Origin of the sequence: Colwellia sp. BRX8-9, from assembly GCF_014077245.1 — a bacterium.
In the GTDB taxonomy this organism is placed as follows: domain Bacteria; phylum Pseudomonadota; class Gammaproteobacteria; order Enterobacterales; family Alteromonadaceae; genus Colwellia_A.
Genome location: NZ_JACGVN010000021.1, coordinates 1 through 81,534, shown reverse-complemented (window position 1 = coordinate 81,534; position 81,534 = coordinate 1). Strand labels below are relative to the sequence as shown.

69 protein-coding genes, 4 tRNA genes and 1 rRNA gene are annotated in these 81,534 nt (G+C 38.1%); 25 read left to right on the top strand and 49 right to left on the bottom strand.

The window, feature by feature from the left end; all coding sequences use genetic code 11:
* From H4J70_RS16175 to argC, 17 genes are all read right to left on the bottom strand, one after another.
* On the bottom strand, positions 1-203 hold a 203-nt coding region (locus tag H4J70_RS16175), incomplete at its 3' end, for a GTP-binding protein (protein WP_259364653.1).
* A 67-nt stretch (positions 204-270) separates the two neighbouring features.
* Positions 271-346, bottom strand: a tRNA-Thr gene (locus H4J70_RS16170).
* 13 nt (positions 347-359) lie between these two features.
* A tRNA-Gly gene (locus tag H4J70_RS16165) sits at positions 360-433 on the bottom strand.
* A gap of 24 nt (positions 434-457) precedes the next feature.
* Positions 458-542 (bottom strand) — tRNA-Tyr (locus H4J70_RS16160).
* 25 nt (positions 543-567) lie between these two features.
* Positions 568-643: transfer RNA gene (locus H4J70_RS16155), tRNA-Thr, on the bottom strand.
* A gap of 152 nt (positions 644-795) precedes the next feature.
* Positions 796-1,512 carry a type III pantothenate kinase gene (locus H4J70_RS16150; protein ID WP_182243637.1) on the bottom strand — a complete coding sequence of 239 codons (717 nt, stop codon included), beginning with the start codon at positions 1,510-1,512 and terminating at the stop codon, positions 796-798.
* Complete coding sequence (birA, locus tag H4J70_RS16145; protein WP_182251455.1) at positions 1,509-2,519, bottom strand: bifunctional biotin--[acetyl-CoA-carboxylase] ligase/biotin operon repressor BirA; 1,011 nt, start codon at positions 2,517-2,519, stop codon at positions 1,509-1,511. The genes H4J70_RS16150 and birA overlap by 4 nt, the downstream gene beginning before the upstream one ends.
* 2 nt (positions 2,520-2,521) lie before the next feature.
* The gene (gene murB, locus H4J70_RS16140; RefSeq protein WP_182243635.1) at positions 2,522-3,547 is read right to left on the bottom strand and encodes a UDP-N-acetylmuramate dehydrogenase; all 1,026 of its coding nucleotides are present in this window, start codon (positions 3,545-3,547) and stop codon (positions 2,522-2,524) included.
* A gap of 465 nt (positions 3,548-4,012) precedes the next feature.
* A complete protein-coding gene (locus H4J70_RS16135) occupies positions 4,013-6,178 on the bottom strand; it encodes a polysaccharide biosynthesis tyrosine autokinase (RefSeq protein ID WP_182251454.1) in 2,166 nt (721 codons plus the stop codon).
* Positions 6,179-6,287: 109 nt separating this feature from the next.
* The gene (locus H4J70_RS16130) at positions 6,288-6,803 is read right to left on the bottom strand and encodes a polysaccharide biosynthesis/export family protein (RefSeq protein ID WP_182244800.1); all 516 of its coding nucleotides are present in this window, start codon (positions 6,801-6,803) and stop codon (positions 6,288-6,290) included.
* 15 nt (positions 6,804-6,818) lie between these two features.
* Positions 6,819-8,012 carry an outer membrane beta-barrel protein gene (locus H4J70_RS16125; protein WP_182244799.1) on the bottom strand — a complete coding sequence of 398 codons (1,194 nt, stop codon included), beginning with the start codon at positions 8,010-8,012 and terminating at the stop codon, positions 6,819-6,821.
* A 248-nt stretch (positions 8,013-8,260) separates the two neighbouring features.
* The gene (argA, locus tag H4J70_RS16120; protein ID WP_182216800.1) at positions 8,261-9,580 is read right to left on the bottom strand and encodes an amino-acid N-acetyltransferase; all 1,320 of its coding nucleotides are present in this window, start codon (positions 9,578-9,580) and stop codon (positions 8,261-8,263) included.
* A 102-nt stretch (positions 9,581-9,682) separates the two neighbouring features.
* Positions 9,683-11,626: an argininosuccinate lyase gene (argH, locus tag H4J70_RS16115; RefSeq protein ID WP_182170403.1), complete on the bottom strand. Its 1,944-nt coding sequence runs from the start codon at positions 11,624-11,626 to the stop codon at positions 9,683-9,685.
* A gap of 2 nt (positions 11,627-11,628) precedes the next feature.
* A complete protein-coding gene (locus H4J70_RS16110; protein WP_182216798.1) occupies positions 11,629-12,900 on the bottom strand; it encodes an argininosuccinate synthase in 1,272 nt (423 codons plus the stop codon).
* Between the two features lie 77 nt (positions 12,901-12,977).
* Positions 12,978-13,928 (bottom strand): ornithine carbamoyltransferase, encoded by a 951-nt coding sequence (locus H4J70_RS16105; RefSeq protein ID WP_182251453.1) that lies wholly within the window; start codon positions 13,926-13,928, stop codon positions 12,978-12,980.
* A gap of 49 nt (positions 13,929-13,977) precedes the next feature.
* Entirely contained in the window at positions 13,978-14,784 is an 807-nt protein-coding gene (gene argB, locus H4J70_RS16100) for an acetylglutamate kinase (RefSeq protein WP_070375629.1), read from the bottom strand.
* Complete coding sequence (argC, locus tag H4J70_RS16095; protein ID WP_182222755.1) at positions 14,784-15,818, bottom strand: N-acetyl-gamma-glutamyl-phosphate reductase; 1,035 nt, start codon at positions 15,816-15,818, stop codon at positions 14,784-14,786. Before argC ends, argB begins: the two co-directional genes overlap by 1 nt.
* Before the next feature lie 186 nt (positions 15,819-16,004).
* Between argC and argE the strand changes: the two genes are divergently transcribed.
* Positions 16,005-17,153 (top strand): acetylornithine deacetylase, encoded by a 1,149-nt coding sequence (argE, locus tag H4J70_RS16090; RefSeq protein ID WP_182216793.1) that lies wholly within the window; start codon positions 16,005-16,007, stop codon positions 17,151-17,153.
* A 78-nt stretch (positions 17,154-17,231) separates the two neighbouring features.
* On the opposite strand, the gene H4J70_RS16085 is transcribed toward argE, so the two are convergent.
* Positions 17,232-19,133, bottom strand: a complete 1,902-nt coding sequence (locus H4J70_RS16085; protein WP_182216791.1) for a beta-ketoacyl synthase — start codon at positions 19,131-19,133, stop codon at positions 17,232-17,234.
* 126 nt (positions 19,134-19,259) lie between these two features.
* On the opposite strand from H4J70_RS16085, the gene H4J70_RS16080 reads away from it, so the two are divergent.
* On the top strand, positions 19,260-20,264 hold the full coding sequence (locus H4J70_RS16080; protein ID WP_070375625.1) for a GlxA family transcriptional regulator: 1,005 nt from the start codon (positions 19,260-19,262) through the stop codon (positions 20,262-20,264).
* Positions 20,265-20,423: 159 nt separating this feature from the next.
* Positions 20,424-21,542, top strand: a complete 1,119-nt coding sequence (locus H4J70_RS16075; protein WP_070375624.1) for a beta-ketoacyl-ACP synthase III — start codon at positions 20,424-20,426, stop codon at positions 21,540-21,542.
* A gap of 66 nt (positions 21,543-21,608) precedes the next feature.
* On the opposite strand, the gene H4J70_RS16070 is transcribed toward H4J70_RS16075, so the two are convergent.
* Positions 21,609-21,917: a metalloregulator ArsR/SmtB family transcription factor gene (locus H4J70_RS16070; RefSeq protein WP_083277999.1), complete on the bottom strand. Its 309-nt coding sequence runs from the start codon at positions 21,915-21,917 to the stop codon at positions 21,609-21,611.
* 118 nt (positions 21,918-22,035) lie between these two features.
* Here H4J70_RS16070 and H4J70_RS16065 point away from each other — a divergent pair, with 118 nt between their 5' ends.
* From H4J70_RS16065 to H4J70_RS16020, 10 genes are all read left to right on the top strand, one after another.
* On the top strand, positions 22,036-24,615 hold the full coding sequence (locus tag H4J70_RS16065; protein WP_259368068.1) for an RND family transporter: 2,580 nt from the start codon (positions 22,036-22,038) through the stop codon (positions 24,613-24,615).
* A gap of 9 nt (positions 24,616-24,624) precedes the next feature.
* Complete coding sequence (locus H4J70_RS16060; RefSeq protein ID WP_182216788.1) at positions 24,625-25,416, top strand: outer membrane lipoprotein-sorting protein; 792 nt, start codon at positions 24,625-24,627, stop codon at positions 25,414-25,416.
* A gap of 113 nt (positions 25,417-25,529) precedes the next feature.
* The gene (locus H4J70_RS16055; protein ID WP_182251452.1) at positions 25,530-26,834 is read left to right on the top strand and encodes a hypothetical protein; all 1,305 of its coding nucleotides are present in this window, start codon (positions 25,530-25,532) and stop codon (positions 26,832-26,834) included.
* Between the two features lie 142 nt (positions 26,835-26,976).
* Positions 26,977-27,546, top strand: a complete 570-nt coding sequence (locus tag H4J70_RS16050; protein WP_182251451.1) for a hypothetical protein — start codon at positions 26,977-26,979, stop codon at positions 27,544-27,546.
* An 88-nt stretch (positions 27,547-27,634) separates the two neighbouring features.
* A complete protein-coding gene (locus H4J70_RS16045; RefSeq protein ID WP_070375618.1) occupies positions 27,635-28,264 on the top strand; it encodes a dUTP diphosphatase in 630 nt (209 codons plus the stop codon).
* A 288-nt stretch (positions 28,265-28,552) separates the two neighbouring features.
* A complete protein-coding gene (locus H4J70_RS16040) occupies positions 28,553-29,227 on the top strand; it encodes a DUF2726 domain-containing protein (protein ID WP_182216781.1) in 675 nt (224 codons plus the stop codon).
* A gap of 439 nt (positions 29,228-29,666) precedes the next feature.
* Positions 29,667-30,377, top strand: a complete 711-nt coding sequence (gene mtnN, locus H4J70_RS16035; protein ID WP_182216779.1) for a 5'-methylthioadenosine/S-adenosylhomocysteine nucleosidase — start codon at positions 29,667-29,669, stop codon at positions 30,375-30,377.
* A 178-nt stretch (positions 30,378-30,555) separates the two neighbouring features.
* Complete coding sequence (locus H4J70_RS16030; protein WP_182251450.1) at positions 30,556-31,539, top strand: cobalamin biosynthesis protein; 984 nt, start codon at positions 30,556-30,558, stop codon at positions 31,537-31,539.
* Positions 31,540-31,544: 5 nt separating this feature from the next.
* Positions 31,545-32,174, top strand: coding sequence for a trimeric intracellular cation channel family protein (locus tag H4J70_RS16025; RefSeq protein ID WP_070375615.1), 630 nt, complete (start codon positions 31,545-31,547; stop codon positions 32,172-32,174).
* Positions 32,175-32,312: 138 nt separating this feature from the next.
* Positions 32,313-33,299 carry a sensor domain-containing diguanylate cyclase gene (locus H4J70_RS16020; RefSeq protein ID WP_182216776.1) on the top strand — a complete coding sequence of 329 codons (987 nt, stop codon included), beginning with the start codon at positions 32,313-32,315 and terminating at the stop codon, positions 33,297-33,299.
* A gap of 17 nt (positions 33,300-33,316) precedes the next feature.
* Here H4J70_RS16020 and H4J70_RS16015 read toward each other — a convergent pair whose 3' ends face one another.
* The 11 genes from H4J70_RS16015 to tyrS all read right to left on the bottom strand — a co-directional run bounded on the left by H4J70_RS16015 (position 33,317) and on the right by tyrS (position 45,109).
* Entirely contained in the window at positions 33,317-33,640 is a 324-nt protein-coding gene (locus tag H4J70_RS16015) for a ribonuclease E inhibitor RraB (RefSeq protein WP_182216774.1), read from the bottom strand.
* A 67-nt stretch (positions 33,641-33,707) separates the two neighbouring features.
* Positions 33,708-34,193: a hypothetical protein gene (locus H4J70_RS16010; protein WP_182216772.1), complete on the bottom strand. Its 486-nt coding sequence runs from the start codon at positions 34,191-34,193 to the stop codon at positions 33,708-33,710.
* Positions 34,186-34,725, bottom strand: coding sequence for a DUF4136 domain-containing protein (locus H4J70_RS16005; protein ID WP_182216771.1), 540 nt, complete (start codon positions 34,723-34,725; stop codon positions 34,186-34,188). Before H4J70_RS16005 ends, H4J70_RS16010 begins: the two co-directional genes overlap by 8 nt.
* Before the next feature lie 184 nt (positions 34,726-34,909).
* Positions 34,910-35,431 (bottom strand): nitrous oxide reductase accessory protein NosL, encoded by a 522-nt coding sequence (locus tag H4J70_RS16000; RefSeq protein WP_182216769.1) that lies wholly within the window; start codon positions 35,429-35,431, stop codon positions 34,910-34,912.
* Positions 35,431-36,249, bottom strand: a complete 819-nt coding sequence (locus H4J70_RS15995; protein ID WP_182216767.1) for an ABC transporter permease — start codon at positions 36,247-36,249, stop codon at positions 35,431-35,433. The genes H4J70_RS16000 and H4J70_RS15995 overlap by 1 nt, the downstream gene beginning before the upstream one ends.
* A complete protein-coding gene (locus H4J70_RS15990) occupies positions 36,249-37,205 on the bottom strand; it encodes an ABC transporter ATP-binding protein (RefSeq protein ID WP_182251449.1) in 957 nt (318 codons plus the stop codon). The genes H4J70_RS15995 and H4J70_RS15990 overlap by 1 nt, the downstream gene beginning before the upstream one ends.
* A 12-nt stretch (positions 37,206-37,217) precedes the next feature.
* Complete coding sequence (locus H4J70_RS15985) at positions 37,218-38,585, bottom strand: nitrous oxide reductase family maturation protein NosD (RefSeq protein ID WP_404842497.1); 1,368 nt, start codon at positions 38,583-38,585, stop codon at positions 37,218-37,220.
* Positions 38,586-38,740: 155 nt separating this feature from the next.
* Entirely contained in the window at positions 38,741-40,630 is a 1,890-nt protein-coding gene (nosZ, locus tag H4J70_RS15980) for a TAT-dependent nitrous-oxide reductase (RefSeq protein WP_182216762.1), read from the bottom strand.
* A gap of 71 nt (positions 40,631-40,701) precedes the next feature.
* Positions 40,702-42,834 (bottom strand): transcriptional regulator NosR, encoded by a 2,133-nt coding sequence (nosR, locus tag H4J70_RS15975; protein ID WP_182216761.1) that lies wholly within the window; start codon positions 42,832-42,834, stop codon positions 40,702-40,704.
* A 438-nt stretch (positions 42,835-43,272) separates the two neighbouring features.
* Positions 43,273-43,539: a hypothetical protein gene (locus H4J70_RS15970; RefSeq protein ID WP_070375611.1), complete on the bottom strand. Its 267-nt coding sequence runs from the start codon at positions 43,537-43,539 to the stop codon at positions 43,273-43,275.
* 364 nt (positions 43,540-43,903) lie between these two features.
* Positions 43,904-45,109, bottom strand: a complete 1,206-nt coding sequence (gene tyrS, locus H4J70_RS15965; protein ID WP_182244779.1) for a tyrosine--tRNA ligase — start codon at positions 45,107-45,109, stop codon at positions 43,904-43,906.
* A 237-nt stretch (positions 45,110-45,346) separates the two neighbouring features.
* Here tyrS and H4J70_RS15960 point away from each other — a divergent pair, with 237 nt between their 5' ends.
* The 3 genes from H4J70_RS15960 (at position 45,347) to H4J70_RS15950 (ending at position 48,267) form a co-directional block, all read left to right on the top strand.
* On the top strand, positions 45,347-46,753 hold the full coding sequence (locus tag H4J70_RS15960) for an OapA family protein (protein WP_182251448.1): 1,407 nt from the start codon (positions 45,347-45,349) through the stop codon (positions 46,751-46,753).
* A gap of 34 nt (positions 46,754-46,787) precedes the next feature.
* Positions 46,788-47,912: an anhydro-N-acetylmuramic acid kinase gene (locus tag H4J70_RS15955; protein WP_182251447.1), complete on the top strand. Its 1,125-nt coding sequence runs from the start codon at positions 46,788-46,790 to the stop codon at positions 47,910-47,912.
* A gap of 163 nt (positions 47,913-48,075) precedes the next feature.
* The gene (locus H4J70_RS15950) at positions 48,076-48,267 is read left to right on the top strand and encodes a hypothetical protein (RefSeq protein ID WP_070375607.1); all 192 of its coding nucleotides are present in this window, start codon (positions 48,076-48,078) and stop codon (positions 48,265-48,267) included.
* An 85-nt stretch (positions 48,268-48,352) separates the two neighbouring features.
* Here H4J70_RS15950 and H4J70_RS15945 read toward each other — a convergent pair whose 3' ends face one another.
* A complete protein-coding gene (locus H4J70_RS15945; protein ID WP_182216753.1) occupies positions 48,353-48,631 on the bottom strand; it encodes a hypothetical protein in 279 nt (92 codons plus the stop codon).
* 97 nt (positions 48,632-48,728) lie between these two features.
* On the bottom strand, positions 48,729-50,336 hold the full coding sequence (locus tag H4J70_RS15940; protein WP_182251446.1) for a methyl-accepting chemotaxis protein: 1,608 nt from the start codon (positions 50,334-50,336) through the stop codon (positions 48,729-48,731).
* 501 nt (positions 50,337-50,837) lie between these two features.
* Here H4J70_RS15940 and H4J70_RS15935 point away from each other — a divergent pair.
* Positions 50,838-52,838, top strand: a complete 2,001-nt coding sequence (locus tag H4J70_RS15935) for a serine hydrolase (RefSeq protein ID WP_182251445.1) — start codon at positions 50,838-50,840, stop codon at positions 52,836-52,838.
* Between the two features lie 807 nt (positions 52,839-53,645).
* On the opposite strand, the gene H4J70_RS15930 is transcribed toward H4J70_RS15935, so the two are convergent.
* From H4J70_RS15930 to H4J70_RS15920, 3 genes are all read right to left on the bottom strand, one after another.
* The gene (locus H4J70_RS15930; protein WP_182251444.1) at positions 53,646-54,734 is read right to left on the bottom strand and encodes an ACP S-malonyltransferase; all 1,089 of its coding nucleotides are present in this window, start codon (positions 54,732-54,734) and stop codon (positions 53,646-53,648) included.
* The gene (locus H4J70_RS15925) at positions 54,731-56,935 is read right to left on the bottom strand and encodes an alpha-ketoacid dehydrogenase subunit alpha/beta (protein WP_182251443.1); all 2,205 of its coding nucleotides are present in this window, start codon (positions 56,933-56,935) and stop codon (positions 54,731-54,733) included. Before H4J70_RS15925 ends, H4J70_RS15930 begins: the two co-directional genes overlap by 4 nt.
* A gap of 118 nt (positions 56,936-57,053) precedes the next feature.
* Positions 57,054-58,247, bottom strand: coding sequence for an acyl-CoA dehydrogenase (locus tag H4J70_RS15920; protein ID WP_182218685.1), 1,194 nt, complete (start codon positions 58,245-58,247; stop codon positions 57,054-57,056).
* A gap of 127 nt (positions 58,248-58,374) precedes the next feature.
* Here H4J70_RS15920 and H4J70_RS15915 point away from each other — a divergent pair, with 127 nt between their 5' ends.
* Positions 58,375-59,205, top strand: coding sequence for a LysR family transcriptional regulator (locus tag H4J70_RS15915; RefSeq protein WP_182218687.1), 831 nt, complete (start codon positions 58,375-58,377; stop codon positions 59,203-59,205).
* Positions 59,206-59,485: 280 nt separating this feature from the next.
* On the opposite strand, the gene H4J70_RS15910 is transcribed toward H4J70_RS15915, so the two are convergent.
* The 3 genes from H4J70_RS15910 to H4J70_RS15900 all read right to left on the bottom strand — a co-directional run bounded on the left by H4J70_RS15910 (position 59,486) and on the right by H4J70_RS15900 (position 62,151).
* A complete protein-coding gene (locus H4J70_RS15910) occupies positions 59,486-60,376 on the bottom strand; it encodes a hypothetical protein (RefSeq protein WP_182251442.1) in 891 nt (296 codons plus the stop codon).
* Between the two features lie 514 nt (positions 60,377-60,890).
* Positions 60,891-61,574: a single-stranded DNA-binding protein gene (gene ssb / locus H4J70_RS15905; protein ID WP_182251441.1), complete on the bottom strand. Its 684-nt coding sequence runs from the start codon at positions 61,572-61,574 to the stop codon at positions 60,891-60,893.
* A gap of 178 nt (positions 61,575-61,752) precedes the next feature.
* Entirely contained in the window at positions 61,753-62,151 is a 399-nt protein-coding gene (locus tag H4J70_RS15900) for a thioesterase family protein (RefSeq protein ID WP_070375598.1), read from the bottom strand.
* Between the two features lie 137 nt (positions 62,152-62,288).
* Between H4J70_RS15900 and H4J70_RS15895 the strand changes: the two genes are divergently transcribed.
* The gene (locus tag H4J70_RS15895) at positions 62,289-62,990 is read left to right on the top strand and encodes a 2OG-Fe(II) oxygenase (RefSeq protein ID WP_182251456.1); all 702 of its coding nucleotides are present in this window, start codon (positions 62,289-62,291) and stop codon (positions 62,988-62,990) included.
* Between the two features lie 68 nt (positions 62,991-63,058).
* Here the strand turns inward: H4J70_RS15895 and pssA are convergent, their stop codons facing one another.
* From pssA to H4J70_RS15875, 4 genes are all read right to left on the bottom strand, one after another.
* The gene (gene pssA / locus H4J70_RS15890) at positions 63,059-64,387 is read right to left on the bottom strand and encodes a CDP-diacylglycerol--serine O-phosphatidyltransferase (protein WP_182217949.1); all 1,329 of its coding nucleotides are present in this window, start codon (positions 64,385-64,387) and stop codon (positions 63,059-63,061) included.
* A gap of 73 nt (positions 64,388-64,460) precedes the next feature.
* Positions 64,461-65,243, bottom strand: coding sequence for a methyl-accepting chemotaxis protein (locus tag H4J70_RS15885; RefSeq protein ID WP_182251440.1), 783 nt, complete (start codon positions 65,241-65,243; stop codon positions 64,461-64,463).
* Positions 65,240-66,412 (bottom strand): HAMP domain-containing protein, encoded by a 1,173-nt coding sequence (locus tag H4J70_RS15880; RefSeq protein ID WP_182251439.1) that lies wholly within the window; start codon positions 66,410-66,412, stop codon positions 65,240-65,242. Before H4J70_RS15880 ends, H4J70_RS15885 begins: the two co-directional genes overlap by 4 nt.
* A gap of 123 nt (positions 66,413-66,535) precedes the next feature.
* On the bottom strand, positions 66,536-68,602 hold the full coding sequence (locus H4J70_RS15875) for an NADPH-dependent 2,4-dienoyl-CoA reductase (protein WP_182217945.1): 2,067 nt from the start codon (positions 68,600-68,602) through the stop codon (positions 66,536-66,538).
* A gap of 149 nt (positions 68,603-68,751) precedes the next feature.
* On the opposite strand from H4J70_RS15875, the gene H4J70_RS15870 reads away from it, so the two are divergent.
* On the top strand, positions 68,752-69,237 hold the full coding sequence (locus H4J70_RS15870; RefSeq protein WP_182251438.1) for a hypothetical protein: 486 nt from the start codon (positions 68,752-68,754) through the stop codon (positions 69,235-69,237).
* A 75-nt stretch (positions 69,238-69,312) separates the two neighbouring features.
* Here the strand turns inward: H4J70_RS15870 and H4J70_RS15865 are convergent, their stop codons facing one another.
* Positions 69,313-70,677, bottom strand: coding sequence for an MFS transporter (locus H4J70_RS15865; protein ID WP_182217943.1), 1,365 nt, complete (start codon positions 70,675-70,677; stop codon positions 69,313-69,315).
* Positions 70,678-70,879: 202 nt separating this feature from the next.
* On the opposite strand from H4J70_RS15865, the gene uvrA reads away from it, so the two are divergent.
* The 3 genes from uvrA (at position 70,880) to H4J70_RS15850 (ending at position 75,438) form a co-directional block, all read left to right on the top strand.
* The gene (gene uvrA, locus H4J70_RS15860; protein ID WP_182251437.1) at positions 70,880-73,729 is read left to right on the top strand and encodes an excinuclease ABC subunit UvrA; all 2,850 of its coding nucleotides are present in this window, start codon (positions 70,880-70,882) and stop codon (positions 73,727-73,729) included.
* A 160-nt stretch (positions 73,730-73,889) separates the two neighbouring features.
* Positions 73,890-74,546 (top strand): fused MFS/spermidine synthase, encoded by a 657-nt coding sequence (locus H4J70_RS15855; protein ID WP_182217942.1) that lies wholly within the window; start codon positions 73,890-73,892, stop codon positions 74,544-74,546.
* Positions 74,539-75,438 carry a fused MFS/spermidine synthase gene (locus tag H4J70_RS15850; protein WP_182251436.1) on the top strand — a complete coding sequence of 300 codons (900 nt, stop codon included), beginning with the start codon at positions 74,539-74,541 and terminating at the stop codon, positions 75,436-75,438. The genes H4J70_RS15855 and H4J70_RS15850 overlap by 8 nt, the downstream gene beginning before the upstream one ends.
* Positions 75,439-75,488: 50 nt before the next feature.
* On the opposite strand, the gene H4J70_RS15845 is transcribed toward H4J70_RS15850, so the two are convergent.
* Positions 75,489-75,977: a hypothetical protein gene (locus H4J70_RS15845; RefSeq protein WP_070375591.1), complete on the bottom strand. Its 489-nt coding sequence runs from the start codon at positions 75,975-75,977 to the stop codon at positions 75,489-75,491.
* Positions 75,978-76,117: 140 nt separating this feature from the next.
* On the opposite strand from H4J70_RS15845, the gene H4J70_RS15840 reads away from it, so the two are divergent.
* Positions 76,118-76,609 carry a TlpA disulfide reductase family protein gene (locus H4J70_RS15840; protein WP_182217939.1) on the top strand — a complete coding sequence of 164 codons (492 nt, stop codon included), beginning with the start codon at positions 76,118-76,120 and terminating at the stop codon, positions 76,607-76,609.
* A 104-nt stretch (positions 76,610-76,713) separates the two neighbouring features.
* On the opposite strand, the gene H4J70_RS15835 is transcribed toward H4J70_RS15840, so the two are convergent.
* From H4J70_RS15835 to H4J70_RS15825, 3 genes are all read right to left on the bottom strand, one after another.
* On the bottom strand, positions 76,714-77,478 hold the full coding sequence (locus tag H4J70_RS15835) for a PepSY-associated TM helix domain-containing protein (protein ID WP_182251435.1): 765 nt from the start codon (positions 77,476-77,478) through the stop codon (positions 76,714-76,716).
* A gap of 45 nt (positions 77,479-77,523) precedes the next feature.
* Complete coding sequence (locus H4J70_RS15830) at positions 77,524-78,036, bottom strand: FMN-binding protein (protein WP_182222957.1); 513 nt, start codon at positions 78,034-78,036, stop codon at positions 77,524-77,526.
* A 116-nt stretch (positions 78,037-78,152) separates the two neighbouring features.
* Entirely contained in the window at positions 78,153-79,313 is a 1,161-nt protein-coding gene (locus H4J70_RS15825) for a porin (protein WP_182222960.1), read from the bottom strand.
* A gap of 178 nt (positions 79,314-79,491) precedes the next feature.
* On the opposite strand from H4J70_RS15825, the gene H4J70_RS15820 reads away from it, so the two are divergent.
* The gene (locus H4J70_RS15820; RefSeq protein WP_182251434.1) at positions 79,492-79,683 is read left to right on the top strand and encodes a hypothetical protein; all 192 of its coding nucleotides are present in this window, start codon (positions 79,492-79,494) and stop codon (positions 79,681-79,683) included.
* A gap of 8 nt (positions 79,684-79,691) precedes the next feature.
* Here H4J70_RS15820 and H4J70_RS15815 read toward each other — a convergent pair whose 3' ends face one another.
* Together H4J70_RS15815 and rrf are read right to left on the bottom strand one after the other, a co-directional pair.
* Positions 79,692-80,807, bottom strand: coding sequence for an MltA domain-containing protein (locus tag H4J70_RS15815; protein ID WP_182231066.1), 1,116 nt, complete (start codon positions 80,805-80,807; stop codon positions 79,692-79,694).
* A gap of 621 nt (positions 80,808-81,428) precedes the next feature.
* Positions 81,429-81,534, bottom strand: a 5S ribosomal RNA gene (rrf, locus tag H4J70_RS15810); the annotation flags it as partial.

Below are 81,534 nucleotides of genomic sequence, written 5' to 3'. Positions count from 1 at the left end.
ATGTGAGAAGTATTGATTGTAATACCACGCTCACGCTCTTCAGGAGCATTATCGATTTGTGCGAAATCTTTAACTTCACCACCGTGTACTTTAGTTAATACTGCAGAGATAGCAGCTGTTAAAGTAGTTTTACCGTGATCAACGTGTCCGATAGTACCAACGTTTACATGCGGTTTTAAACGTTCAAATTTTGCTTTAGCCATTATGTAATGCCTCTGAGATAAATTAACAAAAATAAAATAAATTTAGTGAGATAGAAATCTTAAGGAATGGTGCTGATAGGCAGATTCGAACTGCCGACCTCACCCTTACCAAGGGTGCGCTCTACCAACTGAGCCATATCAGCAATCACTTAAAGATGGAGCGGACGGCGAGAATCGAACTCGCAGCTTTAGCTTGGAAGGCTAAGGTATTACCACTATACGACGTCCGCTTTTCTATCTTCATTATTGCAAAGTGGTGGAGGGAGGTGGATTCGAACCACCGAAGGCTGAGCCGTCAGATTTACAATCTGATCCCTTTGGCCACTCGGGAACCCCTCCAATACTTTTACAACAATTTTATTAATGGTGCCGACTGCCGGAGTCGAACTGGCGACCTACTGATTACAAGTCAGTTGCTCTACCAACTGAGCTAAGTCGGCACTACATTAAGTGGTGCGAATTCTAGTGGAATGTTTTCTCCCTTGCAAGCGTAAAAACAAAAAAAAACCATGTTTTTAACCATTTGATGTTTTTTTAATCGCCTAACGTTAAATGTTGCCACAAACTGGCGATATAATTTGCCATAAGCGAATTAGAATCGTTGCATGCCGATAAAGACTAGCTCATCAATAATGTAATGTTGCCTGTTTAATAAAGCCGCTATTTTTTTAGCGTTACCGCCAGTAAGTAATACTTTATCTAATGAGACTTGTTTATTAGCTTGCTTGATACCTTGTTCAATAAAACCAAGTGTTGCTGCCCAGCAAGCATTATTGACACCGTCAGAGGTACTTTTACCAAAAGAAATGTTGGCCTGATGCTCTTGAGTTGCCAGCACTTTTGTAGTATTTGATAAAAGACTATTAAATAATATATCAATACCTGGCAAAATCCACCCACCTAAATGTATGCCCTGACTATCAAGTAAGTCTATGGTTGTCGCTGTTCCCGCGTCAATAATAAGGACATTCTCATCTGGGTACAAAATATTAGCCGCCAGTAACGTCAACCATCGATCAATACCTAACGTTGTCGGTTGTTGATAGCTTGAAGTAACGCCAAAGCGTTTGCTTTCACTGTTTACTATATGCAGTTCAATATTATGCTGCTGAGCATAGGCTATAAAGACCTCTATAATATAAGCTTCGCTAACACTCGCAACGACAATAGATACCACTGATTCAGTGATACTTGATAGCCACTTTTCATTAATGGTTTCATTTCTTTCACTTTGAATTATTGATAATTCACCTTGCTGCTCAAAAGTGTATTTGGTGCGAGTATTGCCAATATCAACTAATAACCTCATGTGTCAGCCCTCAAGCTAACTTCACCACCATAAATAGGACTAATTTGGCCATCAACTTCTAACAATAAAGCTCCTTGGTTATTAATGCCTCGACAAATACCTTTCTTTTCACGCGTGCCCGTGATTAACCTTATCGGTTTATTGATATAATAATCTTGTTTGGCCCACTCATTGGCCATAGACAACAACCCTTCATGTTGATGCTGCTGAAGCCTTAATGAGAGTTTAGAAATTAACGTTGCAGCTAAAACATTTCGGTCAATCGTATTAACCGCGTTATTTTCATGCTCGGTGGTACTTTGCATCATAGCTGTTTGCAAATCTGTCCAAGGTTGATCGACTTGTTCTGCACTTTTTTGGGGCATATTAATATTTAAACCAATACCAATAACACAGTGACACGGTTCAAGAGCTTGCCCATCCAAATCAATAAGGATACCAGCCAGCTTAACCCCGCCAAAATAAATGTCATTGGGCCACTTTAACTGCACATCAATTTGATAAAGTTCTTTTACTGCATCGCTAACCGCTAGAGCTGACACGACACTTAATCCCATAGCTGCCGCCATACCTTGCTCTAAATACCAATACATCGACATATATATATGTGAACCAAAAGGTGAGATCCACTTACGACCGCGTCGACCCCGCCCTGCATCTTGATATTCAGCTAAACAGACTTGCAAATTATGATTTTGATTGGGTAAACGACGCAATAAATAACTATTGGTTGAGTCGATAATATTATGCACTTCGACTTTGTTTTTCTGACCCAATGCACTTAACTTGTATTGAATTTCTTTTTCATCTAATAGTGTTAACGGTTCAGATAATTTATAGCCTTTGCCGGTAACACTATAAATATCAAGCCCCATTTCAATTAGCGAGGCGATATGATTAGATATTGCTGCGCGACTCACCCCAAGCTGCTCACCTAACCATTGCCCAGAAACAAATTGTCCATCGGCTAAATATTGTATTAATTGCTCTCGTATTGCTTTGGCCATGATCAGTTTATAGCTCCTAAGGTAACTTCGCCCTGCTCACCGAGCATTCTTACTTCTGGTTGCAGCATAATGGCAAATAAGGCTAATACGGTTTGCTGTACATGTAGGGCTAAATTTTTGATATCTGCCCCGCAGGCCGAATCAATATTGGTTAGCACTAGCGCTTGCTTATTATGCACAGCTGCACCGTTGAGTTGATAACCTTTAAGCCCTGCTCTTTCAATTAACCAACCTGCTGCTAGTTTAACAGTGCCATTATCTTGTTGATAAGCCGCAATTTCTGGATGGTTACTTTTTAATAATAAAAACTGCTCAGCGCTAACCACAGGGTTTTTAAAGAAGCTGCCAGCGTTTGGGATAACCTTGGGATCAGGTAACTTAGCATTTCGTATGGCAATCACGGTATCCATAATAACCCTAGCATGACTATTTTTGGGCAAGGTGTTTAATCCTTGGTAATTCAGCTTAGGCTGCCAGTTTTTTGGAAAACGTAAAGTAATATCTGTGATGATACCTTTATTTTTTAAAGCATTTTTAAAAATACTATCGCGATAGTCAAATTGACATTGTGCCTGAGTTAACTGCTGTGATTTATTTTTAGCAAAATCAAACCAAGTTACACTTTCAATAAAATCAGCAATCTCAACGCCATAAGCACCAATATTTTGTACTGGAGCAGCGCCAACACTGCCAGGAATAAGTGCTAAGTTTTCTAGACCGTTAATGCCTTCATCAATACAAAAGCATACCAAGTCGTGCCAATTTTCACCGCAAGCGGCATTGACCTGATAATATTCTTCTGTTTCATTAACATGAATCCCTAAAAACTCAGGCTTAATAATTACCGGTGTTACACCCTCGACAAAAAGCGTATTACTGCCCGCGCCTAAAATATAAAAAGGTTCGCTAGTCACCGCTGCTAATAATTGCAGATCTTGTTCACTATTTGGATAATAAATAATGGGTGTCGTTGCATAGACTGCAAAACTGTTATTTTTTTGTAGGGAAAATTGTTGGCGTGATTTCATATTATAAGCAGAAGTACTTGCTGGTAAAAACTTACTCTTATTCTACCGCAGTTTTCAATAAGCGGAAGAGGTTAATATTGAGAAAAATATTAACCTTGTTTGCGTACGTGTTTTTTAACTATGTAAAATGGCTTAAGCGTTCGTTGTGATAGATAGAAGAAGACTAACCTTGCTTGCGTACCGGTAGTTTAACAATATTATTAGCGCGTTCGTTATAATACTTGTTTTGGTATTTATCAGTATCAATGCTTTGGCTATGGTTGATTATGATGCCTTCGAATATTGGCTGCATTGACTATTGATAGATAGAAGAACACTATCCTTGTTTACGTACCGGTAATTTAACAATGTTATTGGCTCGTTCGTTGTAATACTTGTTTTGGTATTTATCAGTATCAATGCTTTGGCTGTGGTTGATTATGATGCCTTCGAATATTGGCTGCATTGACTACTGAAAGAAGAACATTAACCTTGTTTGCGTACCGGTAATTTAACAATGTTATTGGCTCGTTCGTTGTAATACTTGTTTTGGTATTTATCAGTATCAATGCTTTGGCTGTGGTTGATTATGATGCCCTCGATGGGTGCATTGACTTGCTTTAGCATACGTAAACCTGTGGTAATTTGCTCTCGTTTCGTTTTTTCACCATGAACAACATACAAAACCGTTTCAACTAATTTAGAAATAATAGCCGCATCACTCACAGCATTTACCGGTGGTGTCTCAATAATAATTCGGTCATAAAAATTACCAAAAACTTTAATGAGCATATTAAGGCGCTTCATTGATAAAAAAACTAGCGGATTAGCCGGAGAAATACCCGAGGTTAAAATATCTAACTTTAAGTTTTTATCGCGGATAATACATTCATTAATTTGATGTGTTTTCGCTAATAAATTTGATAATCCTGGGCGATGTGGACTTAAATTCATATTTTTTGCTACGGTCGGATGTCGCATATCCGCTTCAATGAGCAAAACCTTTTCCATTTCACTAAACGAACGGGCTAAATGTAGTGCTATAGTCGACTTCCCTTCATTTGGCACCGAGGATGTTATCGCAATCACTTTAGCTGGCTTACTTTCGCCATTAAACAATAAAGAGGTTCTTAACGTGCGCACCGCTTCGGTAAAGCGATTATCTGTGTAATAGGGATCACTCTTTTTTTCAGCACTTGGCGCTTGAAACTTTGGTAAAATAGCGAGAACAGGTGCTTCGGTAAAGCTATCAAGTTTTCGACGTGAATTTAACGTATCCATTGATATCTCACGCATAATGATAATTATGGCAATAATCGCAAACGATAACATAAAACTCATAATCACTATGAGGGCTTTTTTCGGGGCGAATCTATCCGTGGGTATAATCGCTTTATCAATAAAACGCACGTAAAAGTTTGCTTTATAATTACCCATAGCGTCAGTCTCTTTTAAACGGACTAAATAGTTATTATAAAGTTCTTTATTGGTATCAACTTCGCGCTGCAATTGTGAAAATTTATTTTGTAAACGGCTCAAGCGTAAGTAATCTACTTTCGCAATTGCCAAACGATTATTCGTTGCTTTAACTTTTTCAGAAGAGTTTAGGTAATCTTTTTCAATAGATATTACAATTTCATCAACGAGCTGTACGATGCCTTTTTGTAATGACTCTAGCTCTGCTTGCACCGCTATACGTTTGGGGTGCTTGGGCCCGTAACGCTTGGAAAGCTCAAATATCTTACGTGCTGCTTTTTCATCGGCACGCCTTAATTGTACAAGATCACTTTGCTGACTGATTTCCTGAAGTTCCAGAAGTTGCGCGGTATTTTTTCGACGCTTTTGCATACTTTGGTAAGTTACTTCTAAATCATCTTTGATTTTTTCAGCTCGTATTGCTGAAGAAGTTAACTCGGTTAACTCAGAGCTAACTAGGCCAGCAATCCCTAAAATATCAACAATACCTTCCGCTTCACGGTATTCTTGTAGTGCTTGCTCTGATGTTTCAAGCTTTTTCTCTAACTCTTCAAGTTGGTCAACAAGCCACTGCGACGTTGACTCCTTTGACGCGCTATGGATTTCATCTTGGTATTGAAGATAAGTGAGACCGATTTGATTAGCGACTTTTTGTGCTAATTGAGGTGAGTGAGCAGCAAAACTTATTTTAACAAGTTCGGTGCTCGCTATCGGAGCGATAGTTAAACGACTTTCAAAGATTGAGATTAAGCTACTGACCGTTGGTCTACTAGTCCGCTTTCCTATGTCAGCGAAGAAGCTTATTTTGTCATTGTATTTACCACTATTAAATTCCTGATGTTCAACCAAATTTAAACTAATAATAACGCGCTCAGCAAATTTTCGAGACTTTAATAATTCGTACTGGGTTTTAACTTGCTCTTTACTGGCGCTAGATTCATTAAAGGCGTCATTAATCGATAAAGTATTAGCGGGTTTATTACTGCCTATTTGTAAAATAGCCGTGGCTTTAAAGGAAGGCTTGAGCAACGAAACATAAAAAGAAACCATCAGTGAAACGAGTAAAGTAAAGAAAACAATCTGCCAACGTCGAGACCAAAGCGGTCTTAAGACCTCTTTTAAATCTATCTCTTGGTTTGGGGCATTAAAATTTACGCTTTGATTATCGTTTAACATTACTGCTCATTATTATTTGCAAAACCACATATAAATACGGCTAATAAAATCTGTCGAAAATCCTTTTTCAGTTTTTATAATTATTTTTATTGTTATTGTTATGTTTATTTTAGAAAAAACTTTGTTCTATTTTTATAATATCATCAGGGTGGATCTCAGTAGCAATATTCCCCTCTAACGTCACTTTAACACCGTTGACTAGTCGTGTGATTTTCCAATCAGAAGTCGACGCTCTATTAGATAATCCTCCAGCGATTGCGATGGCTTTATCTAAGGTCAAATAATCTTGATAAGGATAACCTCCTGGTCGTGTAACTTGTCCGTGGATAAAAAACGGCCGATAAATAGACACAGAAACAGAGACTTGTGGGTCAACAATATAATCTCCTAGTAAGCCTTTTCTTATTGTGGTTTCAAGTTTCTTAGTTGATAAACCTATTACCTGTATATCAGCTAAAAACGGAAAAGATATAAAACCCGATTTATCAATTTTCACATCAGTTGTTAAATCGTCTTCACCGTAAACAACAATATGTATTTTATCGCCAGGGCCCAGTAAATAATCACTTGCCTCACAAAAAAAACTGCAGAACACTAAAATTAGTGACAAAACATAGTAACGCATATTTTTTATCCAATACTAAATATTAACATTAAAGCCTAACGATAAGCTATTGCCCTGGTTGTTTAGCCTATCATCACTTGCTGTTAGTTCTTTAAAAGTAAAACCTGCAAATACAGTCAGCCAATCATTACGTTGATAATTCAACCTAACCTCTGAGTATAAATAATCTTCATTAATCGTTTGCTCAAGGTAAACGACCTTTTCTTGTCTATACCCAACAACCGCAGATGTCTGAAAATAATCAGTCACTTGATGAGTAAGTTGTAAATTAGTACTGTCAACAACGCGATAGCTATCGACAATTCTGTTGGTTGTTTCATAATTTCGTTGGGTGTTTATATTCATTTGCATAAAATTCGTTGGCTGCCAATTAATATCAACTCGCCATTTAAAGCGAGTATCGCTGGCAAACAATGTTTCTTCAAAAGTTAATCTTTGATAACCAATTAATGCTTGCAGTTGAGTTATAGCCGTCGATTGCCACTTCATACCGACTAATACCGCATATATGTCTTTATTTAATGGGCTATTATTTTGAAAGTTTGATTGGGTATAAGCTAAATCTGCAGCAAAATATGTCTTTCCTGACAGTAGATAATCAAAACTAGCCGCAACACTTTGATCAACACGGTCAAGTGCCTTATTTTCGGCTCGTCTTGTTTTATAGCGAAAGTCTTCTTGACCGATTGAAAGTTTTAATTTCGCCACTGAATCAATTTGGCCATATAAGTAGCCTATATTAGCGGCAAGCGATTTTTTATCATCTCCGCTTGTTATTGATTCTGCATTCCCTAAAGATAGGCCAGTACCGCGATATTCATAACTTTCCTGTAACTTAATATCTGCAAACAGTGTTTTGTTATGATCAAGCTTAAAGAAATAGCTTGGCTTAAATAATAAATTATTATGATCGTCTTCACTAAAGTGACTAAATTGGTAATGACTGACCTTTGTCGCTAATTGTATTAAATGTCGTGATAACTGTGTTTGAATAAAGACGGACGGTTCAATTTTTATGTAGCCGGTACTTTCTTCATCACTTCCTTGATTAAGAAAGTTACTTATTTGACCATATTCAGATAACAGCGTTGCTGTAAATTGATCACCACTTTCTAGCGCGAAGTCAGTTTCTGCTTTGAGTGCAAAAGAAGTCAGCAAAGTCATTGCAAAAGCAATGAGAAGAATGACTAAAAGTCTAAATATGACCATTGAAAAGTATAAACCTTACAAACAAATAATGAGCGCGGCACACAATATGCCCTAAAAGTAACGAATATGAAACATTACTGTTACATAAGTGCACGATTATTGTATATAAATGCTTTTATATTTACTTTGTTGCATAAATAAACAAACTCAAATATTTAAAGCCCACCTTAAAAACAAAAAAGCCGCTTTTAAAAGCGGCATATATTTTCATAAATAAACGTTGAATTGATAACAGCGAGACCTATTCACTAAATATGTTTGATGTATACCTTAGATTTTCGTTGGAAGTTATACAGCTGTTTTTTACCTTCAGGTAAATCTTCCATTGAACTTTCGATAAAACCTTGTTCTCTAAACCAATGACCACTGACCGTTGTTAAGACAAATAATGAGGTTAAGTGTTGATCAAAAGCCTTTACTTCTAAGGCATTCATTAAGCGCTCACCTCGATTTCCATTGCGATAATCAGGATGAATCGCCACACAGGCTATTTCTCCTGAACTTGCTTCGGGATAAGGATACAAAGCAGCACAAGCAATAATAACATCTTCCTTTTTAAGTACCGTAAAGCGATCAATTTCAACTTCAAGAAGTTCTCTTGAGCGCTTCACCAGAATACCTTCCTCTTCTAAGGGGGCAATCAGTTCTAAAATGCCACCGACATCATCGATGCTAGCGGTACAGACTTCTTCTTTATGATCTTTAGCAATTAAAGTACCGGCACCATCGCGGGTAAATAACTCTTGTAGTAAAGCACTATCACTTTGGTAGCTCACGCAGTGACAACGCTCTATACCATTTTCTCCACTCTCGATTATCGCTCTTAATAATAATTGGCGAACATGACAATCTTTATCATCCAATAACGTTTTTACTCGCCGTACACTACAGCTACGAATAAGCTCACCCGATTCATCAATTAAACCATCCTCTTGAGTAAAGGTAATTAATTTATCCGCTTTAAGGGCGAGTGCTGTTTTAGTCGCGACATCTTCAAGTGCTAAGTTAAACACTTCACCGGTAGAAGAGTAGCCAATCGGCGATAATACCACTATCGAGCCATAATCAAGCTGGGTATGAATACCGACCGCATCGATTCGTCTTACGCTACCGGTATATTTATAATCGACGCCATCACGGACCCCTATCGGTTTAGCAATGACAAAATTCCCGGTGCTAACACGAATTCGCGAACCATGCATAGGCGAGTTAACTAAGCCCATAGTGAGTAAAGCTTCGATATGTAAGCGCAATGAACCCGTCGCATCTTTTACTGCAACCAAAGTTTCAGCGTCGGTTACTCTAATATTATTTTCAATATGGCGAGTAATGTTACGCTGATCCATACGCTCTTCTATCTGTGGCCTAGCGCCATGAACTAAGACTAACTTAACACCCAAGCTACGCAACAAAGCAATATCATGAATAATATTGGCAAAATTTGGGTGAAGCACGGCTTCGCCACCAAACATAAGCACCACTGTTTTTCCACGGTGCGCATTAATATAGGGCGCAGCATTTCTAAACCATTTAACATAATTTTGTTCGTTATTATTGATGCTATCCATTTTCTAAGTTGTAACTACCTATTTGTTTATCCCAAACGCTAGCGTTTAGGATCTTAGCTAAAGTAAATACCTTGCCTAAATCAGTTAAAATGACGACTGAAATTATGCCTGTTGAGGCTGACTAAGTATGTATTCCATGGCGACTTCATCAGCAGGGTCTTTATGTGGGCTGGGTTCGCTATCTTCAATAATATTATCGGCTAGTGAACTTTTATCAATTAAGTTAAAACCAAGCTGCTGAAAATATTTTGGAATATAAGTTAAAACAATAATTTGCTCTAATTCCATTTGATAGGCAAACTCTAACAAATACTGAATAAGTGCTTTGCCTTGACCTTGCTGTTGGGCGTCATCTTGTAAAACAACTGAGCGTATTTCAGCTAAACCTGTTTGGTAGATATAAAGTGATGCACTGCCAACAACCTTACCGTCAAGCTCGGCAACAACAAAATTCTGAATATCATGAATAATATTGTCACGTGACCGTGGCAGTATTTCCCCTTTATCGGCCCAAAAGTTGGTCAGTTGATAAATACTGTCAACATCAGACATTCTCGCTCGACGAACAGACATAGCGGCAGCACGTTGCGCATTTAAACGCTGTTTTACTTGCTTTAATGCCCTTTGAATTCTTTGTTTGCCTGGCGCACCAACAACTTGCTCATTTAAGATAGCTTCATTGCCAGACTGAGTAGTCGCCAGTGCTTTTTCAACTTGTGAACGAGAAGTACCGCCGAGTGCTTCACGCTTATTAAGTGTCGATTCAATAGAAAGGTGCTGATAAACATCTTGCTCAATTCTATCGCTGAATTCTTGTAGTTGGCTTATCGTTAAATCTTCTAAAGGTACACCTTTGTCAATAGCAGCTAATACGACTTCACCGACAATATGATGTGCTTCACGAAACGGAATATCTTTACCGACTAAATAGTCAGCAAGTTCAGTGGCATTCGCATAGCCTTGTTGCGCCGCGGCTAATGTCCGTGAGCGATTTACTTTCAGACCATCAGCAACGAGTACTGCCATTTCCATACATTCTTGCCACGTATCAAGCGCATCAAATAAACCTTCTTTGTCTTCTTGCATATCTTTATTGTAAGCAAGTGCCAACGCTTTCATTGTGGTTAACATCCCCGTTAAGGCGCCAAAAACACGACCTGACTTACCGCGGATTAATTCACAGGCATCAGGGTTTTTCTTTTGTGGCATTAATGATGAACCAGAACTGACCAAATCACTCATTTCAACAAAGCCAGCTTCTCCTGAATTGTAGAAAATTAAATCTTCGGCGAAACGTGATAAATGCATCATTGAAATACTGGCTGAAGCCAACAATTCAATGACATGATCGCGGTCAGAAACAGCATCAAGACTGTTCATGGTGGCTGTTCTGAAACCTAAGCGACTTGCCAGTGCATTTCTGTCAATAGGATAAGCGGTACCTGCTAAAGCGCCTGAGCCCAGTGGCGAAACATCTAAACGATAAAGCGCATCTTTTAAACGGCCAATATCACGGTTAAACATTTCTACATACGCTAAACACCAATGGCCAAAAGTTATTGGCTGCGCTCTTTGTAAATGGGTATAGCCTGGTAGTACCGTATCTTTTTCACGTTCTGCTAAATTCATCATCGCTTGTTGTAAATTGACAAGAGCAAACAGTAAATCGCCGCCCTTTTCTTTACACCATAGCTTTAAATCAGTCGCCACTTGGTCATTACGGCTGCGCCCTGTATGAAGCTTCTTACCTAAGTCACCCGTTTTTTCAATTAGCTGGATCTCTACCCAACTATGAATATCTTCCGCATCAGACAACAATATTTGTTGCGGATTTTCTTCTACCGACGCTTTTAATTCTTGCAATGCTGCCGTTAAGCGAACCAGTTCATCTTCATTTATAACGCCTACTTCATGAATAGCTTGCGCCCAGGCTATTGAACCAACAATGTCTTGCACTGCCATGCGGTAATCTACCGGCAATGAGTCATTGAACTTCTTAAATTGTAAACTCGCCTTTTCTTTAAAACGTCCACCCCATAAAGCCATGACTATTTTTCCTTATGCTTTAGCACAGTATCTTTTTGAGAAAGTGCGGTGATCCGACTCGATAAGCTAAATAAACGAATAAATCCTTCGGCGTGTTTTTGGTCATAAACATCGTCAGCACCAAAAGTAGCAAATGCTTCAGAATACAAACTATTTGGCGAACGACGTTGTATGACTTGCGCCATGCCTTTATACAATTTAACAACCACATCACCCGTTAGTTTTTCGGCAAATGAGGCAGCAGAAGCCAATTGAGCCTTAGCAAGCGGGGTAAACCAGCGACCATCATAAATAACATGTGAAAATTCAAGGCCAATAGATTCGCGATACTTAAGTGACTCTTTGTCGAGAATAAGTGACTCTAAACCTTTATAAGCCGCCATCAAAATAGTACCGCCTGGCGTTTCATAACAACCACGAGACTTCATACCAACCAAGCGGTTTTCGACAATATCGATTCTACCAACACCGTGGGCAGCTCCTTTAGCATTTAAGTACATTAACGCTTGATAAGCACCGGCACTGTTTTCCTGGCCATTGCCAGAGAAGTCTATACCATCAATAGCAACAAGCTCACCGTCAGCAAAACTTAATTGTACTTTTTCAGGCTCATCAGGCGCATCCATAGGATCAACTGTCATGGTCCATACTTCTTTTGATGGCTCACACCAAGGGTCTTCTAACTCACCACCTTCATGAGAAATATGCCAAGCATTAGCATCACGACTGTAGATTTTAGTTAATGAAGCCGCACAAGGAATGTTACGTTCGGCAAGATAATCTAGTAAGTCTTCACGCGAAACCATGTCCCACTCACGCCATGGGGCGATGACGGTAAGCTCTGGCGCTAGTGCAGCAAAACAAGATTCAAAACGAACTTGGTCGTTGCCTTTACCCGTACAACCATGACACACGGCATCAGCACCCACTTTAAGAGCGATTTCTATGTGCGCTTTAGCAATAATAGGTCGTGCCATTGACGTACCTAATAAATATTGACCTTCGTATACCGCACCGGTTTTTAAAATGGGGTACACATACTCTTTTATGTATTCTTCTTTAAGATCAACCACGTAACATTCAGATGCCCCTGAAGCAATCGCTTTCTCTTTAACACCTTCAAGCTCTTCATCACCTTGGCCAACATCAGCACAAAACGCGATAACCTCACATCCTTGATAATTTTCTTTTAACCATGGAATAATCGCTGAGGTATCTAATCCACCAGAATATGCTAATACTACTTTTTTGATTTGTTTTTTTGCTAAAGCCATTGTCTTATTCCTAACTAATCTTGATAAATTGTCATGCTGAATATAAATCAGCTGCTGACCTAATAATTTCTACACTATTATTTAGCTAATAGCGTAACGAGTACCGCATTTTGCGCCCACATTCTATTTTCTGCTGCTTGGAAAACTACCGACATTTCACTGTCAAAAAGTGCGGTTGTTATTTCTTCCTCTAAGTGCGCTGGTTGGCAATGCATCACAATACTGGCGCCACTGCCTTTCATCATTTGATGGTTCACTTGATAGGGTGCAAACTTCTCTAGAAGTGCAGCTTTTTTACTGGCATCTTCAAAGCCCATTGATACCCATGTATCGGTATAAATAGCATCTTGCGGCCCTAAAGCCTCAACATCTGATGTAAGTACCAACTTACTCCCTGACTTATCTGCAAAAGCTTTCGCTTTACTAAATAATTGTGCTTCTGGTTCATGCCCCGCTGGGCAAACCAAGGTAAAATCGACCCCTAGTATTGCAGCCATAAACATCAACGAATTGGACACATTGTTACCATCACCAATATAAGCAAGTTTAACCTTTGTTAAATCTATACCTTTACCTAAAACAAAATATTCTTGCAAAGTGACAAAGTCAGCTAGTGCTTGGCACGGATGATATATATCACACAGTGCATTAATCACTGGAATAGTTGCGTGCTCAGCTAAACCTTCGATGGCGCTGTTTTCAAAAACACGTGCAACGATAGCGTCAGCATAGCAAGAAAGATTTTTAGCGTAATCACTAACTCGTTCTCGCTCACCTAGTTTGCCATTTTGTTGGCCTAAATATAGCGCATGGCCGCCTAATTTGTTAATACCCATATCAAAACTAACGTGTGTTCTTAATGAAGGTTTTTCAAAGAGCATCACTACAGATTTACCCGCTAAAGCTTTACTATAGTCGCTAGGATGGTTTTTAATCTTTATTGCTAAAGCAATCAGATCAATTATTTGTGTTTTAGTCAGTTGATCATCTGCTAAAAAGTTTTCTAATCTTGTGTGTGTCGGTGACATGATAAGTCCTATCCGAAAAATCGTTAAATTAAGTGTGACTTAACTGTGGTTAATGTGGCTGAATGCGTGTGCCAATGGCATCACCCTTTATTAGATTGATGATTTGCTCAGGCGACTGCCAACTGGCAACCGCGATACTTCGTCGCAATTGGCTTGCTGCATGCAAAGCGGCATTAACTTTTGCGGTCATCCCACCAGCAATAACACCTTGCTCTATTAAGGAATTTGCCTGAGTTTTACTCAGTGAAGCAATATATTCGCCACGCGCATCTTTTACACCATTAACATCGGTTAGCAGTAGCAATTCGGCATTTAGTAACTGACAAATTGCGACAGCTGCATCATCCGCATTAACATTCACTAACTCACCATTGGCTAATGAACCAATAGAAGAGATAACCGGCAAAAAGTTTGCACTTAAAAGTGTATCGAGTAACTTACTATTATTTGCACTAGGCTCACCCACCATACCCAGGCCTTTATCGCTTAACTGACACGAAACCATATCACCATCGACCAGTGACAATCCAACGGCTTGCATGTGTAAACTTGCTGCAGTGGCAACAATCGCTTTATTAACACTACCTGCTAATGCACCCGCAATAAGGGGCATTTGCTCTTGAGGTGTAACACGTAAACCCTGTTTTTTTTCTGAAGTAAAACCAGCTTGGCTGAGTATTTCATCAACAACACAGCCGCCGCCATGCACTAGCACCACGGCTTGATTTTTTAATGTCGCGATAATTTTTAATAAATCAGCTAAAGCATCTTTTTTTTCAAGAATAGCGCCACCGATTTTGATCACTAATGGCTTGTTAGTTTTAGACGTTACTGATGTGTTTATTGTCTTAGTCATTAACTCTTTCCCAAAGTTACATTGTGCAACAAACTATACTCACTCGCTAAACCCAGAGAAATATTCGCACATTGCACCGCTTGTGAAGCAGCACCTTTTAATAAATTATCGATAGCACAACTCACCACAACAACTTGTTTTTCTTCATCGACTTGCCAATGTAAATCAGCAAATGGTGTATTAGCCACATTGTCTATTTTCGGCCAAGCGCCGGTTAAGCGCACCAATGGCTTATCTTGATAAGCGTTTAAAAAAGCTTCGTTAATATGTTTTGTCGTAATACCTGCTTTGATTTGCAAAGTGACAGTTGCCAGCAATCCTCTTTTATAAGGTGCAAGGTGAGGATTAAAAATAACCGCGGCATTAGCTTCTTGGCTTATCTCGGGTTGATGCCTGTGTTGTAAAATATTGTAGGGTGTTAGGCTGACTTCATAAAAGCTTGTCGCTAATGAGGCTTTTCTACCCGCACCGCTGACGCCGCTGATCCCATTAACAACAATGAGAGAGTTTTCAAGATGGTAGTTATTTACGGTAATCGGCTTAAGTGATAATAAACTTGCTGTTGGGTAACAACCAGGTACAGCAACTAATTGTGTATTAGCAATATCATCTTGCTGCCATTCGGCTAAACCATAAGTTGCTTGGGCAAGCGCCGATAAGTTTTTATGTTCAAAACCATAGAATGTTGGATAATCTTCACTATTTTTTAAACGAAAACCACCCGAGAGATCGAAAACCTTAACACCTTTCTCAACAAAAGCTTGTGCCCAGTCAGCACTGAACTCATGCGGAGTAGCAAAGAATACCGCATCAAGCTTTTGTACCGTATCATCGAACCAACGCTGTGAAAAACAGACTAAAGGTAAATCACATACGCCTAAGTAACGCGGATGTAATTGCGAAAAGGTCATATCTGCCGAGCTACTGTTTTCTGACACCAGTAAATATTCAAGGGAAATTTTATCGTGCGCAGACAATAAATTAATCAGCTCTGCACCCACATATCCACTTGCTCCAATAACCGCGACTTTCATACAACCTCATCTATTAATTTTTTATTAACCTAAGGAAAGCAGAAAACAAATTATTTTCAATAGCCTTCTATATTTAGGTTATTTACACTAGAATAGGAAAATAACACCCAATGACTCGTTATGCAACAAATAAGCATAATTACCCATGGTTTTTTTTTATTTATTCATTTTCAACTGTGAGCCACTATGAAAAATTTGCCCAACTTTACTGATTCATTAACACAACTTATTGCCAGTGCTTCTATTAGCTCGACACAAGCGAGCTGGGATCAAGGAAATTTAGCAGTTATTCAACTATTGGCAAGTTGGTTTGAACAACTCGGTTTTAGTATCGACATTCAAGCGGTGCCAGAAACCCGCAATAAATATAATTTATTAGCAAAACTCGGTAGTGGAACAGGAGGATTGTTACTGGCAGGTCATAGTGACACTGTACCTTTTGATGAAAATCGTTGGCAGTCAGACCCGTTCAAAATTGTTGATAAAGATAATAAGTTTTATGGTTTAGGCACGTGTGATATGAAAGGTTTTTTTGCTTTTATTTTACAAGTTTGTAAAGGATTAACCGCGCAACAGTTAAAAAAACCACTTTACATTTTGGCCACCGCAGATGAAGAAACCACCATGGCTGGCGCACGTTTTTTCACCAAAAACCAACAGATAAAACCCGATGTTGCTATTATTGGTGAGCCAACAAATTTGGTCCCTGTCATCATGCATAAAGGTCATATGTCCCATCGCATAACTATTCAAGGTCAATCAGGACACTCAAGCAAGCCAAGTTTAGGCGTGAATGCGATAGAAATTATCCATCAAGTGATTGGCCAATTAATGCAACTCAAAGAAAAATTGGCTCTCAATTATAGTAATCAAGCCTTTGATGTAAAGGAGCCAACCCTTAATTTTGGCGCAATACACGGCGGCGACAATGCCAATCGAATTTGTGGTCACTGCGAGTTAGACATTGATATGCGTGCCCTACCCGGCATGACTGACAGCGAACTTATCTTACTACTCAGTGAAGCGTTAAAACCGTTAGCTGAAAAATACCCTAATAGAATTTCATTTAGTGAATTGGATCCGAGTTCACCCAGCTTTGAACAAAGTAAAAACAGTGATTTTGTCACTATAGCCGAAGAAATAAGTGGTCATTCATGTTGTGCGGTTAACTATGCGACCGAAGCTCCTTTCATCCAACAACTGGGTTGTCAAACTATCGTTTTAGGTCCTGGTTCAATTGATCAAGCACACCAGCCTAATGAATTTCTAGCGCATAGCGAAATTGATAAAACTGAACAACTATTACTGAAGATGATCGAAAGATACTGTTTATAAAGGTACAAAAAAGCAAAGCGATAATGCTTTGCTCTTTCGTTTTTACTTAGTATAACCTTGCAAGGGGTTAAGTTATGACTACACCATATCCGCAAACGGATTTTTACTGGGTAAGGCAATACTATTAGTAAAGCCGGTCATTGAGATATTTTCAGTGTTAATTTCAATATCATCATCACCTAGTACACCCACACCAAATTTATAAATTAATTCAAACTGTCCATTGTTGGCTTTTTCTTGATAGATACTTTGTTTCACTTCAACCGCAGATAACTTTTCTTGGTAACGGGTCATTTCTGCTATGCTATATCGTTTTTTCAGCATAGAGAGCGTTACGTCTGGTGAGAGTATAGTGGCCGTGGCATTGTTACCGCCAAAACCTTTTGAATTGATGAAAGCAACATCCATCGCTTCACACTGCCAGTGATCAAGAGCGATATTCAAGCGCTCATTATGTACATCATCGGCTATCGATTTAATGGTCGTAATACCCGGCATAATATTATGAGCAAAAACACCTAGCGCCATAGTGATTTGGTCACCACTTGCTGGTGCAATAGTATGGCCAACATAAGCTTTAGGCGCGGCTACAGGCCAATTATGAATATCAAAAGTTTCGGCCAAACGGTGATAAATTAACGACTCGGTGATACGGTTTTGTGGGGTACTTGAACCATGAGCTAATATAAAGCTACGCTTTTGTACCGACTCTTCCCCTAAAATACTTTTTGCTAATGCCACTGACTTCGCCATGGTAATGTAATTACCAGGACCTGGAGCGGTAATAGATTTTTTAATACCATCGGCATTAATAAATACATCAGCAACCGACCCCAAAGGTTTAGCGCCTAATTCAACGGCTAATTCGTCATCCATAATCACCAGAAAATGTGCAGCTTCACCAATAGTAAAACCACAATTTTCACCAAACGGGCGACTGGTATTACGATGGTCAGCTTGGCCATCAGTAATACCATCAAGTTTTTTCAAACCTTCTTCATTAGCCAATGCACTCATGTTACCGAAACCTTCAATAATTTCCGGTGTTATTGGGCTTTCACTACTGCCCACAATAGCAACACGCACTCGACCTGATTTAATATCTTGAATAGCATTACGTAAGTTATAAAGAAAACTTGCACAAGCGCCAGTCGAAGTCGAAGTGGTACCCACACTGCCGGTCACATAACCATTAATAAAATCAGCTGACATGGTGTTTAAGCCCAACGCTAAGTTTTTAGTGGTAACACGATCGCCATGCAAACGATTTTGTAACATGCCCCCTAAACCTTCCGATTGCATTTGACCGAAAGCTGAAGAAGAATAAGTACCCACGTGGTCTGGGCTTACTTTTTCTAATATTTCATCCCAGCTAAAGCCCGTTGAATGAATAGCGTCTGCAGCACCAAAAATAGTCGTTTGTAAACCACGTGGCTGATAACGACTATTATATAATGTCGACGGTTCAAAGCCGGTAGGTAATTGCCCCGCTGCTTTAATCGGATTATCGCGATAACTACTATGTTTAATATCTAAATTATCAGTAATTTCAACCTTTACGCGTTTATCTGCTAAGGGTGTTACTGTCCATGAGCGCGGTAAGGGTTTTGGTAATTCTTTTTCTTTAATTTCAAAAGTAATATTTTCAGTGCTCGGTGTTGCCGCCATATTTGTGTGGCAATGCGTCGCGTCAGGGTCAAAGTGATTATTTTCAATTTTACGGATAAGGGTGCCATCAAGAATTTGCTGGCCAAAACGTGCTTCTACTTCGCTTAATGCAACACTATTACCCTCAACGTCAACTAACTGACCTGCTTGGAAAGTTAAGATATTCATCAAAGTAGCAAGACCAACAAAAGTTTCTTGGCGTGCTTCTGCAGTTAATTTGTCGATAACAATACGACGAAAACCTTGATGAAACGAGGTGCGGCCAGCAGCGTTTACGCCGCCCATGCCAACAATAATAGGTAAAGCAGTCATTTATAATTCTCTTAAATACATGAGTCGTAATTCTTGTTACTAGTGTAAAAAGAAATACCAATAATTAATTGTCGTTTTCAGCCACAAACAATACAATAACAGCCAAATATTGCAAAAGTTATTAATATGCCACTCAAGACAAGCCGAAAAACAATCAATGTTGCCTTGGTTTTATATGATCATATGTTAGCAACCAGCGTAAGCTTACCTATTGAAATGCTTAGAGCAGGCGAAGCTTTTGCTCGAAGAGAAGATAGGCAATCACCTAAACTCAGTATTGAAATGGTGAGCGAACTATTAGCCCCAGTGCGCACCAGAGCACTTATTAAGCTTTATCCCGATAAAGATATTGAGCATGCCCAAAGTCCAGATTATATTTTTATTCCTAGTCTTTGGCGCAACCCTAGGCCAATAATCAAAAAACAGCCCAAAATGGTAAGTTGGCTTAATCAAATGTGGCAACAAGGTTCAACGCTTATTGGTGGTGGTACAGGGGTTTGTTTTATTGCTGAGTCAGGACTACTTGATCATCATCCGGCAACAACACACTGGCATTATGTTGACCAATTCAAAAGAAATTATCCTAACGTTGAATTGAAACCAGATTTTTTTATTACCCAGTCAGAACGTATTTACTGTGCGGCAAGTTTAAATGCCTTAGCTGATATTACCGTTCACGTTATTCATCAAACGTACGGTGAGACTGCTGCACAACATGTTGAGCGTAATTTCTCTCATGAAATAAGAAAACCATATGAAGAACAACGTTATTTAGAAGGTGCGGTCGATCGACATCCTGATGAATTGATCACTCAAATTCAATTCTGGATGCGTACTAATCTATCATCAACATTATCGCTTACTGAACTGGCGTTACAATTTGGTATTAGCCATAGAACCTTTAGTCGGCGTTTTAAAAATGCTACCGGCGTTAAAGCCTCTCATTATTGGCAAAAAATGCGTGTAGAAACAGTCAAAGATTTACTATCATCAAGTAATCTGTCTATTCAAGAAATCGCTTTTCAGGTGGGTTATCAAGAGCAAGGCCAGTTAACTCGGCTGTTTAAGAAACAATTAAAACTCACTCCAAGAGACTATCGAGCAATGGTGCGTAAAAAGCTTTTTAATTAACGGTTAACGTCTGTCAAACAAGCTAAATTTTTGACAGTGCACTTTTATCAGTAACGGGTATAATCCATAACAGATAAATTAAAAGCATTGAAGTGCTTGTACTTTAATACAATAAGTCTCATGGTACGACCACTAGAAAATTACAAACGGAGAAAATACATGTCAATCGTGATCAGTGGTACAGGTCTATTTACACCACCACACAGTATTTCAAACGATGAATTAGTCACCGCATTTAATCAATATGTTGAAGACTATAATATTGAAAATGCCGCCGCTATTAACAGTGAGCAGTTAACGGCCTTAAAACCGTCTTCAAGTGAATTCATTGAAAAAGCATCAGGCATTAAAAGTCGCTATGTTATGTATAAAGACGGCGCACTTGACCCTAAAACCATGATGCCACTTATTCCTCAGCGTAGTGATGAGCAATTATCAGCACAAGCAGAAATGGCTGTTGGCGCCGCGAAACAAGCGATGGCTGCAGCAAATAAAACAGCAGACGATATCGATTTAATCATTGTTGCTTGTTCATACACACAACGCGCTTATCCTGCAATTGCCATTGAAGTACAAAAAGAACTAGGTTGTAAAGGTTGGGCTTACGATATGCTCGTCGCTTGTTCATCGGCAACCTTTGGTATTATGAATGCTTCAAATGCTTTGCATGGCGACACAGCAAAAACAGTGTTAGTGATTAACCCTGAACTCAATTTTCCACAAATTAATTTACGCGACCGCGACAGTCACTTTATCTTTGGCGATGTTGCAACGGCTATTGTTATTGAAAAACAAGCAACCGCTACGGCTGACCATTGCTTTAAAATATTAACTAAGAAGCCGATCACGACCTTTTCTAATAACATTCGTAGTAACTTTGGTCATATCAATAAATGTGATCCAGAAACCATGCTTGATAATGACAAAATGTTTGTTCAGCAAGGACGAAAAGTTTTTAAAGAAGTACTGCCAATGGTCTCTCAATTAATTACCGAGCAAATGGCAGAAGCAAATGTTGAAGCTAAAGATTTAAAAAGATTATTTTTACATCAAGCCAATATCAACATGAATAACTTTGTTGCAAAGAAAGTATTAGGCCGTGACCCTATGGGCAATGAAGCGCCAATTATTTTAGACAAGTTTGCAAATACGGCTTCGGCGGGTTCTATTATTGCTTTTCACTTGAATCATGATGATATGGTTACTGGCGATAAAGCTTTAATCTGTTCTTTTGGTGCCGGTTATTCGGCAGGCTGTATCGTTATAGAGCATATTTAATTCTGCTGTGCGGTTAAGTCACTGAGAAAAACCTCTGTGACTTAATCGTTAATTAACCTTTAACCTTTAACAAAACTCACTATGTAAAAAAGTAATTAGCTTTACTATCGATGGATGAGCAATTGTGTAGTATATCGTTTGTGATTCTCGGCGAGTTTTTACCAAGCCGTCTTTTCTCAATCGAGCTAAATGCTGCGATAAACTCGACTGGCTCAAATCAATAAAACCATTAAGCTCTGATACCGACATTTCTTTCTCACCTAAATAGCAAAGTATCAATAATCTATTTTCATTACTCATCGCCTTCAGTAACTCAGCGGCTTGAGTTGCATTACCACGCATTTCAGCTATGTCTATTTGAGTTTCATTATTCATCATTTGGGTCTTTATTGTCAGCAAAAAGTAAATATTAATTGATATTACATTAGATAGTGCTAATATAAAAGTACATTACATTTATCTAATATAATAACTTTTCAGTTAAGGATCCCTTTTGAATTACACCAGACTGCTGCAACTCGCTATTGAGAAACCTAAACTTGTTTACACCTTAGTCTTATTAATGGTGGCAATTAGTCTGGCGATGATGCCAAACCTGAAAATAGATACCGACCCTGAAAATATGCTGAGCAGTGATGCGCCAGCACGTGTTTTTCATAACCAAACAAAAGCTGACTTTCAAATGCGCGATATGATAGTCGTTGGAATTGTTAGTAAAAATAGTATTTTTACTCCTAGTGCATTACAGGTTGTTGAGCAACTTTCAACAGAAATATTACAAATTGAAGGGGTTATTCAACAAGATTTATTATCCTTGAGTGTTGTTGACAATATTACCCAAGAAAAAAATAACCAAGGTGAAAATAACGGCATACGCTTTGAATATCTAATGAAGCAGGCACCGTCTTCACTCGAAGGCAGCTTAGCCATTCAACAAGCCGTAAAACGCTTACCTATGCTTAACAACACCATAGTTTCTGGAGACAACAAAGCGATAGCGATTTACGTGCCTATTCAAGCCAAAGACATGAGTTATAATATTGCCGAAAAAATTCGTACTATCAGTGGCAATTTTCCCGCAGAGTTGGTGGCTAATGTAGACTTTCATATCACAGGTTTACCTGTCGCTGAAGACCAATTTGGCTATGAGATGTTTGTTCAAATGGGTGTTGCAGCTCCACTTGCTGGTTTAGCTATTTTTGTTTTACTTTGGTACTTTTTTCGCAATTTTCCGTTAATAATTGCACCTATGGTGGTCGCGATGGCTACGGTGATTATAGTCATGGGCTCACTCATCGGTATGGGCTTTACTGTTCATATTATGTCATCAATGATCGCTATATTCTTAATGCCAATAGCAGTGGTTGACTCAGTTCATATTCTCTCTGAATTTGCTGAAAAATATAAAACAGGTGATGATGCCGGCGATGTTGTAAAAGGTGTCATGAAGCATTTATATACGCCAATGCTTTATACATCAATCACCTCTGCTATCGGTTTTTATTCGTTAATGCTAACCCCTATTCCGCCGGTAAAAGTCTTTGGTGCTTTTATTGGTACTGGTATTTTATTGGCATTCGCGCTGACAATTATTTACGTCCCTGCTTATATTTCTCGTTTAAAACCTGAAACTTTAGCCAAATTGCATGACGCTATAGTGCGTATGGAGAAAAAAGGCAGATTAGCCGATGTATTAGAACGGTTAGGCAGTTTTGCTACTCAAAAAACCAAGCTTATTCTTATCGGCTTTGTTGCCTTATTTTTAATTAGTATTGAAGGCGTTAGTCGTATTGAAATTAATGATAATCCTGTTAATTGGTTTAAAGCGGATCACGAAATAAGAATTGCTGACAAGGTACTTAATGAACATTTTGCTGGTACTTATGATGCTTGGTTAGTGTTTAACAATAACGAGGGTGACAATAACGGCGAGGTAAAAAAATTCAAAGAAGTTCTGGCAACGTTTACCGCTGATTCAGCTAGCGCTAAAAAAATTCATACCTTTATAAATAACGTTAACTCGGCTAAAAAAGAGTCATTATTCAATCAGCATTTGTTGGTTTTATTAGATGACTTAACGTTTTCTGCCCCTGATAAAGACCAGGTTATTATTGAGCAGTTAGTCAATATTGCTGATAGCGCTTTCAACGACAGCAAAGTATTTCTAGACCCCACGTTATTAAACTGGCAAAGCGACTTTCAACAAGCGTTACTAGCTACAGGTTTAGTTGGTAAAAGTAATGGCTTGGCTGATATCGTTAAAACGGTCAATCGTGAGCTTTTCTCCGGTGAAGATAAAGACTTTACTTTGCCTGAAACAAGCAATGGCGTTGCGCAAACATTATTGCAATATCAGTCATCACATCGTCCACAAGACTTATGGCATTTTGTCACTAAAGATTACCAAAAAAGTCTCTTATGGTTGCAAATGACTAGTGGCGACAATCAACACACTACCAAAGTTGTTAACTGGACAGAGACTTACATTACCAACAATCCAATGCCAAAAAATATTAGTTATCAATGGGCAGGTAAATCTTATTTAAACATTGTTTGGCAAGACGCGATGGTAAATGGGATGATCGACAGTCTATTATCTTCATTTGTCATCGTTTTCTTGATGATGGTTTTACTGTTTCGATCTTTCAAGTACGGTATTTTAGCCATGTTGCCGCTAACACTTACTATTTCGATGATCTATGGATTAATTGGCTGGATAGGTAAAGACTATGATATGCCTATCGCGGTGTTGTCGGCGCTCACATTAGGACTATCTATCGATTTTGCCATTCATTTTCTCCAACGTGCACGAGAATTAGAGAAAGAACTGGGCAGCTTAACACAAGCATTAACCGCAATGTTCCAAGAGCCAAGCCGAGCAATTTCACGCAATGCAATAGTTATTGCGGTTGGTTTTACCCCATTATTACTTTCACCATTAATGCCTTATATTACCGTTGGTTTTTTCCTGGCGAGTATTATGGCGCTATCGGCGTTAGTTACTTTAGTGCTATTGCCGGCATTAATGACCCTTTTTGCTGGTAAGCAAAACCTAAAAACTGAACAACTATAGGATATAAAGATGAAATATTTATCAAAACTATTGATACTGGTCTACTCCCTTTCAAGTTTTGTTGGCCATGCTGGCGATCTAACCGATGCTAATAAAATTATTACTAAGGCAAATTTAGCCTCATATTATTCTGCTGATGATGGTAGTGCCCAAGCACGTATGATTATTGTTGATGCGCAGGGTAATAAGCAGATGCGACAATTTACCATCTTGCGTAAAGACCAAACCGATTTAGGTAACCAAGACATTTTAGTGTTCTTCTCTCGCCCCACCGATGTCCAAGGTACGGTATTTCGTGTAGTTAAAAAAGTCACAAGCGATGACGACCGCTGGTTGTACTTGCCAGCACTAGATTTAGTAAAACGTATTTCAGCCGGTGATAAGCGTACTTCTTTTGTTGGCGCACATTTTTTTTATGAGGATGTTTCAGGCAGAAACCCCGCAGAAGATAACTTTACCCTGTTAAAAACTGATAACAACTTTTATACGATCAAGGCTCAGCCTAAAGATCTAAACAGTGTTGAATTTGATCATTATATTGTCAGTGTTGATAAAAACACTTTTTTACCGATGCAAGTTGACTTTTATGACAGCCAAGGTAAAAAATCACGTTCTCTGCAAGTATTAAAAACTGAAGTTATTGATGGTTTTACCACGGTTATGCATTCAAAAATAACTCAACACTCCGATGGTAGCTATACTGAAATGCAATTTAGAAATGTTAAATATAATGTTGGCTTACCCAATGATATTTTTTCTGAGCGCAGTTTACGTAACCCACCGAAAGAGTGGTTAGATTAATCAGCTAAGGGTGATCGTATGAACTCATCCTGACCCGTTTTAGCTGCTGAAATTAATTCAGTATCGTGATTATTAGTCTTTATATTGCTTAACAAAAAATGGACAAAATTATCGTGCAAAAATCAGTAAAAAATTTCTTTTTTCTAGTGAGCAGCCTCTGTGTCGTTAGCGCAAGTTTTGCCGCTAATGTTCTCGCAAACGAAACAGATAATTGGGGTGATGAGTGGAGCGAAGCAACAGTTTCACCTTGGAAGTTTTCAGGTTTTGTTGAAGCAGGTTATGGCTATTTATTACAGGATAATATTGTTGAGTCAAACGCATCATTAAGTGAAATCACCACACGCGTTAATCTTGATTACAGTCATGAATCTTTTGAGCTGGTTTCAAAAGCAGAGTTAATTTATGACGATGTATTAAAAAATACTTTTTTGCAAACACGCGAATTAAATATCCGTTTTAGCCCCTCAGATAAAACAGATGTTAAGTTAGGTCGGCAAATTCTGACATGGGGTACCGGTGATTATATTTTCCTTAACGACTTGTTTGCAAAAAACTGGCAATCATTCTTCTCAGGACGTGATGACCAATATCTAAAAGCGCCTTCAGATAGTGCGAAAGGTACTTGGTATATTGGTCACTATTCACTTGATCTCACTTGGACTCCTGAGTTCACCCCTGATGTTTACATCACTGGCGAACGTTTTTCTTTTTATTCACCGCAAGCACAAGCCATTGTTGCACCCGCTGATAATTTTAGGGTAAAAGAAACCAATAAAGCACAATTTTCAGCGCGCCTTGCGACTAACAATAATGGCGTGGAATATGCGCTGTATGGTTATAAAGGTTTTTGGCCAACTCCCGTAGGTATTACAGAAGATAACAGTCAGCCACCACAAGCTTATTTTCCAGAAATGAATGCTTGGGGAGCCAGTGTTCGATTGTCATTAGCCGGCGGATTATTTAATGCTGAATATGCAAGTTATAACAGTATTGAGGATAATAACGGCACTAACCCTTTTATTGCTAATGGTCAAAATAGGTTTTTAGTGGCGTTTGAAAGAGAAGTAATTAAAAACCTGACCGCTAGCGTTCAGTTCTATGTTGAGCAAACCAAACATTATCAGCAATTTATTAGCCATTCTGCTACGCCAGCAACAGAAGTCGATGAAAACCGTCAATTATTAACCTTTCGCTTAACCTACAGAACATTGCAGCAAAAATTAATTTATAGCGTTTTTAACTTTTATTCTCCCACAGACAAGGATGGTTATCTTAAACCTTCAATAACTTATCGCTATAGCGATAAGTGGTTATTCTCGGCTGGGGCGAATTTATTTTGGGGTGAAGAAAAGTATACTTTTTTTGGTCAACATCAACAAAACAGCAATGCTTGGCTTAGAGTAAAAGCCCACTTTTAAATGACGCCAGCACTAAAGGCTCAATGTCTACAGAATTAATCTGACAATAACTTACAGTTTTTCAGCATATCCTAACAATTAGATCACTGAAACTTACCCGTAATAAGATGAGAATGGCTGTAAATATTCTGCTGAGCTTATTATGAACAAAATTATTATCGTCATCTGTTTTAACATTTTGTTTTCTTTGAACAGTTACGCAATGAAATCTAATGATTATATTATTTCTATTAAGCATGCAACTAACGACAGTGACTATTACTCAAGTGTTGGCGTAGAGGTAATTCATCGTAAACTTAATAGTTATTTAGGTTTCTCGGTTAATAGCTCAATAGGCTATGCAAGGGTTACCGATACCTTTGATTATCAACATGGTTTTATTGCATGGGAAGGCGGTATAAAAATAGGTTATTTTTCTAACTTTAGTCTTTATGCTGAATTTGGCGTTGATCTACTTGAGCTTGCCTTTAATGATCGAAGTGACGATGGCTATTCACATAGAAACAAGGGCTATAGTACAGATTTCGAAAATGATAACTTTGACCATCATTACAATGACAACGATTCAGATGGCTATATAGGGATTGGTAGTTCGATGATGATTGAGCAAATAAAAGTTACAGCATTTGTTCGTTTTCGTGAAATAAGTGGTTATAACTGGCAAGCAAAAAACTATGCCTTTAGCGGTATTGAGTTAGCGGTAGTTTTTTAATTAAATTACCATCGTTTGTTTGCTTGTTTCTTTCTTTTCTCTACGGCAAAATAGTCCCCATAGATATTTACAAATAATAGAGAAAAAAATGAGCGCAAATTCAGCAGCACAAAATCAAATAAAACAAATGCTAACCATGCAAGACGCGATGAATACTCGTGTTAGTGATACCTGGCAAGAAAATGGTTATGAGTGGTATCGCGCCATTTGGGTTGAGTGTGCTGAAATGTTAGACCATCACGGATGGAAATGGTGGAAACATCAAGAAATAGATATTGCGCAAGTGCAACTGGAGTTGGTTGATATTTTTCATTTTGGATTAAGCTTACGTTTAATGACAGGCGAAACCGTTACAAGTATTACTGACACCTTAGCAACAGAACTCACTGAAAGCTCAGGCGAAAAAGATTTTAAAATTGCCCTTGAAAACCTAGCGTCAGCCGCCGTTACTAACAAAAGTTTTGATGCGATTGCCTTAGCTGATTGTATGCGTTTGATGAATATGGACCTAGATGAATTATTTCGTCAATATGTTGGCAAAAACACCTTGAATTTTTTCCGTCAAGACCACGGTTATAAAGAAGGGACATATATCAAAGTTTGGCATGGCGAAGAAGACAATGAAGTATTAGCTAATTTAGTTAATACCTTAGATGCCAGTGCAAGTGATTTTCAGCAACAACTTTATGCAGCACTTGAGGCAAAATACCCAGCATAATTATTCGCTCAAAACCTAATGAAGACTCTAGATAAATAATAACTAGAGTCTTTTATCCCCCACCCTTCTCCCATGCTCAAACAGTCTTTTAGCTTAAAGTATATAGAATAAATTCTACTTTCCGAACGGTCATTAAAACACCCCTTTTATATTAAGATCTATGGCATAAATGCTGCTTAATTAACGGTTATTAAAAGAATCTAGCAAAATTATGATCTGTGGCACAAATTCTGCTTATTCAACAGTTATTAAGAAGACCGTCAAGAATTTGAACCGCCGGAGCAGTGTATGGAATTAATTCTCTTTGCCATGATCAGCCTAATTGTTATTGTCGCTTTGTTAGCTAGCCGCTTAAACGACAATAGTTTTCCTTTTCCATTTGATAAAAAGCAAAGTCTTTTTACGCCAGCAGAGAAGAATTTTCAGAATTTGCTCGAACAAGCCCTTGGTGGTAAATACCGTATTATTAATCGAGTAAAACTTGCTGATATTGTCACTATTCGTCATGGTGTGTCGAACAGAGCAAGCCAAACAGCATCAGCGAATGCCGAAAGTAAATACTTAGACTTTGCTATTTGTGATCGTGAGAGTATGAAGCTATGTGGCGTTATTGATTTAGTTGATACCCAAGGTAAAGGCTATAAAATCAAAAAAGACTGGTTTGTCAGCGGCGCATTAGAAGCATCTTCAATTCCTCATATTCGTATTAAAGTGAAAACTAATTATACCGTTGACGAGATCCGCGCTTGTATTTACAGTCGACTTTTAGGAAACAGACCACCAGAGCCAAAAATTAAAGGAAAAATTATTCCTGCTCCCATGCTAAAACCTCGACCCAATAGAAATAGAGAAGAAGTTGGCGCTTTGTCTCCTATTGCCGCTCGTGCGCAATTAGGCTCATCAACAGGCAATGCTATGTCGCAACGTATCCCTGCACCGCAAGTAGCCGCATTACCTCATTAAACTCTACAATAAAATTAACTCATTATTAAAATAAAAAGTCAGCGATTTAAATCGCTGACTTTTTTGTTTTCCCTTAGATATAATTAACGTGCTTGGCAGTTTTAATGCCATAAAGGCTGAGAGTGGCAATGTGATCGTAATATATCGTTGACGTATAATCTTGTGCCTATTGAACTCATACATAGAAAGACAGGGTGTCTGAGAAAGGCCATCCTGAACATATACGCTCTTTGCCATCTCGGTAACTGCTCCTGCGTTACTCTACTTCCTACATCCATGTAATCACAGCACCGCGTTATACCGTTGACGTGCAAGGATGCACTAATGCCTAGAAAGACAGGATGTCTGAGAAAGGCCATCCTCAACATAAATATACGACATCTGGGAATCTTCACGTTATAATTGTTTTATTAGATGTTATCAACGAATTGGAAATAAAATGAAAGCAGGAATAATTGGCGCAATGGAGCCAGAAGTTGCTATTTTAAAAGCAAAATTAACTCATGCAGTAACAACCGAACATGCAGGTTATACCTTTTATCAAGGGCAACTCAACGGCAGTGATGTCGTTATTGTACAATCGGGTATTGGTAAAGTGGCTGCTGCCTTAGCAACCGCGATTTTAATTGATAAGTTCCAGCCTGACTATATTGTTAATACTGGCTCTGCTGGTGGTTTTGAACAATCACTAAAAGTAGGCGATATTGTCATTAGTTCAGAAGTTCGCTATCACGATGTCGATGTTACCGCTTTTGGCTATGAGATTGGTCAGTTACCAGGCAATCCAGCTGCCTATATTCCTCACCCGACACTCGTTAAAGCCGCACAGGCAGGTGTTGCTGAATTAGAAAATATCCAGACCTTACTGGGTTTAATCACTACCGGCGATACCTTTATGACTGCTGATGATGATATTGCTAAAGCCCGCGCTAACTTTCCGACTATGGCCGCGGTTGAAATGGAAGGAGCCGCAATTGCTCATACCTGTCATCAATTTAAGGTGCCTTTTGTGGTTATTCGTTCTATGTCTGATATAGCAGGTAAAGAGTCTCCTACCTCCTTTGAAGCTTATTTAGAAACAGCTTCGGTGAATTCATCTCAGTTAGTTGAAAATATGCTCGACGCATTGCAAGGTAAAAAGTTAACTTAAGCCCTAAGTTTAATCGATACCAACTCCACTAATTTTGTGAGCTTGTTCGCGCAAGGAGAATATATCAAGGCAAGGCTGACGATTTTCTAATCACTGGCTATAGGCGTTGAGTGCGCCGCAGGTTTGGAGTATTTTAACCCGCATAAGTGAGCAATAATTTAATGGAATGGCTATAAATATGACTGCTAATAATCTAACAAACTTAATTGATATCAGCCCTTTCGCCTATTCAGTTGTCATGCTTTACGGTGTTATTTTGGTTAAGCTTTTTACTGGCTATTTAGCGAGTCATCAACCCTTAAGGTTTTTTCGAATTTTTTGCGATCAGCTCGCCAAAAAAGTCAATAAAAGTAAGAATACTGACCGTCAGCGTTTTATTTCTGGTTTAATTGCTATTGTAGTTAGCCTTACGCCTATAGTCATTATTCTTTGGTTATTTGAAGCTTTTGTTGAGGCCACCTGGCTTTGGCAGGGATTTTTACTTTATCTTGCCTTAGGCTGTTTACAACTAGGAAAAACAAGTAAAGAGATTGCCAAGTTAATTGTCGCCAACAAAAATTTCGAGGCTAAACAGTTATTAAACCCCTGGCTGTTGCGTAATACCGAACAGCTTTCCTCTTTAGGCTTAGCAAAGAGCTGTATTGAAATGTTATTGCTTCGAGCGGTGCAAAATCTATTCACTATTAGCTTGGTATTTTTACTTTTTGGTCCACTTACTGCTTTAGTTTGTCGATTGCTTATTGAGATGCATTACAGCTGGAATAACAAACAAAATAGTTTTCAACCTTTTGGCGACAGTGTTGCTTTTATTGTCAACATTATACAATGGCTACCTAGCCGTATCTTTTCATTAATCCTGCTGTTTGGTTGTATTGGCAAAAATTTCGTTTTATTTTTTCGGTTAAATCACCGCTACTTTTTTCAATTAAATAATAGCTATGTGCTCAATTTATTTGCTTTGTCATTAGAGGTTAAACTTGGTGGTGTGGCTATGTATCAAAATATAAAATTACGTAAAACAAGTTACAACGATCACGGAAGGCAGCCTCAAGCTACTGATATTATTCATGCCAGCAAACGTATTAGCCAAGTGTTCTATTTTTGTTTTCTATTTTTAACACTACTGACATTATTTATTTACTCGTTCAATATTAATAGGTAACAAACATGTATGAACTTCTTTACTGGTTAGACTTATTTGGTATTGTTGTCTTTGCCTTATCGGGTGCATTAATGGCGGGGCGGTATAAGCTCGACCCTTTTGGTGTTGTCGTATTAGCCGCAGTGACAGCGATTGGCGGCGGTACCATCCGCGATATTACTTTAGATACGCCAGTATTTTGGGTTGCCAATCCCATTTATCTTTATGTTATTTTATTAACTGCAGTGTTAACAATTATCATTATTCGCCGTCCTAAGCGTATTCCAAAGCGCTTTTTACTGATTGCTGATGCATTTGGTTTAGCATTATTTGCTGTTTTAGGTACTGAGAAATCATTAAGTTTAGGCGCTCCTGTATTTGTTGCTGTTGTAATGGGCACCATTACCGGTGTTGCTGGTGGGATGATCCGTGATGTTATATGTAATGTTATTCCAATGATCTTACAAAAAGAAATTTATGCTACTGCTGCGATCTTAGGTGGCTCTTTGTATGCGTTATTTCGATACTTAGCTTGGCCAGAAAATATCGCCATCATTTCTGCAATTCTTGGCGCATTGACGCTGAGATTAGCCGCTATTTATTGGCGAGTTTCACTGCCAGCGTTTCATATTGTTGAAAAAGAAGAAAGTAAATAATGCCAGCTCAGTGCTTTACAGATGTCGATAAGTTGTTTGTTTCTGTTAGATAATTAAGAGATACTAAAGACTAATTTTTAATCACTTTATGATTTCATTAAGCGACTAAGCCATTAATAACACTCATCGAACTATTTTATGACTGATAAAGATAAAATCATTGAAAAACTATCCAACAAAATAGTCATGTTAACTCAAGAAAATGAGCTTATTAAAGATGAACATAAAAAATTAACTGAGTACTTATCTGCGGCTCTAGATAGAACTGGTTTATTTATCTGGGAGCAACACATACCTAGTGGGCAGTTAAAAATATTAGATCAAGCGTTTGGTAGCATGTGCGGTTTTGAAACCAATGAAATTGAATCAACAGTATCCTCTTGGAAAAACAACTTACATCCAGATGATAAAGAAAAAGTTATCGCTGCATTTGAAGAACATTTAGCGGGAATAACACCCTACTTTTATATGACTTACCGCATGAAGCACAAGGACGGAGGTGATGTATGGGTATCTGATCGCGGTAGGGTTATTGAATTTGATGATGATAATAATCCTTTACGTATGACAGGAACACATACTGATATTACCCAAGAAAAACTTTATGAATTAGAGTTAGCTCAATATGCTAATTTAGATCCGCTCACTAACTTACTGAACAGAAAAGCCCTTCAACATAATTTTGAAGTCTACACTAACACCAGTAAATATTGTGGTGGTGCCTTATTTTTTATTGACTTAGACGATTTTAAATCAATAAATGATATTTACGGACATAAAGTGGGCGATAAATTACTGCTGCATGTTACCAGTAACTTTGATGCCTTAGCACCAACAGACGCCTTAATTGCCCGATTCGGAGGTGATGAATTCGCGATTATTTGTAAAACAACCGATAGACTAGCCCTTGAATTATTAGCGCAGTCGATCTTAACAATATTAGCTAAACCCACTGAAATTGAAGGGATAAAAATATCAATTAATTTAAGTATCGGGATATGCGTTTTTGAAAAAAATAATGAAAGCTTTGCCAATATCTATGAGAGAGCTGACAAAGCGATGTATTCGGTGAAACGAAAAGGCAAAAATCATTATGCCTTTTGGGACGAAGACAAAGAAAGTTAAACGTCGAATTCCTCTGTTTAAGCCTCCATTCCCCAGCCATCGTTATAGCCATTATACTTTGCAGCAAGTTGTTCAAGCTGTGCTTCTTGCGCGACAATCCCATCGTAGCAAGGTAGCATTTTTACAGTGCAATCTAAATCCCAAACATTAGGTGTTTCATCAGGATGAATGACTAATTCCATTTCAGGTGCATGTTCTGCTAAATAATCAGCCATTGCTTGGGCTTGTTCTTTTTTTTCGAACAATTGAAAAAACACGACGGGATGAATAATAGACAAATCAATACCAGCATCTTGCATTTCAGCCAAAATTTGGCCTGTTTCATCATTTGGAAAGGTCATAAAAGTTATTATCTGGGTAAAAAGTACTTCATTATAAACCGCTATTTTCTTCAACTCCACAGGAGAGTTAATTATTAATGTTTGAGTAGCTGCATAAATTATTCTGACAACTCAATTGACTCTTTGCGGGGTAGCGAGGACACCTTGCCACTGAACTCGACTCACCTGCTGTTTTCGCTAATAAAGAGGCGCCAATGGTATTAATAGCAAAGGCACATGTTAACTCTCCAAAGGTAATGTTAACTAACACACATTGTTTTTTTGATGAGCAGGTTAAATTTTCTAGCAATATTTTTTGTTTGACCGAGACAAAGGTTTTACTTGTTAATGTATTCGTCTTGGCAGCAACGTTAACAAGAGAGGTTTCAATAACCGTGTTAAGCTTGTGTTTATTTCTTTTTTCTTTGCTTTTTTGAGCAGCCCTTTCCTGATCAAGCTGATGTTTTAAGTGCGTTGTTGCTATTTCATGTTCTTTTAATAAATACCCCAAGCCTAATAAAATAGTAATAAAAATCACTACGGCTATCAGTGTTATCGTTAACCATTTAAGCATTGTTAGCTTTACTTGCATCACGAGAATGAGGATATTTATCTATCATCGCATCAATAGCCCGGTAAATTTTCAATTGAGCCTCTCTACTATTATCGGTTTTAGCATTAATTTTCAAAGGGTAAACACTTCGCCAAACTGAACGTTTTTTTTCAGGGTCGAGTACATCAATAATTAAACTTCCCGGTTTAGTTTGCCACTGTTTTTTGTCCGCTTGCGCTTCACCGCCACGCAAACAAAGAGAACAATAAAGCACCCCTTTATTGTAGGTTAATAATTCCTTAGTGTTTTCATTAACAAGATGATAAGTAATCACAATATCAGCATCATCTAGCGTATTATAAATAAAACCATTCTTATCTAATACTTGCTCTATGGCTAATTCAATACTGTTACGCGTGGTATAACTAATATTTTGAAACTGGCCAAAGTCAGAGTTACGCTTATAAAAAGCGTAGCTGCTTACCTTTGAAAAATTAAAGTTAGTTTGATATTTTGAAATGGCCGGTTGGTATAATGTACAACCTGAGAGCATTAGTGCTGAAAAGCATAGCAAGGTTATTAAAAAAATAAGCTGAAAAGATATTGGCTGGCTATTTTTAATCAAGAATAAAAGGCATAGATAATGAAAAGGATAACTTTAGCCTACCCTGCTGAAAAAAAATTACAACTATTTGCGCAAGTAATAAAATAACAGCAGAGCGTTTTGTGTAAATAGCTTACATCAACACAGATAAATCAACTTGGGTAAAATTAATGACCTTACCACCAAATTCAGCTGCAAAGGTTTGCGCATCTTTTTGTTTACTAAAACTTGCCAGCGTTTTACCCATCGCACCTGTTTTAATTGAGCCAGCAACAAACCATGCGTTGCGGGCATCAATAAAGTATTGGTCATTTGGTGTTTTCCACGGTGATTTACTCATATCGTGTACTAATATGGTGGTAACATTTCGCTTATTCTCAGGGTCTAAGTAAAAGCTAAACATATCGCGAGTCGAGCAAAACTTTTTCACACTATCGCCTTCCGCTTTAGTAAGACCCTTTCTAAATAATTCCCCTTTAGGACCACTAAAGTTTGAAATTAACATACCACACAAATGACATTCATCGGCTGTTTCTATCGCCACGGCTTCATGTAACGATTGGGCGACCTCGTCATTTTTAGAACACGCAGACAGCAGTGCTGCCAACAATAGGGTTATCAATAAAAGGGGTAAGCTAGGCTTTAAAATATTCATTAGAGTGTTTTTTTCCTAAAAATAAAAATGGCAATAATGATAGGTACCATGACCCATGCCAGTAAAATGCTAAATAATTGCCCTTGTGACAGACTCGATTTTATTGCAATCGCTAAAGCGCCATTAACGTCACCACTATCAAGGCCGGCAAGATTTACTAATCTAAATATATCGGCTGGATTTAGCATCATTAATTGGGTAAGTCCCTGCTGGCTAATACCTTGTTCCACACCGACCAATAACGCCAGCAACGCTAAATCAAAAACTAACGCAAAGAAAAACCAAGTGATTAAAGCAAAACCCGCTGCTTTTGATTTTTCACTTACCGATAAACTGATCAAATAAGCGATGGCAGTAAAACTTAAACCTAATAAAACAGCACTCCCAATAAAGGTAGCAAAAACATTAAAAACGGCACTGTCGTTTAGTTGATAATATAAGATTAGCGCCGACGAGCCAAAGCCCAAAAGGGTTGCAAGTGCAATAATACCGCCTTGTCCTAAAAACTTACCTAATAACAGTTGGCTTTTACTTAAGGGATAAGTCAACAATAATAACAAGGTGCCGCTTTCTTGTTCACCCACAAAACTGTCGTAACTGAGCAGTAATGCAATGAGTGGAATAAGAAATACCGCTAAACTGGCCAGACTCGCTATCGTTGTTGATAAAGAGGTTACGCCTACTGTCCCTGACGCTGCAGCACCAAAATAGGTCAAACCAATAGACAAAATAGCAAAAATAACAGTAATTGACACTAGCCAACGGTTACGTAAACCATCATGAAATTCTTTGTTGGCAACGGCTAATATTTGTTTCATTAGCGGGGCTCCTTAACGGTATTTTTATTATCGACATGGTCAGCTAAATGGCGTGATAAATAAAATTGATAAACTTGCTCTAAATTGGCCGAATCAACTCTGACATCTTTAATCGCTTGATAACTCAGTAACTGACGCAAGGTCGCTAATTTATCTTGCTCAGGTACCGTCAGTAAATCACCATGATTTTTATCTACTAAAAATTTAGCCAATTTAGGATCGCCTTGAAGCGAACCATTCAAACCTTCAACTTTGATGGTGACGGGCAAGGCGGCGGCTTGGCGTAACTCTTCTAAAGAGCCCATAGCAAGCACTTTGCCGGAAGATAATATCATCGCTCGGTCAATATGTTGTTCAACACCGGGTAAAACGTGTGAACATAAAATAACACTGGTTCCTTGGCTTTTTAGATCATCAACCGTTTTATAAAAATCAGCGGTTGCAATAGGATCTAAGCCAACAGTGGGTTCATCAAGCAACAACAGAGCTGGATTGCCGATAAAAGCCTGTGCTAACCCTAAACGTTGCCTCATTCCTTTTGAATACGTTTTAACTTGCCGCTTCATGGCATGAGCAACCCCAACTTGCTCGAGTAAAGCCATTGCATGTTTTTTGTCAAAGCCCTTAAGTTTAGCAAAATAACTAAGCACTTCTAAACCGGTTAATTGCTCATAAAAACTAACATTTTCAGGTAAATAACCAATTTTAGCGCGCATGTGCCAAGCTTCTTTAGAATCTGGTGCCATCCCCATCACTTTAACATTGCCATGACTTGGCGCAATAACGCCAAGAATAAGCTTCATCATGGTGGTTTTACCCGCACCATTATGACCAAAAAGTCCTAAGACTTCTCCCTGTGAAAGTTGCATATCAACAGAGTCTAGTGCTGTTAATTTCGGATATTTTTTACCCACGTTAGTTAGTTTAACCAGAGGTGTTTTGTCTGTAGTGTTCATCAATTTATATCCTTAATGCTCTGCACGTTGCACAACAGCAGATTGATTATCTGCCGTGTCAGTTTTTAGTGCCTCGGCATTAATCTTTTGTACCCTTGAGAAGTTTTCATCAGTATTTCGGTGATGTGGTGAGGACATCAACGGAAAACTGTCTTTCACACCGGGTGGTTTTAGTACTGGAAATTGACGTTGCACCCATCGCAGAATAATAATCGCGGGGCTGTCCATTAGCATTTTCATTTCTGGGTATTGCCAAACTAATTTATCGATACCATCGTTTGGTTCAAACATAACATCGCCAATGTTATCGTTATTCATATCCCAGCCGAGGTAATTACTCCAGTAATTACCTTTACCCGCTAAGCTCCACTCTTGCTTTTTGTTGGAAACGTACTTAACTTGTGTCGGGTTATTAATAAAACTGTTACCGTAAATTTTAATGTTTTCTGAACCAGCCGTTAAATGAATGCCTATTTCAGCGCCTTCGACAAGATTGTTTTTTAAAGTGTTATAACCTGAATTATAAACAAAGAGCCCTTTACCATCACGGCCTAATACTTTATTTTCAGGCTTTGTCCAAACACGTTTAACAATATTATTGCTGATAGTTGACTGTGTTATATAATTAAATAAAAAACCATAATCTTCACTGTCTATCGTTGTATTCCCGCTGATAATTAATCGCCTAGAGCTCATTAGCGCATAGCCAGCTCGCGTGTTATAAGCAAAATTATTAATTACCGAATTGTCGTATGAATACATATAATGAATGCCATATCGTAAGTCGTGCAGAGTATTATTTTCTAAAATATTCTCTTGACTAGAAATAATATAAAGCCCATCACGGGTGTTAAATATTTCATTGCCTCGGACTTCAGCATGTTTCACGATAGAAAGCTGAATACCGTTACCTCTATCGGCTGAGCGTAAGCTCAAATTACCTTCAACAGTATTATTAAGGACTTTTATGTGTTCGCTTTTTTGTAACCAAATACCAAAGCCATCACCTTTAAGCTTGTTGTTTTTAATCACTATATGGCTGGATTTTTTTTCAGAATAAATAGCAGAATGTTGCTCAGTAAGGTTACTTCCCCAATTAACTATGGTGAGATTTTTTATGGTGATGTTAGAGTTTTTCAGTAGCAAAGCATGACCATCACCTTGCGCATCAATAATCACTTTGCCTAAGTCATCACGCTGGGCTGAAAGTGTAATCGAATGTTCAATAATGAAGTTGCCTAAATAACGACCGGGAGTAAGAATAACAACATCACCATCAACGGCTTTATCAAGCTGTTGTTGTAAATTATCTTGTGGCGTCAGCTTAATATTTTCAGCGCAAAGCGGCTTAATAAAAAGACAAAACACACTAATAAATATAAACACTGATTTGCATTTTACCAAGAGACAACCACCAAAAATCAATAATATTTGTAAGTAAAAAAAGCATATCACCTTTTAATGATATGCCCTTGATCTGGATTAACTTCGTTAAACGTTAAGTCTATTAAAACTAAAATGTACTTAACTTAGTACTAAGCTTCAACCAACATACGACCGCGCATTTCCATGTGTAATGCATGACAGAACCAATTACAGTAATACCAATAAACACCGGGTTTATTTGCCATAAAAGTAATAGAAGCAGTCGCTTGTGGACCAATTTCCATTTGAGCGCCGTGATCAGTCATACAAAAACCGTGGGTTACATCTTCTACTTGGTCGAGGTTAGTGACGATAACAGTCACTTCATCACCTAACTTCACTTTAAATTCAGTCATACCGTAAGTTGGCGCGATTGAGGTCATGTAAACGCGTACTTTTTTACCATCACGAATAATTTTGTTTTCAGAGTACACATCTACGCCATCACGTTTTGCTATAGCAATTGTTTCTGCAAACATTGGATCCGTACGAGGCCACAATTTTAATGGTTTCATTTTAGTGCGGTGTACCATCATACAATCATGTGGTTCAGCAAATGCAGGTCCATCATGAACAATTTTCATTTCGTCACCTGAAATGTCAATTAATTGATCGTTTTCTGGACGTAAAGGACCAACAGGTAAAAATCTGTCTTTAGAAAACTTACATAAAGAGACTAACCATTTACCATCAGCATCACGTGTTTCTCCCATTGTTGTATGGTTGTGACCGGGTTGATAATGAACATCTAGTTTTTGACGAATATAGTTCACTTTCTTACCATTGTGGGCATCAATAGCATCTTGAACATTCCACTTAGCAATTTGGCTATCAAGAAATAATGTTGTGTACGCATTACCTTTGTTATCAAATGCGGTATGAAGTGGGCCTAAACCTAATTCTGGTTCCGCAATAATCGTATCACGTGGTTTAATTTCATCAGCGAATAATGCATCTAATTTTTTAATTGAGATGATTGAAACGGTCGGTGATAATTTACCGTTAGCGATGAAATACTCACCATTAGGTGACGTGTTCAAACCATGTGGTGATTTAGGAACCGGAATATAACGCGTTAATTGAGAGCCTTTACGACCATCTAAAACAGGTACATTGTTGCCATTATAAGTTTTGAATTTACCTGCCTTAACTGCAGCTTCACAACGCGCTAGACTAAATACAACAACATGATCGCGTTCAGATGTGATCATTTCACCCAAGCTCATCCCCATTTCTGAGTTGTAACATGTAGATGCAAAATATTTTCCATCATAATCAGCGTCGGTATTATCTAAGTTACCATCAACGATGACTTGGAAAGCCATTTCCATCGTTTCCGCATCAATCACGTTATATATTGAACGATAAGTACTTACATCTTCTAAAGAGGCTTTACCATCATTGACAATTGGCACCTCAAACTCGCCATTACATACTATGTATTTTGTATAGGGTACTTTTTGTACACGTAAACCGTGAATTGCTTGTGTATTAGGAACGGTAAGCATTTTATCCGTTTTCATCACATCACATCGAATGCGTGCTACACGTGTATTTGATTTATCGTTAATGAAAACATATTTACCGTTATAACGACCGTCAGTCATACTCATATGAGGGTGATGCGTATCGCCAACCATAATATTGGCACTATCGCCTTTAATACGTTTAGACTCGTTTGTTAAGCCCCAACCAGTCGCACTATCAATGTTAAAGACAGGAATACGCATTAACTCACGCATTGATGGAATACCCATAATACGTACTTCACCAGATTGACCACCTGACCAAAAACCATAATACTCATCTAAATCACCAGGATGAACAAACGGATCACTGCCGGCATCTTTAGCACGAGCTTGTGCCATTGATGAAAACATAGCTGCCGTCATTGGAGCAGCAACAACACCAGCACCTAATATCGCTGTTTTACCAAAAAACTTACGTCTACCTTCGTTCTCTAACTCTACGTTATTAGAGCTTTTATCGTCATTACTCATTACTTTTCTCCATTATGGTTAATTTTTTTAATATTGATTCCAACACTTGCTTGTATACTTTTATTTACTTGTTAACCGACATTTACTGCTTCTATTTCTGTTTCTTTATACTTTGCTTTTTTGCGTGCTAATTTTTTCAATGGTGGGCATTTTTCATCGTTAAAGTAAGTGACTTGGCAGTCGAGACAATAGTGACACTCGCGCATATTGATCACGCCATTAGGGTCTATCGCTTGAATTTCACACTCTTTAGCACAGGTTTTACAAGGCTGACCACATTCAGGGCGACGACGTAACCAGCTAAATAAACGAATACTATTACTGGTTGATAATGCAGCGCCTAATGGGCACAAATAACGACAAAAGAATTTGCGATTAAAGATATTGATAATCAAGAGTACTGATGCATATAAAACAAATGGCCATTCTCTATCAAATTTTAATAAGAACGTTGTTTTAAAAGGTTCAACTTCAGCGAAATGTTCAGCCAGTGATAATGATTCCATCGACAAACCAAAAAGTGCTAATAGAATCAGATACTTAATGGCCCATAATCTTTCATGCACGGCCCAAGGTAATTCAAATTGTGGTATTTTTATGTAGCGAGCAAAGATATTCATCAACTCTTGTAAAGCGCCAAATGGGCACAACCAGCCACAATAAACCGCCCGGCCCCATAAAATCATGGTAACGGCTGCCGCTCCCCATAAAATAAATATAATCGGGTCGAGTAAGAATAAATCCCACGAAAAATCAGACATTAAGGCTTGTAAGAAAGTAAATACATTGACCACAGACAACTGGCCACCCCATGACCAACCAATAAAGACGACAGTAATAATCAAAAACAAATGACGGAAGTTGTGCATAAAAGTTGGGTGGCGTACCAATATATCTTGAAAAAACAAACTCATGACAACGATAGCAAGTAAAATAATCAAGATAATGACTTCAGCTTCTTTCTCTTGCCAAACTTCTTGAATCAAGGTTAACTCTGGCTCAGGATAAATAAGAGCTGGACGGTCAACATACTTATCTAATGTGTGATAATCGCCTTTGAAAGAGGTAAATAAGCTATCGACTGCGCCTAATTGGCGGCGAACAAGTAACTCCACCTGCCAATCAACACCGGGGTTAAACTGGTGCTCGGCACGGACAATAAATAATGACATTTCTTTAAATCTAGGTGCGCCAGCAATATAAAGATCAGTAACACGGTTATGATCTAAATCACGAAAGGCAAAGGCTTCGTTATTTTGTAGTATTTGAATACGATCAAAAATACCGCCACGCACATAACCCGACCCTTTATAAGAATAGCCATTTCCCAGCATAATAATGGCATGTTCACCCTCTTTAAGGCTTGCCATTAACCATTGATATTCACTATCGCCTAATAAGTTACGACCCACCGTTGGGATATCAGCCTGAGCAAAGTAAATTTCAGCAAACAGCTGTTGTTTCTGCTCTGCACTTGCTTCATCAACATGCTCAACTCTAGTCCCCGCAAACGCTTCATCAACTATTTTTCTATTTAAGGCTAATTTTCGAATGGAGCCGTCACCAAGAAGTCCTTGCCAATCAAGCTTTTGATAGACATCTGGGTATATTCTGGACATAGGTTGAATAATGTCTTGGCTAGCTTTAATAATACCTAAAGAACGAGCGACTTTTGTTGCCGCTTTAGTAATTGCTACATTCATCACCATGACAGTAACAGTTGCACCAGAAAGCCCATCGATATGAATAACGCCTTCCTTGTTATTGCCACCGACCTTTAATCTGTCACTTACGTTTAAACCATTATATTGATCAGCAAATTCATACAGTTTACTTTCAGGGATGCCAGCAAGAATAATAGGTTCATGATGCTCTAGAACTTTAGCTCCCAAATAAACACCTGCTGGGCTAATGGCGACTAACATATTGACTGGCTCACCAGAATAAGCTGGCATTTTAGCTAAGTCGTTTGTTTCAAAAGCATAGCCAATAATGTCTTTGTCTTTATATATGGTCCAAATTAACGGTTCACCTTGCTTATCTGATATTGATGTTGCTTCTGGGAATATTTCATGGATAAGTGGAATAGGGTCTTTAGGCGGGCTAACAAACAAAGCTTGTGCAGGCATTACTACAGATAAAAATATCGAAAGCATTAATAGCAAACTGTTAATTTTAGATGTCTTTACTCTATTCTTAGCCATGACTTAACATTCTTTTATTTAATTTTAATTCAGTAAACCTAAAGGTACTACTGCGACAATATGTCGCATATATTACGCTCACGGTTAAACAGTGATCTGATGTAGATCAATAAACAAAAGAAAAATAACCCTCCAAAATATAGGGTTAAAGAAACATTAGTATCAGGAAAGGTAACAACTAGCGTCGTAGAATATCTGCAGTGGCTGTAGAGTGATAACGGTGGTGTTTCAATTTAGGTAATCGATAATCGAGATTAGTTTAGGGGCAGAACTCTACTGGCAGCGGATAATAATGACGATGATGGTTATGGTATCAATGGTGGTTATGGCAGCAATGGTGTCATTACTAGCAATACTAGCAATACTAGCAATGCAGAATAAAAGTTAGTTTAGAAGCAGAACTCTACTGGCAGCAGATAAAGTCGACAACTAGTATCACTATCGTATATTGATATCTGGTGTAGTATTAATGTCGCCATCTTCGCTTATAGTTGCTGGTGTACCATTTTTTAAAACAAGAACAGCAGTACTGCCACTCGATGTAAACCGGGTAAAGCGGAGTTCATAGCCGTATTTAGTTAAACTTAGTGCAGCAAAACGTTGAGCTAACGTTAATTTTTTCCAATTATTATCAGATTCAAACTCACTGTCATCAAAATATTGTCGCCGTTCGATTAAATTATTTCTCTCGGGTTTATTTTCCATAGTGCGGCTCAATACTGTATTTAATATTTGGTTCAACAAAATAACAACTCGACAACTTTAATGAGTGGGATTTATCGGTTAACAACTTTAACTCGACACTTAAATTAAGCACAAATTATTCCAAGATTAAAATACTGTTATTTAACAACGAACTGAAGATGAAGCATTCTGTGCTTACGACTAGATTTAGCGTTAGTGTAAAAAAAATTGACGAATAATTATTAAGCAATTATGCTGGATTTTATTACTGAGATAATAAATAAAAGTCATTATGATTTTAGCGTAAAACACCTGACTCTTTAATGCACTGATAAAAAAGCCAGTAATAAATACTGGCTTATACATAGGTTATAAATATGTGAGGTTATTTTACTGTTACTTTAGCAAATTTACGTTTGCCAACTTGGTAAATAGCCGTAGTCCCCGAAGCAATACGTAACTTGCTGTCGGTAATTTTTTCACCTTCAATTTTAGCCGCCCCTTGCTTAATCATTCGCATGGCATCTGAAGTACTCGCTACTAAGCCCGCTTCTTTTAGTAGGTTAGCAATAGCGATGTCACCACTGTCATCGGCTATCTGAACTAATTTATCCTCAATTTCATCAGGCATTGCGCCTTTTTGAAAACGATTAATAAATTCTTGATGTGCCGCCTCAGCCGATTCATCATCATGAAAACGAGCAATTAACTCTTTGGCTAAATCGATTTTTACATCGCGAGGGTTCATTCCTTCAGCAATTTTTGTTTTATAGCCAGCAATTTCTTCCATTGGCTTAAAACTCAACAGTTCATAATAGCGCCACATCAATACATCAGAAATAGACATTATTTTACCAAACATTTCTGTTGGGCTATCCGTTATACCAATATAGTTATTAAGCGACTTAGACATTTTCTGTACACCGTCTAACCCCTCTAAAAGAGGCATCATTAAGACCGTTTGCGGTCGTTGCCCCTCTGATTTTTGTAATTCGCGCCCCATTAACAAATTAAATTTCTGATCAGTGCCACCTAGCTCAACATCAGCCTCTAAGGCTACAGAATCCCAGCCCTGAACGAGAGGATACATAAACTCATGAATGGCAATAGATTGACCGCTGGTGTAACGTTTTTTAAAATCATCACGTTCCATCATACGGGCAACCGTCTGACGAGATGCCAGTTTTAACATACCAGCAGCGCCTAGCTTATCCATCCAGGTAGAGTTAAAAGCAACCGTTGTTTTAGCTGGGTCTAGAATTTTAAAAACTTGTTCTTTATAAGTTTCAGCATTTGCCAGCACGTCTTCTCTTGTTAACGCTTTACGCGTAACATTTTTACCGGTTGGATCACCTATCATGCCAGTGAAGTCGCCAATTAAGAAAATAACTTCATGGCCAAGTTGTTGAAACTGACGCAACTTATTAATTAATACCGTATGACCTAGATGCAAGTCTGGTGCTGTAGGGTCAAACCCTGCTTTAATTTTTAGTGGCTTTCCCGTTTTTAATTTTTCTAGTAATTCACTCTCTAGCAAAATTTCTTCTGCACCACGCTTAATTTCAGCAAACGCTTGGCTGACATCAGTCATCGACTTAGCTCCAAAAAATATAATCATAATTTATTGCTCGATTCTACTGCAATAATGCCTTGGGTGAAAAGCCTTAAGTTAATATTTAGGGCAATTGTTCTATTTTTTAATTATTGCAACTTGTTTTTCAAGGAAGAAGTGCCGCTGAGTCCCCGAGATCACTCACCTTTACGGTAATTAAATTTTACTCAAGGCTATTTTTTGATATAGTAAACGATAGCTATCGTATTAAGATACATGAAATTAGGTTGTAGTCTGTTGAAAAACATAAAAAAATTCTATTTACAGTTACCAAAACCGCATAGGGTAATTATTAGCTCATTCAGCATAATTGTGTTGTTGTTACTCCTTATTCCTTCGGAAAAGGCAACAGCCAGTCGTCAATTGACAGATACGTCACTAGAAATAGGTAAACGTTACGCATTAGCTTTACCTGAAGTTGAAGTTGAAGTTGAAGTTGAAGATATCTCCTTAGACACGCCTGCTAGCAATATCGAATCATCAATAAATAAAGAAAATATAACGGCACCTATTAACAGTGAAGAAGAGACACTAACCTGGAAAAAAGCAAAAGTACGCAGTGGTGACTCTCTTGCCAAAGTATTTAAACGCCTTGGCTATAGCGCGAGAACAACATACGACGTGAGCTCAGCAAAAGGTGACTACAGTAAATTATTGAAAAAAATTAATGTTGGTGATGTCTTTCATATAGGCCAAAACGCAGCAGGAGAGCTAGCAGTACTGACCTACCCTTTATCAAAAACAGAAACCTTATATGTAAAACTAATTGATGATGGCAGTTACCAATCAAGTAAAGAAACCAAAACGGTAGAAATTCGAGAAACTATTGCCCACGGTGTTATAAAAAGTAATTTTTGGAATGCTGGTATTGAATCAGGTTTAAACGATGCACAAATAATTAACCTTGCTAATATTTTTGGTTGGGATATCGATTTTGCCTTAGATATTCGTGAAGGGGATAGTTTTCATGTTGTTTTTGAAAATCGATATGTCGATGGCGATCATATAGGTACAGGTAAGATTCTTGCCGCTGAATTTATTAATAAAGATGATCCTTTTCAAGCCATTCGCTTTACAGACGGCGAATATTATTCTCCTGATGGCAGAAGTATGCGCAAAGCTTTTTTACGTGCGCCGGTAAACTTTAGGTATATTAGTTCAAATTTCAAACCAAAGCGTTTTCATCCTATTCAAAAGCGCTGGAAAGCTCATCGTGGTACTGATTACCGTGCAAATAAAGGTACACCTGTTGTAGCTGCAGGTAATGGGAAAGTGACCCATTCAACCTATAACAAATATAATGGTAATTACGTATTTATTCAGCATGGTAATGGCATTGAGACTAAATATTTACACTTTTCAAAACGAAATGTTAAAAAAGGGCAACGGGTAAAGCAAGGTGACGTTATTGGTTATGTCGGCTCAACTGGCATGTCAGAAGCATCACATTTACATTATGAATTTTTACTTAATGGCGTACACCGTAATCCAAGAACGGTAAAGTTACCTGATGCTAAACCCATTAATAAGAAATATGCTGCTGAGTTTTCGGTATTATCAAGCCAACGCTTAATGGAACTTTCAGGCTCTAGACAAGCTTTGTTGGCGATGCAGACGCATTAACCCTCTTTAGCCCAATAATAATTAGCGAGTATAAATGACAAAAGCTACGTTTTATATTGGGTTAATGTCTGGCACTAGTGCCGATGGCATTGACTTAGCCCTTGTTGACTTTACTAGTGGAAGTGCCGAACTAGTTGCTAGTTATTATCAAGCATATGACAATGTCACTCGACAAAAAATCACTGAGCTTTATCTACCCAATCATAACGAAATAGACAGAGCCTTTTCACTTGATATTACTCTTGCCCATCAATTTAGTGAGGCAATAAGTACACTATTAGACAAAGAAAACTTAGTAGCTGCTGATATTATTGCTATTGGTAATCACGGTCAAACCATTCGACATCGCCCAACTCAAAGCTCTGCTATTGAAGCGCCTTTTACTTTACAAATAGGCTGTAATCAAACGTTAGCGGTATTAACCGGCATTAGAGTTATTGGTGACTTTAGAACAAAAGATATTGCCTTAGGTGGACAAGGTGCTCCTTTAGTCCCTGCATTTCACCAATTCTTATTACCTGCCACTGAAAAAGAAACTTTTTTAGTGAATATAGGCGGCATAGCTAATATCACTTTTTTGCCTAAAAAAAACTCGTCTAAAAGTGTATTAGGCTTTGATACCGGCCCAGGGAACGCTCTTTTAGATGCATGGTGCTTTGAACACTCAGGAAAGAGATTTGACAATAACGGCGACTGGGGAAGCTCTGGAACGATTAACCAAGCACTATTAATACAGTTACTAAGTGATGACTACTTTTTGTTATCAGCCCCCAAAAGTACAGGCCGTGAATATTTTACCTTGCAATGGTTAGCGCCCTTTCTCACCCCATTACAAATAAGCGCTGTCGACGTACAAGCAACCCTCACCGCCTTAACTGCTTGTTCTATAGCCGCCGACATTAAAAAAACATCAAATTCAGCAGATGTATATTTATGCGGAGGAGGAATCGATAATAATTTTTGTTATAAGCTTATAAAGCAAGAGCTTAACAACTTCAATGTTAATAAGATACATTCACTAAAGCTGAATAATAACGCACTTGAAGCAATGGCATTTGCTTGGCTCGCATTCGCTTATGACAAAAAAATCTATGGAAATATCCCAGCAGTAACAGGGGCTAGAAAGTCAACAGTACTCGGCTGTGAGTTTTTTGCCTAATTCACTCTAGACCTAAGTAACTTTATCTTTATAATAAAATATTACCTGTTTAAGTAAATATGCTCATTTAGCAGATTAATTGAACTAAACAATCTATTGTAAATCTAAATAACATAGGGTTTATTTATCAATGTCAACACAGCAATTTAGGCGAGGAGGTTCAATGGAATTTCATGATATTCATATTGGTATGAAATGCGGTAGTAAAAAAGGTAGTGGTACAGTCACCTGGATTGACGGTTCAACGCGCACTATTTATATGGCAAATACAGAAGAAAACAATAGCTTTGAAGTGGACTTTGAAGAAATCATAGAAGACCCTCAAGCACATAATAATACTGACGCCTATTATTAATCACTATGGTGACCCATTACATAAAATAAAAAGCCTCTTTTTTAAAGAGGCTTTTTATTCGATAATAAACCTTTATTTCAATAGGTTAACCGCCAACCTTCAAATTGGGTAAGTTAGTATTTGCAATCGTCGATAATACAAGTGAGACCATAAAAAAGAAGAATGTTGTTGCCCCTATCGTCGCTCGAAACACCTCATCATTGTTCTCTGAAAACGTTAAAACTCCGCCAAAAACCATAGCAAGCATAAAACAAATAATGCCAGTAACCTTAGCCAATTTTTGTAAAAAACCTTTTTTAGTTTGTGTTAACTCTGTAGTTATTTCTTTGCTTGTGCAATTTTCGCCATTTTTATGTGCTGACATCGTAGAACTCTCCTCAATGATCAATAACCGTATAATAAAACAACACGTTGATCATAATTAAACACCGCCATTTTTTGTTAAATATAACGGCTAAATATTACATTTTAAATTGTGATAATTGCTGATTAAGCTCGTAAGCTAACTCGAGTAACTGTTCACTTATCTCTTTACCACGTATCGCATCTTTACTTGATTTTTCTGCAACGTCACTAATATTGACAACATTGACATTAATTTCGTCAGCCGCTAAATTTTGTTGCTGTGCTGCACTAGCAATTTGTGTGTTTAAATCATCAAGCTCTGTTATTTGCGACGTTATTTCCACTAATAAACTGGCTACATTCGTTACATCTTCTGCCTTTTCATTTGCCTGCTGACTAACATCATTCATAGAGTTAACCGCATTACTGGCATCGACTTGTAATCCCCTAATCGTTAACTGGATTTGGTCAATAGACTCTCTGGTACGCGTGGCTAATGAGCGTACTTCATCGGCAACCACTGCAAAGCCTCGCCCTTGCTCTCCGGCTCTTGCTGCTTCAATAGCGGCATTCAATGCCAATAAATTGGTTTGTTCGGCAATACTGGTTATTACTTCTAAAACACCTCCTACTTCATGAGTTTTGTCGCTTAATGCAGCTATCATAGCGGTATTATCAATTACCTTATCACGCAATAAACCAATGCCATCTTTAGCATTTTCAACTAATTCCAAGCCTTGCGTTGCTTTTTCTCGTACCGACAGTGAATTCTCAGCGGCGGTTTGAGTATTACGATGTACTTCACTCGCAGATGTATCTAGTTCATTAATTGCAGCGGCTACAGAGTCGGTGCCGTTCTTTTGTTGAAGCACAGCCGCACGCATTAAATTCGATATTTCATCAACACTTTTTGCTGAATCAATTAATTTGTCTGTTGTTGATGAGATGGATAAAAAACTTGTTCTAAATTTTTGCATCATGCTATTCAATGCCACACTTACTGCACCTAATTCATCATCATGATGTACTTTGATTTCTTTGTTCAAATCTAAATTATGTTCTACATCGTTAATGGTTTTTCTAAGTCGTTTGAGGCGACTAAAAATCAATTTTTTTATGGTTAAACTTAATAACCAAAAACTAACAACAGTGATAACTAACTGTAGGATCGCTGCTTGAGTTATAGAACTCATAATTTGCTGGTCAACTTTAGACAGATCATAGGTCACCTTTACCGCGCCTAATATTTCATTTTCTTTGACTTGATGACAGGTTAAACAGTTAGTGCCACGGTAATCTGAACTGGCACGAATAGGCGAAATAAAACTCATCATTCGCTTACCGTCACGTTCAAAAACATCAAACGCTTTAGTGCCGTTTATACCTTGTTGTTCAAAATTACCGACCGCTTTTTGATCAGCAAAACCGTCACCAAAAATAGCCGTTAAAGCAGGCGCTCGAATAATACGTGCCTCAACAATTTCATCTTGGCTCTGTATTTTATTTTGTATTAACTGACGATTTACTATTGTCCCGGTTAACATCATAGTATTTACAGAGTCAAAATAATTAAGTGCTAAACTTTCTAGGTTACGTTCAACAAAATTTTCACTGAGCTCTTTTTCATCATAATAAAAGAATATGACTGTGGTACTTAAGAACGCTATTGCGATAAGTACTAATGCAGCATTAATCTTTACTGCCAATGATAGTGTAGAAAACATTGTGTTCATGAACCCGATAGTTAAAAGTCATTAAAGTGTAAATTATTATCATAATAAAACTTTGATTTACTTTAACAATCGAGCATATATTTTTATCTATTTATAATAAAACCAACCATTTTATAACTCATCTCTTTACTTATTTATTTATTATCTTCATAGATCGAGGGCAATTGTAGAAATGGAATAAAGATGGAAACCGTTAAATACAATCGGAAACTGGAATTATTAAGTTTAAGCGCAGTATCTGCCACAAAGCGGTCTAAATTTACGAATAAAAATCATCCTTCGTAACGATCTCTTTGATACGTTAGCGGACGTTAGTTTTGGCTTATCGAGCAACAAGTTTTCCGACAGAGTGGTTGTTAAAATTTTATAGCTTCATGGGAGAAGAACTGAATTAACTCAATTCAACCAAATAGTATTTCCTCCGTTAAAAAGCGTATTTGAATTTAACAATTATTTAACCTAAGCTAATTTACTTATAACAGGGAGTACATAATGAAATTTATTCTACTACTAGGTATTGGGGCATCAATTTTCTTGGTTGTCGCATGTTCAAATAACGATGCAACCAGGCTTGACGATACACCCGCCTCAATAACAAGCATTCAGCAAATAAAAGAGCCAACATTCGATGCACCTTCAGGTTGGTCGAAAACGAATGATAATAATAGCATTATCTTCACTCCCCCCGAAGGCAATGCCACGCTGGCATTAGTAAATTTATCCTCTGCTCCGAATGCTATAACAGCAGCACAGCTTGCCTTTACAAAAATCGAACCTAATTTTTCTCGTAAGGTAAAACTAGTTACAGAAGAAGCACCTCAGAATGGTTGGGACACTATTAGTGAAATTGAATTTCAAACATCGCCAGCCGAAGAACGTTTGATTTATGCCTATCCTCATGAATATAAGGGGCAATGGTCTGTTATTTTGCTTAATGGCCACTTAGGCACCATTGCAAAAAGAGGAGCTGCTGCAAGGGGAATGTTGGGAAGCCTGACTCGATTTGGGTTTACATCTGAAGATTTATCGGGGCGTACTGCTGCAACTATGGGGCCCGATAAACTAAAGGCTCTCTTAGACTTCGTTAAAACATCAGCCCGAGGTTTATTTGTTCCTGGTGTTGGAGTGGGCATAATACAAAACGGTAAACTTGTTTATTCAGGTGGGGTTGGAGTAAAAAATATTGATAGCGGTGCACCCATTGATGGTGACACGCGGTTTATGATCGCTTCTAACACAAAGGGAATGACAACTTTACTTTTGGCAAAGCTTGTTGAGATGGGTCGTCTCAATTGGAGTGATTCTGTGGTCGAACATTACCCAAAGTTTCGTTTGGGTGATGATCAGACAACAGAAAGTGTACAAATTAAACACCTAGTTTGTGCATGTACAGGATTACCGCGTAAAGATTTCGAATGGGTTTTTAATAACACCCCAGACACACCTGTAACAACTATCTTTGATGATTTAGCAGCAACTGAACCTACGAGTGATTTTGGTGAACTGTACCAATATAATAACCAAATGGCAGCCGCAGCGGGTTACGTTGCAGGTCATTTGTTTTACCCTGAGATGGAAATTGGCGCGGCATATGATCGCGCAATGCAAGAATACATCTTTGATCCACTTGGTATGAACAATACGACATTGGACTTTACTTTAGCGATTAAAGGAAATGTAGCCTCGCCATACGGTGTAGATTATGATGGTACTGTTGTATCAATACCTCAAACAGCATCGTTTGGATTTAATCATACAGTTATTGCTGATCGCCCAGCAGGGGCAGCTTGGTCAACCACAACAGATATGTTGAAATATATTCAAAATGAATTGGCTGCAGGTATTGGACCAAACGGTAACCGTCTTTTTGCGGAAGAGCCTTTATTAGAGCGTCGAAAACCAACTGTCAAGACAGGGGCAAATTCATCTTACGGTATGGGGTTGAGTAATCGAGATATAAGTGGGATTAAAATTGTTCAGCATGGTGGCTCTATGGCAGGATATCTATCACAAATAGTAATTATTCCTGAAGCTAACGTAGGCGCGGTTATTCTTACAAATTCTGATCAAGGAGGACGTTTGCTAGCGCCTTTCGGACGAAAATTAGTTGAACTTTTATATGATGGTAAGTCCGAGGCAGTTGCTACGATCGAGGCTTCTGTAGAGAGTACAAACGCCTACTTAGCCAAAGAACGTGCAGAACTGACTATTCCTGCCGATCCAAAAGTTGTGGCTGATCTAGCACTTCAATATCACAGTCTAGAGCTTGGTACTATCGATATTCGTCGTGAGAACGGCTCTACAATATTAGATACAGGGATTTGGTCTGCGCCTTTGGCTACAAAGAGCAATGATGATGGAACAATGTCTCTTATAGTGACGGAAGGAGCGGCTCGTGGTTATGTCGATTTAATTATTGGCATAACAGATGGTAACCGCACTCTTAGTCTCTTAGATTCTCAGCATAGCTATATTTTTACAGAAGTAAATTAATATAGTTCATCAACAATGAGTGAGGGTCGCTTCACTCATTGTTGACATTAGTATTTAGGGGAATAGATTAAATCACACTGAAATCGAACAAGTTTTAATAAAAGGCCAATGGCTGCTCAAGGTTCTAGATTGCTATTTAAGAGTCGAATGCCTTCGGCATAATGAGCTTAAACAGCCTCACAAATCAGCAAAAAATTTCAGTTAGTATTACCATAAATATGATCAAGGATGCACAAAAGATAATGTCGGCTTATGGCTATCAGTTGCCCTAAAGAATAAACAGTAGTTAACGTCAACAATGCCGACTTTTCTGACTGTAATACTAAAATATAATCATAATAAGAAACAGACAGTTCGCGTTTGAATAGATCTGATAAGGCGTCTTTTTTGTTGCAGAAAACTTTATAAAGCATCTAATGAAAACATACCAACAGAGTCTACTTTTAGTCAAAGCATCAACAGATAAACAACGTTACCAGCAGGTTTGCCTGAGCGCTAACAAAACTTAACTTGACGTCACATTATATTAAAGCCAGTGCTCTTCCATCTTGAATTGAAAGTATTGTTAAACTTAAGGTTTGCTTGTTCAAATAGATCAGCCGTTAGTGATGATAAGTTTAAGATGTTTGTGGCAGAATTCATTCGATGTCTCTTTTGGCTTTTTACGTTGTCTAGTTAACAAGTATTTACCACATTGAGACATCACTTATTTAAAATCATCGTCTTATTATCATTGTTTTATTATATTTGAATCACGAAACTTGAGTTGATTTTATACAAAAATGTTTAGTTGTTATTTTAAACTTATCATACGACCTTTTTACGTTGATCTGCTAAGCCCATGGCGAGTATAAAAGGGTTTTCCTTTTGCTGCGCTATAAAATTAGCTTTGCTTTGTAAATTAAGCCAATGATGGCTGATCAAACTCTGCGCTACTGCGCCACCTAAGGTAGCACCTGGGCCCAGAATAATAAGCTTATCGGGCGCAAACTCTTTAATGGCTACCTCGATCGCTTTTGAAAAGTTATAAGGTTCTACCACTTGTGTATTAAGCGTGTAGTTATGTAATTGCTCAACATCGCAACTATAAGGTTGCCACACTTGCCCTAAGCCATCAATTAACGGTATTTCAGGGGCATTAAACAGTTGTGCTGGCAATAGTTCCACCGCCCGCTTTGAAACATCACTTAGCAGCGGCGTATGAAAAGCCGCATGGTTAAATAAATTCATTGGATAACGGTCTTGCACCACAGGTAGTAACGCTTCTAACGCTTTCAAACCGGCCTTGTTACCACCAAATACTATATAACCACCTAAATTAATCGAGACATAAACTTCACATTCACTTTGTTGATTTGCTTGTGCTAACCATTGCATAACCTTGTGTTCTTGCTCTCGCTCAATATTCCACTCATCGTTAATGATTGGATATATCATTTGTCCGCCAATCACACCTTTTGTCATCATCGAGCCCATGGTATTAATTAGCTTAATAGCTTGTTTGGGCTTTAATGCGCCAGCAACCGCTAATGCTATATACCAACCCATGGAGTTGCCAGTAACCGCGACAATGTCAAACTCGTCTTTATTAATGGCTTGATAATCTGATAACGCACAAGCATAAATAAGTGCCGAAGCATTTTCACCAGCAGTATGGGTACGCATACTGTAATTTTCCATACCATCAAGTTCAGAAACTTTCATTTGCCCTTGGCTGTCGCGAAAATCATCAATTAGAGAAACTATTTCGGTTTTATCGCTATGCAAACGCTGTAAATATCCTAGTTCTTCTTTATTGTAGGTACCTCGGCCAGGGCAAATAACTACCGCTCTTTGCTTTTTCTTATTCATGGCTTTTACTAGTGCTTTATCGGTATTTTTTATTGACGAACTCATTGGCAAATCTCCTTCGCAGCATCGACAATATTCTTAACCGATGGTAATACCTCATAGGCCGCAGCGCCTAGAGGAATAAAGCTATCACTGGCGGTAACGCGTTTTATTTTAGGACATTCACTTGTTTTCTCATGAATTAAAGTCACTAGCGCTTCACTAATTGAGCCCGTTTGACGACATTCATCAACAATAAGCACATGCTCACAATCATTCACTTGCGCCAAAATACCTTTTTCATCTAATGGTGCTAACCAACGTAAATCAACAACACGTGCATCAATACCCTGCTCTGCTAATTTTGCTTGTGCTTGGCGCGATAAATAATTGCCATTGCCATACGTTAAAATACACAGTTGTTTACCTGAGCCAGCAACCTTAACGCCTAAATCGATACTGCTGTCTGCCAATTCAGGAGGCTGATACTCAAAGGTCCATAAACCATCACCTTCTTGGTGTAGGTCTTTCGCCATGTACAACGCTATTGGCTCTAAAAATATCACCATACGTTGTTGCTCTTGCGCTAAACGCACACTAGCGCGCATCATTTCAACTGCATCGGCACCATTTGACGGACAAGCGATGATTAATCCTGGAATATCGCGAAAAACGGCAAAAGAGTTATCATTATGAAAATGACCACCAAAACCTTTTTGGTAGGCCAAACCCGCAATGCGGATCACCATGGGATTAGTAAATTGCCCATTTGAGAAAAACGGTAATGTCGCCGCTTCGCCACGAATTTGATCTTCAGCGTTGTGCACATAAGCTAAAAATTGAATTTCAGGGATAGGTAAAAAACCGTTGTGAGCCAAACCAATAGCGGTACCTAAAATCGTTTGCTCATCTAACAAGGTATTAATCACCCGGCTTTTGCCAAAACGTTCACATAACTTTGCCGTAACGTTATAAACGCCGCCTTTTTTGCCAATATCTTCACCGCACATAACAATACTGGGATATTCAGCCATCAAGTCCATCAATGCCCAGTTAATCAATTTTGCTAAATGCTGTTTTTTAGGTAGGTTATGTTTCTCATGTTTAAAAATTTCTGCGCGAGTTTTATCGCTAACTAACACCGAGCTTCGTGCTTTAGTAACGTTAGGTATAATGCTTGCCATTACGGCATCAGCACTGGTCAGTTTTTCCTTGCTAGCGGCATTTTCAGCAATAACCTCAATGCGCTTTTCAACGTCTTGATAAATATCGATTAGCTCTTCAGTCGTTAAAATATTGTTTTCTAAGATAATGCGCGCGGTGTGTAATAAAGGATCTTGAAACTCTGTTGCCGTAATGTCAGCCATATCACGGTAAACAAACTCAGCATCAGAGCCCGCATGCCCCAAAATACGCACAGTGCGGATATGTAAAAACACGGGTTTACGCAATTCTCGAGCAATTCGCTCTGCTTCTTTTGCGGTTTTATAGGTATCTAAAATATTTAAGCCATCACAATAGAGGTAAGTTAAGCCGGCTCTATTTTCATAATTAGCGGCGATCCAGCCTTCTGGTGTAGCCGTTGAAATACCAATACCATTATCTTCACAGACAAAAACAATTGGCATAGGTATAGACTGATAAGCCGCCCAAGCTGTGCTGTTAATTGCCCCTTGTGTAGTGGAGTGATTCGATGAAGCATCACCAAAGTTACAAATAATGACGCCATCGTCTGGGATCTCACCTTTATGCGCTAAACGTTTTGCTAACGGAATGCTATATGCAGCGCCCATCGCTTTAGGCAAATGCGACGCTATGGTACTTGTTTGTGGCGGAATAGAGAGCGCTTTACTACCAAGCACTTTATGACGACCGCCAGAGATAGGGTCATCTTTTGATGCAGCAAATGACAATAGCATGTCATATAAAATCGTTTGTCCTGGTACTTGCTTACTTCGCTGAATAACAAACGCACCGCTGCGATAATGCAAAAATGCCATATCTGTCGGACGAAATGCCTTAGCATAAGCAGCATTACCCTCATGACCTGAGCTACCAATAGTATAAAAACTTTGACCTTTTTTCTGCATCACACGTGATTGCAAATCAAGGTGGCGACTCATTACTTGGGTTTCAAATAGATCAATAACTTCAGCTGAACTTAATCCAACATCACTAGGAGTTAAAGCACAAGTTGATTCAGGCAAAGTTTGGGCGCGAACAAAGTTAATAAAGTTTTCTTTCACCAGCTGATTACGATCAGACATGATATCTCCACGGGGAATTATTATTATTATTGTGGTTTAAAACTAATGCTATAGGGCTACATAAAGCATCAAAAAAAGCATAAATAAAAGGCGTATCAAATACGCCTTATTCAGTGTTTTAGTAAAATGCTTGTAAACCAGTTTGTGCTCTACCTAGTATCAGGGCATGCACATCATGTGTACCCTCATAAGTATTAACCGCTTCAAGGTTCATCATATGACGAATAATATGAAACTCATCAGCAATACCGTTACCACCGTGCATATCACGAGCCATGCGAGCAATTTCTAATGCTTTACCACATGAATTACGTTTGATCAGCGATATAGCTTCTGGTGCTAATTGATCCGAATCCATTAAACGACCCACTTGTAAGCAAGCTAATAATCCCGTGGTGATATCGGTTTGCATATCGGCTAATTTTTTCTGAATTAACTGTGTTGCCGCCAAAGGACGACCAAATTGTTCACGGTCTAGTGTGTATTGACGAGCACCATGCCAACAAAATTCTGCAGCGCCTAAAGCGCCCCAAGCAATGCCATAGCGTGCTTTGTTCAAACAACCAAATGGGCCTGATAAACCTTTAACATTTGGTAAAATATTATCGCTAGGTACAAAAACGTTATCCATAACGATTTCACCGGTAATGGATGCTCGTAATGAAAATTTACCTTCAATTTTTGGTGCACTTAAACCTTCCATGCCTTTTTCTAAAACAAAACCACGAATCACACCATCAAGTTTGGCCCAAACCACAAAAATATCTGCCACGGGAGAGTTTGTGATCCACATTTTATTACCCGTAATGCGATAACCGCCATCAACCGCAGTAGCATGTGTAGTTAAGCTACCTGGATCTGAGCCTGAATTAGGCTCAGTTAAACCAAAACAACCAATGTATTCACCAGACGCTAGTTTAGGTAAATATTTCATCCGTTGCTCTTCACTACCATAAGCATAGATTGGATGCATAACTAAAGATGATTGCACGCTCATCGCACTTCGATAACCACTATCTACACGCTCAACTTCTCGTGCAACTAAGCCGTAAGTAACATAATTCACGCCTGCACAGCCATATTTTTCAGGTAATGTAGCGCCTAATAAGCCCAGTGCACCTAGTTCGCGCATAATTTCAACATCAAACACTTCATTTCGGTTAGCCATTAATATTCTTGGCATTAGTTTTTCTTGGCAATATTGATGCGCACTGTCACGGATCATTCGCTCCTCTTCAGACAATAAAGATTCCAATAAAAGTGGATCTTGCCATTTAAATGAGGGACGGTTTGCACTGCTTGAATGAGACATGAAATTACCTGTTAAGCTGAGAAATAATTAAGTGCAAAAATAATAAGCAAATACTAGCCAAAGTTAAAACATTATTTTCCTTTAACTGATATAGTTTAAAGCTATACCTAGGTTGACTAAGTTTATTATGGATTTAAAATCACTCAATTATTTTATTACAGTCTATGAGTTAAAAAGTTTTAGTGCTGCTGCAAAAGCGTGTTTTATTGCCCAGCCTTCAATATCTGCAGCAATAGCACAACTTGAACAACAACTGAAAGTAAAACTTTTTATTCGCCATGCACGTGGTGTAACGCCTTCAGAGCAAGGTAAAAAACTATTTCCATTGGCCAAACAGCTGTTAGGGCAAGCAGGTGCAATAAAAAACGTTTTTTCAGAAAAAACCCATAAGCAACCTTTTAACTTAGGCGTTACCCGCGGCTTAGGTGTTGAACGTATGAGCTTATTATTAAAAGAATTCACCTCAGCAAACCCTTCTGTCGAACTGACTTTAGTGCCACATACTGAAAATGTTGATGCACGTATTATTCTAAAAGATGAATTACAGGAAAATGAGCAGTATATAGACATGTGGCATGAAGATTATTTACTTGCCGTTCCTTATGATCATATATTTGCCCTCGAAGATACCGTCACAATTCAACAGTTAGATGGCTTACCTTTTATTCAGCGAATGCCTTGCAGTGCTTGGGATCATCTACAAGACACTTTAGCGATCGCCGGTATTAGTCTCGACGTACGAGCAAAAATCACTACCATAGATTATGCACTTGGCTTGGTACATGCTGGTTTAGGCTGCGCATTCTTACCCGCACACAGTGAAATTATTAAACGCAGTGACGTGGTCTTTAGGCCAATAGTCGGCTTACAACTCACACGAGAAATTGTATTGGCATACACAACATCGTCAAAAGCCATCAATAACTTAAAGCGTTTAGCTCATAAACATGCCCATTAGACATTACTGATAATGGAGCAGATCCCTCTGTTTTTATAGATAGCTCATTGAACAGCGCGCCATATAAGCTAAAGTTTTGAGCAACTTTCTAACAAAGTAATGAAAATTTTCCAGCTAATCAGCTATGTCTTAACAGACTAAGAGTATTAGCATTAGTTAAAACTGATTAAAAAAATCTAAGTAAATTAATTTTGATCATCGTCGCTATTGCCACAAAGAAGACCAAATACTGAAACTAAAAAGCAGCCTTTTAAAGACTGCTTAGTGCCATGGGCTGTCATTAGGGTAAGTATTTTGAATACCGATCGAAATCGGCATACGAGCCAGTGTAACGTATGGTCACTTTGTCATCACTTTCATAGCAGATATCTTTGCTATTTATTATGTTTTTATAGTTAACACGTGATCTAACTAACACGTCATTAACAAAAGTATCAGCAAAACCATAGAGATTAGGCGAAGAGAAATAATCAAACATATTACAGACTTCATTTTCAGGGATCCCTTCATAAACAAGAGAAATTCCTATATGGTCACTTGAAATAGTAATATTATCGTCATAACCGTGACTAATTATTCCCTCTTTGACTGAATAAAGATCATCAATCAGTTTTTGTTCAATCGCAATTTGATTATTAATATTCTTATTTTTACTGCGGTTATAATATACGCTTATGCTTTCCGCTAACTGAAACCTTTTTCTTAGTTCATTATGTAGTTTATTTTCTGATGAAACATCAAAATTAATAAAAATAGTGACCGCAACTAGTAGGGAGGTAGCCGTTCCCCCCAATGTGATAACCTTTTTTTTGTTGAATAAGTTTTTCTCTAAATAGAGTGCAAAAAATTTAGCTGTAATAAAACCAGTGGCACTTGATATAGAAAAAATCTTTAAATACAATAAAATAAAAATAACGTCATAACCGTAAAAGTGACCAAGAAATAATTTCACAACTATAAATGATGATATCCATGAGATGAGCACTAAGATGATAAATATCTTTGGGGAGTCAAGGTAGGGGAAAGCCGCGATAAAGAATAAAATGCTGAAAATAGGAAACCAATAATGTAATACTATATTGTCAGGTACAACATGCTGCGCTAGGGTGGCTAAAGAAAAAAAAGCAATAAAAATAAAATTTATTTTACTTCTCTGAATAATGCTACCCATTTTTATAACCGTCAGCTAAAGCTAAATAATGATTAAACTCATCTGCAACAGATATATTGTAAACACATTTTAATTTAAAGTTTTTCATTTGAAATCCCTATCATTCTATTTAATCCAATTTCCGCTTATCGCTCTAAGAAGACATTAAGTTTTTCAACTCGTTATGTCAACTAAGCGCTCGCAGAAGACGTTAACACAGTTATTTCATGATGTGTTTCGAATGATTATTAAGGTTCAATTATGGCAGTTGAAGACAGGTTCCAACTTTATTTAGAGTGTTTTTTGGTGCTTTTTTAATAGATAAAGCTTACTGCAACATTTGTTTCGATCTTTATTCACAAAAGCACATTTGTACTCAACGGCATAAGTAGCTTGCATGGGATTTTTGTTTCGATCTTTATTTAGCTTCTACAACAATAATAAAAATTTTAGACTAAAGACAAAAAACCCAACAGTTACGTTGGGTTTGATTGAGTTCTAGTGACTAAATTGGCACTTTAAGACTGATTGTTCGTTAGAACGGGATATCATCATCAAAATCAATCGTTGGCTCTTGAGGGTTAACTTTAGGAGCTGATTGCTTTTGTTGTCCTTGATTTGCAAAACCACCTTGCTGCTGTGGTGCTTGTTGTGAATAACCGCCTTGCTGCTGTGGTGCATTGAAGCCACCTTGTTGCTGTGCTGGTGCATAAGCAGGTTGTTGACTTTGTTGTGGCGCTTGCTGAGAGTAACCACCTTGTTGCTGTGGTGCTTGTTGCGGAGCCTGCTGTGATGATTGCCCAGAAAAGCCACCTTGCTGCTGTGAAGCTTGACCAGCGAAACCGCCAGCTGACTGACCGCCAGAACCTTGACCACGTGAGTCGAGCATTTGCATAGAGCCATTAAAGCCTTGTACAACGATTTCAGTGGTGTACTGATCTTGGCCCTGTTGGTTTGCCCACTTACGCGTTTGTAATGAACCTTCGATATATACTTTCGAACCTTTTTTAAGGTATTCGCCAGCAATCTCAGCTAATTTTCCAAACATAACAACACGATGCCATTCTGTTTTTTCTTTCTGCTCGCCAGTTTGCTTATCTTTCCAGGTTTCAGAAGTTGCAATAGTAAGATTAGCAACGCCGCCACCGTTAGGCATAAAACGTACTTCTGGGTCTTTACCTAAATTACCTAAAATGATTACTTTATTAACACCGGCCATGAAAAAATCCTATCTTTGTGCGTAAATATTTTATTTACTGATTTACGTTATCGACAAACATAAAATAATTTATCGATGCAATTTTAAAAAGTGGCAATTATTCTATCACTGTGAGTAAAAAATTTCTTTGAGTTTCAGTGCATTTTTAAGTTTATTTTTTGATTATTTTAAACCGACATTATTCTTCTGGAAAAAGGTGAGCCTTCATTTCTATTTTTATCTGCTCAGGTATTTTTAAAGACGATTGATTTTCAAAACAAAAGTGAACCATAACGGCAGTTCCTGACGCGCACTTTTTATTTTTTTGCCACGCTTCTTGGTAAACAGTAAACGATGACCCACCTATACGACCTATATAGGTGCGGATTTCAATTTCTTCACCATAGTAAAGTTGAGCATGGAATTCCACATCAATTTTAGCCAGAATTAACTGCCAATTTTTTGTATCTAATGCGGGCATAAAAAATCGAAAGACAGGATCTCTAGCGCCTTCAAACCACACAGGTAACAAGGTATTATTTATATGGCCTAGCGCATCGGTATCGCTAAATCTTGGCATTAATTTTTCACTGAACATAAACATTTTCCACAGATTTTAAGTGAGCTTATTTTACATACTTTTTCATTGTGTTGAAGTGTACAAGCGAAGTTAATAGAATATAAGCTATTGCTATGGTATTTTCATTATCAATATTTATTGAAGCTTATCAAACTATGACTGACTTTATAGAACTATACCCTAACGCCCTTTCTCCAGAGTTTTGTAAAAAATTCATTCATGATTTTGAAAGGAGTCCGCATAAAAACCAAGGACGTACCGGTGGTGGCGTAGATACTAGTAAAAAAATTAGCCAGGATATTTATTTAAATCAGCATGCTGAATTTCAGCCGGCACTGGAAACCATTTTACAAGCCTGTATTACTCATATCACTGAGTATGTGAGCAAATACTACTTTAGCTTGATCAGCAGTATTTCTTTAACCGTACAGCACCCCGTAACAAAGCAGCCCGTACAACTAACCGCTGATAACTTTGAAGAGGTAGGTAGACCTAATTTAGTCAATTTAATACAGTATTTATTTAGGCTCGCCCCGATTAATGCCCAAAAATATTTACAGGGTAAAGGCAATTATAATTATTGGCATTCTGAAATATTTCCACAGCTTGGTGATAATAATGCCTTGCACAGAAACTTGCTTTTTCTTATATATTTAAATGATGTCGAAGAAGGTGGTGAAACTGATTTTTTCTATCAAGAAAGAAGTGTTAAGCCAAAAGCTGGCACTATGGTTATTGCTCCTTGTGGCTTTACTCATACCCACAGAGGCAATGTACCTGTGTCATCAGATAAGTATGTGTTAACGTCATGGATGCTATTTAATCCCGCAGATAAAATTTACACCCCACAACCTTAGCAAAAACATACCCGTTTCACTTCATCATGCCTATGACATGCCGAAGTGAACGGCTATTATCTATTTGCTTATAAAAATAGTTTCAGTAATCGGTCTATTTGAGCCATTCTTAATTTTTTTAACAGTTTTTTAGGTTTTTCTGGGTACTGATCTTGTGACTCGAGTTGCAAGTAACTGCTAATTAATGTCGTATGTTGATTAATAACTGCCAGTTCATCAGTGAGCGTAGGTAATAAGTTTTGCTTGGCATCGTCAATTAATAAACCATTTTCTAGATCTAAGCCCCAAGCCCGTGGATTAAGATTATTACCAGTCAAAATATGCCAGCGTTCGTCAGCAACTATGCCTTTTAAATGAAAACTATTACTTTCGTGCTTCCATAAACGCACTTTCAGTAGCTTGTTATCAATGTATTTTTGTTGTCTTTTCAAAAATGCCTTTAATAAGGTTTCATAAATATAAGGAATAATACCTATTGTTGAAAATTTATCTTCATCCGCAATAAAAAAATCATTGGCTTTTTTATCGCCAATAATAATAGTCACTTCAACGCCACGCTTTAGCGCTGAACGTAAATCTCGCATAACCGGCTTCGGTAAATTAAAATAAGGGGTAAAAATCAGTAAATTTTTCTTTGATAAACGAATCGTTTCGCGGATCTGTTGATTAAGTTGATTTTTTCTCCGGCCAAAACCAATCAGCGGCACAACAGATAATTCACCTGCTAAAGATTCAGGTTTTTGGGCATAGAAGTTAAAACGTACCGTTTTTAATAGCGCTTTTAGCTTAGATATTGTATTTTTTATTTGTAATTTATTAGGTAAAGTTGCCACATTTAATTGCGGCGAGAATTCACTCTTAACAAAGGTTTGTTGAAGGAATTGACAAAAACTTTCACACAACGCCGGTGATTGAATTTGGTAATAACGGTCTAAACGATATTTTTCAGCTTGGTGCAAATAGATATCATTAATACTCGCCCCCGTATAAAGTAAAGTATTATCAAAAATCATGCCTTTAAAGTGCCAAACGCCCATTAACTCTTTACGTTTAACCGGCACACCGTACACGGCAATACTTTCACTGTATTGTGAGGCTACTTCAAGATAAAAATCGCGATTACCTTGCCCTGATTTATCACCAATTAGACCCCTTTGCGCGCGATGAAAATCAACAAACACTTTAATATCTAAATGAGGGTTAGTTTGCTTTGCTTGATATAGGGCATGTAGCACTTGCTGACCAGCCGCATCATCTTGTAAATATAAAGCCGTTATATAAATACGTGATTGCGCACTTTCAATTAATCGAACTAAGGCGGTAGCATATTGTTTTGCGCTTGATAGCACCGTAATATTTTCAGCTAAAAGAGGAATACCCGCTAATACTTTATTCATTCAGGAAATCCACTTAATTTATGAACACATTGGTTTAACGGGCAATAATACCTTATTTGTTCAAACAGTCACTTTATTTCGATAAGTCATCGAGTTTAAATTGCGACAGTTGCTGTGTAAGGTGGTCAGCCAGTGTTAATAAATTTTCCCCTGCGCCGGCTGCATCTTTTGCTGATTGCATAACTAAGTCTGCGTCTTGGGCAATACTTTGGGTATTTTCTGCCATTTCTTTTACCATAACACCTTGCTGATTAACGGCGGTTGATATTTGTAAGGTCGCACCAACAATGTCTTCAACATTATGCGTAACCTCTGTAAAAGTGGTTTTGACGAGTGTGGTTTTATCAACACCTTGTTTAGCCATTGCAACACCTTGGTGCATTGCTTCAACAGACCGACTGGTGCCTGATTGTAACAAGGCAATTATACGTTGAATTTCGGCTGTAGAGTCTTGAGTTCGACTGGCTAACGTTCTCACCTCATCAGCAACAACAGCAAAACCACGTCCCTGCTCTCCAGCACGTGCTGCCTCGATAGCCGCATTAAGTGCCAACAAATTGGTTTGATCGGCTATTTCTTTTATGACATTAACAAACTGACCAATGTCATGGCTATATTTTGCCAATTCATCAATAAGGCCTGCAGACGTATTAACCTCTTCTGAAATATTATTAATGGCTTGTGCCGTGTCACTAATAATATGACCACCTTGATTAACGTGCTCGCTGGTTTGTTCCGTTAATTGCAGTGTCGCTTCAGTACTGTCGCAAATCACCTGAACCGAGCCACTAACTTCATTGATAGACCGCACGACGGAGTGTGTGTTTAGCTGTTGCTGGGCAATACTGTGCTTCATATGATCGGTGAGTTGATGAATGTTGTTTCCGAAGCGCGTAATTTGCTAATGTCATCACTAAAGATGGTCAGTAATTGGCGTATTTTTCTTTGCATTTGACTGAAATTTTTAGCAATATCACCAAGTTCATCAGACGCGTTAACCCTTAACGCCTGAGAAAAGTTACCGCTACCTAAATACTCAGCCGCTTGGTTGATGGCATTAACATTATTAATTAAGGAATAATAAATCCCCATGAGTAAGTAGCCAATCACCACAATAACAACTATTAATACTATCGCTAAAATCCAAAGAGTTTGCTCACTCTTCTGCGTTAGGGTATCAATTCTTGTTAATAACAAATTGTCACTAGTTTTTAACAAACTTTCAGCCAATTGATAAACCGTTTCGGCTAATTGTGTCGCTTGCTGTTGAGTTAACGATATTCTATCTGGGTCGATCATCTGTTGATGTAATTTTTGCTGGTATTCATCAAGTTGTAGATTAAAGTCGGCGTGTTTAGGCAAGTATAAAGACAGTTCATCATTAGCAACACGCTCTAGCTGTACGGTTGTTTTGTCAAGTTGTACTTGTAGTTCATCAAGACGTTTATCAAGCGCGATTACAGGAGTGTAATTTTCTGCATTAAAGCCATTGGTAATAATTTGAGCACTGATTGATTCAGTCCGTTTTAAATATTCTAATAAGGCGGGAATTCGTTGGCTACTTGCCTCAGCTAAGTAAAAGGCTATCGCGTCATTTTCTCTGGATAAGCCACTTAAGGCGGCAAGGCGTTCTCGAATCGATAAGCTTTGCTCGTAAATTGCTTGGTAAGCCTCAGTTTGAAGGGAGATTTCTTTTTCTCGTAAACCTTGCCAAGCCTGTAACAATGCAGAAGTTGAAATATCTCTAGGTAAGTTTAATTGTGAAATTTTATTGGTAACTGTACTCGATTTAACTTGTTGAAAGCGACTATCGGCTATAGCTTGCTCTAGTGTTACTGCTTGCTGTATTTGTGTTAGCCCAATTAATTGCTCTTCATGTTGTGTTATCAAAGCACTTTGCTCTTGAACTATCCACCATGAACCAAGAAAAACAGGTAGAAAAAACATACCCGCTAAAAGAATAAATTTCGCTTTAAAACGTAAAGCATTAGAAAGTGAGATTGCAGGTTTTAGAAATGCAGACATAATTACTCTTATTTTTATGGGTTAACTGTTATGCGAATATAACTACATAACAGTTGACCATAAACAGAGTTGCTTTCTTTCAATTATTATTTATATCTTCAACAAGTCGGCGAGCACTTACTGTTAGATGATAGCGGCCAGCTCTGCAGCTTGGCGTATCGCTCTTTTCGCATCTAATTCAGCAGCAACTTTAGCACCACCAATTAAGTGTAGTCCTTGCTCCGCACCCTTGATGCTTTCTAATTTATTATATAAACCACGTTGTGATTCTTGCCCTGCACAAATAATAACATGGTCAACATCTAGTACTTGCTCTATACCATCAATTTCAATGGTTAAACCGGCATCATCTATTTTCTTGTAACTGACCCCAGCTAACATTTTTACACCATTATTTTTTAAGGTAGCTCTGTGGATCCAACCTGTTGTTTTCCCTAACCCTGCACCGACCTTAGTCGACTTCCTTTGTAATAAGTGAATATTACGTGATGTCTTTTCAATAGGCTCTACTGCCGATTTGTCCAGCAAAGCACCATTACCCTGATAACTTTGATCTACGCCCCAGCTCTTTAACCATTTTTCTTTGTTGTTCACGAGAGGACTTTTTTCGTGTTCTTCCGCTAAGTAAACCGCAACATCAAACCCAATACCTCCAGCGCCAATAATGGCAACATTTTTTCCTATGGGTTGTTTATCACGTAGTACATCTAAATAATTTTTTACTTTTTCATGCTCAATACCTTCTATATCGAGTTTTCTAGGTAAAATACCCGTTGCAACCACTATTTCATCAAAGCCAGCATTTGCTAGCGTTTCGGCAGTCGCTTCGGTTGATAAATGTAGCTTAATATCGAGTAAGTTAATTTGCTTATTAAAATATCTAATCGTTTCATAAAATTCTTCTTTACCTGGTACTTGCTTAGCAAAGTTAAATTGACCGCCAATTTCACTAGCACGGTCAAAAATTTCAATTTTATGACCTCGTTGTGCAGCATAGACACTAAAAGCTAAACCAGCAGGGCCAGCGCCTACAACAGCGATACGTTTATTTTTTGACGCTTTAGCGAAGGTGAGTTCTGTTTCATAACATGCCGTTGGATTAACTAAACAAGAAGCACGTTTTTGCTGAAAAACATGGTCTAAACAGGCTTGATTACAACCAATACAAGTGTTGATTTCATCACTTTTATTTTCCATCGCTTTTTGGACAAATTCCGCATCAGCTAAAAATGGTCGCGCCATTGAAACCATATCGGCCTGTCCTGATGATAAAACTTCTTCAGCGACCTCTGGGGTATTTATGCGGTTAGTTGTCACCAATGGAATAGAAACTTCTTGCTTCATTTTCTCTGTGATCCAAGTAAATGCAGCACGTGGTACCGAAGTAGAAATGGTAGGAATGCGCGCTTCGTGCCAGCCAATACCGGTATTGATTAATGTCGCCCCAGCCGCTTCAACCGCCTTTGCCATGGTAACTACATCGGCCCAGCTATTACCTCCATCAACAAGATCTAGCATCGACAATCTAAAGATAAGGATGAATTTTTCACCCACTTTTTCTCTAACAGCTTTAATGATGTCAATGGCTAAGCGCATACGGTTTTCAACGCAGCCTCCCCATTCATCGGTTCGTTTATTAACGCGTACACATGAGAACTGGTTAATTAAATAACCTTCAGAACCCATAATTTCAACACCATCGTAGCCTGCACGTTGTGCTAATAATGCTGAATGGGCAAAGTCTTTAATGGTGCCTTTAATTTGACGAACTGACATCGCAGCGGGTGTAAATGGATTTATCGGTGACTTAACTTTACTTGGCGCAAAGCTAAATGGATGATAAGAATAACGACCGGCGTGCAACAACTGCAAACAAATTTTTGTTGGATACTGATGAACTGCTTCAGTAATTTTTTTATGTTTAGCGACGTGCCAAAACTTACTGAGTTCACAGCCCATAGGTGTTAGGCGCCCGCGTGCGTTGGGGCTAATACCACCGGTAACAATTAAGCCGACACCACCTTTAGCTCGAGCTTGATAAAAAGCAGCCAATTTATCAAAGCCGCCCTTTTCTTCTTCAAGTCCAGTGTGCATTGAGCCCATGAGTGTACGATTTGCTAAGGTGGTAAAACCCAAATCTAATGGGGCTAATAAGTTAGGAAAGGCGCTATTGGCTGTGCTAATTGTCATAGTAGTTCACTTTTTCGGGATTATTTTTATGGTCAAACCAGTTATTATCATTATAAAGTAGACGTTTATAACGATAAATTCAAGTACTATTTTGACAGCTGTCAGATCAAAAATATATTTACTAAAAATTTCAAGCAAGTATGCTGAGTATGATGAAAAAACAGATAATAATTAACGATATCCTTGCCCATTTATCAGCAGAATTGTCTGCGATAAAAACAGCAGCAAATAATGCTCACTTAGCCGCCACTGATGATCAGTCGGTCGCAGAAACTCAATACGATACGCTTGCTATTGAAGCTAGCTATTTAGCGGAAGGTCAATCTAGACGTGTCCATGATATCCAACAAGCTAAACAAGCCATTGAACGGTTTGTTATTTACAACTTTGAGGAAAGAATGCCTGTTTCAATAGGCGCCTTAGTACAGATAACACCAGAAAAAGGTGGAGATAAATGGTTTTTTATTGCGCCGGCCGCAGGAGGCTTTCAAGGCGTATTAAATAGAAAGCCCTATACCGTTATTACACCAAACTCACCGATGGCAAAAGCATTAATAGGTAAGTCTATTGATGATGATGTTGCGTTAACAATAGGCACTAGTAAGCAATATTACCTGGTTAGTGGCGTTTATTAATAGTGGTATTTAACAGCTTTGTCTCTGCTGAACTTGCCTATAAGGAGATAAGCAAATTCAGCAGATGATTTGTCACTATGGGTTCAAGGCAGCTTTGATATCAGCCAAGTTCACCACTTTATCATCAACCTTAAGGTAAACAACCGATTCTTCTTGCACCAATATCGCTTCGATAACCCCAGGTAATTCAATTAATTTTTCGGCGACTTCATTGGCTTTTTCTTGGCAATCAATGCTGGTGGTGAAAGTATAACTTTTTGATTTTTGCAGTGGTTTCATGCTTATAGCACCAAAAAACCATAATAAAGTGATCAATGACATTACTAAAAATATCGCTTGTTCCCCAAATTGGCTGGCAATAATGCCGCCAATAATACCACCGGTAAAAGCACCTAAAAATTGACTACTCGAATAAATACCCATCACACTGCCTTTTACGCCAGCCGGAGCAATGCGTGACAAAATAGATGGCATAGTTGCTTCTAGATAATTAAAGGCAGTAAAAAACATCACCACCAATAACACTAACGTCCAAAAGCCAAGCGGTAAATACCACAACAGTAATAACGAGGCTGCCAGTAATAAGATAGCCGCTGAAAACATCTGTTTTTCTTTTTGCTTTTTAATCGCAATAATCATAAAAGGTACCATCAAAAAGAAAGAACCTAACAAAGCGGGTAAATATAATTGCCAATGTTGCTCTAGCGCTAAACCACTGGCAACAAACTGTTTAGGTAAAGTAATAAAACAAGCCGTTAACGCCATATGAAGAATAAATACTCCCCAATTTAAACGCGATAATTCGGGATTACGAATAAGCTTACTGAGTTGCTCCGGTAAAGCGACACTATCGCCCTTTGGCGCTTTATTTACTGAGTTTGGTACCATGAACTGAATCATTACCATAGCTAAAATGGTTAATATTGCCGTAAACCAAAACAAACCACTCAGCCCAAACGCTTGCGCAACTATAGGTCCAAAAACCATAGCGAGAGTAAATGACAAGCCAATAAACATACCAATAGTTGCCATAACTTTGGGTCGTTGCTCTTCTCGACTCAAATCGGCGGCCAGTGCTAATACGGCACTTGCAATAGCGCCGGTACCTTGTAATGCTCGGCCAAAAACAACGCCATAAATAGTGTCAGACATTGCAGCGACAACACTCCCTAAGAAGAAAATAACTAAACCAATTAAAATAATCGGTTTTCTGCCGTATTTATCAGACAGTATCCCCATAGGTATTTGCAGCATAGCTTGGGTTAGACCATATGCTCCAATAGCTAAGCCTATCCAAATAGGACTAAAGCCGATCAGCTGCTCGCCATAAATAGCAAACACTGGCAAAATCATAAAAAGCCCAAGCATACGCAAGCCAAAAACGGCGGCTAAAGAAAATGCGGCTTTTTTCTCAATACTGTTTAAACCTGTCGTACTCATGGGGCTCTCTATTTAACGTGTCATAAAAAAGCGAAAATTCGCGCTATAGTAGCACGACAAAGTCCTGAACAAAAACAGAGATTATTACTGATTATTGCCGAGTAATTATGCAATAATACTTGGTTCAAACTTTACGTAAAATAGCGATAGCGAATCTATTGAGTTTGTGCACATTCGGATAAACTTATTAGAGTGGATATTTATGAAAAACATTGAAGTACGTGGCGCTAGAACGCATAACCTTAAAAACATCAGCTTAGATATTCCTAGAGAAAAATTAGTCGTTATTACTGGGCTTTCGGGTTCAGGTAAATCTTCACTCGCTTTTGATACTTTATATGCAGAAGGTCAGCGACGCTATGTTGAATCACTTTCGGCTTATGCTCGTCAATTTTTATCGATGATGGAAAAGCCTGATGTCGATCACATAGAAGGCTTATCGCCGGCAATTTCTATTGAACAGAAATCAACGTCGCATAATCCACGCTCTACTGTGGGTACTATTACCGAAATTTACGATTACTTACGACTACTTTATGCCCGTGTTGGCGAGCCACGTTGCCCTACACATCACCAGCCTTTAGCGGCACAAACAAATTCACAAATGGTCGATAAGGTTTTAGCACTTGAAGAAGGTACAAAAGTCATGGTGCTCGCACCTGTGCTTCAAGGTCGAAAAGGTGAGCATGTTAAATTACTCGAGAACCTCGCATCTCAGGGTTATATTCGAGCTAGAATAGACGGCGAGGTCTGTGATTTATCTGATCCTCCAACATTAGAACTTCACAAAAAACATACGATTGAAGTGGTGGTTGACCGTTTAAAAGTACGTGACGATATTCAACTTCGCTTATCCGAATCTTTTGAAACCGCATTAAGTTTAACCGCGGGTACCGCTAAAGTTGCCTTTATGGATGAACCTGATCGAGAAGAATTAGTCTTTTCAGCTAATTTTGCTTGTTCAAAGTGTGGTTATAGTATGCAAGAGCTTGAGCCGCGCTTATTCTCATTCAATAATCCAGCAGGTGCCTGTAAAACCTGTGATGGTTTGGGTAATCAACAGTTTTTTGACTGTGCTCGTGTTATTACTAATCCTGAATTGAGCTTAGCGGGTGGTGCAATACGTGGCTGGGACAAACGTAATTTTTACTATTTTCAAATGCTACAAGCACTGTCTGATCATTATAAATTTGCCCTTGATAAACCTTTTGAAAAATTATCCAAGAGTGACCAAGATTTAATCCTTCGTGGTAGTGGTAAACAAGAGATTGAATTCAAATATATGAACGACCGTGGTGATGTTGTTATTCGTAAGCACCCGTTTGAAGGCATAATTAATAATATGGAACGACGATTCCGTGAAACAGAATCTAATGCCGTTCGTGACGAATTATCAAAATACTTAAATAGCCAACATTGCCCAGATTGTAATGGCAGTCGTTTACGCCTTGAAGCGCGTAATGTTTTTATTGCTGATACACCATTAACTGATATTGCCGAGCTTGCTATTTCTGACGCCTTAGCCTTTTTCGAAAACTTAAATTTATCAGGTCAGAAAGCACAAATTGCAGAAAAAATTCTTAAAGAAGTGTGTGAACGTTTAGGCTTCTTAGTTAATGTTGGCTTAAATTACCTCAATTTATCACGCGCTGCTGGCACCTTATCAGGCGGTGAAGCACAACGTATTCGTTTAGCAAGCCAAATAGGTGCTGGTTTAGTTGGCGTAATGTATGTATTAGACGAACCATCAATTGGGTTACATCAACGCGATAACGAACGTTTATTAAAAACCTTGATCCATTTACGTGATTTAGGCAATACCGTGATCGTGGTTGAGCATGACGAAGACGCCATCAGAGCCGCCGATTATGTTATTGATATTGGCCCTGGAGCCGGTGTTCATGGTGGTGAAATTATTGCTCAAGGTGATGTAAATGATATTTTAGCCTGTGAAAATTCACTAACGGGTAAGTACCTTTCAGGACGAGAAGGTATTGAGATACCTAAGGTTCGTGTACCTTTTGATAAAAACAATGTCGTTGAACTAAAAGGCGCAACCGGTAATAATTTAAAGAATGTTGATTTAGTTATACCCAATGGTCTTATGACCTGTGTAACCGGTGTTTCAGGTTCAGGCAAGTCGACCTTGATTAACGATACCCTATTTAAACTTGCTCACATTGCTTTAAATGGTGCGACGACACAAGAACCGGCACCGTATAAAGAAATTATTGGTTTAGATTTACTTGATAAAGTTATCGATATTGACCAAAGTCCCATAGGGAGAACACCACGCTCAAACCCTGCAACCTATACGGGTATATTTACCGCTATTCGTGAAATTTTTGCTGCGACTCAAGAGTCACGTTCAAGAGGGTATAAACCCGGACGCTTTAGCTTTAATGTAAAAGGCGGGCGTTGTGAAGCTTGCCAAGGCGATGGATTAATCAAAGTTGAAATGCATTTCTTACCTGACGTTTATGTTCCTTGTGATGCGTGTAATTCAAAACGTTATAATCGTGAAACATTAGAAGTAAAATATAAAGGCAAGAGCATTCATGAAGTGCTTGATATGACAATCGAAGACGCTTTAACTTTTTTTGCACCCATCCCAGCTATTAATCGTAAATTACAAACGTTAATGGATGTTGGTTTAAGTTATATTAAATTAGGTCAGTCTGCCACGACCCTTTCAGGTGGTGAGGCACAACGGGTTAAATTATCAAAAGAGCTATCCAAACGTGATACTGGTAAGACCCTCTATATTCTTGATGAACCAACCACAGGTTTGCATTTTCACGACATCAAACAACTGATGCATGTTATCCATCGTTTGCGTGACCATGGCAATACTGTTGTTGTTATAGAGCATAACTTAGACGTGATAAAAACAGCCGATTGGATTATTGATTTAGGCCCTGAAGGTGGCTCTGGTGGTGGTGAAATATTGGTTTCTGGTACACCTGAACAGGTTGCTAAACACAAGACATCACATACCGCGAGGTTCTTAAAACCTTTACTCGAGAAGCAAGCAGCTAAAAAGCGTAAATAAGCCTTAACAAACCCAAAAGGCGTGTATCTCCGTTTAACTTGAATTTTCAGGATGCAACTGAAATTCAGGTCGAACGGCTACCTATCAAATTGGCTTGGTATATCGCGCCTTTTGTCGTTAAGATAGCTTTACTTAATAGACAATATTACTGATACCCTAAATGACGGATACCAAACCCCAGCCATCATGGCAAAACCCATTCATTTACCTACTCGCTTTTTGTAGCGGTTTTTGCATAATGGGCATTGAACTATTAGGTGGCAGAATACTTGCTCCTTTTTTTGGCAGTAGTGTGCATATTTGGGGCAGTATAATTACCGTGTTTATGCTGAGTTTATCGTTTGGCTATTTGGCTGGTGGTAAGCTGTCGACAAAAAATGCTTCTTTGAAAAAATATGGTTTTATCTTTGTATTAGCAGGCATTACCATTTTGCCCGTTGCCTTATGGTCAACAACAATAATGGAAGTCATCTTTTTAAATGTTGAAGATTCTCGCTATGGCTCTTTACTCGCCTGTACAGCGCTCTTCTTTATACCTACTATTATTTTAGGGATGATCTCCCCTTACTCGGTCCGCTTATTAGTAACTGACCGAGATAAGAGCGGTCAAATCGCTGGAAAACTATATTTTGTTTCCACACTAGGTAGTGCATTAGGTACTATTCTTACTTCATTTTATCTGGTGTTATTTTTTGAAGTGAACAGTATTATTATGGTGTTTAGCTCGATATTAGCGTTATTGGGACTTATTGCTATTGTCTTAAATAAATCGGTGAAATCTGTTAGCTTTAATACAGTAGGTGTTATAAATGAGTAAGCTTAATTATTCGATGTTAACTATTTTTATCCTGAGTTGCCTATTTGTTAATAGTACAAGCGCTGAAGTCGTTCACCAAGAACGTTCATTATATCGAAATATATTGGTTGATGATCAAGGTGATTTACGTTGTTTGAAATTCAATGTGAAAACAACTAAAACGAATCAAAGCTGCTTTTATAAAACTGCCCCTCAACGTTTAGTCTTTAATTATACAAAACTACTCTTTTCCGGTTTGCTATTAATTGAGCAGCCTAAAAGTATTCTTATTGTTGGTTTAGGTGGCGGAACTATGTCAAACGTCCTTCAAGAACTCTACCCAACCAGTAAAATCACCAATGTTGAAATAGACCCTGCGGTTGTAAAAGTTGCTCGGCAATATTTTGGTTTTCTCGAAAACCAAGCTGTTTCATCGGTAATACAAGATGGCAGAATTTTTATTAAACGCGCGTTGATCAGAAAACAACAATACGATTGGATAATTCTTGATGCGTTTAACGGTGATTACATTCCTGAGCACTTATTAACGCAAGAGTTTTTACAAGAAGCTAAAGATTTACTTAGCCCCGAAGGTGTATTAAGCGCTAATACTTTTTCAGTCAGTGATTTATATGCACATGAATCAGCTACCTATAAAGCAGTATTTGGCGATTTTTATAATGTACGAAACTATAAAAATAGTAATCGCATTATCTTAGCCGCCAAAGGACAACTGCCCAGTGTTGAATTAATTAATCAGCGAGCAAAAAAATTACAAACACGTTTAACACCTTTCAATATTGATTTATTAAAGATAAGCCAACAAATGACACCAATTAGTGTCGAGCAAGACTGGCCAGAAAAGACTAAGTTATTAACTGACCAGTTTTCACCGGCTAACTTATTGAATTAAGTAGGAGGCACTTAACTTTGTGCTTTTAGCTTTAACTGATTGCTCTGCAATTACTTTAAATAGCTAATACTTTGATCGGTAACACAACGAGTAAAGCTTTTTTGCCTTTCTTCTCGGCTTAACGTTGAAATACTTGCCGTTACCACCGCCATTCTTTCTAACTTCTGCTGCGGTGGTAAACTTGATAATTGCTCAGAAAAACAGCCATGCAAACCATAATTCAAGGCAGTATCAGACTGTGTTGTTGCTCCCGCTAAACAAGCCGTTAATTTTTCAGCCAGTAAATTACGGTCCATATCTTCAACAAGCTCCTTTACTTGATAATTAGCATTACCGCTATTTTTAGCTTGGTCACAAGCAAAAAACATATCTGCAACGGCAACTACCGGTATTAAGCGTTCATGTTGAGCGCTAAAACGTAACTTTAGCCATTTGTCATGCTCAAGTTGCTCGGGTGTTTTATCTGCTGAAGCATTCGCTATGCTCAATGGTAAAATTAAAGCAATGAACAAGGAGCTGATCTGTAAAAGTATTTTCATAAGTCTGTCTAAAAGATAAAGTATTGCGTGCAATTTACCTTACTCATCATTAAAAATACAATTATCGTTTTATAACTATCACACTTCACCTCGTTAAATATCCGTGTTCTAATAAGAAAAACTCTGCAAAGTAAAATACTATGAACACTAGAAAATTAATTCCATTGTTATTCTCTGTCCTGACCAGTTTTTGTTTTACAACGGTAAGTTTTGCCCAGCCAATAGCACAGGAAAACGTATTACAAAATTTTGATAAATTAATTGCTGATCACAAAGGACAAGTGATCTATTTAGATTTTTGGGCATCTTGGTGTGGTCCTTGTCGAAAGTCCTTCCCGTGGATGAACGAAATACAAGCGCAATATAAACAGCAAGGCTTAACTATTATCAGTGTTAACGTTGATAACAATAAAGCATTAGCAGATGAATTTTTGGCAGAAGTTCCGGCTGATTTCACCGTTTTTTATGACCCTAAAGGCAATGTTGCCCGTAAGTTTAAATTAAAAGGCATGCCAAGCAGCTACATCATTGACCGTTCAGGAGAGGTGGTTAGTACTCATGTTGGCTTTTCAGAAAGTAAAAAAGAAAAGTATCAACAAGAGTTAGAAGCTTTACTTCAGTCGACAGAGTAAAGAATACTTACTCAACAATAGCTAAGTAGGCTCAGCTATTTATAAATAGACCAGACCTTAATTAGCGTTAAAGGTCTGGGGTTGAACACTTGCTAAGGGTAATATTAACGTTTTTTATAAGTAAACTTTAGCCAAATATAAATACCACTCACTGATAGTAAGATAAGCATCAAAGCAACAATGTCCATAAACCAAACACCTAAGTTACCAAATAATCGGCCAGAGTGAGCATCAAGAATCACTCTTTCCCAGTTTAAAAACTGCGATTGGAATTTTTTGTTCGCCACAACCAACTCATTTTCGGTCACAGAAGCACTTTCCACCCAAGACGGCTCAACCAGCGTAGTGATCTTTTGCCACTCAAAGAAATCACTATCTCCTTGAAAATAACCCTCTGGTGTATTTAAAACAAGCTGATCACCAATAATTCTAAATGCTGAAATAGGCGTAGGTAAATCACTGGAATTGTCGATCTTATCAATAATAAGCCCTTCGTCAGTAAAAATAACAAGTTGCTTTGTGGTAACCAACAATAGATAAGATTGAAAACGGCTAATACCGATAACAGGCGTATCACTTTGAAAAACCACTTGATCGTTTAACCAGATAAGCTGGTCAGTGACTAACCATTCTTTTTGTTGATAAAAACGAATATCACTAGGGGGCTTAATTCCATAATGATTAAGTAGTATTGAGCTAGTGATTGATTTATCTGACAAAGAAAAAAATGAGGTGTGGTTTAAAGCGACACCCGAAATAGAAAGAAAAATCAGGAATAATGCAGCAAATATACCTAGTTGCCGATGCCATTTTCGCAGATGACGAACAAAACGATTACGGATTAAGTATGCTGATTTTTTATTTATCATTGGGATACGTTAGACCTATCTAAATAAATTTATTACCGGTAAAAATTAAACTTTTACCTTTTTATTTAACCACAATGCCAAACGTGCAACTTTAGTTAGTGCGCGTACCGACATGGTTGCGCCTGTTATACCATCAATATGTTGATTAAGCATGTTTTCTTTAGTCAGTGAGGCTGACTTAAACTGATTTGTGAAAAAGTCATGTCGAACTTCATCACCACGGGACTCTCGATAGACAAGGACTTTAAGGTCAACTACCTGCTCGTCTTTAATATGAACACCAATTGTAATAGGTTGTTCTTTACCTATTTCTTCAAGCACCCAAACCGTTGCATTTTCTTGCTGCCAGTACCTTACGCGTAAACGGTTATATTCATGGCTCATAATATCACTAATTGCCACTTTGTCGTCATTTGACAACCATAGCGCTTTAGATTTTGGTGATTCACCATTAAAAGAACTGCTAATAAACTGCTTAGATGTTTGATAAATACCATTCGCAAACGCAGGTGTTTGCAAACTAAGTATAACTAAGAAAGTGAATATAATTTTAACCACATGTCACCCTTGATGATAAATAGATTTGTTAAAACACAAAAGTGAATGAGCAAATAATGCTCATTCACTTCCATGTGAATTATAACCTAACGCAAGTTTGCGATAAGTAAATCAAATTAAAACTGGTAGCCAAAACCTAAGTTAAAGCCTTGCGAGTCTTTTGAACCGCTTAATTCTTCAAAATCAGCTTTTAGTACAACGTTTTCATGTAAGTAATAATTGATACCTACACTGGTTGATTCAACAGCATCAGAAGAACTAGCTCCTGCTTCATTGTTATATTCAGCATAGCGGGCAAAAGCACCCATTTTTTCATTAAACATATATGAAGGTTCAACGTACCAACCAGTTTGCTCATCTCGACCTAATGCTTTTGCTTCTTTACCGTAAATATTCCAAGCGGCATATAGTGCACGAACGGTGAAGTTATTAACTTGGTAAATAGCATGGGCTTGAATTAATGTTGCAGCAGCTTTATCAACACCAGCAGCACTTTGAGCCAAATCTGTTTGAAACTGAACCGTTGCGGCTAACTCTAAGCCTGGAATAGCTGTATATTTTATACGCCCAGTGTAGGCTAAGTTTTCAGCGGAAGCGTTAGAAACTTTTTGACGTCCGCCTCTAATTTTGTAATCATCTCCAACGTTTAAGCCACTAGTTATAGCGGTATCAACAGCTATACCTGGCGCCAACTTAAAGTTAGCTGCAACACCGGCTTCCCACCACGTAGCTGGAATAATATTTTTTTCAACACCGTTACGTTCAACACCATAAAATGTTGGTGGCTCGTGAGTTTCGTTTATGATGCCAACAGGAACCAAAAACAAACCTGTTTTGGTAGTGATAGTGTCGCTATAATCGTACTCTACGTAAGCTTGTTCTAGCTCAACTTCGCCATCTTGCCCTTCACCAGCAATACTATGTTCTAATTCGAATTCAGAGAAAAAGCGAATTTTATTGGTGAACTCATGACCAAAGAATAGTACGAAACGATGAAAATCAACTTTCGCGTCAGTATCTTTATAGTTGTTATAATGTAATTCGCCGTAGCCACCAATGGTTGTTTTGGCAAATGGGCTAGCAGTTGTACTTGACTCAACTTGGTCAGCAGTTGCTTCTAAGCGCTGCTCTGTTTGATCTAAACGTTGTTCTAAGCTCTTTAATACTTCTTGTTGCTGGGCAATAACTTTACGTAATTCCTCTGTATCGTCATTTGCAATAACAGCCGTGCTAGCAAATAAGCCAACAAGTGCAGAAGCAATTAAGGTTTTCTTCATCATGGGTTCATGTCCGTTAAAGTTTGTAGAGAGAGTTTTTTATAATTGAAGTGATAATACACATGAATAAAACGTAATGCAAACGATTATCATTAAGTCTTTCGTTTGTGTTTGATATAGATCAAGATTTAAACTAGATACTTCAGAGATCCTATAATTGGTAACATCGAAATGTGCTATGTTTGTAATACACTTTATGTATTCGCCGTGCAGTTTACTTAAAAATCAATATAAGCTTAAAAGAAAGAAAGTAAATATTCATCTCCCTTTAGACAGCCAGCCTACCCCTAATGTAAAAGCTAAACCTGAAGATATAACAGCAAGAATTTTAGATAAAAGACTCGCTGATGCAATTTTTTCTGTCGTATAAGCCTTTATTTACTTTAGTAACATTAACCAAGCCTGAGCGTAGTCGGGTAAATGCTTATTAGCTTGGTGATAATCACTCCAACCTTTATAGCTATCTACTAACATATCCAATTGGAATAAATTATCATCGAAGGCTCCACCTTGATCAGCTAGGACACCGATCCGTGATATATTTTCATTATTACGGTCATAGCTAACCATAAAGAGTTTACCTAACCCTAGCTGCTTTACATTGCCAGCAAACGTTACTTGAGATTTTAACGCTATCTTATCCTCTTGTTTTTGGCCATAGCCCATAATGCTAGGGACCTCAATAAAATACCAATATCTTGCTTGCTCTCGTTTTCCTAATGCATAATCATAAGCTATGCCGTTATTACGGTGAACATTAAAGTAACGTACTTTTCCATCGACGTTTACCACGCCAGTGCCTTGTAACAAAACATCATGTAATGCTTCTTCAGATAACCAAATTAGAGGTTTAACCGCTGTATTTGTTGATAAGGCTCCTGCCATAATATCTTGTCGGGTATACCTATACCTTATCAATTGCGGTTTCTGGTTTTCAGCTTGCTCTAATGAAAGACCTTCCTCATCAGTCGGTAAAGCATACAAAGCTTGATTATATTTAGTGGTTTTAACGGTACTGGCATCTAATAGTTTCGTATAATATTTAGTAAGAAAAATTTTATCTTTGGGAATACTATTTAGTAATCGACTTTTAACTTCATTGGTACTTTTATCTGCAATGAGTTGTGCTGTCTGTGTATCAGGGAGCCAACGAAAAAAATTAAAATTCTCTTTTACAAATGCTATATCGTGTAGGCGACTCTGTCGTTTTGCTCGAACGTCCTCACGATAAGTTGTACAGATAAACGCCAATGTTTGTTCAATATCTTGCATACTAATTTTATTGTTAAATATTGTCCCTGGGTGTACTGCAAACTTATCGCTAGGAACCTTTTTTATATAATCCATTGTATTTTCAGTAACTTGACATAAGTCACTTGCTTTAAAATCTACAAGTTTATTAATACTTGGTGATTTTTCAAGGACAAATTCATAAGCATTCACTTGAAATATAAACAGGAATACAGAGGAAAATAAATATATTAAGTAGCGCATTAATCAGACCTATTAAAACTTTTTCAATATTGTAACTATTAAGCTAATAAAAGATATAGGTTTATCATAGAACAAACAGCAAAATATCCTACTCTGACATGAGCATGTCTAATATAAGACACACTACCCTTGTTATTAATGCATGCTAGCTATGGATTTGGTCTTTTTTAAACGTCAGAAAGCAAAAAACCCGACTCTTTCGGATCGGGTTTCTGACGTGTAGGGATATACTAATGTCGCGTTGCCAAGGATGGCCAAGAGCGACCTAATTGGAAGCGGAGAATGTCCTAGGCTCACATGGGCATATCGAACATAAGTCACACTACCCTTGTTATTAATCCATGCTAGCTATGGATTTGGTCTTTTTAAACGCCAGAAAGCAAAAAACCCGTTACGTTAGTAACGGGTTTTTGACGTGTAGGGATATACTAATGTCGCGTTGCCAAGGATGGCAAAGAGCGACCTAATTAGGAGCTTAGAATGTCCTACTCTCACATGGGCATGTCGGACATAAGTCACACTACCGTTGTTATCAGTGCATGCTAGTTATGGATTTGGTCTTTTTTAAACGTCAGAAAGCAAAAAACCCGTTACGTTAGTAACGGGTTTTTCTAATTAGGAGCCTAGCAATGTCCTACTCTCACATGGGAACTCCCACACTACCATCGGCGCTACTGCGTTTCACTTCTGAGTTCGGAATGGGATCAGGTGGTGCCACAGTGCTATT

What these genes read in the sequence shown, in the direction of transcription:
- H4J70_RS16015 (WP_182216774.1), bottom strand. Translation starts at nt 33,640, where the DNA reads ATGACCTTTCCAAATGATGAAACAGGCCAAATTTTGGCTGAAATGCAA.
- H4J70_RS15925 (WP_182251443.1), bottom strand. Translation starts at nt 56,935, where the DNA reads ATGTCTGATCGTAATCAGCTGGTGAAAGAAAACTTTATTAACTTTGTT.
- murB (WP_182243635.1), bottom strand. Translation starts at nt 3,547, where the DNA reads ATGAAATCACGCCAACAATTTTCCCTACAAAAAAATAACAGTTTTGCA.
- H4J70_RS16075 (WP_070375624.1), top strand. Translation starts at nt 20,424, where the DNA reads ATGTCAATCGTGATCAGTGGTACAGGTCTATTTACACCACCACACAGT.
- H4J70_RS15935 (WP_182251445.1), top strand. Translation starts at nt 50,838, where the DNA reads ATGAAATTTATTCTACTACTAGGTATTGGGGCATCAATTTTCTTGGTT.
- H4J70_RS15940 (WP_182251446.1), bottom strand. Translation starts at nt 50,336, where the DNA reads ATGTTTTCTACACTATCATTGGCAGTAAAGATTAATGCTGCATTAGTA.
- H4J70_RS16000 (WP_182216769.1), bottom strand. Translation starts at nt 35,431, where the DNA reads ATGAATATTTTAAAGCCTAGCTTACCCCTTTTATTGATAACCCTATTG.
- H4J70_RS15970 (WP_070375611.1), bottom strand. Translation starts at nt 43,539, where the DNA reads ATGGAAAATAAACCCGAGAGAAATAATTTAATCGAACGGCGACAATAT.
- H4J70_RS15845 (WP_070375591.1), bottom strand. Translation starts at nt 75,977, where the DNA reads ATGAAAATACTTTTACAGATCAGCTCCTTGTTCATTGCTTTAATTTTA.
- H4J70_RS15875 (WP_182217945.1), bottom strand. Translation starts at nt 68,602, where the DNA reads ATGACAATTAGCACAGCCAATAGCGCCTTTCCTAACTTATTAGCCCCA.
- H4J70_RS16080 (WP_070375625.1), top strand. Translation starts at nt 19,260, where the DNA reads ATGCCACTCAAGACAAGCCGAAAAACAATCAATGTTGCCTTGGTTTTA.
- H4J70_RS15995 (WP_182216767.1), bottom strand. Translation starts at nt 36,249, where the DNA reads ATGAAACAAATATTAGCCGTTGCCAACAAAGAATTTCATGATGGTTTA.
- tyrS (WP_182244779.1), bottom strand. Translation starts at nt 45,109, where the DNA reads ATGACTGATGTCAGCCAAGCGTTTGCTGAAATTAAGCGTGGTGCAGAA.
- argE (WP_182216793.1), top strand. Translation starts at nt 16,005, where the DNA reads ATGAAAAATTTGCCCAACTTTACTGATTCATTAACACAACTTATTGCC.
- argH (WP_182170403.1), bottom strand. Translation starts at nt 11,626, where the DNA reads ATGGCTTTATGGGGTGGACGTTTTAAAGAAAAGGCGAGTTTACAATTT.
- argB (WP_070375629.1), bottom strand. Translation starts at nt 14,784, where the DNA reads ATGACTAAGACAATAAACACATCAGTAACGTCTAAAACTAACAAGCCA.
- H4J70_RS16025 (WP_070375615.1), top strand. Translation starts at nt 31,545, where the DNA reads ATGTATGAACTTCTTTACTGGTTAGACTTATTTGGTATTGTTGTCTTT.
- H4J70_RS15820 (WP_182251434.1), top strand. Translation starts at nt 79,492, where the DNA reads ATGTTTGTAATACACTTTATGTATTCGCCGTGCAGTTTACTTAAAAAT.
- H4J70_RS15895 (WP_182251456.1), top strand. Translation starts at nt 62,289, where the DNA reads ATGACTGACTTTATAGAACTATACCCTAACGCCCTTTCTCCAGAGTTT.
- argC (WP_182222755.1), bottom strand. Translation starts at nt 15,818, where the DNA reads ATGAAAGTCGCGGTTATTGGAGCAAGTGGATATGTGGGTGCAGAGCTG.
- H4J70_RS16060 (WP_182216788.1), top strand. Translation starts at nt 24,625, where the DNA reads ATGAAATATTTATCAAAACTATTGATACTGGTCTACTCCCTTTCAAGT.
- H4J70_RS15960 (WP_182251448.1), top strand. Translation starts at nt 45,347, where the DNA reads ATGAAATTAGGTTGTAGTCTGTTGAAAAACATAAAAAAATTCTATTTA.
- H4J70_RS16150 (WP_182243637.1), bottom strand. Translation starts at nt 1,512, where the DNA reads ATGAGGTTATTAGTTGATATTGGCAATACTCGCACCAAATACACTTTT.
- H4J70_RS15885 (WP_182251440.1), bottom strand. Translation starts at nt 65,243, where the DNA reads ATGAAGCACAGTATTGCCCAGCAACAGCTAAACACACACTCCGTCGTG.
- H4J70_RS16110 (WP_182216798.1), bottom strand. Translation starts at nt 12,900, where the DNA reads ATGGCTTTAGCAAAAAAACAAATCAAAAAAGTAGTATTAGCATATTCT.
- H4J70_RS16125 (WP_182244799.1), bottom strand. Translation starts at nt 8,012, where the DNA reads ATGGTCATATTTAGACTTTTAGTCATTCTTCTCATTGCTTTTGCAATG.
- pssA (WP_182217949.1), bottom strand. Translation starts at nt 64,387, where the DNA reads ATGAATAAAGTATTAGCGGGTATTCCTCTTTTAGCTGAAAATATTACG.
- H4J70_RS15880 (WP_182251439.1), bottom strand. Translation starts at nt 66,412, where the DNA reads ATGTCTGCATTTCTAAAACCTGCAATCTCACTTTCTAATGCTTTACGT.
- H4J70_RS15815 (WP_182231066.1), bottom strand. Translation starts at nt 80,807, where the DNA reads ATGCGCTACTTAATATATTTATTTTCCTCTGTATTCCTGTTTATATTT.
- H4J70_RS16010 (WP_182216772.1), bottom strand. Translation starts at nt 34,193, where the DNA reads ATGCTTAAATGGTTAACGATAACACTGATAGCCGTAGTGATTTTTATT.
- argA (WP_182216800.1), bottom strand. Translation starts at nt 9,580, where the DNA reads ATGGATAGCATCAATAATAACGAACAAAATTATGTTAAATGGTTTAGA.
- mtnN (WP_182216779.1), top strand. Translation starts at nt 29,667, where the DNA reads ATGAAAGCAGGAATAATTGGCGCAATGGAGCCAGAAGTTGCTATTTTA.
- H4J70_RS15955 (WP_182251447.1), top strand. Translation starts at nt 46,788, where the DNA reads ATGACAAAAGCTACGTTTTATATTGGGTTAATGTCTGGCACTAGTGCC.
- H4J70_RS15930 (WP_182251444.1), bottom strand. Translation starts at nt 54,734, where the DNA reads ATGAGTTCGTCAATAAAAAATACCGATAAAGCACTAGTAAAAGCCATG.
- H4J70_RS16130 (WP_182244800.1), bottom strand. Translation starts at nt 6,803, where the DNA reads ATGCGTTACTATGTTTTGTCACTAATTTTAGTGTTCTGCAGTTTTTTT.
- nosR (WP_182216761.1), bottom strand. Translation starts at nt 42,834, where the DNA reads ATGGCTAAGAATAGAGTAAAGACATCTAAAATTAACAGTTTGCTATTA.
- H4J70_RS15835 (WP_182251435.1), bottom strand. Translation starts at nt 77,478, where the DNA reads ATGATAAATAAAAAATCAGCATACTTAATCCGTAATCGTTTTGTTCGT.
- ssb (WP_182251441.1), bottom strand. Translation starts at nt 61,574, where the DNA reads ATGGCCGGTGTTAATAAAGTAATCATTTTAGGTAATTTAGGTAAAGAC.
- H4J70_RS15915 (WP_182218687.1), top strand. Translation starts at nt 58,375, where the DNA reads ATGGATTTAAAATCACTCAATTATTTTATTACAGTCTATGAGTTAAAA.
- H4J70_RS15825 (WP_182222960.1), bottom strand. Translation starts at nt 79,313, where the DNA reads ATGAAGAAAACCTTAATTGCTTCTGCACTTGTTGGCTTATTTGCTAGC.
- H4J70_RS16030 (WP_182251450.1), top strand. Translation starts at nt 30,556, where the DNA reads ATGACTGCTAATAATCTAACAAACTTAATTGATATCAGCCCTTTCGCC.
- H4J70_RS15910 (WP_182251442.1), bottom strand. Translation starts at nt 60,376, where the DNA reads ATGGGTAGCATTATTCAGAGAAGTAAAATAAATTTTATTTTTATTGCT.
- H4J70_RS15990 (WP_182251449.1), bottom strand. Translation starts at nt 37,205, where the DNA reads ATGAACACTACAGACAAAACACCTCTGGTTAAACTAACTAACGTGGGT.
- H4J70_RS15920 (WP_182218685.1), bottom strand. Translation starts at nt 58,247, where the DNA reads ATGTCTCATTCAAGCAGTGCAAACCGTCCCTCATTTAAATGGCAAGAT.
- H4J70_RS15950 (WP_070375607.1), top strand. Translation starts at nt 48,076, where the DNA reads ATGGAATTTCATGATATTCATATTGGTATGAAATGCGGTAGTAAAAAA.
- H4J70_RS15900 (WP_070375598.1), bottom strand. Translation starts at nt 62,151, where the DNA reads ATGTTCAGTGAAAAATTAATGCCAAGATTTAGCGATACCGATGCGCTA.
- H4J70_RS15850 (WP_182251436.1), top strand. Translation starts at nt 74,539, where the DNA reads ATGAGTAAGCTTAATTATTCGATGTTAACTATTTTTATCCTGAGTTGC.
- H4J70_RS16040 (WP_182216781.1), top strand. Translation starts at nt 28,553, where the DNA reads ATGGAATTAATTCTCTTTGCCATGATCAGCCTAATTGTTATTGTCGCT.
- H4J70_RS15865 (WP_182217943.1), bottom strand. Translation starts at nt 70,677, where the DNA reads ATGAGTACGACAGGTTTAAACAGTATTGAGAAAAAAGCCGCATTTTCT.
- H4J70_RS15855 (WP_182217942.1), top strand. Translation starts at nt 73,890, where the DNA reads ATGACGGATACCAAACCCCAGCCATCATGGCAAAACCCATTCATTTAC.
- H4J70_RS16050 (WP_182251451.1), top strand. Translation starts at nt 26,977, where the DNA reads ATGAACAAAATTATTATCGTCATCTGTTTTAACATTTTGTTTTCTTTG.
- H4J70_RS15945 (WP_182216753.1), bottom strand. Translation starts at nt 48,631, where the DNA reads ATGTCAGCACATAAAAATGGCGAAAATTGCACAAGCAAAGAAATAACT.
- H4J70_RS15870 (WP_182251438.1), top strand. Translation starts at nt 68,752, where the DNA reads ATGATGAAAAAACAGATAATAATTAACGATATCCTTGCCCATTTATCA.
- H4J70_RS16070 (WP_083277999.1), bottom strand. Translation starts at nt 21,917, where the DNA reads ATGAATAATGAAACTCAAATAGACATAGCTGAAATGCGTGGTAATGCA.
- H4J70_RS16135 (WP_182251454.1), bottom strand. Translation starts at nt 6,178, where the DNA reads ATGTTAAACGATAATCAAAGCGTAAATTTTAATGCCCCAAACCAAGAG.
- uvrA (WP_182251437.1), top strand. Translation starts at nt 70,880, where the DNA reads ATGAAAAACATTGAAGTACGTGGCGCTAGAACGCATAACCTTAAAAAC.
- birA (WP_182251455.1), bottom strand. Translation starts at nt 2,519, where the DNA reads ATGGCCAAAGCAATACGAGAGCAATTAATACAATATTTAGCCGATGGA.
- H4J70_RS16020 (WP_182216776.1), top strand. Translation starts at nt 32,313, where the DNA reads ATGACTGATAAAGATAAAATCATTGAAAAACTATCCAACAAAATAGTC.
- H4J70_RS16045 (WP_070375618.1), top strand. Translation starts at nt 27,635, where the DNA reads ATGAGCGCAAATTCAGCAGCACAAAATCAAATAAAACAAATGCTAACC.
- H4J70_RS16085 (WP_182216791.1), bottom strand. Translation starts at nt 19,133, where the DNA reads ATGACTGCTTTACCTATTATTGTTGGCATGGGCGGCGTAAACGCTGCT.
- nosZ (WP_182216762.1), bottom strand. Translation starts at nt 40,630, where the DNA reads ATGAGTAATGACGATAAAAGCTCTAATAACGTAGAGTTAGAGAACGAA.
- H4J70_RS16105 (WP_182251453.1), bottom strand. Translation starts at nt 13,928, where the DNA reads ATGTCACCGACACACACAAGATTAGAAAACTTTTTAGCAGATGATCAA.
- H4J70_RS15840 (WP_182217939.1), top strand. Translation starts at nt 76,118, where the DNA reads ATGAACACTAGAAAATTAATTCCATTGTTATTCTCTGTCCTGACCAGT.
- H4J70_RS16005 (WP_182216771.1), bottom strand. Translation starts at nt 34,725, where the DNA reads ATGCTCTCAGGTTGTACATTATACCAACCGGCCATTTCAAAATATCAA.